The organism is Bacillus sp. N13C7 (genome assembly GCF_026790065.1).
GTDB lineage: Bacteria > Bacillota > Bacilli > Bacillales > Bacillaceae > Bacillus.
Genome location: NZ_JALAMO010000001.1, coordinates 1 through 115,343, shown reverse-complemented (window position 1 = coordinate 115,343; position 115,343 = coordinate 1). Strand labels below are relative to the sequence as shown.

General features: G+C 41.9%; 111 protein-coding genes, 1 other RNA gene, 10 pseudogenes and 1 other annotated feature (1 of these 123 running past the window's edge). Of the genes and pseudogenes, 81 read left to right on the top strand and 41 right to left on the bottom strand.

All coding sequences use genetic code 11. The features are described 5' to 3' along the window. From secDF to dtd, 7 genes are all read left to right on the top strand, one after another. Positions 1-2,204 carry the 3' portion of a protein translocase subunit SecDF gene (gene secDF, locus MOB98_RS00600; RefSeq protein WP_268359709.1) on the top strand. Its footprint begins 10 nt before the window's first position, so only the last 2,204 of its 2,214 coding nucleotides appear in the window; its start codon lies beyond the left edge, outside the window; it ends in the stop codon at positions 2,202-2,204. Between the two features lie 154 nt (positions 2,205-2,358). After that, a complete protein-coding gene (locus MOB98_RS00595; RefSeq protein ID WP_268359707.1) occupies positions 2,359-2,856 on the top strand; it encodes a cation:proton antiporter regulatory subunit in 498 nt (165 codons plus the stop codon). 74 nt (positions 2,857-2,930) lie between these two features. Continuing rightward, positions 2,931-3,254 carry a LapA family protein gene (locus MOB98_RS00590; protein ID WP_268359704.1) on the top strand — a complete coding sequence of 108 codons (324 nt, stop codon included), beginning with the start codon at positions 2,931-2,933 and terminating at the stop codon, positions 3,252-3,254. Between the two features lie 66 nt (positions 3,255-3,320). Continuing rightward, positions 3,321-5,681, top strand: coding sequence for a single-stranded-DNA-specific exonuclease RecJ (recJ, locus tag MOB98_RS00585; RefSeq protein ID WP_268359702.1), 2,361 nt, complete (start codon positions 3,321-3,323; stop codon positions 5,679-5,681). A gap of 5 nt (positions 5,682-5,686) precedes the next feature. Next, positions 5,687-6,199 (top strand): adenine phosphoribosyltransferase, encoded by a 513-nt coding sequence (locus MOB98_RS00580; protein ID WP_268359700.1) that lies wholly within the window; start codon positions 5,687-5,689, stop codon positions 6,197-6,199. Positions 6,200-6,366: 167 nt separating this feature from the next. Then, positions 6,367-8,571 (top strand): GTP diphosphokinase, encoded by a 2,205-nt coding sequence (gene relA, locus MOB98_RS00575; RefSeq protein ID WP_268367076.1) that lies wholly within the window; start codon positions 6,367-6,369, stop codon positions 8,569-8,571. A 12-nt stretch (positions 8,572-8,583) separates the two neighbouring features. Beyond that, positions 8,584-9,024 carry a D-aminoacyl-tRNA deacylase gene (gene dtd / locus MOB98_RS00570; RefSeq protein ID WP_268362042.1) on the top strand — a complete coding sequence of 147 codons (441 nt, stop codon included), beginning with the start codon at positions 8,584-8,586 and terminating at the stop codon, positions 9,022-9,024. Positions 9,025-9,050: 26 nt separating this feature from the next. Here the strand turns inward: dtd and MOB98_RS00565 are convergent, their stop codons facing one another. Beyond that, positions 9,051-10,601, bottom strand: coding sequence for an SH3 domain-containing protein (locus MOB98_RS00565; RefSeq protein ID WP_268362043.1), 1,551 nt, complete (start codon positions 10,599-10,601; stop codon positions 9,051-9,053). Between the two features lie 132 nt (positions 10,602-10,733). Between MOB98_RS00565 and MOB98_RS00560 the strand changes: the two genes are divergently transcribed. The 5 genes from MOB98_RS00560 to MOB98_RS00540 all read left to right on the top strand — a co-directional run bounded on the left by MOB98_RS00560 (position 10,734) and on the right by MOB98_RS00540 (position 15,449). Next, positions 10,734-10,904 (top strand): YrzK family protein, encoded by a 171-nt coding sequence (locus tag MOB98_RS00560; RefSeq protein ID WP_003237500.1) that lies wholly within the window; start codon positions 10,734-10,736, stop codon positions 10,902-10,904. A gap of 60 nt (positions 10,905-10,964) precedes the next feature. Further along, positions 10,965-11,195: a binding site (T-box leader), on the top strand. 88 nt (positions 11,196-11,283) lie between these two features. Continuing rightward, positions 11,284-12,558 carry a histidine--tRNA ligase gene (gene hisS / locus MOB98_RS00555; RefSeq protein ID WP_268362045.1) on the top strand — a complete coding sequence of 425 codons (1,275 nt, stop codon included), beginning with the start codon at positions 11,284-11,286 and terminating at the stop codon, positions 12,556-12,558. Positions 12,559-12,571: 13 nt separating this feature from the next. Next, positions 12,572-14,350, top strand: coding sequence for an aspartate--tRNA ligase (gene aspS, locus MOB98_RS00550; RefSeq protein WP_268362048.1), 1,779 nt, complete (start codon positions 12,572-12,574; stop codon positions 14,348-14,350). A gap of 60 nt (positions 14,351-14,410) precedes the next feature. Continuing rightward, a non-coding RNA gene (gene ssrS, locus MOB98_RS00545) (6S RNA) lies at positions 14,411-14,603 on the top strand. Positions 14,604-14,684: 81 nt separating this feature from the next. Then, on the top strand, positions 14,685-15,449 hold the full coding sequence (locus MOB98_RS00540) for a tRNA threonylcarbamoyladenosine dehydratase (RefSeq protein WP_015384240.1): 765 nt from the start codon (positions 14,685-14,687) through the stop codon (positions 15,447-15,449). Positions 15,450-15,492: 43 nt separating this feature from the next. Here MOB98_RS00540 and MOB98_RS00535 read toward each other — a convergent pair whose 3' ends face one another. Further along, positions 15,493-16,758, bottom strand: a complete 1,266-nt coding sequence (locus tag MOB98_RS00535; RefSeq protein WP_268362050.1) for a replication-associated recombination protein A — start codon at positions 16,756-16,758, stop codon at positions 15,493-15,495. Between the two features lie 202 nt (positions 16,759-16,960). Here MOB98_RS00535 and cymR point away from each other — a divergent pair, with 202 nt between their 5' ends. The 8 genes from cymR to MOB98_RS00495 all read left to right on the top strand — a co-directional run bounded on the left by cymR (position 16,961) and on the right by MOB98_RS00495 (position 23,736). Next, entirely contained in the window at positions 16,961-17,377 is a 417-nt protein-coding gene (gene cymR / locus MOB98_RS00530; RefSeq protein WP_003225879.1) for a cysteine metabolism transcriptional regulator CymR, read from the top strand. 18 nt (positions 17,378-17,395) lie between these two features. Beyond that, positions 17,396-18,538, top strand: a complete 1,143-nt coding sequence (locus tag MOB98_RS00525; protein ID WP_268362052.1) for a cysteine desulfurase family protein — start codon at positions 17,396-17,398, stop codon at positions 18,536-18,538. A 27-nt stretch (positions 18,539-18,565) separates the two neighbouring features. Beyond that, positions 18,566-19,681 (top strand): tRNA 2-thiouridine(34) synthase MnmA, encoded by a 1,116-nt coding sequence (gene mnmA, locus MOB98_RS00520; RefSeq protein ID WP_268362054.1) that lies wholly within the window; start codon positions 18,566-18,568, stop codon positions 19,679-19,681. 85 nt (positions 19,682-19,766) lie between these two features. After that, positions 19,767-20,387 (top strand): tetratricopeptide repeat protein, encoded by a 621-nt coding sequence (locus MOB98_RS00515; RefSeq protein ID WP_268362091.1) that lies wholly within the window; start codon positions 19,767-19,769, stop codon positions 20,385-20,387. 24 nt (positions 20,388-20,411) lie between these two features. After that, the gene (locus MOB98_RS00510) at positions 20,412-22,814 is read left to right on the top strand and encodes an ATP-dependent RecD-like DNA helicase (protein WP_268362056.1); all 2,403 of its coding nucleotides are present in this window, start codon (positions 20,412-20,414) and stop codon (positions 22,812-22,814) included. Positions 22,815-22,855: 41 nt separating this feature from the next. Continuing rightward, complete coding sequence (locus MOB98_RS00505; protein WP_268362058.1) at positions 22,856-23,380, top strand: PRC-barrel domain-containing protein; 525 nt, start codon at positions 22,856-22,858, stop codon at positions 23,378-23,380. 11 nt (positions 23,381-23,391) lie between these two features. Then, a complete protein-coding gene (locus tag MOB98_RS00500) occupies positions 23,392-23,583 on the top strand; it encodes a hypothetical protein (RefSeq protein WP_003225893.1) in 192 nt (63 codons plus the stop codon). Positions 23,584-23,604: 21 nt separating this feature from the next. Next, positions 23,605-23,736, top strand: a complete 132-nt coding sequence (locus tag MOB98_RS00495; RefSeq protein ID WP_019715211.1) for a YrzQ family protein — start codon at positions 23,605-23,607, stop codon at positions 23,734-23,736. Positions 23,737-23,772: 36 nt separating this feature from the next. On the opposite strand, the gene MOB98_RS00490 is transcribed toward MOB98_RS00495, so the two are convergent. Genes MOB98_RS00490 through MOB98_RS00475 form a run of 4 tightly spaced genes read right to left on the bottom strand, consistent with a single transcriptional unit; the run spans position 23,773 to position 26,727 of the window. Beyond that, positions 23,773-24,429 carry an amino acid ABC transporter permease gene (locus MOB98_RS00490; protein ID WP_268362061.1) on the bottom strand — a complete coding sequence of 219 codons (657 nt, stop codon included), beginning with the start codon at positions 24,427-24,429 and terminating at the stop codon, positions 23,773-23,775. Between the two features lie 16 nt (positions 24,430-24,445). Next, positions 24,446-25,096: an amino acid ABC transporter permease gene (locus tag MOB98_RS00485; protein WP_268362063.1), complete on the bottom strand. Its 651-nt coding sequence runs from the start codon at positions 25,094-25,096 to the stop codon at positions 24,446-24,448. Between the two features lie 59 nt (positions 25,097-25,155). Further along, the gene (gene glnH / locus MOB98_RS00480; RefSeq protein ID WP_268362066.1) at positions 25,156-25,977 is read right to left on the bottom strand and encodes a glutamine ABC transporter substrate-binding protein GlnH; all 822 of its coding nucleotides are present in this window, start codon (positions 25,975-25,977) and stop codon (positions 25,156-25,158) included. Positions 25,978-25,998: 21 nt separating this feature from the next. Then, positions 25,999-26,727, bottom strand: a complete 729-nt coding sequence (locus MOB98_RS00475; protein WP_268362068.1) for an amino acid ABC transporter ATP-binding protein — start codon at positions 26,725-26,727, stop codon at positions 25,999-26,001. A gap of 185 nt (positions 26,728-26,912) precedes the next feature. On the opposite strand from MOB98_RS00475, the gene MOB98_RS00470 reads away from it, so the two are divergent. From MOB98_RS00470 to MOB98_RS00410, 13 genes are all read left to right on the top strand, one after another. Next, on the top strand, positions 26,913-27,974 hold the full coding sequence (locus tag MOB98_RS00470; RefSeq protein ID WP_268362070.1) for an AI-2E family transporter: 1,062 nt from the start codon (positions 26,913-26,915) through the stop codon (positions 27,972-27,974). Positions 27,975-28,307: 333 nt separating this feature from the next. Further along, positions 28,308-30,944, top strand: coding sequence for an alanine--tRNA ligase (gene alaS / locus MOB98_RS00465; RefSeq protein WP_268362072.1), 2,637 nt, complete (start codon positions 28,308-28,310; stop codon positions 30,942-30,944). Between the two features lie 84 nt (positions 30,945-31,028). Next, on the top strand, positions 31,029-31,295 hold the full coding sequence (locus MOB98_RS00460; protein WP_003225903.1) for an IreB family regulatory phosphoprotein: 267 nt from the start codon (positions 31,029-31,031) through the stop codon (positions 31,293-31,295). A gap of 7 nt (positions 31,296-31,302) precedes the next feature. After that, positions 31,303-31,719, top strand: coding sequence for a Holliday junction resolvase RuvX (ruvX, locus tag MOB98_RS00455; RefSeq protein WP_003229795.1), 417 nt, complete (start codon positions 31,303-31,305; stop codon positions 31,717-31,719). 17 nt (positions 31,720-31,736) lie between these two features. Beyond that, entirely contained in the window at positions 31,737-32,018 is a 282-nt protein-coding gene (locus tag MOB98_RS00450; RefSeq protein ID WP_003246199.1) for a DUF1292 domain-containing protein, read from the top strand. 137 nt (positions 32,019-32,155) lie between these two features. Continuing rightward, entirely contained in the window at positions 32,156-33,238 is a 1,083-nt protein-coding gene (mltG, locus tag MOB98_RS00445) for an endolytic transglycosylase MltG (RefSeq protein ID WP_268362074.1), read from the top strand. Positions 33,239-33,390: 152 nt separating this feature from the next. Further along, positions 33,391-34,044, top strand: a complete 654-nt coding sequence (locus MOB98_RS00440) for an O-methyltransferase (protein WP_014114600.1) — start codon at positions 33,391-33,393, stop codon at positions 34,042-34,044. Between the two features lie 5 nt (positions 34,045-34,049). Further along, positions 34,050-34,979, top strand: coding sequence for a peptidase U32 family protein (locus tag MOB98_RS00435; RefSeq protein ID WP_268362075.1), 930 nt, complete (start codon positions 34,050-34,052; stop codon positions 34,977-34,979). 18 nt (positions 34,980-34,997) lie between these two features. Further along, entirely contained in the window at positions 34,998-36,266 is a 1,269-nt protein-coding gene (locus MOB98_RS00430) for a peptidase U32 family protein (RefSeq protein ID WP_268362076.1), read from the top strand. 6 nt (positions 36,267-36,272) lie between these two features. Further along, positions 36,273-36,908: a uridine kinase gene (gene udk / locus MOB98_RS00425; protein WP_003225916.1), complete on the top strand. Its 636-nt coding sequence runs from the start codon at positions 36,273-36,275 to the stop codon at positions 36,906-36,908. A 248-nt stretch (positions 36,909-37,156) separates the two neighbouring features. Then, the gene (greA, locus tag MOB98_RS00420; protein WP_004399078.1) at positions 37,157-37,630 is read left to right on the top strand and encodes a transcription elongation factor GreA; all 474 of its coding nucleotides are present in this window, start codon (positions 37,157-37,159) and stop codon (positions 37,628-37,630) included. A 54-nt stretch (positions 37,631-37,684) separates the two neighbouring features. Then, a complete protein-coding gene (locus tag MOB98_RS00415) occupies positions 37,685-39,439 on the top strand; it encodes a peptidoglycan D,D-transpeptidase FtsI family protein (protein ID WP_268362078.1) in 1,755 nt (584 codons plus the stop codon). Positions 39,440-39,503: 64 nt separating this feature from the next. Continuing rightward, positions 39,504-40,217, top strand: a complete 714-nt coding sequence (locus tag MOB98_RS00410; protein ID WP_268362080.1) for a YrrS family protein — start codon at positions 39,504-39,506, stop codon at positions 40,215-40,217. A 37-nt stretch (positions 40,218-40,254) separates the two neighbouring features. Here the strand turns inward: MOB98_RS00410 and MOB98_RS00405 are convergent, their stop codons facing one another. Further along, positions 40,255-40,458 (bottom strand): YrzA family protein, encoded by a 204-nt coding sequence (locus MOB98_RS00405; RefSeq protein ID WP_003225924.1) that lies wholly within the window; start codon positions 40,456-40,458, stop codon positions 40,255-40,257. 191 nt (positions 40,459-40,649) lie between these two features. Here MOB98_RS00405 and MOB98_RS00400 point away from each other — a divergent pair, with 191 nt between their 5' ends. From MOB98_RS00400 to MOB98_RS00365, 8 genes are all read left to right on the top strand, one after another. Beyond that, the gene (locus MOB98_RS00400) at positions 40,650-41,291 is read left to right on the top strand and encodes a class I SAM-dependent DNA methyltransferase (protein ID WP_268362082.1); all 642 of its coding nucleotides are present in this window, start codon (positions 40,650-40,652) and stop codon (positions 41,289-41,291) included. Between the two features lie 20 nt (positions 41,292-41,311). Then, entirely contained in the window at positions 41,312-42,007 is a 696-nt protein-coding gene (gene mtnN, locus MOB98_RS00395) for a 5'-methylthioadenosine/S-adenosylhomocysteine nucleosidase (RefSeq protein ID WP_268362083.1), read from the top strand. Positions 42,008-42,068: 61 nt separating this feature from the next. Beyond that, a complete protein-coding gene (locus MOB98_RS00390) occupies positions 42,069-42,992 on the top strand; it encodes an O-acetylserine dependent cystathionine beta-synthase (protein ID WP_268362084.1) in 924 nt (307 codons plus the stop codon). Position 42,993: 1 nt separating this feature from the next. Continuing rightward, entirely contained in the window at positions 42,994-44,133 is a 1,140-nt protein-coding gene (locus MOB98_RS00385) for a bifunctional cystathionine gamma-lyase/homocysteine desulfhydrase (protein WP_268362086.1), read from the top strand. Between the two features lie 82 nt (positions 44,134-44,215). Further along, positions 44,216-44,446, top strand: coding sequence for a YrhC family protein (locus tag MOB98_RS00380; protein WP_268362088.1), 231 nt, complete (start codon positions 44,216-44,218; stop codon positions 44,444-44,446). A 200-nt stretch (positions 44,447-44,646) separates the two neighbouring features. Then, positions 44,647-45,096, top strand: a complete 450-nt coding sequence (locus tag MOB98_RS00375; protein WP_268362090.1) for a MarR family transcriptional regulator — start codon at positions 44,647-44,649, stop codon at positions 45,094-45,096. Positions 45,097-45,122: 26 nt separating this feature from the next. Then, positions 45,123-45,641: a GNAT family N-acetyltransferase gene (locus MOB98_RS00370; RefSeq protein ID WP_268362093.1), complete on the top strand. Its 519-nt coding sequence runs from the start codon at positions 45,123-45,125 to the stop codon at positions 45,639-45,641. Between the two features lie 28 nt (positions 45,642-45,669). After that, entirely contained in the window at positions 45,670-46,293 is a 624-nt protein-coding gene (locus tag MOB98_RS00365) for an FMN-binding negative transcriptional regulator (protein WP_268362094.1), read from the top strand. 336 nt (positions 46,294-46,629) lie between these two features. On the opposite strand, the gene MOB98_RS00360 is transcribed toward MOB98_RS00365, so the two are convergent. Next, complete coding sequence (locus tag MOB98_RS00360) at positions 46,630-47,112, bottom strand: DUF1641 domain-containing protein (RefSeq protein WP_268358306.1); 483 nt, start codon at positions 47,110-47,112, stop codon at positions 46,630-46,632. Between the two features lie 18 nt (positions 47,113-47,130). Further along, positions 47,131-50,073 (bottom strand): formate dehydrogenase subunit alpha, encoded by a 2,943-nt coding sequence (gene fdhF / locus MOB98_RS00355; protein WP_268358304.1) that lies wholly within the window; start codon positions 50,071-50,073, stop codon positions 47,131-47,133. Positions 50,074-50,388: 315 nt separating this feature from the next. On the opposite strand from fdhF, the gene MOB98_RS00350 reads away from it, so the two are divergent. From MOB98_RS00350 to cypB, 7 genes are all read left to right on the top strand, one after another. Further along, positions 50,389-50,757: a DUF2294 domain-containing protein gene (locus MOB98_RS00350; RefSeq protein ID WP_268358302.1), complete on the top strand. Its 369-nt coding sequence runs from the start codon at positions 50,389-50,391 to the stop codon at positions 50,755-50,757. Between the two features lie 260 nt (positions 50,758-51,017). Next, on the top strand, positions 51,018-51,818 hold the full coding sequence (locus MOB98_RS00345) for a formate/nitrite transporter family protein (protein ID WP_268358300.1): 801 nt from the start codon (positions 51,018-51,020) through the stop codon (positions 51,816-51,818). Between the two features lie 389 nt (positions 51,819-52,207). Next, positions 52,208-52,357, top strand: coding sequence for a YrzI family small protein (locus MOB98_RS00340; protein ID WP_003237348.1), 150 nt, complete (start codon positions 52,208-52,210; stop codon positions 52,355-52,357). Positions 52,358-52,513: 156 nt separating this feature from the next. Continuing rightward, positions 52,514-52,672 carry a hypothetical protein gene (locus MOB98_RS00335; protein WP_268289309.1) on the top strand — a complete coding sequence of 53 codons (159 nt, stop codon included), beginning with the start codon at positions 52,514-52,516 and terminating at the stop codon, positions 52,670-52,672. A gap of 187 nt (positions 52,673-52,859) precedes the next feature. Further along, positions 52,860-53,402, top strand: a complete 543-nt coding sequence (locus MOB98_RS00330; protein WP_268289310.1) for a class I SAM-dependent methyltransferase — start codon at positions 52,860-52,862, stop codon at positions 53,400-53,402. Positions 53,403-53,625: 223 nt separating this feature from the next. Then, positions 53,626-54,216 carry a TetR/AcrR family transcriptional regulator gene (locus MOB98_RS00325; protein ID WP_268358298.1) on the top strand — a complete coding sequence of 197 codons (591 nt, stop codon included), beginning with the start codon at positions 53,626-53,628 and terminating at the stop codon, positions 54,214-54,216. 15 nt (positions 54,217-54,231) lie between these two features. Beyond that, on the top strand, positions 54,232-57,393 hold the full coding sequence (gene cypB, locus MOB98_RS00320) for a bifunctional cytochrome P450/NADPH--P450 reductase CypB (protein ID WP_268358297.1): 3,162 nt from the start codon (positions 54,232-54,234) through the stop codon (positions 57,391-57,393). A 271-nt stretch (positions 57,394-57,664) separates the two neighbouring features. On the opposite strand, the gene MOB98_RS00315 is transcribed toward cypB, so the two are convergent. The 5 genes from MOB98_RS00315 to MOB98_RS00295 form a co-directional block, all read right to left on the bottom strand. Further along, the gene (locus MOB98_RS00315) at positions 57,665-57,952 is read right to left on the bottom strand and encodes a YrhK family protein (RefSeq protein ID WP_268358296.1); all 288 of its coding nucleotides are present in this window, start codon (positions 57,950-57,952) and stop codon (positions 57,665-57,667) included. Positions 57,953-58,098: 146 nt separating this feature from the next. After that, the gene (locus tag MOB98_RS00310) at positions 58,099-60,012 is read right to left on the bottom strand and encodes an acyltransferase family protein (RefSeq protein WP_268367079.1); all 1,914 of its coding nucleotides are present in this window, start codon (positions 60,010-60,012) and stop codon (positions 58,099-58,101) included. Positions 60,013-60,120: 108 nt separating this feature from the next. After that, a complete protein-coding gene (rsiV, locus tag MOB98_RS00305) occupies positions 60,121-60,978 on the bottom strand; it encodes an anti-sigma-V factor RsiV (protein ID WP_268358294.1) in 858 nt (285 codons plus the stop codon). Then, the gene (gene sigV, locus MOB98_RS00300) at positions 60,978-61,478 is read right to left on the bottom strand and encodes an RNA polymerase sigma factor SigV (RefSeq protein WP_268358293.1); all 501 of its coding nucleotides are present in this window, start codon (positions 61,476-61,478) and stop codon (positions 60,978-60,980) included. The genes rsiV and sigV overlap by 1 nt, the downstream gene beginning before the upstream one ends. Before the next feature lie 201 nt (positions 61,479-61,679). Continuing rightward, a complete protein-coding gene (locus MOB98_RS00295; protein ID WP_268358292.1) occupies positions 61,680-62,507 on the bottom strand; it encodes a TrmB family transcriptional regulator in 828 nt (275 codons plus the stop codon). Positions 62,508-62,660: 153 nt separating this feature from the next. On the opposite strand from MOB98_RS00295, the gene MOB98_RS00290 reads away from it, so the two are divergent. Then, the gene (locus MOB98_RS00290; RefSeq protein WP_268358291.1) at positions 62,661-63,293 is read left to right on the top strand and encodes a LysE family transporter; all 633 of its coding nucleotides are present in this window, start codon (positions 62,661-62,663) and stop codon (positions 63,291-63,293) included. Positions 63,294-63,364: 71 nt separating this feature from the next. Here the strand turns inward: MOB98_RS00290 and MOB98_RS00285 are convergent, their stop codons facing one another. Next, positions 63,365-64,753, bottom strand: coding sequence for an amino acid permease (locus MOB98_RS00285; RefSeq protein ID WP_268358288.1), 1,389 nt, complete (start codon positions 64,751-64,753; stop codon positions 63,365-63,367). Positions 64,754-65,376: 623 nt separating this feature from the next. On the opposite strand from MOB98_RS00285, the gene levR reads away from it, so the two are divergent. The 6 genes from levR to sacC all read left to right on the top strand — a co-directional run bounded on the left by levR (position 65,377) and on the right by sacC (position 73,161). After that, positions 65,377-68,181 (top strand): transcriptional regulator LevR, encoded by a 2,805-nt coding sequence (gene levR, locus MOB98_RS00280; RefSeq protein ID WP_268358286.1) that lies wholly within the window; start codon positions 65,377-65,379, stop codon positions 68,179-68,181. A 190-nt stretch (positions 68,182-68,371) separates the two neighbouring features. Further along, positions 68,372-68,812 (top strand): PTS fructose transporter subunit IIA, encoded by a 441-nt coding sequence (gene levD, locus MOB98_RS00275; protein WP_268358285.1) that lies wholly within the window; start codon positions 68,372-68,374, stop codon positions 68,810-68,812. Continuing rightward, positions 68,812-69,300, top strand: coding sequence for a PTS fructose transporter subunit IIB (gene levE / locus MOB98_RS00270; protein WP_268358283.1), 489 nt, complete (start codon positions 68,812-68,814; stop codon positions 69,298-69,300). The genes levD and levE overlap by 1 nt, the downstream gene beginning before the upstream one ends. Before the next feature lie 16 nt (positions 69,301-69,316). Then, complete coding sequence (gene levF, locus MOB98_RS00265) at positions 69,317-70,126, top strand: PTS fructose transporter subunit IIC (RefSeq protein ID WP_268358282.1); 810 nt, start codon at positions 69,317-69,319, stop codon at positions 70,124-70,126. Between the two features lie 21 nt (positions 70,127-70,147). Next, positions 70,148-70,975 (top strand): PTS fructose transporter subunit IID, encoded by an 828-nt coding sequence (gene levG, locus MOB98_RS00260; RefSeq protein WP_014114571.1) that lies wholly within the window; start codon positions 70,148-70,150, stop codon positions 70,973-70,975. A gap of 152 nt (positions 70,976-71,127) precedes the next feature. Further along, positions 71,128-73,161 (top strand): levanase, encoded by a 2,034-nt coding sequence (gene sacC, locus MOB98_RS00255; protein ID WP_268358280.1) that lies wholly within the window; start codon positions 71,128-71,130, stop codon positions 73,159-73,161. A 41-nt stretch (positions 73,162-73,202) separates the two neighbouring features. On the opposite strand, the gene yraA is transcribed toward sacC, so the two are convergent. From yraA to MOB98_RS00235, 4 genes and pseudogenes are all read right to left on the bottom strand, one after another. Continuing rightward, positions 73,203-73,712 carry a cysteine protease YraA gene (gene yraA, locus MOB98_RS00250; protein ID WP_268358278.1) on the bottom strand — a complete coding sequence of 170 codons (510 nt, stop codon included), beginning with the start codon at positions 73,710-73,712 and terminating at the stop codon, positions 73,203-73,205. Positions 73,713-73,866: 154 nt separating this feature from the next. Beyond that, a complete protein-coding gene (gene adhA / locus MOB98_RS00245; protein ID WP_268358276.1) occupies positions 73,867-74,916 on the bottom strand; it encodes a formaldehyde dehydrogenase AdhA in 1,050 nt (349 codons plus the stop codon). A gap of 163 nt (positions 74,917-75,079) precedes the next feature. Further along, positions 75,080-75,475 carry a cupin domain-containing protein gene (locus tag MOB98_RS00240; protein WP_268358308.1) on the bottom strand — a complete coding sequence of 132 codons (396 nt, stop codon included), beginning with the start codon at positions 75,473-75,475 and terminating at the stop codon, positions 75,080-75,082. A gap of 45 nt (positions 75,476-75,520) precedes the next feature. Beyond that, positions 75,521-75,814, bottom strand: a pseudogene (locus MOB98_RS00235) (carboxymuconolactone decarboxylase family protein); the annotation flags it as partial. Positions 75,815-75,979: 165 nt separating this feature from the next. Between MOB98_RS00235 and adhR the strand changes: the two are divergent. Together adhR and MOB98_RS00225 are read left to right on the top strand one after the other, a co-directional pair. Beyond that, positions 75,980-76,384 (top strand): aldehyde stress transcriptional regulator AdhR, encoded by a 405-nt coding sequence (adhR, locus tag MOB98_RS00230; protein ID WP_268358274.1) that lies wholly within the window; start codon positions 75,980-75,982, stop codon positions 76,382-76,384. A 109-nt stretch (positions 76,385-76,493) separates the two neighbouring features. Continuing rightward, a pseudogene (locus tag MOB98_RS00225) lies at positions 76,494-76,849 on the top strand (MerR family transcriptional regulator); the annotation flags it as partial. A gap of 174 nt (positions 76,850-77,023) precedes the next feature. On the opposite strand, the gene MOB98_RS00220 reads toward MOB98_RS00225, so the two are convergent. Further along, positions 77,024-77,959, bottom strand: a complete 936-nt coding sequence (locus MOB98_RS00220) for an AraC family transcriptional regulator (protein ID WP_268358272.1) — start codon at positions 77,957-77,959, stop codon at positions 77,024-77,026. A gap of 159 nt (positions 77,960-78,118) precedes the next feature. On the opposite strand from MOB98_RS00220, the gene MOB98_RS00215 reads away from it, so the two are divergent. Both MOB98_RS00215 and MOB98_RS00210 read left to right on the top strand, forming a co-directional pair. Next, positions 78,119-79,099, top strand: a complete 981-nt coding sequence (locus MOB98_RS00215) for an aldo/keto reductase (protein ID WP_268358270.1) — start codon at positions 78,119-78,121, stop codon at positions 79,097-79,099. Between the two features lie 33 nt (positions 79,100-79,132). Further along, positions 79,133-79,414: an HPr family phosphocarrier protein gene (locus tag MOB98_RS00210; RefSeq protein ID WP_268358268.1), complete on the top strand. Its 282-nt coding sequence runs from the start codon at positions 79,133-79,135 to the stop codon at positions 79,412-79,414. Positions 79,415-79,563: 149 nt separating this feature from the next. On the opposite strand, the gene MOB98_RS00205 is transcribed toward MOB98_RS00210, so the two are convergent. Genes MOB98_RS00205 through MOB98_RS00185 form a run of 5 tightly spaced genes read right to left on the bottom strand, consistent with a single transcriptional unit; the run spans position 79,564 to position 81,881 of the window. Next, a complete protein-coding gene (locus MOB98_RS00205; protein WP_268358266.1) occupies positions 79,564-79,863 on the bottom strand; it encodes a spore coat protein in 300 nt (99 codons plus the stop codon). Positions 79,864-79,878: 15 nt separating this feature from the next. Then, positions 79,879-80,076 carry a hypothetical protein gene (locus tag MOB98_RS00200; RefSeq protein ID WP_003237284.1) on the bottom strand — a complete coding sequence of 66 codons (198 nt, stop codon included), beginning with the start codon at positions 80,074-80,076 and terminating at the stop codon, positions 79,879-79,881. An 18-nt stretch (positions 80,077-80,094) separates the two neighbouring features. Beyond that, positions 80,095-81,231 carry a zinc-dependent alcohol dehydrogenase gene (locus MOB98_RS00195; protein WP_268358263.1) on the bottom strand — a complete coding sequence of 379 codons (1,137 nt, stop codon included), beginning with the start codon at positions 81,229-81,231 and terminating at the stop codon, positions 80,095-80,097. Between the two features lie 18 nt (positions 81,232-81,249). After that, positions 81,250-81,618, bottom strand: coding sequence for a spore coat protein (locus tag MOB98_RS00190; protein ID WP_268358261.1), 369 nt, complete (start codon positions 81,616-81,618; stop codon positions 81,250-81,252). Between the two features lie 17 nt (positions 81,619-81,635). Further along, the gene (locus tag MOB98_RS00185; protein WP_268358259.1) at positions 81,636-81,881 is read right to left on the bottom strand and encodes a spore gernimation protein GerQ; all 246 of its coding nucleotides are present in this window, start codon (positions 81,879-81,881) and stop codon (positions 81,636-81,638) included. 262 nt (positions 81,882-82,143) lie between these two features. On the opposite strand from MOB98_RS00185, the gene MOB98_RS00180 reads away from it, so the two are divergent. The 4 genes and pseudogenes from MOB98_RS00180 (at position 82,144) to csn (ending at position 84,652) form a co-directional block, all read left to right on the top strand. Continuing rightward, positions 82,144-82,530, top strand: a complete 387-nt coding sequence (locus MOB98_RS00180) for a VOC family protein (RefSeq protein WP_014477468.1) — start codon at positions 82,144-82,146, stop codon at positions 82,528-82,530. A gap of 382 nt (positions 82,531-82,912) precedes the next feature. After that, on the top strand, positions 82,913-83,272 hold the full coding sequence (locus MOB98_RS00175; protein WP_119899611.1) for an SH3 domain-containing protein: 360 nt from the start codon (positions 82,913-82,915) through the stop codon (positions 83,270-83,272). Between the two features lie 51 nt (positions 83,273-83,323). After that, on the top strand, positions 83,324-83,680 hold the full coding sequence (locus tag MOB98_RS00170) for an SH3 domain-containing protein (protein ID WP_268358257.1): 357 nt from the start codon (positions 83,324-83,326) through the stop codon (positions 83,678-83,680). A 160-nt stretch (positions 83,681-83,840) separates the two neighbouring features. Beyond that, a pseudogene (gene csn, locus MOB98_RS00165) lies at positions 83,841-84,652 on the top strand (chitosanase). Positions 84,653-84,926: 274 nt separating this feature from the next. Here the strand turns inward: csn and MOB98_RS00160 are convergent. Continuing rightward, positions 84,927-86,030 carry a 2-methylaconitate cis-trans isomerase PrpF family protein gene (locus MOB98_RS00160; protein ID WP_268358256.1) on the bottom strand — a complete coding sequence of 368 codons (1,104 nt, stop codon included), beginning with the start codon at positions 86,028-86,030 and terminating at the stop codon, positions 84,927-84,929. Positions 86,031-86,172: 142 nt separating this feature from the next. Between MOB98_RS00160 and MOB98_RS00155 the strand changes: the two genes are divergently transcribed. The 7 genes and pseudogenes from MOB98_RS00155 to MOB98_RS00125 form a co-directional block, all read left to right on the top strand. After that, positions 86,173-87,042 carry a LysR family transcriptional regulator gene (locus tag MOB98_RS00155; protein WP_268358255.1) on the top strand — a complete coding sequence of 290 codons (870 nt, stop codon included), beginning with the start codon at positions 86,173-86,175 and terminating at the stop codon, positions 87,040-87,042. 115 nt (positions 87,043-87,157) lie between these two features. Next, positions 87,158-88,474: a citrate:proton symporter gene (locus MOB98_RS00150; protein WP_268358254.1), complete on the top strand. Its 1,317-nt coding sequence runs from the start codon at positions 87,158-87,160 to the stop codon at positions 88,472-88,474. A gap of 12 nt (positions 88,475-88,486) precedes the next feature. After that, a pseudogene (locus MOB98_RS00145) lies at positions 88,487-88,764 on the top strand (sigma factor-like helix-turn-helix DNA-binding protein); the annotation flags it as partial. Between the two features lie 145 nt (positions 88,765-88,909). Beyond that, positions 88,910-89,665 carry a metal-binding protein ZinT gene (locus tag MOB98_RS00140; RefSeq protein WP_268367064.1) on the top strand — a complete coding sequence of 252 codons (756 nt, stop codon included), beginning with the start codon at positions 88,910-88,912 and terminating at the stop codon, positions 89,663-89,665. A 261-nt stretch (positions 89,666-89,926) separates the two neighbouring features. Then, complete coding sequence (locus MOB98_RS00135) at positions 89,927-91,708, top strand: acid phosphatase (RefSeq protein ID WP_268362925.1); 1,782 nt, start codon at positions 89,927-89,929, stop codon at positions 91,706-91,708. A gap of 375 nt (positions 91,709-92,083) precedes the next feature. Continuing rightward, complete coding sequence (locus MOB98_RS00130) at positions 92,084-92,416, top strand: MmcQ/YjbR family DNA-binding protein (RefSeq protein ID WP_268362924.1); 333 nt, start codon at positions 92,084-92,086, stop codon at positions 92,414-92,416. A 74-nt stretch (positions 92,417-92,490) separates the two neighbouring features. Then, positions 92,491-92,979 (top strand): annotated as a pseudogene (locus MOB98_RS00125) (flavin reductase family protein); the annotation flags it as partial. Between the two features lie 272 nt (positions 92,980-93,251). On the opposite strand, the gene MOB98_RS00120 reads toward MOB98_RS00125, so the two are convergent. The 5 genes from MOB98_RS00120 to blt form a co-directional block, all read right to left on the bottom strand. Next, a complete protein-coding gene (locus tag MOB98_RS00120; protein WP_082687850.1) occupies positions 93,252-93,329 on the bottom strand; it encodes a YjcZ family sporulation protein in 78 nt (25 codons plus the stop codon). Between the two features lie 233 nt (positions 93,330-93,562). Then, positions 93,563-94,420, bottom strand: a complete 858-nt coding sequence (locus MOB98_RS00115) for a YitT family protein (protein ID WP_268362922.1) — start codon at positions 94,418-94,420, stop codon at positions 93,563-93,565. A 362-nt stretch (positions 94,421-94,782) separates the two neighbouring features. Next, positions 94,783-95,016, bottom strand: coding sequence for a CotD family spore coat protein (locus MOB98_RS00110; protein ID WP_268363024.1), 234 nt, complete (start codon positions 95,014-95,016; stop codon positions 94,783-94,785). 502 nt (positions 95,017-95,518) lie between these two features. Further along, a complete protein-coding gene (locus MOB98_RS00105) occupies positions 95,519-95,977 on the bottom strand; it encodes a GNAT family N-acetyltransferase (protein WP_268363022.1) in 459 nt (152 codons plus the stop codon). 286 nt (positions 95,978-96,263) lie between these two features. Beyond that, the gene (blt, locus tag MOB98_RS00100) at positions 96,264-97,466 is read right to left on the bottom strand and encodes a multidrug efflux MFS transporter Blt (protein ID WP_268367063.1); all 1,203 of its coding nucleotides are present in this window, start codon (positions 97,464-97,466) and stop codon (positions 96,264-96,266) included. 104 nt (positions 97,467-97,570) lie between these two features. Here blt and MOB98_RS00095 point away from each other — a divergent pair, with 104 nt between their 5' ends. Then, entirely contained in the window at positions 97,571-98,392 is an 822-nt protein-coding gene (locus tag MOB98_RS00095) for a MerR family transcriptional regulator (protein WP_268367062.1), read from the top strand. A 60-nt stretch (positions 98,393-98,452) separates the two neighbouring features. Continuing rightward, positions 98,453-98,851 (top strand): SMI1/KNR4 family protein, encoded by a 399-nt coding sequence (locus MOB98_RS00090; RefSeq protein ID WP_268367061.1) that lies wholly within the window; start codon positions 98,453-98,455, stop codon positions 98,849-98,851. A 420-nt stretch (positions 98,852-99,271) separates the two neighbouring features. Here MOB98_RS00090 and MOB98_RS00085 read toward each other — a convergent pair whose 3' ends face one another. Both MOB98_RS00085 and MOB98_RS00080 read right to left on the bottom strand, forming a co-directional pair. Beyond that, entirely contained in the window at positions 99,272-100,060 is a 789-nt protein-coding gene (locus MOB98_RS00085) for an SDR family oxidoreductase (RefSeq protein ID WP_268362931.1), read from the bottom strand. Next, positions 100,047-100,295, bottom strand: coding sequence for an Atu4866 domain-containing protein (locus tag MOB98_RS00080; protein ID WP_268370546.1), 249 nt, complete (start codon positions 100,293-100,295; stop codon positions 100,047-100,049). The genes MOB98_RS00085 and MOB98_RS00080 overlap by 14 nt, the downstream gene beginning before the upstream one ends. 129 nt (positions 100,296-100,424) lie before the next feature. Between MOB98_RS00080 and MOB98_RS00075 the strand changes: the two genes are divergently transcribed. Beyond that, complete coding sequence (locus MOB98_RS00075; RefSeq protein ID WP_268367059.1) at positions 100,425-101,336, top strand: AraC family transcriptional regulator; 912 nt, start codon at positions 100,425-100,427, stop codon at positions 101,334-101,336. A 415-nt stretch (positions 101,337-101,751) separates the two neighbouring features. Here MOB98_RS00075 and MOB98_RS20855 read toward each other — a convergent pair whose 3' ends face one another. From MOB98_RS20855 to MOB98_RS00065, 3 genes and pseudogenes are all read right to left on the bottom strand, one after another. Further along, positions 101,752-102,135, bottom strand: coding sequence for an SMI1/KNR4 family protein (locus tag MOB98_RS20855; protein WP_419901006.1), 384 nt, complete (start codon positions 102,133-102,135; stop codon positions 101,752-101,754). Between the two features lie 25 nt (positions 102,136-102,160). Then, positions 102,161-102,343: an HNH endonuclease gene (locus MOB98_RS00070; protein ID WP_063638572.1), complete on the bottom strand. Its 183-nt coding sequence runs from the start codon at positions 102,341-102,343 to the stop codon at positions 102,161-102,163. A 337-nt stretch (positions 102,344-102,680) separates the two neighbouring features. Beyond that, positions 102,681-103,613, bottom strand: a pseudogene (locus MOB98_RS00065) (ribonuclease YeeF family protein); the annotation flags it as partial. Positions 103,614-103,821: 208 nt separating this feature from the next. On the opposite strand from MOB98_RS00065, the gene MOB98_RS00060 reads away from it, so the two are divergent. After that, complete coding sequence (locus MOB98_RS00060; RefSeq protein ID WP_268370548.1) at positions 103,822-104,949, top strand: tetratricopeptide repeat protein; 1,128 nt, start codon at positions 103,822-103,824, stop codon at positions 104,947-104,949. Positions 104,950-105,740: 791 nt separating this feature from the next. Here the strand turns inward: MOB98_RS00060 and MOB98_RS00055 are convergent. After that, a complete protein-coding gene (locus MOB98_RS00055) occupies positions 105,741-106,136 on the bottom strand; it encodes a VOC family protein (RefSeq protein ID WP_268363039.1) in 396 nt (131 codons plus the stop codon). 578 nt (positions 106,137-106,714) lie between these two features. Then, a complete protein-coding gene (locus MOB98_RS00050) occupies positions 106,715-107,743 on the bottom strand; it encodes a fatty acid desaturase (protein ID WP_268362982.1) in 1,029 nt (342 codons plus the stop codon). A gap of 241 nt (positions 107,744-107,984) precedes the next feature. Here MOB98_RS00050 and MOB98_RS20850 point away from each other — a divergent pair, with 241 nt between their 5' ends. After that, positions 107,985-108,227: a molecular chaperone TorD family protein gene (locus MOB98_RS20850; RefSeq protein WP_419900969.1), complete on the top strand. Its 243-nt coding sequence runs from the start codon at positions 107,985-107,987 to the stop codon at positions 108,225-108,227. A gap of 224 nt (positions 108,228-108,451) precedes the next feature. Next, positions 108,452-108,655 carry a cold shock protein CspC gene (gene cspC / locus MOB98_RS00045; protein WP_133953637.1) on the top strand — a complete coding sequence of 68 codons (204 nt, stop codon included), beginning with the start codon at positions 108,452-108,454 and terminating at the stop codon, positions 108,653-108,655. A gap of 1,634 nt (positions 108,656-110,289) precedes the next feature. On the opposite strand, the gene MOB98_RS00040 is transcribed toward cspC, so the two are convergent. Next, positions 110,290-111,180 (bottom strand): LysR family transcriptional regulator, encoded by an 891-nt coding sequence (locus MOB98_RS00040; RefSeq protein WP_268367412.1) that lies wholly within the window; start codon positions 111,178-111,180, stop codon positions 110,290-110,292. A gap of 166 nt (positions 111,181-111,346) precedes the next feature. Between MOB98_RS00040 and fumC the strand changes: the two genes are divergently transcribed. The 3 genes and pseudogenes from fumC to MOB98_RS00025 form a co-directional block, all read left to right on the top strand. Further along, complete coding sequence (gene fumC / locus MOB98_RS00035) at positions 111,347-112,735, top strand: class II fumarate hydratase (protein ID WP_268367410.1); 1,389 nt, start codon at positions 111,347-111,349, stop codon at positions 112,733-112,735. A 122-nt stretch (positions 112,736-112,857) separates the two neighbouring features. Beyond that, a pseudogene (locus tag MOB98_RS20785) lies at positions 112,858-113,034 on the top strand (hypothetical protein). Then, positions 112,992-113,224: pseudogene (locus tag MOB98_RS00025) on the top strand (recombinase family protein); the annotation flags it as partial. The pseudogenes MOB98_RS20785 and MOB98_RS00025, both read left to right, overlap by 43 nt. Positions 113,225-113,360: 136 nt before the next feature. Here MOB98_RS00025 and MOB98_RS00020 read toward each other — a convergent pair. Both MOB98_RS00020 and MOB98_RS00015 read right to left on the bottom strand, forming a co-directional pair. Next, a pseudogene (locus MOB98_RS00020) lies at positions 113,361-113,759 on the bottom strand (sigma-70 family RNA polymerase sigma factor); the annotation flags it as partial. Beyond that, entirely contained in the window at positions 113,759-114,277 is a 519-nt protein-coding gene (locus tag MOB98_RS00015) for an ImmA/IrrE family metallo-endopeptidase (protein ID WP_268367408.1), read from the bottom strand. The pseudogene MOB98_RS00020 and the gene MOB98_RS00015, both read right to left, overlap by 1 nt. 143 nt (positions 114,278-114,420) lie before the next feature. Here MOB98_RS00015 and MOB98_RS00010 point away from each other — a divergent pair, with 143 nt between their 5' ends. Together MOB98_RS00010 and MOB98_RS00005 are read left to right on the top strand one after the other, a co-directional pair. Next, positions 114,421-114,795 (top strand): hypothetical protein, encoded by a 375-nt coding sequence (locus MOB98_RS00010; protein WP_268363009.1) that lies wholly within the window; start codon positions 114,421-114,423, stop codon positions 114,793-114,795. A 268-nt stretch (positions 114,796-115,063) separates the two neighbouring features. After that, positions 115,064-115,237: pseudogene (locus MOB98_RS00005) on the top strand (LacI family transcriptional regulator); the annotation flags it as partial. Positions 115,238-115,343 lie beyond the last annotated feature (106 nt).

Below are 115,343 nucleotides of genomic sequence, written 5' to 3'. Positions count from 1 at the left end.
GGCGCTTGATTGCGTTTTTCCTTTTCGTTTTATTGATCGGCACGGGCTTGGGCTACTTTACGAAGCCTGCCGCTAACAATATTACGTTAGGATTGGATTTGCAAGGCGGATTTGAAGTGCTGTATGATGTACAGCCCGTAAAAAAAGGTGACAAAATCACAAAAGACGTTCTGGTCAGCACAGTAGAGGCGCTGAACCGCAGGGCCAATGTCCTTGGTGTCAGCGAACCGAACATCCAAATTGAAGGAAATAACCGGATTCGCGTGCAGCTCGCTGGGGTGACAAACCAAAACAGAGCGCGTGAAATTCTGGCGACTGAAGCTCAGCTTTCTTTCAGGGATACGAATGACAAAGAATTGCTGAATGGTTCTGACCTCGTCGAAAACGGGGCTAAACAAACATATGATGCCAAAACAAATGAACCGATTGTCAGCATTAAACTGAAAGATGCTGATAAATTTGGAGAAGTGACCAAAAAGGTCATGAAGATGGCGCCCAATAACCAGCTTGTCATTTGGATGGATTATGAAAAAGGGGACTCCTTTAAAAAAGAAGTTCAAAAAGAGCATCCTAAATATGTATCCGCTCCGAATGTAAGTCAAGAATTAAACACAACTGACGTTACAATTGAAGGGCAGTTTACGGTTCAAGAAGCGAAAGATTTAGCCAGCATTTTAAACGCCGGCGCGCTTCCTGTGAAACTGACTGAAAAATATTCAACATCTGTAGGCGCACAATTCGGCCAGCAGGCGCTTCATGATACGGTGTTTGCAGGCATTGTCGGTATTGCAATCATTTTCTTATTTATGCTTTTCTATTACCGCCTGCCGGGATTAATTGCGGTGATTACGCTATCAGTTTATATATACATTACACTCCAGATTTTTGACTGGATGAATGCTGTACTTACACTTCCTGGAATTGCCGCGCTCATATTAGGTGTCGGGATGGCTGTTGACGCCAACATCATCACCTATGAGCGGATTAAAGAAGAGCTCAAGCTAGGAAAATCGGTCCGCTCTGCTTTCCGTTCAGGAAACAGACGGTCATTTGCGACAATTTTTGACGCGAATATTACAACAATTATTGCAGCGGTTGTGCTCTTTATCTTTGGGACAAGCTCTGTTAAAGGGTTTGCGACGATGCTGATTCTGTCGATTTTGACAAGTTTTATCACTGCCGTTTTCTTATCAAGATTTCTCCTTTCTCTTCTTGTGGAAAGCAGATGGCTTGATCGGAAAAAAGGCTGGTTCGGCGTCAACAAGAAACACATCATGGATATTCAGGATACGGACGAAAATACAGAGCCGCATACCCCGTTCCAAAAATGGGATTTCACGAGCAAACGCAAATATTTCTTTATTTTCTCCAGTGCGGTTACGATTGCTGGGATTATTATCCTGCTCGTGTTCAAGCTGAATCTTGGCATTGACTTTGCGAGCGGTGCACGGATTGAAGTGCAAAGCGACCATAAGCTGACGACAGAGCAGGTGGAGAAGGATTTTGAATCTCTGGGTATGGACCCTGATACCGTCGTTCTGTCAGGCGAAAAGAGCAATATCGGTGTTGCCCGTTTTGTTGGGGTGCCAGATAAAGAAACCATTGCCAAAGTAAAAACGTATTTCAAAGACAAATACGGTTCTGAGCCAAATGTCAGCACAGTTTCACCGACAGTCGGTAAAGAGCTGGCAAGAAATGCGCTGTATGCAGTTGCTATAGCTTCTATTGGCATCATTATTTACGTTTCAATCCGATTCGAATACAAAATGGCCATTGCCGCAATAGCTTCACTGCTTTATGACGCTTTCTTTATTGTCACGTTTTTCAGCATTACAAGGCTTGAGGTAGATGTTACGTTCATCGCGGCCGTCTTGACGATTATCGGGTATTCCATTAACGATACAATCGTTACATTTGACAGGATCCGCGAGCATATGAAAAAGCGTAAGCCGAAAACATTTGCCGACCTGAACCATATTGTAAACCTGAGCCTGCAGCAAACCTTTACACGATCTATTAACACTGTATTAACTGTCGTGATCGTTGTTGTGACATTGCTGATCTTTGGAGCATCTTCTATTACAAACTTCTCAATTGCTTTATTGGTCGGGCTGTTAACAGGCGTTTATTCCTCTCTATACATTGCCGCACAAATTTGGCTTGCATGGAAAGGAAAAGAATTGAAAAAAGATTCGGCGCAATAAAAAATAACAGGCTGTCCTTTGAGGGCAGCCTGTTTTTTGAAGTTTCATTGAACTTAAAATAGACATTTGCTATAATGACATACGCTTACATTTAAACATATATATGGTGTTAAAAGTGTTTGTGACAGGTTTTCAGAATGTGGGAGGGTTATATATGAGGGTTCGCGAATCGGAGCTGCCGGGCATAGGGCAAAAAGTTGAAATGATCACAAGAAACCACGATAAGATTTCGATTATCATTCATCATGACGGCCGGAGAGAGCTGTACTATTTTGACGAAAACGATCATGAAGAATGCGTGGCCTCCGTGCAGTTTGACGATGCTGAAGCTAGGCAAATTTCTGCAATTCTCGGCGGAATGGCATATAAACCGAAAGCATTGGAAAGCGTCGAGGCAGCCCTCGATGATTTGATCATAGAATGGTTTAAAACTGAGACGGGAGCGCCTGCCATTCACCATACAATTGGTGATTTGGATGCAGGGAAGGAATATCAGGTGACTGTCATCGCGATTATTAAAAAGAATCAAAAAAAACAATTGAATCCGGGATCTGAAACAGTCATTGATGAAGGGGATACCCTGGTGATTTCCGGTGAGAGAAACGGGCTGAAGAGGCTGATCCGGGAAAAATTAACCGCAAATGAGGCTTAACTTAGCGTTAAGCCGTGTTTAAAACCGGCCTTGATAGGGAAAGTTACCTCAATAAAAAGTTTGGGGGAAAGAGAATGAATAAACAATGGACCATTATTTTCGCACTTATTTTCACCTTAATTGTTGCTATTTTTGCAGTCATTAATGTTCGATCCGTAGAAGTTGATTACCTGTTTGGCAGATCAGAATGGCCGCTCATTCTTGTTATTTTGGGTTCAGTTTTAATGGGAGCGCTGATCGTATTTTCTGTCGGTATTTTTCAGGTGATGAAATTAAAGCGGGAAATAAAAACGCTGCGGAAAGAAAACAAAAATGCCATACATAAACAAGAGGATACCCACCTTGCTGATCAGACCGACACACAGGATGCATCAGCCGTGATTGAGAAAAAAGACTAGTTTTCGAATAATATTTGAAACCCCTCAGCCTGCTCTAGTATAATAGGGTGGTTGAGGGGTGAATTTATGTTAGCGTCAAAAATGCGATGGGAAATCCAGCGACCAGATCAGGATAAGGTCAAATCACTCACAGAACAATTGCATATAACACCTCTTGTTGCGTCCCTGCTTGTAAAAAGAGGCTTTGATACGGCAGAAAGCGCAAGGCTGTTTTTACATACAAGAGATGCCGATTTTTATGATCCTTTTGAAATGAAGGGCATGAAAGAAGCGGCAGAGCGAATAAAACAGGCGATTTCACAACAAGAACAGATTATGATATATGGCGATTATGACGCCGATGGAGTTACCAGTACGTCAGTGATGCTACACACGCTGCAAAAACTGTCGGCTCAAGTTGATTTTTATATACCTGACCGCTTTAAAGAAGGATATGGCCCTAATGAACAGGCGTTTCGTTCAATTAAAGAACGGGGCTTCTCTCTGATTATTACGGTTGATACAGGCATTGCTGCTGTGCATGAAGCAAAGGTGGCAAAGGAACTCGGACTGGATGTCATCATTACGGATCACCATGAGCCGGGACCTGAGCTTCCGGATGTTCACGCGATCGTCCACCCGAAGCAGCCGGGCTGCACTTACCCGTTTAAAGAGCTGGCCGGGGTCGGAGTGGCGTTTAAGCTTGCCCACGCTTTATTGGGCGAACTTCCAGATGAACTGCTTGATCTGGCGGCAATCGGCACGATTGCCGATCTTGTTCCGCTGCATGACGAAAACAGATTAATTGCAACACTGGGACTTGAAAGGCTTCGGCGAACGAATCGGCTGGGTTTAAAAGAGCTGATCAAGCTGTCAGGCGGTGACATCGGAGAAGCGAATGAAGAAACAGTCGGATTCCAGCTTGCACCAAGGCTGAATGCCGTTGGGAGAATTGAGCAGGCGGATCCCGCTGTTCATTTGCTCATGTCGGAGGATTCGTTTGAAGCGGAAGAGCTCGCCGCTGAGATTGACCAGCTGAACAAAGAGCGCCAAAAGATGGTCAGCAAAATGACGGATGAAGCGATTGAAATGGTTGAACAGCAAGGGATGGATCAAGCTGCAATCGTCGTGGCCAAAGCCGGATGGAATCCAGGAGTCGTCGGGATTGTGGCTTCAAAGCTTGTAGATCGTTTTTACCGGCCGGCTATTGTGCTTGGCATTGATGAAGAAAAAGGGATCGCTAAAGGTTCGGCCCGAAGCATCAGGGGCTTTAATTTATTCGAGAGCCTTTCTGAATGCAGAGATATTCTCCCTCATTTCGGCGGCCATCCAATGGCGGCGGGGATGACGCTGAAAGCCGAAGATGTGCCGGAATTGCGAAACAGGCTGAATGAAATCGCGGATAATACGCTTACGGAAGAGGATTTTATTCCTGTACAGGAAGTCGATCTTGTCTGCGGCGTCGAGGACATTACAGTTGAAAGCATTACAGAAATGAACATGCTGTCCCCTTTTGGCATGCTGAACCCGAAACCGCACGTGCTCGTAGAAAACGCAGTGCTGGAAGATGTCCGCAAGATCGGGGCAAATAAAAATCATGTCAAAATGACGGTCAGAAACGAGTCAACTCAGCTTGATTGCGTCGGTTTTAATAAAGGTGAGCTTGAAGAAGGCATCGTCCCGGGTTCAAGAATTTCAATTGTCGGTGAGATGTCAATCAATGAATGGAACAATAGAAAAAAACCGCAGCTTATGATTAAGGATGCTGCTGTTTCTGAATGGCAGCTGTTTGATTTAAGGGGGAAACGGATGTGGGAAGACACAGTTTCCGCCCTTCCATCTGTTAAGCGGGCCATTGTCTCTTTCAAAGAAGACTCAACAACACTTCTTCAAACTGAAGACCTTCGCCGCGAAGTGCACGTCATCAGCTCAGAAGATCAAGCGAAGGCATTTAACCTCGATGGTGCATATATTGTGTTACTGGATCCGCCGCCTTCGTTGGACATGCTCGCGCATTTGCTGGAAGGCAAGGCGCCTGAGCGGATATATTTTATTTTTCTCAATCATGAGAACCACTTTTTATCAACTTTTCCAGCAAGAGACCACTTTAAATGGTATTATGCGTTCTTGCTGAAAAGAGGCGCTTTTGATGTGAAAAAACACGGTTCAGAGCTTGCAAGACATAAAGGCTGGTCCGTTGAAACAATCAATTTCATGACAAAGGTGTTTTTTGATCTCGGTTTTGTTAAAATAGAGAATGGTGTGCTGTCTGTTGTAAGCGGAGCAAAGAAACGCGACTTAACAGACTCACAAACATATCAGGAGAAACAGCAGCTGATGGAACTGGACCAAAAGCTGAATTATTCTTCTGCTGAAGAGCTGAAGGAATGGCTGAATAAGCTGATGAAACAAGATTCAGAGGCTTATGAAAGTACGAGGAGGACATAAAACAGATGGATTTAAAACAATACGTAACAATTGTACCGGATTACCCGAAAGAGGGCGTGCAATTTAAAGATATTACGACACTGATGGATAAAGGCGATGTATACCGCTATGCCACAGATCAAATTGTTGAATATGCGAAAGAAAAGCAAATTGATTTGGTCGTCGGCCCTGAAGCGCGCGGCTTTATTATCGGCTGTCCGGTGGCTTACGCGCTTGGCGTAGGTTTTGCGCCGGTCCGCAAAGAAGGCAAATTGCCTCGTGAAGTGATCAAAGTGGACTACGGCTTGGAATACGGAAAAGACGTATTAACGATCCACAAAGATGCAATTAAACCAGGTCAGCGTGTGCTTATTACAGATGACCTGCTTGCAACAGGCGGCACAATTGAAGCCACAATCAAACTAGTTGAAGAGCTTGGCGGCGTTGTTGCTGGTATCGCTTTCTTAATCGAGCTTTCTTACCTTGATGGCAGAGAGAAGCTTGATGATTATGACATTTTAACATTAATGAAATACTGAGGATAATCGCATAACGGAAAAGCACTCCATGTCAGGGTGCTTTTTTCCTATTGTTTTACATTTATTTTATATAATATTTGGCGATTTGAACTTCTGCTCTTTACATCTTTCGTTTTTTTCTTGATAATAAACTACAATACAGTTTACATTTTAAAAAAGGTGATTCCATGGCGAACGAACAAGTATTGACTGCCGAGCAAGTTATTGATAAAGCGCGCAGCTATCTATCCGATGAGCATATCGCATTTGTCGAAAAAGCATATCTGTACGCTGAAGATGCTCATCGCGAGCAATACCGCAAATCGGGCGAGCCATATATTATTCATCCGATTCAGGTTGCGGGCATTCTCGTTGATCTTGAAATGGACCCTTCCACAATCGCGGGCGGATTTCTGCACGATGTCGTGGAAGATACAGATGTGACGCTCGATGACCTGAAAGAAGCATTTTCCGAAGAAGTGGCAATGCTTGTGGACGGCGTAACAAAGCTCGGCAAAATTAAATATAAATCTCAAGAGGAACAGCAGGCGGAAAATCATCGCAAAATGTTTGTCGCTATGGCTCAAGATATCCGGGTCATACTGATCAAGCTGGCGGATCGTCTTCATAATATGCGGACGCTGAAACATCTGCCTCAGGAAAAACAGCGGAGAATTTCCAACGAAACACTGGAAATTTTTGCTCCTTTGGCGCATCGTCTCGGGATTTCTAAAATTAAATGGGAATTGGAAGATACGGCGCTCCGTTATTTGAATCCTCAGCAATATTACAGAATTGTTAACCTCATGAAGAAGAAGCGTGCAGAACGTGAGCTTTATGTCGAAGAGGTTGTCAATGAAGTGAAAAAACGTGTCGAAGAAGTAAACATCAAGGCCGACTTCTCGGGACGTCCGAAACATATTTACAGCATTTATCGCAAAATGGTGCTGCAAAATAAGCAATTCAACGAAATTTATGATTTGCTGGCTGTCCGCATTCTTGTAAATAGCATAAAAGACTGCTACGCGGTGCTAGGCATCATTCACACATGCTGGAAACCGATGCCCGGCAGATTCAAAGATTATATCGCAATGCCGAAGCCGAATATGTATCAATCGCTTCACACAACGGTTATCGGGCCTAAAGGCGATCCGCTGGAAGTGCAGATCCGCACCTTTGAAATGCATGAAATTGCGGAATACGGGGTTGCGGCTCACTGGGCTTATAAAGAAGGGAAGGCGGCCAATGAAGGCGCAACCTTTGAGAAAAAGCTCTCTTGGTTCCGTGAAATTTTAGAATTCCAAAATGAATCAACCGATGCAGAAGAATTTATGGAATCGCTCAAAATCGATTTATTTTCTGATATGGTGTATGTCTTTACGCCGAAAGGAGATGTAATCGAGCTTCCATCCGGTTCTGTGCCGATTGATTTTTCTTACAGGATTCACTCAGAAATCGGGAATAAAACAATTGGCGCCAAAGTAAACGGAAAAATGGTCACGCTGGATCATAAGCTTCGGACTGGTGATATCGTTGAAATACTCACCTCCAAGCATTCCTACGGTCCGAGCCAGGATTGGGTGAAGCTTGCCCAAACATCCCAGGCGAAGCATAAGATCCGTCAATTCTTTAAGAAACAGCGGCGTGAAGAAAATGTCGAAAAAGGCCGAGAGCTGGTAGAAAAAGAAATTAAAAATCTGGATTTTGAAGTGAAGGATGTCTTAACGCCGGAGAATATCCAGAAGGTTGCGGACAAGTTTAATTTCTCAAATGAAGAGGATATGTACGCAGCGGTAGGTTACAACGGCATTACAGCCTTGCAGGTGGCAAACCGCCTGACGGAAAAAGAGAGAAAGCAGCGTGATCAGGAAGAACAGGAAAAGATCGTCCAGGAAGTCACTGCGGAACCAAAGCCATACCCGCAGGGCAGAAAACGAGAAGCTGGTGTTCGCGTCAAGGGCATCGACAATCTCCTTGTCCGTTTATCAAAATGCTGCAATCCTGTGCCGGGTGACGATATTGTCGGCTTTATCACAAAAGGCAGAGGGGTTTCAGTCCATCGCGAAGACTGTCCGAATGTCAAAACAAATGAAGCCCAGGAGCGGCTGATCCCTGTAGAGTGGGAACATGAGTCACAGGTTCAAAAGCGCAAGGAATACAATGTTGAGATAGAGATTCTAGGTTATGACCGCCGTGGATTGCTGAACGAGGTGCTTCAGGCAGTAAATGAAACGAAAACAAATATTTCATCTGTCTCTGGTAAATCGGATCGCAATAAAGTGGCAACCATTCATATGGCGATTTTTATTCAGAACATCAATCACTTGCATAAAGTCGTCGAGCGTATTAAACAGATAAGAGATATCTATTCTGTACGCCGCGTCATGAACTAAAGGGGTTAGAAAATGAGATTAGTTGTTCAGCGAGTAACAGAAGCAAGCGTTACAGTGGATGAAGAGGTTGTTGGTCAAATTGGACAAGGCCTCATGGTGCTGGTTGGCATCACTCACGAGGATACAGAAGAGGATGCAGCTTACTTAGCCGATAAAGTTGTTCATCTTCGTATTTTCGATGACAGTGAAGGAAAAATGAATCTCTCTCTTTTAGATATAGGAGGAGAGATTTTATCTGTTTCACAGTTTACGCTTTACGGAGATACGAAGAAAGGGCGCCGGCCGAACTACATGAACGCTGCTAAGCCTGATAAAGCTTTAGGTCTTTACGAAAAATGGAACGACCTGCTACGTGAAAAAGGAATCAAAGTGGAGACCGGAACGTTTGGAGCAATGATGGATGTTCAGCTTACAAACTCCGGGCCTGTGACGCTTATTATGGATTCAAAATAAAAAAAGCTGCCAAAAGGCAGCTTTTTTTATTGGAAATACTTCTCTAATCCGCTTTCGATCCCGTCTGTTACTTTTTCTTGGTATGAATTGCTATGTACAATGGCTTCTTCCTGCGGATGGCTTACATATCCCAGCTCATACAGCATAGCGGGCTGTCTGTTTTCCCGGAGCACATAATAATCTCCAAATAACACGCCGCGGTCAGGAATAGAAGAACGCTTCACTACTTCAGAATGTACATCTGATGCCAGTTCCTGATCTTTGGCAGGACTGTAATAATAAGCGGTGCTGCCTCTCGTGGAAGTATCCGCATAACTGTCATAATGAATGCTGATAAAGGCGTCAGCGTTGCGATAGTGTGACGTGGAGACCCGTGACTGTAAACTGACAAAGGTATCATCCTGGCGTGTCACATACACATCAGCTCCAGCCGATCTGAGTTTGCCGGCGAGCAGTTTTGCCGTTTTGATTGTCAGGTTTTTCTCGAATTTACCCGAATAGCCGATTGTTCCGCTGTCTTTTCCTCCATGTCCAGGATCAACAATAATTGTTTTGTTGTTCAGAGAGCCGTTTCCGGACGGGGAATCAGAGACAGGCGGTTCACCTGCTTCTTCTGCACGTTTAGACGTTTGGACCACCCAATTGGCAACATAAGCAGTCTGCCCGTTATCAAGCTTTATTTCATACCAGCTTCCCTTTGAACCGGTAATGACATAGGAATCGCCTTTGGCCGCACGTTCAACGATCGAAGATGATGTTGATGCATCACTTCTTAAATTCGTTCCACCGTATACGATATAGGCTTTTTTAGAGGCGGATGAACTGCCGGTATTTGCTGAGTCTTCAGCTGGATCAGAACTAGTCAAAAGATAATGGCTTGCAACCCAGCCTTTCAGCCCATTCACCTCGATGTGAGCCCAGCCATTTTTATCGTTGAGAATCGTCAGCTTTGTTCCGCGGTCCAGTTTCGTAATAATCGCTGCATCATGTGAGGCGGAGGCTCTAACATTAAGTGAAGAAACACCGACTGTGCCCTTTGATGAACTTGAAGATTCGGTTTGGTCACTCTCATCAGTCGCCGAACTGCCGCCTGACGTGACATATTCAGATGATACCCATCCGGTGGCATTTTGATAGGATATCTTGATCCAGCCTGAATCTTGATCAATCACAGATGCTTGGCTGCCTTGCGGAAATTTGCCGATAACCTCGTAGGAAGTGCCCGGCCCGGTTCTCATCCGCAGATCGGGGTCCGTTGAGGTCACAGTGTCACTGCTTTCCGAAGTGCTTGTACTGACCTGGTCTGCCTTTGTAATAAGCCAGGAGACCACCCAGCCTTTCTCTCCGGAACCGAGCTGTATCTGCACCCAGTCTCCGTCTTCCTTTAAAATCGGGTAGTGCTCTCCCTTTTTCACTTCCGCTGTAATGCCGTAGCTAAGCCCCGGGCCGCTTCTGACGTTCATTTCATCTGTTGCGATGACCGCTTCTCCCTGAGCGGCTGTAACGGATGAAAAAGGCGGGAAAAGAGCCCCGGCGACGATAATACATACAATAAGAACAAAGTATTTCTTGCTCATTGTGTCCTCCTTTCCGATAATCATAAAAAAAGCATTCTTCCTTAATATCGTAAAGTCCTTTCTGATTTTTAAATAAAAATAAAATGATTTGTTTATACTAAGCGTAAATACAATCAAAAAGGTGTGCAAATCATGAAATATCATCCAAAAATGGGGCGCGCATTTCACGACGGTGAAGCAAATCTGCATTACAGCGATCATGCAGACCCCGATACAACCGGTTATCTCACTGAAACAGCATCTGAATTTGGTCTTATGTCCAAAGAAGCAGCGATGAGGAAAAACAACCGGAATAAAGCTTGACAGAGAACCTCAATCCCATTATTATAATAGAAATTGAGTACATAGCAAATGATGAATGATTTTGAACCAATAATGGAGAAGAGTAGGTCAGATTGCATGGCTAGAGAGGAACCGCCCCAGGCTGAAAGCGGATCCCATTGCGTCTTTCTCGAAACAACACTCCGGAGGTTTCCTGCTGAACGCGTGAATCCGTTATTAGGCAGTGAACGTGAACCTGCGTTAAAGGATCGAGCGGGAATATGATCATATTCCAACTAGGGTGGCACCACGGGTATAACTCTCGTCCCTACTATACAAGTATAGTAGGGACGAGAGTTTTTTCATTTTCATCATTAACGATCATTGTATATTTTATAAGGATACATAAGGAGGTCTACCTATGGGATATAACATTCCAAGAGGAACACAGGATATTTTGCCTGGAGAATCAGATCGCTGGCAGTTTGTTGAACAAATTATGAGAGATACTTGCCGCACTTATCAATATAAAGAAATCCGCACACCGATTTTTGAGCATACAGAACTGTTTGCAAGAGGCGTCGGAGAATCGACGGATATCGTACAAAAAGAAATGTATACCTTTCAGGACCGCAAAGGCAGAAGCCTAACGCTTCGTCCGGAAGGAACTGCTGCGGCGGTACGCGCGTTTAATGAAAACAAGCTTTTCGCAAATCCTGTACAGCCGACAAAGCTTTATTATGTAGGGCCGATGTTCCGTTACGAACGTCCGCAGACGGGCCGTTACCGCCAGTTCTATCAGTTTGGAATTGAAGCGATCGGCTCGAAAGACCCTGCGATTGATGCCGAAGTCATGGCGCTTGCGATGAGTATTTATCAAAAAGCAGGTCTGCAAAACGTTAAGCTTGTCATAAACAGTCTCGGCGATCAAGAGAGCCGCAAAAGCTACAGAGAAGCGCTTGTAAAACATTTTGAGCCTCGCATCGAAGAATTTTGTTCAGACTGTCAGTCACGTCTGCACACGAACCCGCTCAGAATCTTGGACTGCAAAAAAGACCGAGATCATGAGCTGATGAAATCGGCGCCTTCCATTTTGACGTATTTAAATGAAGAATCAGCCGCTTATTTTGAAAAAGTGAAACAATACTTAAACGATCTTGGCATTTCGTATGAAATTGATCCTAACCTTGTGAGAGGGCTGGATTATTACAACCATACCGCCTTTGAAATTATGAGCAATGCGGAAGGCTTTGGTGCGATTACGACACTTGCCGGCGGAGGACGCTACGATGGTCTTGTCGAACAAATCGGAGGGCCGGAAGCGCCGGGCATCGGATTTGCGATGAGCATTGAACGCCTGCTTGCCGCCATTGATGCCGAAAAAAGAGAACTGCCTGTTGATCAGGGAATTGACTGCTATATCGTCACACTCGGTGAAAAAGCGAAGGATTATTCTGTTTCATTGGTGTACAAACTGAGAGAAGCAGGCATTTCCAGCGAAATCGATTATGAAAATAAGAAAATGAAAGGCCAGTTTAAAACAGCTGACCGCCTGAATGCCAGATTTATTGCGATTTTGGGAGAAGATGAGCTTGCCCAAAACAAAATCAATGTAAAGGATGCACAGACGGGCGAACAGATTGAAGTGGCACTAGATGAATTTATACATGTGATGAAGGCAAACCAAAAGGGATAAGGAGTGGAATGTATTGTTTGGAAGAACATATTATTGCGGTGATATAACTGAAAAAGCAATTGGCGAATCTGTAACGCTGAAAGGCTGGGTCCAAAAAAGACGGGATCTCGGCGGATTGATTTTTATCGACTTGCGTGACCGTACAGGAATTGTTCAAGTTGTTTTTAACCCTGATGTGTCAAAAGAAGCGCTTGCTATTGCAGAAGGCATCAGAAACGAATACGTGCTTGATGTTCAAGGGAAAGTGGTAGCGCGTGAAGAAGGCACCATTAATGCAAATTTAAAAACAGGCGCCATTGAAATTCACGCTGATGGAGTAACCGTATTAAGTGCTGCAAAGACGCCTCCATTTGCAATTTCTGATCAAGCAGAGGAAGTATCAGAGGACGTTCGTTTAAAACATCGTTACTTAGATTTGCGCAGACCTGCTATGTTTCAGACGATGCAGATGCGGCATAACGTCACGAAGGCTGTCCGCAGCTTTTTAGATGAAAATGGGTTTCTTGATATTGAAACGCCGATTTTAACCAAAAGCACGCCTGAAGGCGCACGTGACTACTTGGTGCCGAGCCGTGTGCACGAAGGTGAGTTCTATGCGCTGCCTCAGTCTCCGCAGCTATTTAAACAGCTTCTGATGGTATCCGGCATTGAACGCTATTATCAGATTGCCCGCTGTTTCCGCGATGAAGACTTGCGTGCGGACCGCCAGCCTGAGTTTACGCAAATCGATATTGAAATGTCCTTTATGAGCCAGGAAGACATCATGTCATTGGCTGAGGAGATGATGGCAAAGATTATGCGTGAAACAAAAGGCGTGGAAATCAAGCTTCCTCTTCCTCGCATGACGTATGACGAAGCAATGAACAAATACGGTTCTGATAAACCTGATACGCGATTTGACATGCTTTTGACAGATGTGTCTGACATTGTGAAGGATACCGAATTTAAAGTGTTCTCATCAGCTGTGGCAAACGGCGGCGTGGTAAAAGCCATCAACGTAAAAGGCGGTGCCGGCGATTACTCCAGAAAAGACATCGATGCTCTTGGCGCTTTTGCTGCTAACTACGGAGCAAAAGGACTTGCCTGGGTGAAAGTGGAGACAGATGGAGTGAAAGGCCCGATTGCTAAATTCTTTGATGAAGAAAAGCAGTCTAAGCTGATCGAAGCGCTTGATGCTGCTGAAGGTGATTTGCTGCTGTTCGGAGCGGATTCATTCGAAGTTGTTGCCGCATCACTCGGCGCCCTGCGCTTAAAGCTTGGGAAAGAACGCGGGCTGATTGACGAGAACCTGTTCAATTTCTTATGGGTCATCGACTGGCCGCTCTTAGAGCATGATCCGGAGGAAGGCCGTTTTTACGCAGCTCACCATCCGTTTACAATGCCAGTCCGTGAAGATCTTGAGCTGATTGAAACAGCGCCTGAAAACATGAAAGCACAAGCCTATGACCTTGTCTTAAACGGCTATGAGCTTGGCGGCGGTTCGATCCGTATTTTCGAAAAGGATATTCAGGAAAAAATGTTTGCGCTTCTTGGCTTCTCACAAGAAGAAGCGGCTGAACAGTTCGGATTCCTGCTGGAAGCATTTGAATACGGCGCTCCACCGCACGGCGGAATCGCGCTCGGCTTAGACCGTCTTGTTATGCTTCTCGCAGGACGTACGAACCTAAGAGATACGATTGCATTCCCGAAAACGGCCAGTGCAAGCTGCCTGATGACAGAAGCGCCAGGGGAAGTAAGCGAAGCCCAGCTTGACGAGCTTCATCTTTCTATCAAGAAAAAAGTTAAGAGCTGAATGAGCAGTTCGATTCTTGAAAATCAAAATCGTCTGTGATATGATTTTGACAAGTTAAATAAAGTCCTGATGTGTTAGTTGTACACCTAGTTTTGACCGAACATTTTTTTGATTTGGGAGCCCGCATTTTTAAATGGCGTACATGCCTCTTTTCATTCGGTAAAGAGGACTTACAAGATTTAAAAGAGGGCACCCACCTGCTGAGAGCGGGTTCAAAACAAAGGAAAGCTGCAACGGCACTATTGGGACTTTATTTTTTGTGCGCAGAAAAACGGCTGTTCCAGTATCAGCCATTTTATAGATGAAACCAGAATACGAATGTGGAGTGAGGTTCTTGTTACACCAGTTTTCACGTAATGAATTAGCTATCGGAAAAGAAGGCCTTGAAACGCTGAAAAACAGCACGGTTGCTGTGCTTGGGGTCGGCGGAGTCGGATCGTTCGCAGCGGAAGCTCTCGCACGGTCAGGCGTTGGCCGCATTTTGCTCGTTGACAAAGATGATGTCGACATTACCAATGTAAACCGCCAGCTTCATGCGCTGCTTTCAACTGTCGGACAGCCGAAAGTTGATTTAATGAAAGCGCGGATCGCAGACATTAACCCAGAGTGTGAAGTGATCGCGTTAAAAATGTTCTATACCGAAGAAACATATGAGCAATTTTTTGACTATGATCTTGACTATGTCATTGATGCGTCAGACACCATCTATTATAAAATTCATTTAATGAAAGAATGTCTAAAACGTGATATTCCGCTTATCTCCAGCATGGGGGCCGCGAATAAAACGGATCCGACACGCTTTCAAATCGCTGATATCTCAAAAACGCACACTGATCCAATTGCGAAGGTCGTTCGTACGAAACTACGCAAAGAGGGCATCAAAAAAGGCGTTCAAGTCATTTTCTCTGACGAAAGCCCGATTGTTATTCGGGAAGATGTCAGAAAAGAAGTGGGGAATGACGAAGCGAAAATCCGTAAAGCAAAAATGCCGCCATCCTCTAATGCTTTTGTGCCGTCAGTGGCCGGTTTGATTATGGGCGGACATGTGGTCATGGATCTATTGAAAGACATTGAAATCAAACGTGTGAAAGATAAATAACGCATAAAAAACAGCCTTGAGTATCATCAAGGCTGTTTTTGTCTTATTTTCTTCTCATTAATTTGTCGTATACCTGCTTTAACGCGGATTCGAACTTGCCCGTTTGCTTCGGCTTGTAATATTGCTTGTTTTTTAAAGGGTCAGGGAGATATTGCTGTTCGACCCATCCGTTGTCGTAATTGTGCGGGTATTTATAGTCGATTCCTCTTCCTAATTCCTGAGCTCCTTTATAATGCGCGTCCTTTAAATGCTTCGGGACATCCCCAATTTTTCCGGCTCTGATATCCGCCAGCGCCTCATCGATTGCCAGAATGGCTGAGTTTGATTTTGGAGAGAGGCAAAGTTCAATGACAGCGTTGGCCAGCGGAATTCGCGCTTCGGGAAAACCGACCCGCTCCGCGGTCTGAACAGCGTGCAGCACCCTCGGGCCGGCTTGCGGGCTTGCTAAGCCGACATCTTCATAGGCAATGACCAGCAGTCTTCTCGCGATGCTTTCCAGATCTCCAGCTTCAATTAATCTTGCCAAATAGTGAAGAGCGGCGTTGGCATCAGAGCCGCGGATCGATTTTTGAAAAGCGGACAAAACATCATAATGCGCGTCACCGTCTTTATCGTGAGAAAAGCTCTTTTTCTGCAAACATTCTTCCGCGGTTTCTAATGTAATGTGAATCACGCCATCGGCTGATTCCTTTGTTGATAAGACGGCCAGCTCAAGCGCATTTAAAGCAGAGCGGACATCCCCCCCGCATCCATGGGCAAAATGCTCCATCGCCTGATCATCAACGGATACAGAATAGGTGCCAAGGCCCCGGTGCTCATCATGAAGAGCCCGTTCGAGAGCCTGTTTAATCAGCTCCGGTGTTAACGGCTCAAGCTCAAAGATCTGTGTCCGGCTTCTGATCGCAGGATTAATGGCATGATACGGATTAGCCGTGGTTGCTCCGATCAAAATGATCATCCCGTTTTCTAAGTAGGGCAAAAGAAAATCTTGTTTCCCTTTATCAAGCCTGTGAACTTCATCCAGAATCAGAATCACCTGGCCGGACATTTTGGCTTCCTGGGCTACGATTTCCATATCTTTTTTATTGTTAATGACAGCATTCAGCTTTCGAAAAGCAATACTTGTTGATCCGGCGATTGCTGTTGCGATTGATGTTTTTCCAATTCCGGGCGGCCCGTACAAAATCATGGATGACAAATGTTTTGCCTGGACCATTCTGCCGATAATTTTATCTTCAGCCACCAGATGCTGCTGGCCGATAATATCCTCTATTTTTGTCGGACGCATCCGATATGCCAATGGCTTCATCATCATCTCTCCTTACATAATTACAGGGTAACGGAAAAACGGACATTAGAAAAGGGGAAAGCCCCGTTTTCCGCCTGCCTCAATGAAAATTAGCTGAAGGTATGTTATAATAACAGTTGGTCTATTAGATAATAAACGGACGAATCATATAGAAATTACCATTATAAATGTGGAAAATCATGAAATAACAGAGGTGTTCATGTTGAAAATATCAACTAAGGGAAGATACGGACTCACCATTATGATCGAGCTTGCAAAAAAACATGGTGAGGGCCCGACTTCATTAAAAAGCATCGCACAGACGAATAATTTGTCCGAGCATTATTTGGAGCAGCTGGTATCGCCGCTCAGAAATGCCGGTTTAGTGAAAAGCATCAGAGGCGCATACGGCGGATATGTATTAGGCAGTGAGCCGGACGCGATAACGGCGGGAGATATTATCCGTGTACTCGAGGGGCCGATCAGTCCTGTTGAAGTGCTGGAAGACGAGGAGCCTGCCAAGCGTGAGCTCTGGATTCGCATCCGGGATGCTGTGAAAGAGGTTTTAGACAGTACAACATTAGAGGATCTTGCCAGCTATACAGACGGAGAGCAAGAAGCTTATATGTTCTATATTTAGATCAGAGGTGTAAACATAATGGAACGGATTTATTTAGATCATGCCGCAACGTCTCCGATGGATGAGCGCGTGCTGGAAAAAATGATTCCGCATTTCTCCGGCAATTTCGGCAATCCATCCAGCATTCATTCATTTGGAAGAGAATCTCGAAAATGGGTGGACGAAGCAAGAGCGCAGATTGTAGCTGAAATCGGAGCGTCAGAGCAGGAGATCATTTTTACAAGCGGGGGAACGGAAGCCGATAACTTGGCTATCATGGGAACCGCGCTTGCAAGAAAAGATATGGGCAGACATATTATCACGACAAAAATTGAGCATCACGCCGTCCTTCACACGTGTGAAAAGCTTGAGGGAGACGGATTTGAAATAACGTACCTGGACGTTGACCAGAATGGCAGAGTCAATGCAAAACAGGTGAAAGAAGCACTGCGTGATGATACAATCCTTGTGACAGTGATGTATGGGAATAATGAAGTCGGAACAGTGCAGCCGATCAATGAAATCGGTGAGCTGTTGAAGGAACACCAGGCTTATTTTCATACGGATGCTGTTCAGGCATTCGGGTTGCTGCCAATTCATGTGAAAAACAGCCATATTGACCTTCTGTCTGTTTCCGGGCACAAGCTCAACGGGCCAAAAGGGACAGGCTTTTTATATGCTAGTAAAGATGTGAAGCTTTCACCGCTTTTATTCGGAGGAGAGCAAGAGAGAAAACGCCGTGCCGGAACGGAAAATGTTCCAGGCATTGTCGGGCTGAAAGAAGCGATCAAGCTGTCAGGTGAAGAACGGGACGAAAAAAACGAGAAGTATCAATCGTTTAAAGCAATCTTTGCCGACACGCTTAGAGATGCAGGTGTGGCATTCGAGATCAATGGGGACAAAGAGCATAGTCTGCCGCATGTTCTGAATCTTTATTTCCCCGGTGTGTCAGTGGAAGCGCTGCTGGTCAATCTTGATATGGCGGGTGTCGCTGTCTCCAGCGGTTCAGCGTGCACGGCTGGTTCAGTCCTGCCGTCACATGTTTTGACTGCCATGTTCGGAGAAGAGAGTGACCGGCTGACGTCCTCGATTCGGATCAGCTTCGGCCTCGGCAATACGGCTGAGCAAGTGAAAACTGCTGCCAAACATGTGGCCGACGTTGTCAAACGGCTGACACAATAAGGCGGCTTAGTAATTGGAGTGAATGAAATGGAAAAACGGCCGGAAGATACAAGAGTCGTCGTCGGCATGTCCGGCGGAGTAGACTCATCTGTGGCGGCCCTGCTGTTAAAAGAACAGGGCTATGATGTAATCGGAATCTTTATGAAAAACTGGGATGATACGGACGAAAACGGTTTTTGCACGGCGACAGAGGATTATGAAGATGTGATCCGCGTCTGCAACCAAATCGGAATTCCGTATTATGCCGTAAACTTTGAAAAGCAATATTATGAGAAGGTATTTCAATACTTCCTTGATGAATATAAAGCAGGCAGAACACCAAACCCGGATGTTCTATGCAACAAAGAAATTAAATTCAAGGCATTTTTAGAGCATGCCCTGTCACTAGGCGCCGACTATTTAGCGACCGGCCACTATGCAAGGGTAGACAGAAGCGGCGGCAAAGTCAGAATGCTGCGCGGCCTTGATGAAAACAAGGATCAAACGTACTTCTTGAATCAGCTGACGGAAGATACGCTAAGCAAAGTCATGTTCCCGATCGGCGAGCTTCAAAAAAGCCGAGTACGTGAGATTGCCAAAGAAGCGGATCTTGCAACGGCGACGAAAAAAGACAGTACGGGCATCTGTTTTATCGGCGAACGCAACTTCAAAACGTTTCTTAGCCAATATCTCCCTGCACAGCCGGGCGATATGATGACGATGGACGGCGAAGTAAAAGGACGCCACGACGGGTTAATGTACTACACGATCGGACAGCGTCACGGCCTTGGCATCGGCGGAAGCGGCGAGCCGTGGTTTGCGGTGGGGAAAGATCTTGAAAAGAACATTCTCTATGTGGATCAAGGGTTCCATAACCCGCTTCTTTATTCCGACAAAATTACAGCTACGAATATCAGCTGGGTTCGTTCGGATATCATGAAGGGCAAAGAGATTTCCTGCACGGCTAAATTCCGTTACCGCCAAGAAGACCATAAAGTAACGGTGCGCATGACAGGTGAAGGCGAAGCGGAAGTCATCTTTGATGAACAAGTCCGCGCCGTGACACCGGGACAAGCCGTTGTTTTCTATAATGGCGAAGAATGCCTTGGCGGCGGAACAATTGATGATGTGTACAAAGACGGAACAAAATTGTGGTACGTATAAAAGATAAAAAACCTCAACACTGAGTTGGGGTTTTTTAATGAAAGGAAGATAGTCGGTGGATTATAATCAACTCGGTATAGAGGCGATGCAAAAAGGTGATTACGAGAAAGCGGCAGAGGCATTTACAAAAGCGATTGAAGAAAATAAAGAAGACGCCATTCCATATATCAATTTTGCCAACCTGCTTTCATCTATAAACGAGCTGGAACGGGCTTTAGCGTTTTATGATAAAGCGCTTGAATTAGACAGCAGCGCCGCCACTGCTTATTATGGAGCAGGAAATGTCTATGTCGTAAAAGAAATGTACAAAGAAGCGAAAGACATGTTTGAAAAAGCGCTTCGTGCCGGGATGGAAAACGGCGACCTGTTTTATATGCTCGGAACGGTTCTGGTCAAGCTCGAACAGCCTAAGCTTGCACTGCCATATTTACAAAGAGCGGTCGAACTGAATGAGAACGATACAGAAGCACGCTTTCAATTTGGGATGTGCTTAGCGAACGAGGGCATGCTGGACGAAGCACTCAGCCAATTTGCAGCTGTAACAGAACAAGACCCAGGCCACGCTGATGCATTTTATAATGCCGGTGTCGCTTATGCTTATAAAGAAAACCGAGAAAAAGCGCTGGAAATGCTGAACAAGGCGATCGACATTCAGCCGGATCATATGCTGGCGCTTCATGCTAAAAAACTGATCGACCCATCATAACAGGCACAGGAGGAGGGACAGCTCGTGCAGCAGCATCCGGATCAGCTTAAACTGGAGGAAGAGCCCTATTTAAAAGGGACAGTCAACACAGTCATCTATCATAATGACACCAATTTATATACGGTTCTGAAAGTGAAAGTCACAGAGACCTCCGAAGCCATTGAAGATAAAGCCGTATCCGTGACGGGCTACTTCCCTGCGCTTCAAGAAGAAGAGACCTACACGTTTTACGGAAAGATCGTAACCCACCCGAAATTCGGGCTCCAATTTCAAGCGGAGCATTTCAAAAAAGAGATACCGACGACTAAGGAAGGCATTATTCAATATTTATCGAGTGATTTATTCGAGGGAATCGGCAAAAAAACAGCTGAAGAAATTGTCAAAAAGCTGGGTGACAATGCCATTAATAAAATATTGGCTGACGCTTCAGTCCTTTATGATGTTCCGAGGCTCTCAAAAAAGAAAGCTGATACGTTAGCCGGCGCCTTGCAGCGGCATCAGGGACTGGAACAAATCATGATTTCCCTGAATCAGTTTGGCTTTGGCCCGCAGCTGTCTATGAAAATTTATCAAGCCTATGAATCCGAAACCCTTGAAAAGATCCAGGAAAACCCTTATCAGCTTGTAAAGGATGTAGAAGGCATCGGGTTTGGGAAAGCGGATGAGCTGGGCAGCAGAATGGGTCTTTCGGGTAACCATCCTGAGCGGGTAAAAGCCGCCATTTTGTACACGCTTGAAACGACTTGTCTGTCAGAGGGGCACACGTACATAGAAACGGAACAGCTGATTATTGACACCCAATCACTGTTGAACCAGTCAGCAAGGGAAGGGCAGCGCATCACAGAAATGGATGCCGCTAACGCAATTATTGCTCTTGGAGAAAATAAAGACATTGTCATAGAGGATGGACGCTGTTATTTTCCATCGCTGTTTTACGCAGAACAAAACGTGGCAAAGCGGGTGAAACATATCGCTAGCCAAACCGAATACGACGACCAGTTTCCTGAATCAGAATTTCTGCTCGCTTTAGGGGAGCTGGAAGAACGGATGAACGTTCAATATGCCCCCAGCCAGAAGGAAGCGATTCAAAAAGCTCTTTCCTCACCGATGCTCCTTTTAACTGGGGGGCCGGGAACGGGGAAAACGACGGTAATCAGAGGAATTGTTGAACTGTACGGAGAGCTTCATGGTGTGTCACTCGACCCGTCAGCTTATAAAAAGGATGAAGCTTTTCCAGTTGTATTGGCAGCACCGACAGGAAGAGCGGCGAAACGAATGAGTGAATCAACGGGGCTTCCGGCAGTTACGATTCACAGGCTCCTTGGCTGGAACGGCGCTGAAGGGTTTACCCATACAGAGGATCAGCCGATCGAAGGGAAGCTGTTAATAATCGATGAAGCCAGTATGCTTGATATATGGCTTGCGAACCATTTGTTCAAAGCGATTCCTGATCATATTCAAATTATCATCGTCGGTGACGAAGATCAGCTGCCTTCTGTCGGTCCGGGCCAAGTGCTGAGAGACCTTTTGGCATCCCAGGTGATTCCGACTGTGAGACTGACAGATATCTACCGCCAGGCAGAGGGGTCATCAATCGTCGAGCTTGCTCACCAAATGAAAAATGGCTTGCTGCCGAACAATTTGACTGCACCGACGAAGGACCGTTCCTTTATTCGCTGCGGAGGCTCACAAATTAAAGAGGTGGTTGAGAAGGTTGTCGCCAATGCATTGAAAAAAGGCTATACGGCAAAGGACATTCAGGTCCTCGCCCCGATGTACAGAGGAAAAGCCGGGATCAATGAACTGAATGTGATGCTTCAGGACATTTTGAATCCTCCTAAAGAAAAGCGGAGAGAAATCAAGTTCGGGGATGTTGTCTACAGAACCGGAGACAAAATTTTGCAGCTCGTCAATCAGCCGGAAAACAATGTGTTCAACGGAGATATTGGCGAAATCACGTCAATATTTTATGCGAAGGAAAACACAGAAAAAGAAGACATGGCCGTCGTTTCTTTTGACGGCAACGAAATGACGTTTACGAAAAAAGATTTTAACCAGTTTACCCATGCGTATTGCTGCTCTATTCATAAATCGCAGGGAAGTGAATTTCCGATTGTGGTTTTGCCCGTTGTGAAAGGCTACTATAGAATGCTCAGAAGAAACCTTCTTTATACCGCGATTACGAGAGCAAAGAAATTTCTCATTTTATGCGGAGAAGAGGAGGCGCTGGAGTGGGGCGTAAAGAATAATGATGCAACTGTCAGACAGACTTCTTTGAAAAACAGGCTGTCAATGCAGGTTGAGGAAATGGATGCAGAGCTTGAAGCTTTGCAAAAAGAGCTCCCATTCAGCGTACTCGATGCCAATATTGGCATGGAAGGCATAACACCATTCGATTTTATGAAGGAAGAACAAAGGCTCCCGTGACAGCGGGGGTCTTTTATTTGCGGTGGAAGTGATTTCATCGTATGAGTCAAGGGCGCAAAGCAAAACCTAAGCCTGTTCAACAAAAGGTGGTTGATCACACTTTGAGAACATGCCATGAGGTAGAAGGATTCCCAGTATACTCAGAACGAACTTCTTGTTATCTCGGGACAATTTCTGATATTTGTTTTTCTCTGCAGGGAGATTGTCTTGGGTTTATTCTTGCACAAAAACGGTTTTTGCATCATCATCATGCGCTATTGCGGGCGTGTGATATCTCTTCCATTCTTGATGACCGCATAATGGCCTCGGTCAGTTCAGAACAGCTTCTGCCTCTTCCGAAATTATGCTTCACATACGAACAGATGAAAATGAAGCTTGTGAAATCGCAAGAGGGAGATATATTGGGGATGCTGGAAGATGTATACTTTTGTTTGGACAGGGGCATAATCGTAGCATATGAACTCTCGGACGGTTTCTTTTCTGACCTGGCGGGAAGCAAGCGCCAGATCCAAAGAGCGGATTCGCTTGTCGAGGTGCGGAAAGACGAGATCGTTCTGAACGGATAGAGGTGTGAAATATGCTTATATGCCCGAACTGCAAAAGTAAGGATATCGGGAAAATCGGCGTGAACCAATATTATTGCTGGGGCTGTTTTATTGAGCTGACAGTGGCGAAAGGGAAGATTGCAACTCATCAAGTGGAAGAAGACGGAACGTTAAGCAGCTTGGATGATTTGTTTTCTGAGGATGAACGCAGCATCAATTTTTAACCATGAAAGGAGATGCGCAGGATGAATCGGACGATGACTTCTCTTTTGGCATTGGGAGCTGGGGCTCTCGTGTACAGAATGGCGACTCAATCCGACATGCTGAATAATCGAAGCATGAAGCGAATGAGAAAAAGAATAACAAAAATGTTTTAATGCGAAAAAAGGATACTCTCCAGAGAGTATCCTTTTCTATGTTTGCCGTGCCTCCAGGCGCCTTGCTGCGAGTGAAAGGCTGTAATTGACTGCAAAATACATGAGTGCCGCAAATAAAAAGATCGGAAAAAAATAACTGCCGTCTGCGCTTTGGCCGTTTATAATCTGCGCGTTGTGAATCAGTTCGGGCAGGGCGATCACAACAGCGAGCGATGTATCTTTTAATAAAGAAATGAATTGGCTTACGATGGGGGGAACCATGCGGCGAAGCGCTTGCGGCATGATGATTAGGAACAGGGCTTGTGTATAGCTCAGCCCGGAGGAGCGCGCCGCTTCAATTTGTCCTTTGTCAATTGATTTCAGCCCGCTCCGGATAATTTCAGATAGCATGGCGGACTCGAAAATCGTTAATGCTGTAATTGCTGCAGCCGTAATTTCAAGCTTAATCCCGATTTCCGGAAGGGCAAAAAACGTAAAGAAAATAATTAATAGCAAGGGGAGGTTTCTGATCGTTTCAACGAGAACCGCAATCAATTGAGAAAGAACGGGAACTTTCGCATAACGCAGGGTGCCTGCGATTAAACCGAAGAAAAAGCTCAGAATGATGGAGATGAAAGCAACGTACAGAGTGACGAGAAAGCCATCCCATAAAAACATTAAATGCTCTTGCGAATAAGCTCCGATGAAATCCAAAATAACTCACTCCTTATCAATAGCTTCTTTCCAGCCGTTTTTCCAAATAGTTAACACCGATGCTAAGCGGTATGGTCAGCACTAAGTAAAAAAGCGCCACATAAATATAAACATCAAATACAACGAGTGTACTCGACGAGACCAAATCGGCCTGATACATAAGGTCCAACCCGGCCACAACCCCAAGAATCGAAGAGTTTTTGACTAAGTTTAAAAATTGATTGCCCAAGGGCGGAATGACGATTTTGATTGCCTGCGGCAAAATGATGTGGAGCATGGCCTGGCTGTAGGTAAAGCCTGACGATCGCGCCGCTTCCATCTGTCCTTTTGAGACAGACTGGATGCCCGCTCTGATGGCTTCAGCTATAAACGCTGAGGTATAAATGGTGAGGGCAACCGTTCCCGCTTGAAAACCGTCAAGCCTCAGCCCTGCGTTTGGAAGGCCGAAATAGAATACAAAGGTAATTAAAAGAAGGGGGATGTTGCGGATAAATTCCACATATGCGGTCCCGAGCCATTGCAGCGGCTTAAAGACTGTAATTCTCATAACCGCCACCACAACGCCGAGAACAAAACTGCCGGCCAGCGCGATGACACTAGCGAGCAGGGTATGGTAAAAACCGTCCATATACATATCGAAGTTATCGAAAAGAATTGACACATTCATCGCCTATTCACTCCTTATCAAATCGGGATGAGCATCACCTGCTCATCCCGGGATGGTCGTTATTCAGCTGGGTCTTCTTTAATCCATTTTTTATAAATATCATCATATCTGCCATCCGACTTCATTTTTTTGAGTGAAGCGTTAATTTCTTTCGTGAGAGCAGATTGGCCTTTTTTTACAGCGATCCCGTAAGGCTCATCTGTAAAAGTCTCTCCTGTTAATTGATAATTTTTATTTTCATCAGCCATCCCGTATAAAATCGCATTATCCGTCGTGAGGGCATCGCCTTGCCCTGATTTGAGCGCCGTAAAGGCTTCTGCGTAGTTTTCAAATTCTAAAACAGATGCATCAGGCGCCTTTTCACGGATGTTTTGAGAGGAGGTTGAGCCTTTTACTGCAAGAACTTTTGCGCCTTTGCCAAGATCCTTAACACTCTTGATGTTGCTGCCTTTTTTTACGAGAAGCGATTGCCCAGCCTCGAAATACACATCAGAAAAGTCAACTTCCTTTTTTCTTTCTTCAGTGATCGTCATTGTGGCGACAATAGCATCGATATCCCCGTTTTGCAGCATAGGAATCCTAGTTTTTGAGGTGACCTCTTTAAATTCAGCTTTTTTTTCGTCACCTAAAATGTCTTTAGCGATTTGTTTGGCAATATCAATATCAAAACCCTCAATCTCACCTGTGCTCGGATTTTTAAGGCCGAACAGTCTGGTGTCCGTTTTGACGCCGAATACTATTTTGTCATTGTCTTTAATGGCGGCTAGCGTATCTTTTTTGCTCTCCTTTGAGACTTCTCCATTTGACCCTTTGCTGCCGCAAGCGGCAAGCAAGATGACAGTCAATAAAGAAATGAATGCTAAAGATAAAATCTTTTTCATACAAGCTCCCCCATTTCTGTTTTAATGATTTAATATACGGCTTAAGAATAAGCGGGCCCGTTCTTCCTTCGGATTCGCGTAAAACTCAGCCGGCACTGCTTCTTCTAAAATTTTTCCTCCGTCAATGAAGACAATTCGGTCGGCGACTTCTTTGGCAAACCCCATTTCGTGCGTCACAACAACCATTGTCATGCCTTCTTTGGCTAGTTTCTTCATGACATCAAGCACCTCGCCGATCATTTCGGGATCAAGTGCTGATGTCGGCTCGTCAAACAGCATGACCTCCGGCTTCATCGCAAGCCCTCTTGCGATGGCTACACGCTGCTGCTGCCCGCCTGAAAGCTGGGAAGGGTAAGCGTCAGCCTTGTCTGGGATGCCGACTTTTTCTAGATAGTAATGCGCTGTTTCCTTTGCTTGTTCAGGTGATTGTCTGAGTACTTTTACCGGAGCCAGCATGATATTCTGCAGCACTGTTTTATGCGGATATAAATGAAAGTGCTGAAACACCATCCCGATATTCCGCCGCACTTTATTGATGTCAGTTTTTCTGTCGTTAATGACAGTGCCGTTGACTGTGAGCGTGCCCTCATTGATCGTTTCAAGCCTGTTGATGCATCTGAGCAATGTGCTTTTACCGGAACCGGATGGGCCGATGATAACAACGACTTCGCCTTTTTCGATTTGAAGATTAATTTGTTTTAATACATGAAAATCTCCGTAATGCTTGTTTACATTTTGAAATGTGATCATCGCAATCCTCCTATCAGAACTTCGAACAAGGTGTGTGAAATGGAAATAAAACAAATTTAAAACTTAAATGGTCAAACTTTTCTGAAATCTTAACATGAAAAAATGTCCATGACTTCTGGCCGACTAAAGAAACAGAAAGAATAATTCCTTGTAAACCTCAAAAGATATAGAAGAGGTGAAAGCAGATGCTTCAAAAACCGGTGCAGCTTTTATTATGGGTGGCCATTTGTTTGCTGGTTCTGTTAACAGTCTATGTCTTTTTTATGCTTGATATGTTATGGTCACCCTTTTGGCTCGTAATAAAAACGATCTTTATTCCCTTGATTATTTCCATTTTTATTTCTTATTTATTACTTCCGGTCACAGAATGGCTGCATGGCAAAGGGTTACCGAGGACTTTGAGCATCTTGGTGATTTATGTTCTTTTTTTTGGCGGACTTGGATGGGCGCTGTATAAAGGCGTGCCTGTTTTAATCGTGCAGCTGACGGATTTATCAGAAAATATACCTATGTTTGCCGAAACGTATAACGGGCTCCTTCTTCATGTGCATAACCATACGGATGACTGGCCTGACGGCATGCATCATCGTATAGATAAAATGATCCGCCAGACGGAGGCGTTTTTTGCGGGAACAATCGAGGGCGCGATCAGCGGAATCCGCAGCGTGCTTGATTATTTCTTAATTGCGGCAACAATCCCTTTTCTGGTGTTTTACATGGTAAAGGATATTGAATTGATGAAAAAAACGGTCTGGTACTTGACTCCGAAGTCGTGGAGAAAGCGGGGCAGCGCCTTTTTGCGCGATGTGGATGACTCTCTTGGAGATTACGTCCGCGGGCAGCTTCTGGTCTGCTTGATTCTCGGTGTGATCGCAGGTATTACATTCTGGATATTTGGGCTCCCGTATCCGCTGATTTTAGGCCTTATTTCCGGGATCACGAATGTTATCCCGTATTTTGGTCCTTTCATTGGAGCTGTTCCTGCGCTGTTAATCGCAATGACGATCTCAGTGAAGGCGGTTCTCGTTGTGGTCATTACAGTGTTTATTCTGCAGTTTATGGAAGGAAATATCCTCAGCCCGTTCATTGTCGGCAGAAGCCTTAAAATGCACCCTGTCGTGATCATGCTTGCGCTCCTTGCCGGAGGAGAGCTTGCGGGAATCGTCGGAATGATTCTGGCTGTTCCAGCGACGGCTGTTTTAAAAGTGATGATGATCCATTTTTTGCAGATGAGGACGGAGCATTGACATTGGCGTGCCGCTTGTCTATAATTTCTCGTAGAATACATACGAATCTCGAGTGACGGATCTGAGTACGCCGAAGCCCTGTTAAAGAGAGAAGCTCCGTAAGCTGAAAGGAGCTTTATCAGAAGATCGGAGGAAGCTAATCCTGAGTGCAGTTAATCACTGCCGCACATCCTGCGTTACAGGGTAAAAGGTGACGGGCGAATGATAATGCCCGTAATCAGGGTGGTACCGCGAGACAGCTCTCGTCCCTGTGTAAACGTGTGGTTTGCATAGGGGGAGGGCTTTTTTGCTGTCACTGAAGAGAATTTCGATTTTTATAGAGGAGGAAATACAATGAAACACTTAACTTCTGCGGAAGTGCGTCAAATGTTTTTGGATTTCTTTAAAGAAAAAGGACATGCGGTAGAGCCGAGCGCGTCATTAGTGCCTCATGAGGATCCTTCACTGCTTTGGATCAACAGCGGTGTTGCGACGCTGAAAAAATATTTTGACGGCCGTGTCGTTCCGGAAAATCCAAGAATCGCAAACGCTCAAAAAGCGATCAGAACAAACGATATAGAAAATGTAGGTAAAACTGCGCGCCACCATACTTTTTTTGAAATGCTCGGGAACTTTTCCATCGGCGATTATTTTAAAGAAGAAGCCATTACATGGGCTTGGGAGTTTTTAACGAGTGACAAGTGGATCGGTTTCGACAAAGAGCTTCTCTCTGTTACGGTTCACCCTGAAGATGAAGAGGCGTATGAGTTTTGGGCGAAAAAAATCGGCATTCCAGAAGAAAGAATTATCCGTTTGGAAGGGAACTTCTGGGACATCGGCGAGGGGCCGAGCGGACCGAACACGGAGATCTTCTACGACCGCGGTGAGGCATATGGCAATGACCCAGAAGATCCGGAGCTTTACCCAGGCGGAGAAAACGACCGTTACTTAGAAGTATGGAACCTTGTGTTCTCTGAGTTCAATCATAACCCTGACGGCACGTACACGCCGCTTCCGAAGAAAAACATTGATACGGGCATGGGACTTGAAAGAATGGTATCTGTCATCCAGAATGTTCCGACAAACTTTGATACCGATTTGTTTGTTCCGATCATCAAAGCAACAGAAACGATTTCTGGTCAAACATACGGCAAAGACAATGTGAAAGACACTGCGTTTAAAGTAATTGCCGACCACATCAGAACGGTTGCCTTTGCTGTCAGTGACGGGGCGCTTCCGTCAAATGAAGGCCGCGGCTATGTATTAAGACGCTTATTGCGCCGGGCCGTGCGCTATGCCAAAACGATCGACATCCACCGTCCGTTTATGTACGATTTAGTGCCGGTTGTCGCTGAAATCATGGCTGATTTCTATCCAGAAGTGAAAGAGAAAGCGGATTTCATCGCGAAAGTCATTAAAACAGAGGAAGAGCGCTTCCACGAAACACTTAATGAAGGGCTTGCGATCCTGTCAGAAATGATCAAAAAAGAAAAAGACAAGGGCAGCAGCGTGATTTCAGGTGCCGATGTGTTTAAGCTGTACGACACGTATGGATTCCCGGTTGAGCTGACTGAAGAATACGCAGAAGACGAGAACATGACGGTTGACCATAAAGGCTTTGAAGAAGAAATGAACCAGCAGCGTGAACGGGCTAGAAACGCCCGCCAAGACGTCGGCAGCATGCAGGTGCAGGGCGGCGCATTGCGCGATGTGACCGATGAAAGCACATTTGTCGGCTACTCTCAAACAAAAGCTGATGCCAATATTATTGTGCTTCTTCAGGACGGCCAATTAATCGAAGAGGCTCATGAAGGAGAAAGCGTTCAAATCATTCTTGATGAAACGCCGTTCTATGCAGAAAGCGGCGGCCAAATTGGCGACAAAGGCTATCTTCGCAGCGAACAGGCAGTGGTGAGAGTTAAAGATGTACAAAAAGCGCCGAACGGCCAGCATGTGCACGAAGGTGTTGTGGAGAGCGGCACTGTTCAAAAAGGCCTGCATGTTACGGCTGAAGTTGAAGACCATATGAGAAGCGGCGTCATTAAAAACCATACGGCAACACATTTATTGCATCAGGCACTTAAAGATGTTCTTGGAACTCATGTCAATCAGGCAGGGTCTCTAGTAACGGAAAACCGTCTTCGTTTTGACTTCTCACATTTTGGCCAAGTGACAAAAGAAGAGCTCGAACAAATTGAGAAAATCGTAAACGAAAAGATCTGGGCGAGCATTCCGGTCAGCATTGATTTGAAACCGATCGCTGAAGCAAAAGAAATGGGCGCAATGGCTCTGTTCGGCGAAAAATACGGCGATATTGTCCGGGTCGTTCAAGTCGGAGATTACAGTTTAGAGCTGTGCGGGGGCTGCCATGTCAGAAACACAGCAGAAATCGGCCTGTTTAAAATCGTTTCTGAATCTGGAATCGGAGCAGGCACAAGACGGATTGAAGCTGTCACAGGACAAGGCGCTTACATCGAAATGAACAGCCAGATCTCAGTACTGAAGCAGGCAGCTGACGAGCTGAAAACAAATATTAAAGAAGTGCCGAAACGAGTTGCGGCTCTTCAGTCTGAACTGAAGGAAGCGCAAAGAGAAAATGAATCTCTTCTTGCGAAACTCGGCAACGTTGAAGCAGGAGCGATCCTGTCAAAAGTAAAAGAAGTTGACGGCGTGAGTGTCCTTGCGGAAAAGGTAAATGCGAAAGACATGAACCATCTCCGCACAATGGTTGATGAACTGAAAGCAAAGCTTGGCTCTGCGGTGATCGTGCTTGGTGCGGTACAAAACGATAAAGTCAATATCTCTGCCGGAGTCACAAAGGATCTCATTGAGAAAGGCCTGCATGCCGGCAAGCTGGTCAAACAAGCTGCGGAAGTTTGCGGCGGAGGCGGCGGAGGCCGTCCGGATATGGCGCAGGCAGGCGGCAAACAGCCGGAAAAATTAGAAGAAGCTTTGGCTTCTGTAGAAGATTGGGTGAAATCCGTTTTATAATTTGCCCATGTAGTGTAGAATGATGGTAAGATAAGGACCCCAGGCTGAACTTTGCCTGCGAATTTGGGAAAGAGGTGCAAAACGGTGAGCTCGTTTGATAAAACGATGAAATTTAATTTCTCCGATGATTCTGCTGAGACTAACGTAAATGAGGTGCTGATTACAGTGTATGACGCGCTTCAGGAAAAGGGCTACAATCCAATCAATCAGATTGTCGGATACTTGCTGTCAGGTGATCCCGCTTATATTCCTAGGCATCGTGACGCTCGCAATTTAATTCGCAAACTTGAAAGAGACGAATTAATCGAGGAATTGGTGAAGTCTTATTTAGAACAGCATAAAGAGGCGTAAATATAGAATGAGAATATTAGGGCTCGATTTAGGAACCAAAACACTCGGTGTTGCTCTGAGCGATGAAATGGGCTGGACTGCTCAAGGCATTGAGACCATAAAGATAAATGAAGCAGAAGGCGATTATGGTTTATCCCGTTTATCTGAACTGATAAAGGACTATACTATAGATAAAATCGTGCTCGGCTTTCCTAAGAACATGAACGGAACAGTCGGCCCGAGAGGCGAAGCCAGCCAAACATTTGCTAAAGTGCTTGAAACAACGTACAATGTTCCTGTTGTGCTGTGGGACGAGCGTCTTACCACAATGGCGGCTGAAAAAATGCTGATTGCAGCTGACGTCAGCAGGCAAAAACGAAAAAAAGTCATTGATAAAATGGCGGCTGTTATGATTTTACAAGGATATCTTGACAGCTTAAATTAAAGCCAGAGGTGAAGAAAATGGAACACGGCGAAAAAAATATTACAATTGTTGACGATCAAGGAAATGAACAGCTTTGTGAAGTGCTGTTTACATTTGAAAACGAAGAGTTTGGCAAGTCTTATGTCTTGTACTACCCGATCGAATCAAAAGATGACGAAGAAGTAGAAATTCTTGCTTCCAGCTTCACGCCAAACGAAGACGGTGAAAACGGTGAGCTATTCCCTATTGAAACTGACGAAGAATGGGATATGATCGAAGAAACACTAAACACGTTCTTAGCGGATGAAGACGAAGAATAAAAACACCGCGCCAAAGCCGGAGCTATAATGCTCCGGCTTTTTTTCTGCTGTGTAAAGGCCTCTATGACCCTTTTTTTGTAATAAATTGCCGAAATACAATGAATCATGTAGTATAAGAGCTGATGGGAGGAGACCTAATGTATATCAATCAGCAAAAAAAATCATTTTTCAATAAAAAAAGAATCATACTGTCTTCCATTCTTGTGCTGCTTCTCATCATTGGCGGAGCATTTTTATATGGAAAATCATTACTTGAACCAGTTGAGGAAAACAGTAAAACGACAGTTAACATTAACATTCCGAGCGGATCGTCTGTTTCGGCCATCGCCTCGATATTGAAGAAAAACGATGTCATAAAAAGCGAGAAGGCATTTCAGTATTATGTGAAATATAAAGGTGCTACCGGGTTTCAGGCGGGATTCTATCACCTGAATAAAGGAATGGACTTGGATGCCATTATTCATAAGCTGACAAGCGGGGCTACAGGCTACGCCTTTCAAATTACGGTGACCGAGGGAGCGCAATTGACACAAATCGCGGCTGCTATTGCTGATGAAACGAAATACTCTAAAAAGCAAGTCATAGCGAAACTGGACGATGAAACATTTATCGATCAGCTGAAGAAAGAGTTCCCGGACACTATTACAAATGATGTTTTCAATAAAAACATTAAGCATCCGCTGGAAGGGTACCTGTTCCCGGCCACATACCCTTTTAATGATCCGGACGCGTCACTTGAAGACATTATTACTGCAATGATCAAACAGACAAATTCTCATGTGGAAACTTACAAAGCAGAAATGAAGAAAAATAAACTTTCTGTGCATAAGCTGCTGACAATGGCTTCTTTGATTGAAGAAGAAGCGACTGAAAAAGTCGACCGCCATAAAATCGCGAGCGTCTTTTATAACCGCCTGAAGAAGAAAATGCCGCTTCAAACAGATCCGACCGTGCTGTACGCGGCAGGCAAACATAAAGATCGGGTTCTTTATAAGGACCTGGAAATTGATTCACCGTACAATACGTATAAAAACACGGGTCTGACGCCAGGGCCGATTGCCAATGCCGGCATGTCGTCATGGGAAGCAGCGCTGCATCCGGATAAAACGGACTATCTGTACTTCTTGGCCAAATCAAATGGTGAGGTCGTATTTACAAAAACGTTAAAAGAGCATAATAAAGCAAAAGAAAAATACATTTCCTCAAAAAGCGAGAAATAAAAGGAGAGCAAAAAGCTCTCCTTTTATTCGCTTTCCGCAAGGTTTTATGATAAAATATATCGGGTTGTTTACCGATGTATCATGATGTATTCAGAGAGTGTCCCTATGCAAAAGACTGGGGCACTCCTTTTTAGAACGGGAGGCTGTTTGTTGTGACTGACCGGTATGAACAAATAAATGACTATATAGAAGCATTATTGAAGCCTCGGCCGGAAAACGTGAAGAAGCTTGAAGCATATGCCGAAGAACATCATGTCCCAATCATGGAAAAAGCGGGCATGGAGGTGCTGCTTCAAATTTTGTCTGTGAAGCAGCCGAAAAAAATACTAGAAATCGGAACGGCCATTGGTTATTCCGCCATTCGAATGGCGCTGGAGCTGCCGTCTGCTGAAATATATACAATTGAACGCAATGAGAAACGGCATGAGGAAGCGGTAAACAATATCAAGGAGTTTCAGCTTGATGACCGGATTCATGTTTTTTACGGAGACGCGCTTGAATTAGCCGACGCCGTTCATGTAACCGCGCCTTATGATGTCATTTTTATTGACGCTGCAAAAGGTCAGTATCAAAACTTTTTTCATTTATATGAACCGATGCTTTCACCGGACGGGGTGATTTTAACAGACAATGTGCTGTTTAAAGGTCTGGTGGCAGAGGATTACAGCAAAATAGAACCGAAAAGAAGGCGCAGACTGGTAACGAAAATTGATGAATATAATCATTGGCTGATGAATCATCCGGATTATCAAACTGCGATTATTCCTGTCGGGGACGGACTTGCGATTAGTAAAAAGAAGAGGTGAACGTCATGAAAAAACCAGAGCTCTTAGTGACGCCGACGAGCACAGCGGACATTTTGCCGCTGATACAGGCGGGGGCAACTGCGTTTTTAGTTGGGGAACAGAGATACGGCTTGAGATTAGCCGGAGAATTTTCTCGTGAAGATGTAACAAAAGCTGTAGAGATCGCTCACAAAGAAGGGGCGAAAGTATACGCTGCCGTTAATGCAATTTTCCATAACGATAAAGTGGGTGAACTTGGCGAATATCTGGCTTTTTTAGCGGAAACCGGTGTCGATGCAGCGGTATTCGGCGATCCTGCCGTGCTTATGGCTGCCCGTGAATCTGCGCCTGACCTGAAGCTTCATTGGAGCACAGAAACGACAGGCACCAACTACTATACATGCAACTACTGGGGACGCAAAGGCGCTGCGCGTTCTGTGCTTGCCAGAGAGTTAAACATGGACAGCATTGTGGAGATTAAAGAAAACGCTGAAGTCGAAATTGAAATCCAGGTGCATGGAATGACGTGCATGTTCCAGTCGAAGCGTTCTTTGATTGGAAACTATTTTGAATACCAAGGCAAAGTGATGGATATTGAAAGAAAGAAAAAAGAATCAGGCATGTTCTTGCACGATAAAGAGCGTGATAATAAATATCCGATTTTCGAAGATGAAAACGGCACGCACATTATGAGCCCGAACGACGTGTGCATCATTGATGAGCTAGAAGAATTAATAGATGCAGGCATTGATTCCTTCAAAATCGACGGTGTCCTGAAATCGTCTGAATACTTAATAGAAGTCACCAAAATGTACAGAGAAGCAATAGATCTGTGTGCGGAAAACCGTGACGAATATGAAGCGAAAAAAGAAGACTGGATTGAACGCATTGAAAGCATCCAGCCAGTAAACAGAAAAATCGATACCGGCTTCTTCTTCAAAGAAACGGTTTATTAATTATAAGGAGGTTAAGCTATGACTGCCGTAAATGATAAAATATCCACAATCGTCAATGGAAAGCGTGTGATTACGAAAAAGCCGGAGCTTCTTGCACCTGCGGGTAATCTTGAAAAGCTGAAAATTGCTGTTCATTACGGAGCGGACGCAGTCTTTATCGGAGGACAGGAATACGGGCTGCGCTCGAATGCCGATAACTTTACGATCGAAGAAATTGCAGAAGGCGTTGAATTCGCAAAGAAATATGGCGCGAAGATCTACGTAACAACCAATATTTTCGCTCATAATGAAAACATGGACGGGCTTGAAGACTATTTAAAAGCGCTAGGAGACGCCAACGTTGCGGGCATCATTGTGGCGGATCCGCTTATTATCGAAACATGCCGCAGAGTGGCGCCGAATGTTGAGGTTCACTTGAGCACGCAGCAGTCTCTTTCAAACTGGAAGGCTGTCCAGTTCTGGAAGGAAGAAGGCCTTGACCGCGTCGTGCTGGCACGTGAAACAAGTGCGCTTGAAATCAGAGAAATGAAAGAAAAGGTAGATATCGAAATCGAATCCTTTATTCACGGCGCGATGTGTATCGCATATTCCGGCCGCTGTGTCCTGAGCAATCACATGACGGCGAGGGATTCCAACCGAGGAGGCTGCTGCCAGTCATGCCGCTGGGATTATGACCTCTATCAAACAGACGGTGCCAATGCCGTTGCTCTTTATGGTGAAGAAGATGCGCCATTTGCAATGAGCCCGAAAGACTTGAAGCTGATTGAATCCATTCCGAAAATGATCGAAATGGGCATCGACAGCTTAAAGATTGAAGGACGCATGAAATCCATTCACTATGTAGCAACAGTTGTCAGTGTATACCGCAAAGTAATTGACGCTTATTGCGCTGATCCGGATAACTTTGTGATTCAAAAAGAATGGCTTGAAGAGCTTGATAAGTGCGCCAACCGGGACACTGCGACAGCTTTCTTTGAAGGAATCCCAGGCTATGAAGAGCAAATGTTCGGCGAGCACGCGAAAAAAACGACATTTGATTTTGTCGGCTTAGTGCTGAATTATGATGAAGACACACAAATGGTCACGCTTCAGCAGCGCAATTTCTTCAAAAAAGGCGACGAAGTCGAATTTTTCGGTCCGGAAATCGAAAACTTTACACATACGATTGAAACCATTTGGGACGAAGACGGAAATGAGCTAGATGCTGCCCGCCATCCCCTGCAAATTGTCAAATTCAAACTAGACAAAAAGATTTATCCGAGCAACATGATGAGAAAGGGGAAGTAACAACCCATGGGTAAGAATCCAGTAGTCATTGGAATCGCAGGAGGTTCCGGTTCAGGAAAAACGAGTGTCACACGGTCAATTTATGAACAATTTAAAGGACACTCAATTTTAATGATCCAGCAGGACCTTTATTATAAAGACCAAAGCCATCTTCCATTTGAAGAAAGGCTGAACACAAACTATGATCATCCGCTTGCGTTTGATAATGACTATTTAATCGAGCATATTCAGGATCTATTGAATTACCGCCCGATTGAAAAGCCGATTTACGATTATAAGCTTCACACAAGATCAGAAGAAACAGTTCACGTAGAGCCAAAGGATGTGATTATCCTTGAAGGCATTCTTGTTCTTGAAGACAAAAGGCTTCGTGATCTGATGGATATCAAGCTTTATGTTGATACAGACGCTGACTTGCGTATCATCAGACGGATTATGAGAGATATTAATGAGCGCGGACGCTCTATTGATTCTGTCATTGAACAATATGTGTCAGTTGTCCGTCCGATGCATAACCAATTTGTCGAGCCTACGAAACGGTACGCTGATATTATTATCCCGGAAGGCGGACAGAATCACGTCGCAATTGATCTGATGGTCACAAAAATTCAAACCATTCTTGAACAAAACGCGATTTTGTAATACCATAGCATAGACATAAATAACTCTGACCATATTATGTATAGGCAGGAAGGGAATGTGCGAATTCCCTTCTTTCCCTGTTTATAAACGCGAAATATTTGCAGAACGACAAGATTCAGTTTAAGATAAACAGTACCTATATGGGAGAGAAGAACGAGGACTGCCCTGTGTTCTCATTCTTGTATTTTAGTTTATGCTCTCATACATAATCGAAGATGTTGAGGGACAACCAGAAGGAGTGAAGGGACATGGCACAAGAGAAAGTTTTTCCTATGACTGCAGAAGGAAAACAAAAACTTGAACAAGAATTAGAATATTTGAAAACGGTTAAACGAAAAGAAGTAGTAGAACGCATCAAAATAGCGAGAAGTTTCGGAGACCTTTCCGAGAACTCTGAATACGATTCAGCGAAAGAAGAGCAGGCATTCGTAGAGGGCCGTGTGACGACCCTTGAAAATATGATCCGCAATGCGAAAATCATTGAAGATGACGGCGGCTCTAACGTTGTCGGTTTGGGTAAAACCGTCACTTTCGTCGAGCTTCCTGACGGTGATGAAGAGTCATATACGATCGTTGGAAGTGCCGAAGCTGATCCGTTTGAAGGAAAAATCTCAAACGATTCGCCAATTGCAAAAAGCCTCTTGGGCAAAAAAGTAGATGAAGAAGTCACAGTTCAAACACCGGGCGGAGAAATGCTCGTGAAAATTGTGAAAATTTCATAAGATCCGTTTAGCAAAGAAACACCTCGTCCACAATGTGGGTGAGGTGTTTTTTTTATGAAGATATCGAAACGAATGAAGCTGGCAGTCATCGCCTTTTTAATCGTATTTTTTCTGCTTCTGCTGAGGCTGGCGGAAATCCAGCTGTTTTTCACAGAGTCATTTTCTAAAAAGAAAATCAATTTAATCCAAGAAAGTGTGCAGCAGCGGACGGAGGAAGTGCTTATTTCTGACGGAAGAGGGTCCTTTTTAGATCGAAACGGAAATGCGCTGACCGGACAAAGCGAGCCTGCAGTTGTTTTGTTCCCTTTTCTGCTGACACAGGATTGGCCGATCAAAAAAGTTGCAGACATTCTCGGCATGCCTGAAGATGAATTGCATCAGACACTTGCAAAGGCCAAAAAACCGGTTATTTTGCGTCAGCAAAAAATCAAAACACTTTCGAAACAATCCATCACAAAAATCAATTCTTTGAAATATCCTGGCATTTACGGCGTATATATGGAAAATGAAGACAAGCCCAGCCTTGCTTCACATACGATCGGGAGCACGAATCAAGATCCGGCGCTTCTCCGCAGGAAATATCCTGATCAGGAGAACCTTCCGATTACAACGAAGATCGGAACAACCGGTTTAGAACGGACCTTTGATGAATTTTTGCTTCCGGAACAAGATACAAAGCTTTTATATCATGTGGACGGTAAAGGAAACCCTTTGTTTGGCATGGACGTCAAATATACAGCTGAAGCCAATACATTTTATCCGCTCCAGGTCAAAACAACGATTGATCAAAGCATTCAAAAAGCGATGGAGGAGGTATTGGATGAACAGGGGCTGAAAAAAGGAGGAGCTGTGCTGCTGGACATCGAAAATAGCAGTATTCTGGGAATTGTAAGCAAACCGAATGCCGATGTATCTCGGCAAAACACGCTTCAAAATTACATGCTGACACCAATCTATCCCGGTTCTGTTTTTAAAACCGTCATTGCCGCAGCTGCAATCGAAAATGATGCGGTAAAGCCAAGTCAAACCTTCAATTGCAATTTAAACCTGTACGGGGAACCGGGCGATGACAAAGGAACCTTGTCTTTTGATGAAAGTTTTGCCCAAAGCTGCAATTACACATTTACGAGTCTTGCAGAACAATTAATGAAAAAAGACAGCTCGGTGATTGAAGAGATGTCCGAAAAGCTGGCACTTACAGATCGGGCGGGCTGGGAAGGAAAACTGTATCACGAAACAGATTTCCGCCAGTTGTATAACGAAAAAAGCGGCGTGATTTGGGGGGATGAAAAAGACAAATCAGTCAAAAAAGCCATTGCACAAACAGCGATCGGGCAGAAAAATGTAAAGGTAACGCCGCTTGAGGTAGCCAATATGATGGCGACAATCGCCCGCGGCGGAGAAAAGCGGCAGGTGAAAATCGCTGAACAAATTGAATATAAAAACGGCACAACGCTCGTTACGTTTAAAGATCAGAAGCTCAAAGGAGAAACGATAGACAAATATACGGCGCAGCAGCTGCAAAAAATGCTCCGGCGGGTGGTGGAATCTCCTTCCGGAACGGGCAGAAGGTTTCAGGATCTTCCGTATCCTGTAGCAGGGAAGTCAGGAACGGCCCAGACAGGCAAGCTTTCAAAAGAGAAGGAAACGCTGTATGAAAAATGGTTTGCCGGATATTTTCCCGCGGATAAGCCGAAATACGCCCTAGTCGTTTTACACATGGACACGCCGGGGGATAAGGCTCTGACAAATTCGGTGTTTTATGATATTGTTAAAAACGTACACGAAATTGAAATCAATCAGAAATAGAACAACTTCTCAGCACATGTTAAAATATATGCTGAGCCAAGAGGGATAAAGGAGTGCAGAATTATTGAGCAATAATCAATCTCGTTACGAAAACCGTGATAAGCGCAGGAAAGCTAATTTAGTGCTTAACATTTTAATCGCAATCGTATCCATACTAATTGTCGTAGTAGCAGCGAATCTCTTCATTAACAGTCCTTCTAGCAAAGATGTCGGCAAGGATTCTGAAACGGCGCAAAAACAGGAAGCTCCGGCTTCAGGAAAGACGGAAAAGAAATCGGATGAGGATATAAAAGACAGCAAGAAAGAAACGTCTGACAGCGATAAGGATTCTAAGAAGTCTTCTGACTCAGATTCTGATACAGATTCCAAAAAAGATGATTCTTCTAAAAGTGATGATTCTGATTCAGACTCAGACTCAAGCTCAGATTCAGATGACCCGCTAAAAGATGCAAAAGTAACAGAAGGCGGTTCATCTAGCGATGTGGAAAAAACGTATGAAAACCCTGACTGGAAAGCAGTTGGAACTGAGCAGACAGGCGAGCATGCTGCCACCTATGATTCAAGCTCACAAGACTGGGCTGAGATGCTGAAAGCCATTTCATATGCAACCGGTGTTTCTACAGATAACATGACGGTGCTCTGGCTCGGAAATAACGGCAGCCCTCAGGATGCCAAAGGCAAGATTTTAGACAAGACGACGGGTAATAAATATCAAGTTACGATTACCTGGGTTGATGAAAAAGGCTGGAAGCCGACAAAAGTAGAAAAACTAAAATAAACAAAAGCAGCCGGGTCTAAACCGGCTGCTTTTGTTTTTAGGCTTCAGCTGCAAAATGAACCACCGCGCTGTACAATATTCTTCCGTCTGCCACAGCTGTTTGGTGTGAAACCGATTTTACCCGGAGCATGATGGCTTTATTGTTTTCAATTTGTGTATTGATTTTCTTTTCAAGCTCCTGCAATGAAGCCGCTTCGAAAAATTCCACCTTGTCTTTAATTAGATCTAATTGAAAATTCATGTCTCGACCCTCCAGCTTTCACAAGTCATATGAAGTATAAGCTTTTTTGAGGTAAACGCGCAATATGGATGGCATAAAATACACAAAGTGTTTTAGTACCTGCTTTTCATAAGATATGGTATCATAGGAACTGTTCCATCATTAATTCATAGTATGCTTATAGGAATTATAAAATATGGAGTGTGACAAATATGGGACGTGAATTTATCCCTCTCTTTGAAGATTGGGCAGCAACTTATGATCAAACAGTACAAGGTTTTGATATTCAGTATAAAGAAGCATTCAGAGGCTATGATGATATTCTTGATGCCATCGTCAGCAGGTCTGGAACGCATGTGTTAGAATTTGGCCCGGGAACCGGGAATTTGACAGCCAAGCTGCTGGATGCGGGCAAATCGGTATTTGGCATCGAACCGTCTCCCGCAATGCGGAATTTGGCTTCTGACAAGCTTTCAGGCAGGGCAGAAATCGTTGACGGAGACTTTCTGACATTTCCTGAGCCGCCATTTCAGGCTGACACGATTGTCAGTTCATATGCTTTTCATCATTTAACAGACGAAGAAAAGCGGGCTGCCATAAAGCAATATAGCAAATACCTTCACTTGCATGATAAAATAGTGTTTGCCGATACCGTCTTTGAAGATTCACAAACGTATCAACAAGCAATTGATAAAGCCCGTTCTCAAGGCTTCTATCAGCTGGCAAATGATTTAGAGACGGAGCATTATCCCACATTGGATGCGTTGAAAGAAATGTTTGCTGCTGAAGGTTTTGCAGTCCAATTCACTCAGCACAACGATTTCGTGTGGATAATGGAGGCGATCAAACGGTAAAGTGAAGGGAATGTGAATAGATGAAACTAGCAGTCATCGGAGCAATGGAAGAGGAAGTCACCATCCTAAGAAGCAAACTTGAAAATGCAAAAACAGAAACAATCGCACACTGTGAATTTACAACAGGCGAATATGAAGGAACCGAAGTGATTTTGTTAAAATCAGGAATTGGAAAAGTGAATGCTGCCATCAGCACGACGCTTCTGCTTGACCGTTATAAGCCTGATTATGTCATTAACACAGGCTCAGCGGGCGGATTTCATCATACATTGAATGTAGGGGATGTCGTCATTTCCACTGATGTTCGCCACCATGATGTAGATGTAACGGCCTTTGACTATGAATACGGCCAGGTGCCGGGTCTTCCGGCTGCCTATGCGGCGGACGAAAAGCTGATCAGCATCACTGAAGAAGCGATTTCTGAACTCGATGGCATTCAGGTTGCAAAAGGAACGATCGCAACAGGCGATTCTTTCATGAACGATCCGAAGCGGGTTGAAGAGGTGCGTGCGAGATTTTCTGATCTGTACGCGGTTGAAATGGAGGCTGCGGCAGTGGCCCAAGTGTGCCATCAATTTAAGACGCCGTTTGTCGTCATCAGAGCCTTATCTGATATCGCAGGAAAAGAATCACATGTATCATTTGACCAATTTTTAGAGCAGGCGGCTGTCAATTCAACAGAGCTTGTATTAAAAGCAATCAAACGAATTCATTAAACGGGGGAGAGTTCTCCTCCGTTTTCCCTAAAAACAATCTCTATCAAGGAGGAGGACATATATGACTGTAATTACGGACATTACCGAGCTGATTGGAAACACACCGCTTCTCCGCCTGAAGAACTTTGATGTTCCTGAAGGAGTCGCAGTATATGCCAAGCTTGAAATGATGAATCCTGGGGGAAGCATTAAAGACAGACTGGGAGACATGCTGATCCGTGACGCGCTGGAGTCAGGAAAGGTGAATCCCGGCGGAGTGATTATAGAAGCTACGGCAGGCAATACAGGAATCGGTCTTGCATTAAGTGCCAGAAAATATGGGCTAAAAGCGATTTTCTGTGTCCCTGAACATTTCAGCACAGAGAAACAGCAAATTATGCAAGCGCTTGGCGCATCCATCATTCATACACCGCGTCAAGACGGTATGCAGGGAGCCATTCAAAAAGCCATTCAGCTGGAGACAGAAATTGAAAATTCTTATTGTGTTTTGCAATTTAAAAACCAAGTAAATCCATCGACTTACTATAAGACACTTGGGCCAGAAATATGGGAAGCCCTTGACGGCAACATTCATACGTTCGTCGCAGGAGCAGGTTCAGGAGGCACATTCGCAGGAACTGCTTCCTTCTTAAAAGAAAAAAATCCAGCAGTCAAAACCGTGATAGTCGAACCGGAGGGCTCCATTTTAAACGGTGGAGAGCCTCACGCTCATAAAACAGAAGGCATCGGCATGGAGTTCATCCCCGATTATATGAATAAGAGCCATTTTGATGAGATTTACACCGTAACAGACAAGAATGCGTTTAGACTTGTGAAGGAAGCGGCAGAAAAAGAAGGCCTGCTGATCGGAAGCTCTTCAGGTGCAGCGCTTTACGCTGCGTTGGAAGAAGCGAAACAAGCATCTGCAGGAACTAACATTGTCACAGTATTCCCTGACAGCAGCGATCGATATATCAGCAAACGAATATATGAAGGAGGCATCTGATATGAAGAAAAAAACATTGATGATACATGGCGGAATCACAGGTGATGAAAAAACAGGCGCGGTATCCGTGCCCATTTACCAAGTCAGCACGTACAAGCAGCCGAAAGCAGGGCAGCATACAGGCTATGAGTATTCAAGAACGGCCAATCCGACTAGAACCGCTCTCGAAGCACTTGTGACAGAGCTGGAAAGCGGGGAAGCAGGCTATGCGTTCAGTTCAGGAATGGCTGCCATTACAGCGGTGATGATGCTGTTTAACAGCGGAGATCATGTCGTGTTGACTGATGATGTGTACGGCGGAACATACCGCGTAATGACAAAGGTGCTTAATCGTCTTGGCATTGAATCAACATTTGTTGATACAAGCAGCAGGGAAGAGGTTGAAAACGCGATTCGCCCTAACACAAAAGCCATTTATATTGAAACACCGACAAATCCGCTGCTCAAAATCACCGACTTGCCGCTCATGGTAGATATCGCAAAAAAAGCCGGTGTTCTGCTTATCGTAGACAATACCTTTAACACCCCTTATTTTCAGCAGCCGCTCACTCTAGGCGCTGATATTGTGCTTCACAGTGCGACAAAATATCTTGGCGGACACAGTGATGTCGTCGGCGGTTTAGTTGTGACAGCTTCGAAAGAGCTTGGAGAAGAGCTGCATTTTGTGCAAAACTCCACAGGCGGCGTGCTCGGCCCTCAAGATTCCTGGCTGTTAATGAGAGGAATCAAAACATTGGGACTCAGAATGGAAGCAATCGATCAAAACGCGCGGAAGATCGCAAGCTTTCTTGAGAATCATCCTGCTGTCCAAACGTTATATTATCCTGGTACTTCAAAACATCCCGGACATGAGCTCGCAAAAACGCAAGGGTCTGGCTTCGGCGGCATGATTTCCTTTGATATTGGCAGTGAAGAGCGGGTTGATGCGTTTTTAGGCAATCTGAAACTGTTTACCATTGCTGAAAGCCTGGGCGCGGTCGAAAGCTTAATTTCTGTTCCGGCAAGAATGACACATGCCTCTATTCCGAGAGAACGCCGGCTTGAACTGGGCATCACAGATGGCTTGATCAGAATTTCTGTAGGGATTGAAGATGCGGAAGATTTGCTGGAGGATATCAAGCAAGCGCTTGAAAATGTATAACAAATGGATAGAATTACTTTCTCTGTAAGCTGCCGGATTATATTATAATAGTCGTATACTATGAATCTGGCAGGTGATTCTTTTGAGCAAAAATAGAATGAAATCTTTAAAAGAAGACTACAAGCATTTTGCTTTTACCTTGCTTGCAGTCAGCACTTTTTTATATATAGGCGCAGTTCTCCCTGATCAAGGATTGACGTTAGGCCAGAAATCAATGATGTTTTTAGCGGATTGTGTGTTTTTAGCCGGTGCCTTCTTCTGCGCTGATCGTTCACTGATTTACAAGAAACGTCTGGATGAAGCTGACGAATAAAAACAGCCATTTGCCTTATCAAGAATAGAAGCAGACCCCCAAGCTGTCGAGAACATCTCGACAGCTTTTTTAAATGAAACATACCTCACTTTTCACAACCTCTTACTTAGTGTTTTATTGCAAATGCAACAAAGTTAGGTTATATTGAACGTATGTCATCTTTATTGTATTTGCAATAAAAATATAGCTGGGAGGTAGGAATGAAGGAAATTCTTCGTGAGATCGGAATGATTGCAAGGGCATTAGATTCTATAAGCAATATAGAATTTAGAGAACATGACCTTACAAAAGGGCAATACCTGTACCTTGTCCGAATATGTGAAAACCCGGGAATTATTCAAGAACAGTTGGTCGAAATGATTAAAGTAGATCGAGCAACAGCATCTCGTGCTATAAAAAAACTTGAAATGAATGGATTTATTGAAAAGAAAGAAGACAGACATAACAAGAAAATAAAAAAACTGTTTCCAACAGAGAAAGGAAAAAATGTATATCCATTTATCAAAAGAGAACATGATTCAAATAATGTCGCATTAGCGGGATTTTCTGAAACAGAAGTGAAAACCATTTTCAACCTTCTTCAAAGAGTAAGAAAAAATATAGAAAAAGACTGGGAATTTGTAAAAAAGGGCAACAAGAGAAATTATTGATGACAATAAGGGAGTGGCTGATGAATATGACGATTAAAATAAAAAAATGCACCCTTGAAGATTCACTCGCACTTCAAGAAATTGGTTATGAAACATTTAATGAGACATTTAAGCATCAGAATTCACCTGAAAATATGGAGGCTTATTTGGAAAAGGCTTTTAGCCTAGAACAAGTAGAAATGGAATTATGTAATCCGTCTTCACACTTCTTTTTTATTTATGCTGATAATGAAATCGCAGGCTATTTAAAGGTCAATACAGATGATGCCCAGTCTGAAGAGATGGGGAATGAAGCCCTTGAAATCGAAAGGATTTATATAAAGAACAACTTTCAAAAACATGGGCTTGGCAAACACCTGTTACATAAAGCAATAGATATGGCAATGGAGCTTGATAAAAAGAAAATCTGGCTAGGTGTATGGGAGAAAAATGAAAATGCCCTTGCTTTTTATAAGAAAATGGGATTTGTTCAAACAGGGGCGCACTCTTTTTATATGGGAGATGAAGAACAGGTAGACTTTATCATGGTCAAAACACTCACATAACTTCTTTTGAGAGGAGAGGAAGATGATTATGTATATTCCACGGTATTTTAAGATTACAAATGTTGATGAAATATGGGAGTTTGTTCAAGAAAACGCCTTTGGCACAATCGTTACAACAAACCAGGGGAAACCCATTGCTACTCATTTGCCATTACAGTTAATAAGAGAAGGAGATACTTACTATATAACAGGGCATATAGCTTATGGGAACCCTCAATGGAGAACATTTGAAACCTGTGAAAATGTACTGGTGATGTTCCAAGGACCACATGCTTATATCTCTTCTTCTTGGTATAAGCAGGAAAACGTGCCGACATGGAACTATCAAGCTGTACATGTATATGGTACGGCCAGCACTTTAAACGAAGAAGAGCTAAAACAAGACCTGGCAATGTTGCTGCAAAAATACGAAAAACATCGTGAGAATCCAGTTTTATGGGATACGCTTTCACCTCAATTATTAGAAAAAGAACTTAAAGGGATTGTTGGATTTAAGATTAAAGTACAGGAAGTTCAAGCTGCCAATAAATTAAGTCAAAATCGTAAAGATGAGGACTATCAGAACATCGTGAGTAAGCTCTATGAACAAAAGGATATGAATTCTCAGCAAATGGCACAAGTAATGGAGAGAAAGTTCCAAAAGGACAGGTAAGTGCTATATTTCCTTATCAGAATTTCTTTCCTAGATAAAATGTTGTCAACGAAAGTGAGAATATCAAATGGTGAAAAAGTTTTCAGCCTAGTTCGGCGCATGCTCTTTTTGTTACACTCTGCTTTTGAGGCGGGGACTAACACTGAATCAATATTAGAATGCTTCAGATAGAGCAGAGGCATAACAAAAAAATCCTTCAAGCGTTCTTCATGAACGAAAGAAGGATTTTTTAGCGCCCGCAGGTTGAACTCCAAAACAGGCGGAAAGATATACATTAAAAACAAACATATTATGAACCATTTTAACGGTGATACAATCTGCGATGGCTGTTTTTTGTTATTTTTCTTGCAGTTCTTTTCCCATGCCTTTTAAAAACTGAAGGCCGAAGCCGACGGCTCTGTTGATATCAGGGTCGTTCATTGCTTTTAAAAGGTCGAGAATCCCGACTTTCTTGTCTTCTTTTAAAAAGCTCTGCGCTTGTTCAGTTCCAGCCATCACGCTTTCTAAAAGTTTTCCTGTAAACTCAGGATCGGCTTTTGTCAATGCACCTCCGGCGGCCATCATCGTGTTGATGAGATTGGTGACGGGCTCGCGGGAAACTTGGCCAAGCGCAATCTTGGCAATGTCTTCCTTCGCTCTGAGCATGCTTGTGGCTGCGTCAAAAATTCCAAGATCATTGAGTTCATTCATTAACGTCATCGTTTTAGAGACGGCGTCCTCATTTTCTGCCAGAAGCTCTTTCAGCTCTTCTATTTTTTCAAGCTTGATTTGTTCTGCTGTTTTTGTTTCTTTTTTGATCGTCGTAATCGGAGTGGCCATTCGTTTTCCTCCTTTCGTTTAATCAGTCAGATGGACATAACCCGGGCGGTTCCATTTTCTTTCTGCTTCAACGCCGTTTTGCGGATGCCGTTTTTTGTTGCGCGGATTTGTTTTCGGAAGCGGCGCTGTTTCGCAGCCCCCAAGCACCTCCATGCGAACCTTTGTCTGTTTATAAGCAGGCGTATTCGTCCGTTTATCAGCTGCAGGACCCGTCAGGAAGTTAATCGCAGACTCCTTATCTGTTGAGTTCATCGGCAGATAAAGTTCATTTTTCCGCACACGGTCTGTGATCAGCGCGTTTAGTTTGACTGCTCCGAACGGAGAAACGAGACGTACAAGCGAACCGTCACATACACCTCGCTCCTCTGCGAGCTCAGGCGAGATTTCAACGAATACATTTGGCACTTTTGCTTGTATGCCTTTTGATTTATTTGTCATGTTTCCTTCATGGAAATGCTCCAGCATCCGGCCGTTATTGATATGAAGGTCATATTCTTCCGGAAATGCCGCTGGTTCAGTCCAATCAGAAAGAGCAAAGCGGGCTTTTTTGTCAGGGAAATTAAATCCGTCTTCATACAGAAGCGGTGTGCTTTCACCTGTGAAGCTGCCCCATAGGAAGCTGTTCCAGCCTTCAAGCACCTCATAGCTTGCTTTGGCAAACAGAGGAGAAAGACTCGCCATTTCAGAGAAAATGTCACTTGGATGGCTATAGTTCCAGTTCGCTCCTAAACGGTTTGCCACCTCTTGAATAATCCACCAGTCAGGTTTTGCGTCACCAAGCGTCGGAAGCGCCTGATATAATCGCTGAACGCGGCGTTCTGTGTTGGTGAATGTTCCGTCTTTTTCAAGTGAAGGTGTGGCCGGCAAGACGACATCGGCATATTGAGCTGTTCTTGACAGGAAGATGTCCTGTACCACGAAGAAATCAAGGCTTGATAAAATATCATGCACATGGTTTGCGTTTGAATCGACAAGTGCCATATCCTCACCGACAAGATACATCGCCTTCATTTTTCCTTCTTCAATGGCATGAAGCATTTGAATATTATCTAAACCGGGCTTTCCATCAATCTCGACACCATATGCCTCTTCAAATTTAGCGCGGGCTTTGTCATCTGTAATATGCTGATATCCCGGCAGCCAGCCTGGCAAAGTTCCCATATCACAAGCGCCTTGCACGTTATTGTGGCCGCGCAGAGGGTAAGCGCCGGCACCAGGACGGCGATAGTTGCCCGTAGCGAGAAGCAGGTTTGAAATTGCCGCTGACGTATCAGAACCGCCTGTATTTTGTGTGACACCCATTCCCCAAAGGACACAAGTGCCGTCAGCGTCACGGATCATTTCAGCGATTTGAATAATGTGTTCTTTTGAAAGGCCTGTGATGCGTTCTGCATAATCAAGCGTATAGGTTTTAAGCGTTTCTTTATAATCCTCAAAGTAATTGACATTCTCATCAATAAACGCCTGATCGTGCCAGCCTTGGTCGATCATATATTTCGTAACGGCCATCAGCCAAACCTGGTCTGTGCCTTGTTTAGGGCTGATGAACAGATCAGACCGCTCAGCCATTTCATTTTTACGCAGGTCGGCAACAATCAGTTTTTGGCCATGGAGCTTATGCGCACGTTTGACGCGTGTGGCAAGCACCGGGTGTCCCTCCGCCGGGTTGGCGCCGACAATGATGACGAGACCGGCTTTGGCAATATCTTTAATCGTGCCGGCGTCACCGCCCATGCCGACAGTGCGGAACAATCCGTCTGTAGCAGGAGACTGGCAGTAGCGTGAGCAGTTATCGACGTTGTTTGTTTCAAATACCTGACGCGCTAATTTTTGAATGACGTAGTTTTCTTCATTCGTAATTTTAGAAGAAGAAATAAATCCGACAGAGCCTTTGCCGTACTGCTCCTTAATCGATCCTAATCTGCTTGCAACAAGGTCGAGGGCTTCTTCCCAAGAAGATTCAACAAAAGCTCCGTTTTTACGTATTAAAGGCTTTGTGATCCGCTCTTCAGAATTTACGAAATCCCAGCCGAATTTCCCTTTAACACATGTCGAAATCGCATTAACCGGAGCGTCAGAAACCGGCTGGATCTTTAAAATATCCCGTCCTTTTGTCCATACTTCGAAAGAACATCCGACACCGCAGAACGTACATACAGTTTTTGTTTTTTTCGTTCTCGTTTCACGCATTGCCGCTTCGACTTCAGAAATGGCAAAAATGCTGCCGTAATCAGGTTCAACGTTTTTCACGAGGTCAATCATCGGCTCCATGATATCCTCTTTGATGCCTGTCATAAAGCCAGCCTGCCCGAGCATTGATTTTTCCATCAGCGCATTACATGGGCACACTGTGACACACTGGCCGCAGCTGACACAAGAAGATTCATTGATCGGAACTCCTTCATCCCAAATCACGCGAGGGCGTTCGCGTTCCCAGTCGATTGAGAGTGTTTCATTTACCTGAAGGTTTTGACACACCTCAACACACTGGCCGCAGGCGATACATTGGTTTGGATCATAGCGGTAAAACGGGTGAGACATATCAACCGCGCAAGAAGGGTCTTCTTTTGGCGTGTATGGGTATTTTTGATGCTCGATCCCCATCATTTCCGCTGTATTATGCAGCGTACAGTTCCCATTGTTGTTATCGCAAACTGTACAATACAGCAAGTGATTTTCAAGAAGGCGGTCCATCGCTTCGGTTTGTGCTTCTTTCACCCGACTTCCGGATAGATCAATTGACATTCCATTTTCTGCAACTGTAGCGCATGAACGAACCAGCTTCCCGTTTGCCTCTACAATGCAAGTATCACAAGTTTGAATCGGGTCAACCTCTGGAACGTGGCAAATCTGCGGGTACTCAATCCCGTTTTCATTTAAAATGTCTAAAATTGTGGCCCCTGCTCGTGCTTGAATTTCTGTTCCGTCTACACGGACACTGATCGACTTAACGTCCATCATCTTCATATTCCCCTCCATCTTTCTTTCAAGAAGTCAAAAAAAGCCATGTATAGATACACCTGTCCTTACTTCTAAGAAGGTGTAAACACACATGGCGGAATAGTTCACTAGCAAGTCTTACTAACAGACCAATCCTTGATTTTTATAAAACGATAGACTCATAACAAGATCCTATTACAAATCCATCAACACTGCTTTTATTATAAAGTGATATTTATTATAATACAATATGGCAGGAAAATTTTAACCAAGTGAAATGTCCTAAGGGGAACCGGGAAAAGCCTTTATAAGGCAATATCGGAAGGGGTAATCAGCATGTCTAAAAAAATTCATGAGTTCAATGATATTATTCGAAAACTTCGCAAAGAATTGTTCGGCAAAGGGCCTGAACGGATTCATACTGTATTTGTAGAAAACATGGCCGTCTCCACACTATACGGAAATCTGAGTGCAAGCGAGCAGTTTATCGCCCGCACGCCCGAAGGAAGAGAAATGGTACATGCAGCCCGCACAAGCCTGATTCAAGATCTTTATTCCAAACAAACGCCGGAAGGAATGGAGGAGCTGATGGGAGCTAAGCTTGTCCATTTGTTTTCTGATATCAAAATTGAGGAAAATATTGCGGTATCTGTGTTTGTCTTTGACAAAAAAATAGATGATCAAAAAGAAGTTCTGCAAAGCTAGCATATTTGCCATTGACACAAATTTGTCACATTTGATATGATGTTGCTACAGTTATAGAAGGCAAAAAGCGACGGGAATGTATGCACGAACTGTATATATTCTCTTTCAATATCTTAATTCTGCTTGATATTGTTGTATGGGTATGCATACAAGTTAGGCAGCATTCAAAAGCCTGGTTGGACACAGGTGAATTGAGTGCTGCCTTTTTATTGTCTTCTGACAAAAACTGTAAAAAGAAGAGATGATGGAGGCGTTTTAGTATGGCTTTTCGGAAACCGAATGAAATAGCGGATGCAGCAATTGAAGCAGGGATGAATAAAGTAAAGCTCCCGCTGCCGTCTCTGCTTGTGCTGGGGTTTTTAGGAGGCGCATTTATCGCGCTCGGGTACTTGCTTGATATCAGGGTAATCGGCGACCTTCCGAAAGAATGGGGAAGCTTGTCCGGCTTTATTGGGGCTGCAGTATTTCCTGTCGGTTTGATACTTGTCGTTCTCGCTGGTGCTGAACTGATCACCGGAAATATGATGTCCGTTGCCATGGCTTTATTTTCGAGAAAAATATCAGTAAAAGAATTGGCGGTTAACTGGGGAATCGTCACGATTATGAATTTAATCGGCGCATTGTTTGTTGCCTATTTTTTCGGGCATTTGGTTGGATTGACTGAAACAGGCCCTTATTTAGAAAAAACAATCGCGGTTGCGCAAGGAAAGCTCGATATGAGCTTCGGAAAGGTTCTCGTTTCCGGCATCGGCTGTAACTGGCTTGTATGTCTTGCCGTTTGGCTTTCTTTCGGCGCTCAAGATGGAGCAGGAAAAATTCTTGGCATTTGGTTCCCAATAATGGCTTTTGTGGCAATCGGATTTCAGCACGTTGTCGCCAATATGTTTGTGATTCCCGCTGCCATTTTTGCAGGCTCATTCACGTGGGGACAGTTTATCGGAAACATCATTCCGGCTTTTATCGGCAATGTCATCGGCGGAGCGGTGTTCGTCGGTCTCATTTATTTTATTGCATATCATAAGAAAGACAGCTCCAGAAATGAAATGAAGCAGGTATCCTGAACAAAGGGCAAATCCACTCGGTGATTTGCATAATTTCCGTCCATTTTTAGAAAAAGATGTTTACAAAATGGAATTTGGTGGATATACTTACAAAGTAAGAAAAAGCAAAGGAGGCTGAATCAAAATGACAATGAGACAACGACGTCAACCTGTACGTGATACACAAGTAAAAGTTCATGGTTTATTCAGCCTGTGGAAGAGTTCGTGTCCTTCCTTAACCGATGCTTATCGCACGCATTAAATTCGGAATAGTCGGACATACGCAACTCCCCGCAGGCAGTAGAGGCATTGGTGTCTTTTTTTGCCTGCGGTTTTTATTTGCCCGCGGCAGAAGGAATAATGCCGCGGGTTATTTCGCTTGAAGCGGACTTTGAAAGGGGGTGAGCGATATGACGATTAACCTGTTCTTTTTAACGTTAACGATTAACAAACGGTTTAAAAGCCCGGAAGAATTCGAACGAGAACAGCAGATTGAGCAGATTTATGATGAAATGAAAGAGTCTCAGTTAAAGCATCTTTATTTAACAAACTGGCGCTAACAGCTATAAAAAAAACTGAAGGGGGAATGGCATATGCTTAGAATGGAATTATTGATGCATTATACAATGGAGAAGGACCAAGTTTAGCGAAGCAACTGTCAAGAAAATGCCTGCCTGCATATGATAAATCAACGTTACGGTAAGGCAGGTGATGGCATGATGAACGATTATCAAAAAAGGCTGCCGTCGATTGGCCACGGTTATGCGTCCATGCCGCATTCCTTCAAACACGGTTACGGAAATCCGTTCCGTCAGCAGAGGTTGATGGCCATGCAGCAGCAAAGGGTTTATGTATTCCCTTATCATTGGCATTAGAAAGAGGCAGAAAACACTTTGTTTTCTGCTTCTTTTGCGGAAAAAAATGAAAAAGTTCAGTTCTATTGAAACATTTTGAAACACATTGCCGTCTAGTTGATATCTTCATTCACCTTTTAAAATGAAGGTGATGTTTATTTTATGAATATAATAAATAAGCATAGGAAACCAAAAGCAGGTGTTTAAAATGCTAGAAAATAGACTCTATAAACGATCGAATCTTTTGAAATTATTTTCTCGGAAATATAAGCAAACAAAAACCATTGAGCATATGATGATTGACTCTATAGACATACAAGAAAATGACAGAATTTTAGAAATTGGAATCGGAAAGGGCACTGTCTTTAAGACCATAACCGAGAAACTAGAAAAGGGAAGCTTAAAAAGCATTGACCCATCAAAACGAAAAGTAAGACAGATATCACGGGCGAATCAAAAGAACATGGGAAAAGGAGAGATTTTTCATGGCTACCCTGAAAACATTCCCTTTGATGACCGTACCTTTAATAAAGTGTTCTCCTTACATACGGTACAGAGCTGCACTGATATAAGGCTTGCATTAAGAGAAATTTACCGGGTGCTTCAAATTGACGGCCGGTTTTACATCAGCATTGATGCCAATACCGGTGAAAAGGAGAAAACGTATATTCAACTGCTCAAAGATCAGTATTTCAGGGATCTTTCCGTCATCAGGCGTGATACCTGTCTTTGCATTGTAGCTGTTAAATAAAAAAATTTCTCGGGAAATATATCCAAATCCTTATTTGGGGATTTGGGTATATTTTCTTAATTTTTTATTTTTTGCATATACTTTATATTAAAAAAAGTTTTTATCATATAAACTAATACCATAAACAAAGGTAAAGAGGTGGTTCCAAACAGATCGGAATCGTTTTTTATGAACAAAAGGAATGAATATTCATTCCGCAACGAATCGGAGGTTTTAACATTACATGCTATCCTCATCCAGCAGTAAATACGACATGATTATGAAAGCGTCGGTCTCCCTATTTACGGAAAGGGGATTTGACGCTACGACTATCCCTATGATAGCTGAACGAGCCCATGTGGGGACAGGCACGATTTATCGCTATTTTGACAGCAAAGAAACGCTCGTTAACGTATTGTTTCAAGAAAGCATCCAGCGTTTCACGGAAAAGGTGAAGCAGGATTTTTCGGAATTGCCTGTCAGAGAAGGCTTTCGCCACGTATTTTGCTGTCTTGTTCAATTTACGAAGGAGAGCGACTATGCGCTTTTTTTTCTTGAAATGAAAAAAGACGCTCATTACTTAAATAATACAAGCAAAAAAATGATAGAAAATTTGACTCGCATGTTTGATGACTATTTTAGCAAGGGAAAGGCGGAAGGTGTGATTCGCAGCCTGCCCTCTAATGTGTTAATTGCCATTGTGTTAGGGGCATTTCTCAAGATCTATCAGCTCGTCCAAACGGGTGAGATAGAGATGAATACTGATTTAGTTACTGAATTAGAACAATGCTGCTGGGACGCCATTAGGCTTCATTCATTTACTTCACAAAAATAAGAAAGGAAGATGTCAATGAAACAGGCAAGCGCAATACCTCAGCCGAAAACATACGGACCTTTAAAAAATCTTCCGCACCTGGAAAAAGAACAGCTTTCTCAATCCTTGTGGAGGATAGCTGATGAATTGGGGCCGATTTTCCGTTTCGATTTTCCAGGGGTGTCCAGTGTTTTTGTATCCGGCCACAATCTCGTGGCTGAAGTGTGTGACGAAAGACGCTTTGACAAAAACCTTGGCAAAGGCTTGCTAAAGGTGCGTGAGTTCGGCGGAGACGGTTTATTTACAAGCTGGACCCACGAACCGAACTGGCAAAAAGCACACCGCATTTTACTGCCGAGTTTCAGTCAAAAAGCGATGAAAGGCTATCATTCGATGATGCTCGATATTGCAACCCAGCTGATTCAAAAATGGAGCCGGCTTAATCCCAATGAAGAAATTGATGTGGCGGACGACATGACCCGTTTGACGCTTGATACGATCGGGCTATGCGGGTTTAACTATCGCTTTAACAGTTTTTACCGTGACTCTCAGCACCCGTTTATCACCAGTATGCTCCGTGCCTTAAAAGAGGCGATGAATCAATCGAAAAGACTGGGCCTGCAAGATAAGGTGATGGTGAAAACAAAGCTGCAATTTCAAAAGGATATAGATGTCATGAACGACCTTGTCGATAGAATGATAGCGGAGCGAAAAGCCAATCCGGATGAAGACATTAAAGATCTTTTATCGCTCATGCTTTATGCAAAAGATCCTGTAACGGGTGAAACGCTTGATGATGAAAACATTCGATACCAAATTATCACATTTTTAATTGCCGGGCATGAAACAACAAGCGGTTTGCTTTCCTTTGCGATTTACTGTCTGCTTGCACATCCTGAAAAACTGAAAAAAGCGCAAGAAGAAGCGGATCGTGTGTTAACAGACACGCCGGAATATAAACAAATCCAGCAGCTGAAATACATTCGGATGGTTTTAAATGAAACACTCAGGCTGTATCCAACAGCTCCGGCCTTTTCTCTCTATGCCAAGGAAGATACTGTTCTAGGCGGGGAATATCCGATAAGCAAAGGGCAGCCTGTCACTGTTTTGATTCCAAAACTGCACCGGGATCAAAACGCTTGGGGGGAGGATGCAGAAGATTTTCGCCCGGAACGGTTTGAAGATCCTTCGAGTATTCCTCACCATGCGTATAAGCCGTTTGGAAACGGGCAGCGTGCTTGTATCGGCATGCAGTTTGCTCTCCAAGAGGCGACAATGGTTCTCGGTCTTGTATTAAAGCATTTTGATTTGATCAACCATACTGGATACGAACTGAAAATCAAAGAAGCATTAACGATCAAGCCGGATGATTTTAAAATTACTGTGAAACCGCGGAAAACAGCGGCAATGAGTGTACAGAGAAAAGAACAGGCTGACATCAAAACGGAAACGAAGCCAAAAGAAACAAAACCTAAACACGGTACACCTTTACTTGTTCTTTACGGCTCAAACCTTGGGACAGCGGAAGGAATAGCCGGAGAACTGGCTGCTTACGGCCGCCAGCTGGGCTTTACAGCCGAAACAGCCCCGCTTGATGATTACATTGGCAAGCTTCCTGAACAAGGTGCTGTCGTCATCGTTACGGCTTCTTATAATGGGGCGCCGCCTGATAATGCTGCCGGCTTTATAGAGTGGCTGGAAGAGCTTGAGGAAGGCCGATTGAAAGGTGTCTCCTATGCGGTATTCGGCTGCGGAAACCGAAGCTGGGCATCAACGTATCAGCGGATTCCACGCCTTATAGATAACATGATGCAAGCGAAAGGGGCATCACGTTTAACACCGATTGGGGAAGGTGATGCCGCTGATGATTTTGAAAGCCATCGCGAGTCTTGGGAAAACCGCTTCTGGAAGGAAACGATGGAAGCATTTGATATAAACGAAATATCAGAAAAAGAAGATAAGCCTTCATTATCAATTACTTTTCTCAGTGAGGCGACGGAAACGCCGCTTGCCAAGGCCTATGGCGCGTTTGAAGGGATTGTCCTGGAGAACCGGGAGCTCCAGGCAGCTGATAGTCCGCGTTCCACCCGACATATTGAATTGCAGCTTCCTGATGACAAAACATATAAAGAAGGCGATCATATTGGAATACTGCCGAAAAACAGCCGGGAGCTTGTTCAGCGGGTTCTCACCCGATTCGGTTTTCAGTCCAATCATGTGATAAAAATAAGCGGAAGCGCTCATATGGCTCATCTGCCGATGAATCGGCCGATCAGAGTGGGAGATTTGTTGTCTTCCTATGTGGAGCTGCAGGAACCGGCTTCAAGGCTTCAGCTTCGGGAACTGGCTTCTTATACAGTCTGTCCGCCGCATCAAAAAGAGCTGGAACAGCTCGTTTCCGATGATGGCATTTATAAAGAACAGGTATTGGCAAAGCGTCTCACTATGCTTGATCTTTTAGAGGATTATCCTGCCTGCGAAATGCCGTTTGAGCGGTTTTTAGAACTTTTGCCATCTTTAAAACCGAGATATTATTCCATTTCAAGCTCACCGAAAGTCTATGCCCATATCGTGAGCATGACAGTAGGCGTTATCAAAGCCTCGGCCTGGAGCGGGCGAGGAGAGTACCGGGGAGTCGCTTCAAATTACTTAGCAGAGCTGAAAACCGGGGATGCAGCAGCCTGTTTCATCCGAACGCCGCAATCCGGGTTCCAGATGCCGTATGACCCGGAAACGCCTCTGATTATGGTCGGTCCGGGTACAGGAATTGCGCCATTCAGGGGCTTTATTCAGGCAAGATCTGTTTTGAAGAAGGAAGGAAGCACGCTTGGTGAAGCTCTTTTATACTTCGGCTGCCGGTGCCCCGATCATGATGATCTTTATAGAGAAGAGCTGGATCAAGCGGAACAGGAAGGCTTGGTCACAATCCGCCGATGCTATTCACGTGTTGAAACCGAACAAAAAGAATATGTTCAGCATTTGCTTAAACAAGATGCACAGAAGCTGATGACCCTCATTGAAAAAGGGGCCCACATTTACATATGCGGTGATGGATCGCGAATGGCTCCTGATGTAGAGAATACTTTGCGACGGGCGTATGAAACTGAAAAAGGAGCAAATCAGGAAGAATCAGCCGCATGGCTGCAGAAGCTGCAAGAACAAAAACGCTATGTTAAAGACGTTTGGTCAGGAATGTAATAAAAAATAAAATCCCGCCATCAATGAGATAGGCGGGATAGCTTTGCATGCGAGAAAACCGGCACGATAATGAAATCTACTGAAAAGGATGTTATAGGGAGTATCGCGCCGGCCTTATGATTAATATCGTCATACAGGGACAAAAGTTTAGGTTTTTTGCCTTATTTTTTAAAATAAATAGTCAAAAAGTATTGTTTTTGTATATTGTGCTTTTCTTGTCAGTTGTTTTCGATAACAAATATTCAATCCCTAAAGGCCATAAGCCTAAGGATTAATCGGCTGAAGATCGATGTTTAAACTGGTGTTCCACATGTTTTCTGTAATGAAAGTCATGAATCAAACGAATCGTCGGCCTGATTAGCAGCAGCAAGCTCCCAATCGCAAACAGCCATATCCCTGCCGACATTAACTGGTCATAAAAAAAGAAAAAGCTTCCGACAAGAAACAAAGCACCAATGATAAAATCATTGACTGTATAAAGAATTTTATATCGTTTTTTGAAAAAAAGCTCGTATCGATTGAGTTCTCTTTTGATATCATGTTCTTCGTTCACTGCCACTATCATCCCTCCATTCTATTTTGGCTTACCCTTACGTAAACGACATGTAAACATCGGGTTTGCCTTGAAAAAGGAGATGATTAAAGACTTCAGGCAGCTTTCAATGGATGTTTATGACGCCCATGTTTAAAAATAGGGCCTATTTCTTACAAAAACGACTTCATGGCCTGAACGATAAGACCAGTCAAAGCTTTAGCGCCTTTAGGAACCAAGTGTACGCCATCTGGGGCGAAATATTCCGGATGCTGAAGAGCTTCTGTATGCCAGTCAACTAACGTAACATTTTGGTGTGCGCTTGCCTGTTGCTGCAAAGATTGATTTACTTTGCTTTCCCATTGGCGGGGAACCCGTGTATTGACAAGGTAGATATGAGCTTTTGAGAAAGATTCAAGCAATTGTTCGATTTGGCTGTTTGTAAAGTAGCCATTGGTACCCAGCTCAATAATGACAGCCTTGTTCGGCTGATTAAATGACTTGTAATCCTGAGTGAGTTCCAGGGCTTGAGACATTTGTCTCCCCACCTTTCCATCAATCGTAACATTTGAAAGGGATTGACGGAGGTATGAGGCAATATCCAGCATGACGGAATCTCCTATAGCCAACACTTCTTTATCAGAGTCTGCGGGTTCTTTCGCCTGTTGAGATTGCATGTCTTTATGCTTAGTAGACTCGTTTCCGAGCTTTTTGTTTTCCTTTTGAGCTTCTTTGGCTTCTGTTGTCTTTTCATCAGGAGCGTCTTCCTTGTCTTTGTCAGCTGCAGTGCTTTTTCTATTGTCAGATGCCTGGCTGGCATCAGCATTCTTTTGTGAACTATACGTCCATTTGGTAGGGTGCTTTTGCTCTCCGGCTAGACCAGACAGTCCTCCCGCAAAAACCATAATAGCGAGAATCATAAAGCCAATTGACATTTTGCTGATGACTGATGTTGTTTTCCATTCTCTTATTCTATGTATAAAGGTACGGCGGAAAAATGATTTAAATCCCTGTGTCCGTACAGGCTTCTCAATAAAATGATAGGAAAGCTCAGCGAGTATAAATGTAACAATGACCTTTAGCACGATATGCCATAAAACAGGGTTTCCGATTTCTTGAACTGGCGTGCTTAACACAATAACAGGATAATGCCAAAGATAAATCCCATAAGACCTCGTTCCAAGCCAACGGAGCGGCTTCCATGAAAGCAGATTGCCTAAAAAGCTGCTCGGATGGCAAACACATGCAATAAGGATGGCGGCAACCATGCTTATCAAAAGCATTCCGCCTCTGTAAAGAAAAGGTTCGTATTCATCTGTGAAATAGACACATAACACTAAAATGCAAAACGCCAAAAATTCAGTGGCGTGCAAAGTGTGCTTCAGTTTGCTTGGCAGCCTGTTGGAAGACAGCCTTTTCATCGGCCATACCAGAGCCAAGGCGCATCCGATGAGAAGTTCAAACGAACGAGTATCTGTGCCGTAGTACACACGGCTCGGATCTCCGCCAGGTTCATATAGTATGCTCATCATCACGGCTGAACAAAGCGCAAGCAAGGATACCGCTGCCGCCAATTTGGCACGGCTTTTGAATATGTACATTCCAACAACCAAGAATATTGGCCATACGATATAAAATTGCTCTTCGATCGCCAGAGACCAAAGATTTTTGAGCGGCGACGGGGAACCGAAACTATCAAAATATGATAATTTATGAAAGATAAACCACCAATTACTCATATAAAAGAGAGAGGAAATGGCATCTCCTCGAACCGTGTGCAATAGTTCCCTGTCAAACAATACAATCCAAATAACAGCAGAAAAGATCATAAGGTAAGCCGCCGGCAGAAGCCGCCGAATACGGCGCACCCAAAAGTCCCGAAAATCAAGGCTGATATCATTTCCATGTGCCGGCAATAGAATGGATGTAATTAAATAGCCGGATAAAACAAAAAAGAGATCAACTCCAATGAAGCCGCCGTTAGCCCAATTGAAGTTTAGATGATAAGCGATAACGGACAGGACGGCAAAAGCCCGAAGGCCATCGAGTCCAGGGATGTATCGGTGATTTTGTGTCTTGTGATACATGGGTATTCCTCCAATTGTGTGCAGATAATCTCGTTGTTTTGATGCAAAGTACGATGTCAAATCGAGAAGAGAGAAAACATCCATGATAGGAGATGGATGTTTTTGAAATTATCGAACATAACGTTCTCCCACGAGCAAGTTTGAAATGACGCTGGTCGGTATTTTAAACTCAGTAACGCCCATATAGCCGGGGGCAACTTCATATTCATCAAAAGAAATCACAAGTTTATGGTCTTCAGTAATATAAAACGTTTGATCAGGAAGAATATGTTTAAATGGTTCTGCATCATCGTCAGTGAGCCAATATATTTTATTTGGATCTTCCTTCATTTGCTGTTTCATTTGTTCTTTGATGTTTTGGCTGATCACGTTGATATAGCGCTCATCCTTGAATAAGCTTTTTAATGTAAGTAAGATATCATTCTCTTTGTCAATCGTGATATAACGGCTCTGTGTGTAAGAAGATGCTTGTGTTTTTTCAATATCACGCCGGATAGAGAGTAAATCTGGTGTGTCTGTTACTGTCTCGTAATCACTATAGATACTGAGATGTCCTTTTTTGTTTTTGGATGTGGCCTGTATAAATTCTTTGTATAGCTGCTTGCTTTCTTTCAAGTATTTCTGGTTAATGCTGTTTTCAAGCTCTTTATTAGAAAGTCCGGACAGTGCAGGTGTTTTGACATCAATGCTCGATTGATCTTTCTCTTCTTTGATCTCGATAAAAGTGATGGCTTTGACAATCTTGCCGATGACAGGGATTCTTGACATCGCTTGAGCTGCGTCTGGGTTGATGTTGACAAGTGCAGTGAATAAAATAGCCGCCGCGACAGCTGCTGATGTCGGCCACATGACGATTCTTTTCTTTTTTGGTTTTTGCTGAAGGGCTTTTTCAACAATGATATCAAGTTCTTTCGGTATCTGAACATTTTTATATTCTTCTCTTAATTGCTGCAATCTCTTATCCATTAGGAAAGATCCTCCTTCGTCAACTGAATGCGCATCAGTTTTAATGCTCTGTAGAGGCGCGTTTTGACGGTATTCGTGTTTTCTCCTGTGATTTCCGCAATTTCTTCTAATTTGAGGTCTTCAAAAAAACGCAAAATAATAATGGTTTTATAGCGGTACGGCAATTCGTCAAGCGCTTCATGGAGATCGGTATCCTTGTAATGGTCTTCCTTTCCTTTGCTTAAAAACTCTATCGTTTCGTCATCCATCACTTTTATCTTTTTTTGTTTGCGTAAAAAATCAATAGCTGTCCGTACTAAAATTTTATAAAACCAGCTTTTTATCGTCTCAGGGTTTCTGACCGATTCAACTGAGCTCAGCGCTTTTTTTATAGATTCCTGAACAATATCTAATGCGTCATCTTGATTTTTCACATAACTGAAAGCCAACCTGTAGAAATCTTGTTTATGATCAGTTATGCATGTGACAAGCAACGCTTTTGTTGTTTGTTTTTTCTTCATTGCAATAAAGGGCTCCTTTTTAAATATACGTATATCATAAGCTGTTGCCTAGGATAGACGCGGCAGGCTGAAAAATAGTTTGCGCAGAATCACATTTTTTTAAAAGGATTGTTAAGAGGAGGGAGGATCGCAAACGTTGCAGAAAGGAATGCATAAAAAAACATGGCTTGTATCAACAAGCCATGTTTTTATACTGCTGCTCTATTCCAGATAATGTTTTTTGAAATCGGAGTGGATAGAAAATTTGCGGCGCAGCTGGATGAGATTTTTCCCAAAGCTTTCTTCTAAAAGCCCTCTATGCTTTTTCAGAATTTCCATGAGATACAGATCGTGAATGATTACTTCGGTAATAGGCATAACCAAACCTACATGCATCGTCCATGCAGCACGGCTGTCTTTGCCAAGAGAGACGATACCTGCTACTACTTCTGAATCATCTCCGCTATAGACAAGCCACCGCCCATCATACTCTTCTGTAATTTCACTGCTCATATCATGAAGGTACACAGTGGCAAAATCAGATGCAATGTCTCCGTACGCAATAATGGTGACAATGACCCCCTTGCTTGCCGCCTGTCTTAGCTCAGATTCTATTTCTTCATAATCCTCTTTCCATATTTCTAACAGTATTCTTTTTTTTGCGGATAGGATACAAGCCTTCACCTTTTCAAGAATTTCACTGCGTCCGGTGATATTCCAGATATTTTCCCGGTCATTAGCGGTCTGCTCGAATTTTTCAAAATATTTCTCAGCTTGGTCAAAATGCTCTTCCGCTTTGAGCCGTCGGTTTTTAATCAGTTCTTTAGCGGGTACAGGGACATACTGAGGCGTATTTCCGTGACTGACAAAGACATCTCCTCTTATGACAAGGTTTTCTAAGACTTCATAAATTTTTGAGCGGGGCACTCCGGAATTTTTGGCGACGGCATAGCCTGTTAAAGGCGATTCTTGCAATAATGCAAGATATGCTTTCGATTCATATTCGGTAAAATTGAGGTTCTTTAAAATGTCTAACATATTTTCCTTCATATATCCTCCAATATAAAGAGCAGTCGCCTGCCTTTGTAATCGCTATTTTAACAAACCATATTGATTTATTCCAAACGTATTGATACACTTTTATAAGTAGTTACTTTCGTAGTCACTATATGCCGAGGGAATTTTTTAAAGGGGGAGAGAACAATGCACAGCTTACTCGCATACATACCGATCGCTGCCATGATGGTTATCATGCCAGGGGCAGATACGATGCTAGTGATGAAAAATACGCTTAGGTATGGCCCGAAGGCCGGTCGCTACAATATTCTAGGGTTAGCAACAGGACTTTCCTTTTGGACGGTTATAGCCATTTTAGGTCTATCGGTGGTGATTGCAAAGTCAGTGATTCTTTTCACAACGATCAAATATTTGGGAGCAGCATACTTAATTTATTTAGGTGTAAAAAGTTTTTTTGCGAAAAGCATGTTTTCTATAGATGACATGCAATCCCAGGCAAACACCATCGTGAATTCTCCAAAACGTTATTATAAAACGTCCTTTATGCAAGGATCTCTTAGTAACATTCTCAATCCTAAAACTGTTTTGGTTTATGTTACAATCATGCCCCAATTTATCAATCTGAAGGGAAATATAAACCAGCAGCTCATTATTTTAGCTTCAATCTTAACTTTATTAGCAGTGTTGTGGTTCCTCTTTCTCGTTTATATTATTGACTATGCAAAAAAATGGATGAAAAACTCGAAGTTCCAGAAAGCTTTTCAAAAAGTAACTGGCATTATATTAGTTGGTTTCGGCATCAAAACTGGTTTGAGTTAATATTCGTAGCCTTTGGGTGTTTGGCCCGCACAAAAAAGACAAGGGAGTGAGTATCCCTTGTCTTTTTTATATTATTTCATTTTATGTTCTCTGCGGGTTTGCACCTTATACAAAATAATCAATAAAACAAACCAGACCGGAGTGACAAACAAAGCAACACGTGTATCATTCGCCAATGCCAATACGACAAGAATGAACGCGAGAAAGGCAAGTGTTAAGTAGTTGGATAATGGGTAAAAAGGCATTTTAAATTTGTTTGCTTTCGCTTCATGCTGTCTTGTTTTTCGATATTTCAAATGGCAAATCACCGTAATGCCCCAAATGAAAATGAAGCATATTGTAGAAACACTTGTAATCAATGTAAAGACTTGCTCCGGCATTATATAATTCAGGCTAACGCCAATCAGGATGGCGATGGTTGAAAAGAACAGTGCATTGCTTGGAACGTTAGACGAAGTCAGTTTCTTCAGTAATCCAGGTGCGTGATGATCCTTTGCGAGAGAATAGACCATGCGGCTTGTGCTGAATAGAGCGCTATTGGCCGCTGATGCAGCTGATGTTAACACAACAAAATTGATCAAACTGGCAGCGGCAACGATGCCTACAGCAGAGAACACTTGGACAAATGGACTTTCATTTGGATTCAAAACATTCCAAGGATAGATGCACATAATGACAAAAAGTGCGCCGACATAAAAGAGTAAAATCCGTGCAGGGATTTGATTGATGGCTTTAGGGATCACTTTCTGGGGATTTTCAGTTTCACCTGCTGTCAGACCAACAAGTTCAATGCCCACAAAAGCAAAGACGACCATCTGGAATGAAAGAATAAATCCATGCCATCCATTTGGAAACATGCCGCCGTGGCTCCAAAGATTAGTGAGGCTGGCTGAGCCGGAAGCTGCGGAAAAACCTTTTGCGATCAAGAAAATACCTGTTACGATAAGAGCCAGTATGGCAATGACCTTAATCAATGCAAACCAAAATTCCAATTCCCCGAAAAGCTTAACGGTGGCAAGATTCATGATCAACAGGATGATCAGCGCAAGAAGACCCGGCAGCCATTGAGGCACAGCGGGAAGCCAATACTGCGTATAAATCCCAACAGCCGTTAAATCAGCCATCGCGAGAGAAATCCAGCAGAACCAGTAGGTCCAGCCCGTGATAAACGCTGCCATGTTCCCTAAATAGTCCCTTACAAAATCAACGAAAGAGTGATATCCCGTATTTGAAAGGAGCAGTTCTCCGAGCGAACGCATAATGAAAAAGCAAAATAAACCGGTAATCAAGTAAGCAAATAAAATGGATGGTCCCGCAAAGTGGATGGATTTACCTGAACCTAAAAATAAACCTGTACCGATTGCACCTCCAATCGCCATTAATTGTATATGCCTGTTTTTAAGGCCTCTAGACAATTTCTGTTGCTGTCCAAAATTGTCTTTGCTAGAATTGCCTGTCAATTTTATTTTCCCCCAATAATAAAAAGATGAATAAAGTTTTATCGGATATTATAACATTTAAAAGAATGCAATGTTTAATTTTTAAATTTAAAAAATAAAAATTCATTTACTTGTTCGTAGCTAGGTCTTAAAATCAGGTGGCTGATACAGACGGAGATGGTGTCACTGATTGTCTCACCCTCCGACGTATTGTCAATGCAGTTGCTGAATCTTGATTGTTTATCTGTAAATTACGATAGCGGACACATTGAGTGTCCGCCATTTTTTGTGTTCAATGGATGTTATGGGCGAGCGAGAATGCATTTTAGGGAATTTGTCCTAATCTATAAGATTCATTTTTGGGTATTCATGATTTTTCCATCATGACCTTTCATAGGAATGATAAACTGTTTACTGATTATTACTTTTGAAGGATGCTGCCTTGAAGAACTGCAAATCTAAAATCCTAATATAAGATGAAAATGTTTCGAAGTAATAAACACATAAGCATAAAGGAAAGTTTGTCAATCTGCTATAGAGACCTTTTTAGAATTGTTTTAATAGATCCTCTCAAGGCTGTCCGCCATAAGGATTCAGAATATTCTTGTTAAGAGCTTATCTACTAAGGACAAAGGATGATAGACGTGAAAAGAATAGATAAAATATACCTTCAGCTCATGCATAATTTTCATGACGCCAGCTTAGATCATCTATTACAAGTACAGGGAAATTCAGCAAAGGAAATAGCTGAGCAGCTGAAAATGGAGCGGTCCAATGTCAGTTTTGAATTGAACAATCTTGTCCGGTCCAAAAAGGTTATCAAAATTAAAACGTTTCCTGTGCGCTACATTCCAGTCGAAATAGCAGAAAGGCTATTCAACAAGAAATGGGATACAGAGATGATGGAAGTGAAAGGATTGGAGCTGTTTTCCGGGGATTCGAAACAGAATCATCAACCTATTTCCACGAATCCTCTAGAACTTATGATTGGGGCAAAAGGCAGTTTGAAGAAAGCAATCTCCCAGGCAAAAGCAGCTGTCTTTTATCCGCCGAACGGTCTGCATATGCTCCTCCTTGGCCCGACAGGTTCCGGTAAATCCCTTTTTGCGAACCGGATTTATCAGTATGCCATTTACGCTGACATTTTGAAGGCGGGTGCGCCGTTTATTACATTTAACTGTGCAGATTACTACAACAATCCCCAGCTATTGCTTTCTCAATTATTCGGACATAAAAAAGGTTCCTTTACAGGTGCCGGTGAGGATAAGGCTGGTTTGGTCGAACAGGCCAATGGGGGCATTCTGTTTATGGATGAAATCCACCGCCTCCCTCCAGAGGGACAAGAAATGCTGTTTTATTTTATTGACAGCGGCTCTTACAACCGGCTGGGAGAATCTGAACATAAACGAACATCGAATGTATTGTTTATTTGCGCTACTACAGAAAATCCAAGTTCTGCCTTGTTAAAAACATTTTTGCGTAGAATCCCAATGACCATTCATATTCCTTCGCTTGAAGAACGATCGCTTAAAGAAAGAGTAGATCTGACGACGTTTTTATTAGGGAAAGAAGCAGAGCGGATTAAAAAAAATTTGAGTGTGCACATAGATGTCTATAATGCGCTGATTCACTCTGCAAAATTTGGGAATGTGGGACAGCTGAAATCAAATGTCCAATTAGTTTGCGCACATGGATTTTTGCATAACCTTGATCGGGATGAGGTGATCGAACTGACTGTTCGGGATTTGCCTGATGAAATCAAGCAAGAATGGATGTCCAGCAGCAAAAACATGCAAAGAAGCAAAGCCATTTCTGAATATGTCAATATTACAACGATCATCTCTCCGATTATAGAAGATGAAACAACAAAAATTGATGAAGATCTCTCCTTTAACTTGTATCATTTGATCGAGGAAAAAGTGAAAACCCTCATGAAAGAAGGGTTATCCAAAAAGGATATTAACCAATACATTTTGACTGATATTCATTTGCATGTCAGAAGTTTTTTTCATCAGCAGGCGTTTCAAAAGGACAGCCTGCTGACATTCGTTGAAGATGACGTGATTCAAATGACAAAACAGTTAAAAGAAATAGCGGAACATGAGCTGGATTGCCCATTTGACCGTAAATTTATTTATTTCTTGAGTATGCATATTGACGCATTTTTAAAGCGAGGAAAACAAATTGATGTTTTAAATACACAGGAGACTGATGAAATCCGTGAGACCCATGTAAAAGAATATCGGGTGGCGATGATTTTTAAAGATAAAATTCAGGAACATTTTAAAGTGGCTGTTCCAGAAATAGAAGTCATCTACTTAACGATGCTGATTCATTCCATCAAATCGTTAAAAGAGAACAAAAGAGTGGGGATTATCGTGGCTGCTCATGGTAACACAACGGCGAGTTCAATGGTTGAAGTCGCGACAGAACTGTTAGGAAGCACGCCGATTGCAGCAGTTGATATGCCGCTTACTGTTTCACCTTCGGACATTATCGAATGCTTAACAGAAAAAATCAAGCAGGTTGACGAAGGCGAAGGTGTTTTAATGCTGGTAGACATGGGGTCACTTGCGATGCTGGAAAGCAAGCTGGAAGAAAAGACAGGCATTACCATCAAAACAATCAGCAATGTTACGACTTCAATGGTGCTGGATGCTGTCAGAAAGGTGAACTATTTAGATTTAAATTTGCATGCGATATATCAATCGGTTACGAAGGATTTTATTCAGTTATGGGATCGGCAGCCAGCGTCATCCGGCAAAAAGAAGGCGTTGGTCTCCATCTGCACGACAGGCAGCGGAACGGCCAAAAAACTGGAAGACATCTTGACAACGATCGTCAACAAGGCCTCAGATACCCCGATTCACATATTGACCGTTTCATCGATTAAATTGGCAAACAGGATAAAAAATATTGAAAAAGAGTATGAGATTCTTGCGACAGTGGGAACGAAAGACCCTAAAATCAATGCTCCGCATGTATCTTTAGAAGTGTTAATTGAAGGGGAGGGGGAGAAGCTGATTCAACAGGCGATTACCCAAGGCAGCTTCCCGCCGAGCAATGGATTAAACGAAGCAAATATCATTGTCAGGGAGCTTTGTGAGGATAGTTTGAAAAAGTACCTTGTCTTCTTGAACCCCCACCATATGATTGACATGTTATTAGAGTGGCTGCAAACCGTTCAAGATGAGCTCGGGGTCATTTTTAATAATGCCGTTTTGATCAAAGTCATTATGCATACATCTTTCGCCTTTGAACGAGTGATTAAGCAGAACCCGATTGCTTTCGAGGAAGAAGAAATCAATGATCAGCTGAAAGAAATGGTGAACGTGACAGAGCGGACATTGGCCCCATATGAACAAAAGCTTGGATTCTGCATAAGTGATGATGAAAAATTATTTATAGCCGCCATATTCGCTGAAGAAATGTATGGCCAGCTGTTTTAAAAACGTTTTTTTCAAGTGAACCTGTATTAAATGGAACGCCATTTTAATACAGGTTTATTTTTTTGATCTCAAGTGTTTCAACAGCGGACTGTCATTGGCTGACATTCAAATGAAAACGCTTAACACAGCTTTGTTGGCACGATCCTTGCATTATAAATGAATGTACAACACAAGGAAAGGAGCAATGGATATGATTTCAGTTATTATCAGCGGTCACGGAGATTTTCCCATAGCACTAAAAGAGTCTTCAGGAATGATATTCGGTGAAGAAAATAATCTGATTGCAGTGCCGTTTTTCAAAGGAGAAGGGATCCAAACGCTGCAAGAAAAATATCATCAGGTTCTCAAAGACATACCGGAAGAAAATGAAGTGCTTTTCTTAGTTGACATTTTTGGAGGAACTCCATATAACGCGGCTGCTTCCTTCATTGCTGAGGGGCAGAGAATGGATATGGCAGCCGGCGTAAACCTGCCGATTCTGCTGGAGGTATTAAGCCTGAGAGAACATCTGACACTCAAAGATTTGCTGAACAACTTAAAAGCAATGAGCCAGCAAAGTTTTCAAGTGTGCAGTGAGCATTTAGAAAAAGTAAAAACAGCCAATCAAGAAACAAGAGAGGATGAATTGTAATGAACATTGTGTTAGCAAGAATTGATGATCGCTTTATTCACGGGCAAATTCTGACAAGATGGATTAAAGTCCATGCGGCAGACCGAATCATCGTAGTCTCTGATGAGGTTGCACAGGACGAAATGAGAAAAACGCTGATCCTTTCTGTTGCGCCTTCAAATGTAAAGGCGAGTGCCGTTTCGGTTTCAAAAATGGCAAAAGCGTTTCATAGTCCGCGCTATGAAGGGGTAACGGCAATGCTCTTGTTTGAAAATCCATCTGATATTGTATCTCTTATCGAAGCTGGCGTGCCGATCAAAACAGTGAACGTCGGGGGAATGCGTTTTGAAAATCATCGCAGGCAAATCACAAAATCAGTCAGCGTCACAGAGCAAGATATAAAGGCATTTGAAACATTAAGTGACCTGGGCGTGAAACTGGAATTGAGGCAGCTGCCTTCAGATGCCAGTGAGGATTTTGTCCAGATTTTACGGAACGTAACAAAATAATCAAGGGGATGAGAAAATGTCTTCATTACAAATTATTTTGTTGTTAATCATTGCAGCAATCACCGGCATCGCAAGTGTATTGGATGAAGGGCAGACACACCGTCCGCTTGTGGCCTGCACGCTAGTCGGCTTGGTGCTCGGGGATTTAAAAACAGGAATCATTCTAGGAGGCACATTGGAGCTGATGGCGCTGGGCTGGATGAACGTCGGCCTTGCCATGGCGCCTGATACAGCGATCGCCTCTGTCATCTCAACCATTTTAGTTATTACCGCAGATCAGGGAATTGGCGAAGGCATTGCCGTCGCTGTTGCTTTGGCAGCGGCGGGTCAGGCGCTGACCATTTTTGTGCGGACGATTACTGTCTTTTTCATTCACCGCGCTGATCGTTATGCAAAAGAAGGGAATATAAAAGGAATTGAAATTATGCATATTACTGCGATGGTGTTTCAAGCACTGCGCGTGATGATACCGACATTAATTGTTGCATTGATCAGTGTCAGCGCTGTTCAGGCGTTCCTGGGCAATATTCCGGACGTCATTACAAAAGGGCTGCAAATAGGCGGCGGCATTATCGTGGTTGTCGGATATGCCATGGTGATCAATATGATGAATATCCCTTACTTAAAGCCATTTTTCTATATCGGTTTCTTATTAGCGGCGTTTACCGATTTCAACTTAGTAGGATTTGGAGCCCTTGGTCTCTGTCTTGCGCTTTTATACCAGCAGGTGATGCAAAGACATAATGCCCACGGAGCAGTCGCCGCAGCTTCAGACGGCGGTCATGTTGCTGTCTATGATGACGATGATGATGACCTTGATGCCTAAACAATGAGGGGTGACGAAAAGATGGAAAAGGAAAAACGATTAACAAAAAAAGAAATTTTCAGCATGTTTATTCGGTCAAATTTTTTGCTCGGCTCTTTTAACTTCGAACGTGTGCAGGCAATGGGATACTGCTATGTCATGATACCGGCAATCAAAAAATTGTACGGTCCCGGAGCAAAAAGGAACGAAGCCTTGCAGCGGCACTTGGAATGGTTTAATACACACCCGTGGCTGACAGCGCCTATATTTGGCGTGACGGCTGCCATGGAAGAAGAAATGGCGAACAATAAAGGAATTGATGGTAAAGCGATAAGCGGAATGAAAATCGGTTTGATGGGCCCGATAGCGGGTGTAGGCGACCCGATTTTCTGGGGGACGATTCGCCCGGTCTTAGCTGCGTTAGGGGCATCTCTTGCGTTAGGAGGAAACATTGCCGGCCCTTTGCTCTTCTTTTTCTTGCTGAACGCCATAAGATTAAGCACAAAATATTACGGATTAAAGTATGGCTATGTGAAAGGAATGGAGATTCTTCAGGATTTAGCGGGGAATCGCATTCAAAAGCTGACAGAGGGCGCTTCGATTCTGGGGTTATTTGTAATGGGAGCCCTCGTTTCAAAATGGACCACAATCAACATTCCAATCGTTGTGTCCAGAATTAAGGATGAAAGCGGAAAAGTGGATGTTCAAACCGTACAAAATGTGTTAGACAGCATTATGCCGGGTGCGCTGCCTCTCGGATTAACGTTATTGGTGGCTTGGATGCTGCGCAAAGGGGTGAATCCTCTTCTCATTATATGCGGCATCTTTATCATCGGGATTCTTGGGTATTGGGCTGGATTCTTAGCATAAGCTGTGTGAAGGAAGAAGAGAGAAACTGCAGCAGTTTTTCTATATAAACCATTCGGATAACAGCGAAACATAGAGAATTGCCAGAAACGGATCAACTGCGCAGCAGTCTCTCTTGAAAGTGTTTTAACATGAAGAGAGGAGTGAAGGAACAAATGAAAAACAGATTTATTCAAGTCATGATCATGTTCACCCTGCTGTTGACTATGGCATTTCCGGCGGATGCAGCCGATTCAAGCTATTATGATGAGGATTACCGCCCTCAATATCACTTCACACCGGAGGCAAACTGGATGAATGACCCAAACGGAATGGTCTATTATGCCGGTGAATATCACTTGTTCTATCAATATCATCCATACGGGCTTCAGTGGGGGCCCATGCATTGGGGGCATGCCGTCAGCAAAGATTTGGTGACATGGGAGCACCTTCCTGTTGCGTTGTATCCGGATGAAAAAGGCACAATCTTTTCTGGAAGCGCGGTTGTAGATAAAAATAACACAAGCGGTTTTCAAACGGGCAAAGAGAAGCCGCTTGTGGCCATTTATACACAAGATCGGGAAGGCCATCAAGTGCAAAGCATTGCCTACAGCAATGACAAAGGAAGAACGTGGACGAAATACGCAGGCAACCCTGTCATTCCGAATCCGGGAAAAAAAGATTTTCGCGATCCAAAAGTCTTTTGGTATGAGAAAGAAAAAAAGTGGGTGATGGTGCTTGCCGCCGGTGACCGAATCCTCATCTATACGTCCAAAAATCTGAAGCAGTGGGCGTATGCAAGTGAATTTGGACAGGGGCAAGGAAGCCATGGGGGAGTATGGGAATGCCCGGATTTGTTTGAGCTTCCGGTAGACGGCAATCCGAATCAAAAAAAATGGGTGATGCAGGTCAGTGTCGGAAACGGAGCGGTTTCGGGAGGATCAGGCATGCAATATTTTGTAGGGGACTTTGATGGAACTCATTTTAAAAATGAAAACCCGTCAGACCAAGTTCTCTGGACGGATTACGGCAAAGACTTTTATGCGGCAGTATCCTGGTCTGATATTCCATCCTCAGACGGCCGGCGGCTGTGGTTAGGGTGGATGAGCAATTGGCAATATGCGAATGATGTTCCAACATCCCCATGGAGAAGTGCAACGTCCATTCCAAGAGAGTTAAAATTGAAAGCGTTTACTGAAGGAGTTAGAGTCGTCCAAACACCAGTAAAAGAGCTGGAAACCATTCGCGAGACATCTAAGAAGTGGAAGAATCTTGCCATATCGCCCGCAAGTCATAATGTGTTGGCAGGGCTATCTGGAGATGCCTATGAAATAAATGCAGAATTCAAAGTAAGCCCTGGTTCAGCTGCTGAATTTGGTTTTAAGGTTCGAACAGGCAGAAATCAATTCACAAAAGTCGGCTATGACCGAAAGAACGCCAAATTATTTGTTGACCGGAGTGAGTCGGGAAACGTCACTTTTAATCCAACCTTTAACACAGGAAACCAATCAGCTCCGTTGAAGCCGGTAAATGGAAAGCTAAAGATGCGCATTTTTGTTGACCGCTCCTCGGTTGAAGTATTTGGAAATGACGGACAGCAGGTCATAACGGATATCATTCTCCCAGACCGATCAAGCAAAGGGCTTGAATTATATGCTGCAAATGGCGGTGTAAAGGTAAAATCTTTAACGATACACCCTTTAAAAAAGGTATGGGGAACGTCACCTTTTATGTCCAATTTGACCGGCTGGACGACTATAAATGGCACATGGGCCGACACAATTGAGGGGAAACAAGGGAGGTCGGACGGTGATTCGTTTATCTTGTCTTCAGCATCCGGGTCAGACTTCACCTATGAATCTGATATCACCATTAAGGATGGAAACGGAAGAGGGGCAGGAGCGCTTATGTTTCGCTCTGACAAAGATGCCAAAAATGGTTATCTAGCCAACGTGGATGCGAAGCATGACCTAGTGAAATTCTTTAAATTTGAGAACGGTGTTGCCTCTGTGATTGCCGAATACAAAACACCGATAGACGTGAATAAAAAGTATCATCTGAAAACTCAGGCTGAGGGCGATCATTTTAATATCTATTTAGATGATCATCTTGTGATTGATGCGAATGATTCCACATTCTCAGAAGGTCAATTTGGCTTGAACGTGTGGGATGCGACTGCTGTCTTTCAGAATGTAAACAAAGAGTCTTGACTTGTATAAAAGGCACAGACCCAACAGTCTGTGCCTTCTCGTTATTTCAACAAATTTAATGATTCGCGGTTAAATGCTTCTAAATCATCAGGTGTTCTGCTTGTTACAATGTTGTGGCTGACAACTACTTCCGCATCTTTGTAGTTAGCACCGGCATTGATTAAATCTTTGCGGATGCTGCGGTAGCCTGTGATATCTTTGCCTTTCAGAAGATCCGTATCAATCAGTACTTGCGGGCCGTGGCAAATAGCGAAAACAGGTTTTTCATTTTCGACAAATGCTTTCGCAAATTCACCCGGACGGTCATCTGCACGAAGCAAGTCCGGAGAGAATCCTCCAGGAATTAAAAGTGCATCAAATTCACTTGCATCCACATCAGAGATGGCTTTGTCGATCTTTACTTTCTCTCCATGCTTACCGGTAACTTCTTTACCAGCTTCCAAATCGATAGCCACGACACTGTAGCCGGCTTCCTCGTATGCCTTTACCGGACTTGTATATTCGATATCTTCGAATTGGTCTGTAACGAGAACTGCGATTTTTTTGCTCATATCAAAAACCTCCTATAATCTCTCTATGCCATAGAATAACAGGTAGGTTAACCGGCCTTCAAAATATTTGCTTGAGGCGATCGTTTTTGTGAGTTTCAGCAATACTAAATCATTTTGCCTTTCTCATACGCCGTAACAATAGCGGAAGGAAGACTTACAATGTGGAAATATCAATGACAAATCGATAACGAACGTCACTTCGGAGGATACGTTGGTATGCCTCGTCTACTTGATCGGCGCGGATCACTTCAATTTTAGGTGCAATGCCATGCTCAGCGGCGAAATCCAGCATCTCTTGAGTTTCTAGAATTCCGCCGACAAGAGAACCTGCAAGGCTGCGGCGGCCCATGATTAAGGAAAACACACTGTATGTGTCCGGCTTGGCGGGTGCTCCCACATTTACAAGTGTTCCGTCTATACGAAGCATTGATAAATAGGCATCAACATCGAGATTCGCCGATACCGTATTTAAGATCACATCAAAACGTCCGGCCAATGCAGTGAATGTTGCTGGGTCACTTGTGGCAAAGTAATGATCTGCCCCAATTTCCAGAGCCTCCTCTTTCTTATTCATGGAGCGGCTCAGGACGGTTACCTCTGCACCCATCGCATGTGCAAATTGAATCGCCAAATGTCCAAGTCCTCCCACTCCTACAATGGCAACCTTTTTGCCAGGCCCCACATTCCAGTGTTTCAGCGGAGAATACGTTGTAATACCTGCACACAATAGCGGACTGGCAACATCCATTTCCAAACGGTCTGGAATTCGGACAACAAATCTATCGGTGACAACGATTTTTTGGCTGTACCCGCCATATGTCGGATTTCCATCGTAGTCCAGTGAGTTATACGTTTGAACAACACCCTTTGTGCAGAACTGTTCCTCGCCGCTGAGACAATATTCGCATTCTCCGCAGGAGTCAACAAAACATCCGACGCCAACACGGTCTCCGACAGCAAACTTCGTTACTTCTGTTCCAACAGCTGTTACAACTCCGGCAATTTCATGTCCGGGCACCATTGGAAAGATGCCGCCGCCCCATTCATCAAATGCACTATGGATATCGGAATGGCAAATACCGCTGAATTGAATATCGATTAAGACGTCATGCGGCCGTAATTCTCTTCGCTCAATCGTTGTTTGCTCAAATTTGGCTTTTGCATGTGATACGCTTAATACACGGGTTTGATGTTGATTACACATATGAACCTATCCTTTCTTCATCATAAGTGCTGTGAAAAACATGCACTTATTTATGTTTTATGGTGTCTTCAACATAACCATAAACGTTAAAGTCCGCTTTAAGGCAAGGTTTTTTTATTTTACATCTGATAGATGTTCGGCTTGACTGCAATACAACACATTTTTATAAAGTATGATACAGCTCATCATGAACAGGCTCTAACCAATCCGTTTCCCCCGGCGTAATGGCTAAGTGCACAAACCAGCTGTCTTTTGTCGCGCCGTGCCAATGTTTTACATGGGGCGGAATATTTATGACATCTCCGGTTGTGAGTAATTGGGCTGGTTTTCCTTCTTCTTGATACCAGCCTTCACCGCCAGTTACTAACAAAACTTGCCCGATTTTATGAGAATGCCAGTAATTGCGCGCTCCCGGAGCAAAAGTGACATTCCCGATGGAAGCATTAAGCGGCGTCTCATCTGTAAATAACATTTGTAAATAAGCATCCCCGGTAAAGTTCGCTTCAACTTTTTCACCTAACGGAAAGATTGTGCTGTTACTTAATTGATCAGATGTCATATATTGACCTGCTCTCTTTTCATCTTTAAGGATGTCTTTTGCGATATGAAATGCTGACCAAGCTTTGGGCCAGCCGGCGTAAAACGAGAGATGGGTGATGATTTCTGCAATTTCCTCTTTTATTAATCCGTTTTCCTTCGCTTTTTGAAGGTGAGTAGTTAATTGTTCGAAGTTTCCTCCAGCAAGTAACGCGGAAACTGTAATCATGCTGCGATCGCGTGGAGACAGTTCTTCCTCCCTTGCCCAAATCTCACCGAACAGAACATCATCGTTTAGCTCTGCAAACTTAGGTGCGAATTCTCCTAATAGATCTCGTCCTGCAGTTTGTTTTTTTGCCATTTAGTAATCCCTCCATCTAAACTGTTTAGTGCATGGAGAAGTATAGAGCTTAAAGTGTGCTTTAAGGCAAGCACTGGATTTGCGAAAAAGACTCTGCATTCCGCTTGACTTAAAGTTAACTTTAAGTGTTACCTTCAAAACATGCAGGACAGAGAGGGGAAGAGTATGAATATTGCGCAGGTGGCAAAGCAGTTTGGACTGACAGCGGCAACACTCAGATATTATGAACGTATCGGTTTGATTCCGCCGGTAAAACGAAAAGAAAGCGGCATTCGCGATTATGATGAAGAAGATATTAAATGGATTGAATTCATTAAATGCATGCGAAATGCAGGCCTATCGATAGAAGCGTTAATTGAATATACAACGTTATTTACTGAAGGAGACCGTACGGTAGAAGCCCGCAAAAATATCCTGGCTGATGAAAGACAGCGACTGATAGAGAAGCGGAAAGAAATTGATGAAACAATTAAAAGATTGGATAAAAAAATTGAGGATTATGATGGGAAATTGCGTGAAAATGAGGAACAGCTCAAAAGCAGGCCTAAAACGGAAAGTCTTCACAGATAAAGGTGCAAGAAAGCATTCTTTACGTCTGAAGAGGGCAAGTTAAAATAATAGATTTAGTTTCAAACAGTTTCCCCCATCAAAAAATCATGCATAAAAAGAGGTGGATACGATTTCTTATTCGATTGGAGAATTTGCAAATATCATCGGTGTGACAACAAGTACCCTAAGGTATTATGAAAAGGAAGGGCTTCTGACTCCTCATCGCAATGAGAATAATATCCGGGAATTTACGGATCGTGATATCGGCTGGATGCATTTTTTGCTCCATTTGAAAGATTCAGGAATGTCGATGGCAGAGCTAAAACAATATACAACATGGCGGTGCAATGGGTGATGAAACCATACATGATAGGATGCATTTAACTTGAAAAGCGCAAGCACATGGCAGAATTAGAAATCCAAGCTTTACAGCGAAACCTGGATGTTTTAAACCGTAAAATAGAATTCTATAAGGACCAGATAAAGGGGGATCAGGGTTTGTCCTATATCCAAATGAAGAGCAAAAGTCATCAAAATATTGTCTTAAGGCTGAAGGGATTTTTAAAAATGAAAATTCCCCTTCAGCCTTTATTGTTTAAGTTACATTTATAATCTAAATTCACTTTTGCAATGGCAGCATAGTTTGTAAAAAGATAAACCCTATTCCCTTGGAGATGGAGAAGCGTTGATTATTTCGCCAGATTTTCCTCTCAGCCGCTTAATATCTTCTTTAGGCGGAAAACCAAACAGGCGGGAGTATTCACGGCTGAATTGTGAAGGGCTTTCATAGCCGACCTGGAAAGCAGCATCTGCGGCATCTGTTGACTCCGTTAATAACAGGCGTCTGGCTTCCTGCAGCCTCAGCTGTTTTTGGAACTGAATCGGGCTCATAGCCGTCACAGCTTTAAAGTGCCTGTGCAGGGAGGAAACACTCATATTCGCTATATCTGCAAGCTCCTCAGTTCGGAGGGGGCGGTCAAATTCCCTCATGATGTATTCGATGACATCTTTGATTCGATAGGTATAGCTCCCCTCAATCGCAATTTGCTCCAGGGTGTGTCCATGCGGCCCTTGCAGAACCCTATAGAGAATTTCCTTTATAAATATAGGGGCAAGTACCGGGATGTCTTTCGGGGAGTCTAGCAAAGAGGCCAACCTGACGACTGCATCCAGCAAAGCTGGCTCTATTTTACTGACAAACATAGCCCTCTTCGTGTCTTTTTGCGGGGCTGTTTGAAAATCATCATCACTTAAAACCTCTAAGACTTGGCTTGGCGTAAATTCAAGTTTAAGAGCCAAATAAGGTTCATCAGATGAGGCTTTGATTACTTGTCCGGCAACCGGCAAGTTAACAGATGCGACAAGGTAATCAGCAGGACTGTACCTCATGCGCTCCTTGGCAAGCAATACTTCTTTTTCACCTTGAACGATCACACAAAATGATGGCTTATAAACGCTATAAACCGGCTCGGAAACATGAGATTCACTGATGAAAAATAAAGAAGGAACAGCAGTTTTGTGAACACCGTTCAGGCCAGAATAACGTTCGATGAGTTTGGCAAGCTCTTCCTGTTGTTGAACGATTCGCTCAGACATATGTCATTCTCCTTCACTTGATATTTTTCATTATAATGCTTGTTTGCAAGTGGTGTCATTGACTGTGAGAGGATTAGGCAATCATTTGATACAAATGGGATAACGCCTGCTTTTGCATTCATTGCATAATGAGAAGCAGATAGGAGGGGACTGGAAGAAATGGATTATGTAAAACTTGGACATTCCGGTTTAGATGTCTCTAGGCTTTGTCTGGGGTGTATGGGCTTTGGTGCAGCAGAAAAGTGGGTTCATCAATGGGTACTTGATGAAGAAAAGAGCCGCCCCATTATCAAAAAAGCGCTTGAACTAGGCATCAATTTTTTTGATACGGCGAATGTGTATTCAATGGGAACAAGTGAAGAAATACTTGGCAGAGCATTGAAGGATTATGCCAATCGAGATGAAATTGTCCTTGCGACGAAGGTCCATCAGCGAATGCAGGAAGGCCCAAATGGAGCCGGCCTCTCACGAAAGGCGATCATGAGTGAGATAGATAAAAGCCTTAAGAGATTGAGAACCGATTATGTAGACCTGTACATCATTCATCGCTGGGATTACGATACACCTATTGAAGAGACGATGGAGGCATTGCATGATGTAGTGAAGGCCGGGAAGGCAAGGTATATTGGCGCTTCTGCGATGTATGCGTGGCAATTCCAGAAAGCATTGCATGTTGCAGAGACCCATGGCTGGGCCAAATTTGTGTCGATGCAGAATCACTTAAACTTGATATACCGTGAAGAAGAGAGGGAAATGCTGCCGCTTTGCAAAGAAGAAAAAATTGGAGTGACTCCTTACAGCCCGCTCGCATCTGGGAGGCTGACGCGTGATTGGTCCGAAACCACACACCGCTCGGAAACCGATCAAATCCAGAAATCAAAATACGATGCGACTGCTGAGGCTGACAGGCTGGTCGTGGAACGGCTTTTTGCCCTTGCAGAAAAACACGGGGTGCCCCGAACCCATATTGCGCTTGCTTGGCTGCTGCAGAAGGAACCAGTTACAGCGCCTATTATTGGTGCTACGAAAATGTCCCATCTCGAAGATGCTGTCAGAGCCCTATCTGTTAAGTTAACATCTGAAGAAATCGCGCTTCTGGAAGAACCATATGTACCCCATCCGATAGTCGGCCACCAATAAATGCCGTTACTATGGGGATAAGGAGCAGGAAGCATGGCTGAAAAACAGTACACAATGATTGCAAGTACAGGTTTTGCCCGAGCAGCAGCCTTGCTGGTTCGCGCAGCCTGCAAGTTTCATTCTCACGTATTTCTTGTCCATCAGGAGAAATGTGTTAATCTGAAAAATCCGCCCAAGTCTCTTATTGATGTGATGTCATTAAGCATTACACCTGGTACTCCCATACAAATCAGAGCTGAAGGGATTGACGAGGAACAGGCTTTGCAAGCGATTGAAGACCAGTTGGGAAAAAGCGGGTTCATAAAGACCTCATAAATCGGGAGAGAAGGAGAAGCGGAAGAAACCCAAAGTACGCTTCCTCATTGCCGCTCTCATTTCTATTCAGCTTTTTCTTTTAACATACAGAAGCTGAGGAACAGTTATGGTCAATCAAAGCTGTTCCTCAGCAAATCAATCATTGTCTATTAAAGGGTTGGCAATTGGATCGCCGTATCAATATTTTGTAAATTCAGCTTGACTTGTTCGTCTGTATTCCAAGGATGGTACCAGCCTTTTTCCATCATGTAGCTTGAGATTTGTTCATGCATATCAAGGGCTTCCTCTAAATGACGGATAAGGATCTCTTTCACTTCAGGCGTTCCCGCTTCCGTTGCGGCCATGGCATAATTTCTGACTCCGTTTTTTGCTGCAATCAATAAGTCCATAGCGATGATTTGGTCTGTCAGAACATTCATGCCGGTCAGATATTCAACGATAGGATTCATTATTCAATCAACTCCTCATTCATGCTTTGCATTCGATAAAATAGAGGCAAATTCCTGCAGCTGTCGTGTGGTGATGTCAACGTCTTGCTGCATGATTGCTTTAAGCTTCGGGTCAGATACCAGCGCTTTCATTGTTTTGGATTTCGTTAAACAAAGTGTCTTAAATGCAGTCATTTCTTGGACCTCAAGCACTTCATGTAAGGCATATTCCATTTCAGCACCTCCGTTTTTTTAAGGTTTTAACACAACTTTGATACAATCATCCATTTTGGCATCAAAAATATCATAGCCATGCTTGGCCTCGCTGAGCGGCAGGACATGGCTTACCACATCTCCCGGATCAATTTTACCGGTTGACACTAACTCAAACATGTATGGCATATAGTGGATCACCGGAGCTTGTCCAGAGCGTATGTTGATGTTTCGCTGCATGATATCACCTAATGGGAAACCGTTATATCGGCCGCCATACACACCTGTAATTTGTATGGTTCCTCCCTTGCGAACAGCCTGGGAGGCAATGACCAATGCACTCATCGATCCGCCATGAAGCTTTAATCCGCTGGCAAGGAACTCGAGGTCGCTCATCTTCCCATCCATTCCAACAGCGTCAATGACTACATCCGCTCCGCCTTTGGTGATTTCCTTCAAGTAACTTCCTGTATTCTCATGGTCTTCAAAATTAACGATTTCTACTTTGTTTGTTCGTTTGGCATGCAGTAAGCGATAGTTTACATAGTCAACTGCTATGACGCGTTTTGCGCCTTTTAGCCAACAAAACTTTTGAGCAAACAGGCCGACTGGTCCGCAGCCGAGAACAATAACTGTATCTCCGTCTTTTACCCCGGCATTGTCAACACTCCAAAAGCCGGTGGTCATGGCATCGGCAATCACGCTTAATTTCTCATCGGGTTCCTCACAGGTTTCAGGAATTTTAAAATGGGTAAAATTTGCAAATGGCACTCTCAAATATTCTGCTTGTCCGCCTGGATAACCGCCGGTATGCCCTGAATAGCCGAAATAGGCGCCCATTTCTCCATTATCATTAGATTGATCACATTGGCTTTCCAGTTGGTTTTTACAAAAAAAGCATTCACCGCAGGCAATCGTAAAAGGAATAATGACGCGGTCACCTTTTTTTACTTTTGTAACTCCCGGCCCAACTTCTTCAACGATTCCCATCGGTTCATGGCCGATGACATAGTCTTCATGAAGATTAGGAATCAATCCATGGATTAGATGTAAATCTGATCCGCAAATGGCTGTACTGGTGACTTTTATAATCATGTCATCGGACTTTTCAATCTTTGGATCTGGCACATCTTTGACAACAACATTTTTAATGCCTTGATACGTTACTGCCTTCATGCTGTAAAACCTCCAGTGTTAGTGTTCATCAGGTGTCCGGTCAAACATCCCTTTTCGATTGGTTTCATCAGGAAAGAGGTTCATGTTGCCGACCATGACCGTGTTTTTTGCAGAAAGCTGATCCAGCTTATACTGTTCGCTAAGTTCATAGGGATGGAACCACTTTTTGCTGATCATCAGTTCCGTAATCTCTTGGTGCAACGCAATTCCTTGCATCAGCTGTTTCCGCAGCAGTGCTCTTACATCTGGTGAAGCGGTTTCTGTCAAAGCTACAGCAGTATTCCTTACGCCTTCCTTAGCTCGTATAAGAAAATCCATCGCGAATGTAGTGTCTGCTAGTTCAGGCACATTCAGCGAATTAATGGGGTCTAAATGATCATTATTCAAAGGGGCTTACCTTCCTTTCAATTGATGATTGGCGTTGGGCGGCTTTGAGGGACAGGGGCCTGAAACGGCGCACGCTCATAAACCGCTTGTAATTCAGTAAGGTCTTGAATGGACTGCTGCACATCTTTTTGCATTAAGTCCTTAAGGTCTTGGTCAAACACAAGTCCTTGCATTAACTTTGATTTCGCTATACAAAGTGTTTTAAAGTTCACGATTTCATGTAAGTCAACAGCCTCGTGAGCCGCTAATGTTTGATGATCCATATTGATGTAACCTCCTTTTATCAACGTTACATTTCCCGAAATGAAGTTGAAGCATACAGAAAATACACTCGGTATCATTTTTTGTTTTAAGAATCGCTGTTTATGCTCGTTCTTATGACTTGGACTAAACTGCACTTAAATCTGAAATAAGGGTGAAGTATGGAAATTTATTTATGGAAACTTGACATAGTGCTGTCAGGTTTCTTTGGTATCATTAAATTGGATGACCAGTAAAAGTATGGTTTTATAGGAGGCACTCGATATGAAGCTGTTACAAATTAGACTGTTGGTGAATGATTTTAAGAAAAGCGTCGAGTTTTACAAAGATTCATTAGGACTTCCAATAAGTTGGTTAGAGAATGAAATGGAATATGCACTCTTTGATAATGGGGAAACGAAAATAGAGCTTTTATCTCGAGAAACGATGGCAGAAATCGTTGGAGAGGGAAAAAAATCGTTGGAAGGAGAAGCTCAATCAAAATTTTTGCTTCAGTTTAAGGTAGAAGATGTTGATAAAACGTATGACGATTTACACAAAAAAGGAGTTAAATGTGTGAATAAACCGCATGATCGCAAGGAATGGAGTGCCCGAGTTGCTCACTTCAGAGATCCAGATCATAACCTGATTGAAATATATAAAATGTTATGATTTTTCGACTCGCAAAATCATAGAATAACGTTTGATAACGTACCTTATCATTTTTTTATACGCCCTGATAAAAGAAAGCAAAGTCATAATAGGTTTCGGACACTGAACTTGCAGCATTTACGCTGATTTGTATGGTGTCCGTTTTTGATGACTAAACAAATGATTAAGAGCCAAATGTAACATACCATCAATATAAGCCTGACTACCATTTATTTTGTATCCTTAATTGTCGAAAACATAGGAACAATTCCACTTTTGAAAGATCTGGTTTATGGTACATTGATAAATATATGGGAGGGGAGGGGGCATGGTATCGGAAAGTAAATCCTTAACTGGATGTAAGAAAGTCAAACGTACGGCATTTATAAGGGGAGGGTATAAGGTGAATAAGCTAAAGAGGCTAAGTATGCTAACGGTGATGATTGCATCTTTGTTCATTTTTTCTAGCCATGCACTTGCAGCTCAGTATTATACGGTTTCAACAAGCAGCGGTGCGCCTGTCAATATGCGCAGCGGCCCAGGTACAAGTTGGGGAATTGTAACGACCATTCCGAGCGGAACCCGCATCCCGATCTATTGCTACAAAACCGGTACAACTGTAACTGGAAAGTATGGAACGAGTAATATTTGGAATTACACAGAGCGGACGCTTGCCAGCGGGGAGATCGTTCCTGGATTTGTCTCTGATACATATATGTATACAGGCTCAGACGGTCCGGTTGTTCCTAAATGCAGCTGGTAGCATTGTTCTATTGATTCCTAAAATGAAGAAATTGAAGAAAGAGGGATGACATTGACTAAACTGAAAAAGCTCAGTATGTTAACCGTTATGATTGCATCATTATTCATTTTTTCCAGTCAAGCGCTTGCCGTTCAGTACTTTACTATCTCAACAAGCAGCGGTGCGCCTGTTAATATGCGCAGCGGTCCAGGTACAAACTATCCTATTATGCTTTCCATCCCTAGCGGCTCGCGTGTACCTTACTACTGTTACGCTTATGGAACGACTGTTACCGGGAAGTATGGAACGAGTAATATTTGGGATCAGATCCAGTGGAAAGATTCCCGGGGTGTCGTGAATATTGGATATGTTTCTGACACATATGTCTACACAGGCTCAGACGGCCCGGTCGGTTACAAATGCAATTAGCTTCGGATCAAAAGTCAAATTGATATAACCAGCCCTCTCTTAGACGGCCTGCCTGAAGAAACCATACCAAGTATGAGCGGTATGGTTTTTTATGTCGATATACTTGGATTCTCCAGAACGCCTGAAAGTTAAATAAGTAGATCAAGGAGAGAAGAAAAAAATGGATTTCTGGAAGAAAGCAGCGATTTTATCACTTGTTTTCACCATGCTTGTTAGCCTGATGATGAGTGAAACAGTTTTTGCGGCGGGACTGAATAAGGATCAAAAGCGCCGGGCGGAACAGCTGACCAGTATTTTTAAAAACGGCACAACGGAGATCCAATACGGATATGTGGAGCCATTGGATGATGGAAGAGGCTATACATGCGGACGGGCAGGCTTTACAACGGCTGCCGGGGATGCATTGGAAGTAGTGGAAGTATACACAAAGGCGGTACCGAATAACAAACTGAAAAAGTACCTGCCTGAATTGCGCCGTCTGGCCAAGGAAGAAAGTGATGACATCAGCAATCTCAAGGGCTTTGCTTCTGCTTGGCGTTCGCTTGGAAATGATAAAGATTTCCGTGCTGCCCAAGACAAGGTTAATGACCGCTTGTATTATCAGCCTGCCATGAAACGATAAGACAATGCCGGGCTGTAAACGGCATTGGCAAGAGCTGTGATGTACGATACAGTCATCCAGCATGGCGATGGTGATGACCCAGACTCTTTTTATGCCTTGATCAAACGCACGAACAAAAAAGCGGGGGGCTCACCTAAAGACGGAATTGATGAGAAGAAATGGTTACATAAATTCCTGGATGTGCGCTATGACGACCTGATGAATCCAGCAGACCCTGACACCCGTGATGAGTGGAGAGAGTCGGTTGCCCGTGTGGACGTGCTTCGCTCTATCGCTAAGGAGAACAGCTACAATCTAAACGGACCGATTCACGTCGTTCAAAGGAATACGGTAATTTTGTAATCAATTAAGCAGAGAGTGAAAAGAAACCGCTACAGATGAACTAAATCTAAAAGATACCAAAGATGTTGGTATCTTTTTGTTTGCAGTAAAAAAGTATTCAATTTTCTCTATAACGATTAGGTTTTGTTATCCTCTCTGGGGTAATTATCAAGATGAATCAGGTTTAGTGTCCGGTTCGGTTTTTGGGTAGACTGCTGGGTCCAAATCCTTAAAATTTTTTAAGCAGACAGTTTAGGAAAGAAGCTGCAATATGTAAAGGGGAGCTTATTACAGAGCCCTCCTTTACATCATTTGATAGTCACCATGTGTATAAACTGCTCCGTCCATAATACGACGTGCAGTACGGACGATTTTTATACCAGAGGGCTCCAACATTGTTTCTATGATACCAGAAGAATGAGCCAGTCGAACCTTTGTAGAATGGATTTTTGCTATTCTTGCAGGGATTGTACCTTCCACTGAAAGTGCTGTCGTTGTACATATCGCCCCAGTGACAGCTAGTGCTTGATGAGGCTTTTGCATGGACATCATCCTAATGTGTAAGTCCATCTCAACGTTTGAATGCCAAGCACCTGTACTATCCTTATATTTCTCTGGTTTTGATACTATAGCTAGTTTGGGGACAGCTGGTGATAATTTTGTAGCAGAAAATCGATTGGCAAAGCCGCATTTCTCTGCAGCAATGGATCTTAATTCTTCAAATTGAGCCAACTGTAGCTCAGTAAATTCTTCTGCAAGTTCTGTTCCAGTCAGGCCGATACTGCTCGCTTCCACAAAAACTAATGGATTTGCATAGTCGATAATAGACACCTCTATTTGACCTTGACTTGTATCTAAAAACTCCGAACTATTTCCAGTAGGCAATAAATGACCGGTCACTGAACCAGCAGCATCATGAAAGTTTAAATAGATTGGAGATCCAGATCCAGGTACTCCAGATATAGTAACATCTCCATCATATTTGACCTGACCGTCTTCCACTTCCACTTCCGCAATGATCATTTTATTCGTATTGGTATTCAGTATCCTTACCGTAGTCATTGGTTCTGTCGCTTTTACAAGTCCTTCTTCGATAGCAAATGGGCCAACAGCAGCAGAGATATTTCCGCAGTTCCCCTTAAAGTCCACTTTTTTTTCCGAAATACTGACTTGACCAAACGTGTAGTGAACATCAATATCCGATGTATATGCTTTCTTTATTATTGCCACTTTACTAGTAAGGGAATGACCGCCACCCAAACCATCTATTTGTCTTTTATCAGGACTTCCCATGACATCAAGCAAAAAGGGCTCCCATTCGTTTTTATTGTTAGGCATAGCTGATTCATGGAAAAAAACGCCTTTGCTTGTTCCGCCTCTCATGATTGTTACGTTCGTCTTAACCATCTTCATCATCCTCATCCTAAAGGTAGTATTTTATGTTTTTTAGTGTAGAAGGTAAAAAGATGAAAATAAAATATAAATTTTCTTAATATTCAATAAAAGAACTTTTATAATTGTGAAAGAATGACTAGAAAGGAAGATGAAAATGGATGAAAAAGATTGGATTTTATTGAAAATTCTTTACGAAGAACAAAGTGTAACAAAAACAGCAGAGCGATTATTTACGTCACAGCCTTCCATCACTTATCGATTGAATAAGATTGAGGAGAATTTCGGAATTGAATTATTCACCAAAAGGCATAAAGGAATTACCTTTACTGCGGAAGGAGAACACTTAGTTTCTTATGCAAGAAGAATGTTACAGGAACTCCAAGATACCAAAGATAATATCTCTAATCTAAGCAAAGAGGTGCAAGGACATCTAAGACTGGGGGTTTCAAGCAATTTCGCTCAATATAAGCTCCCTAAGTTATTAAGGGAATTTTCCATTATGTATCCTAATGTCCAATATAGTGTACAAACAGGCTGGAGTTCAGATGTCATGAAATTATTAGATGCTGGTATTGTACAAGTCGGTATACTGAGGGGAAGCCATCGCTGGAAAGGGGAGAAGGAACGGCTTACACGGGAAAAATTACATATCATCTCAAAAAAAACAATAACGATAGATCAACTTCCTTTTTTCCCTTTTATCAAATATAAAACGGATGCTTCTTTAAAAATGATAATAGATGAATGGATGCATACTAATCTAAAACAAGCACCCATCATTGCAATGGAAGTGGATCGACAAGAGACTTGCAAAGAGATGGTAAAGCATGGTCTTGGTTACTCCATAGCACCAGAAATTTGCCTGCGGACATCTGATCATTTGTACACAATGGAACTATATAATGCTAATGGTAAGCCATTAATGAGAGATACTTGGCTAATGTACGATCAAAAATCATTAGGAATCAAAATCGTTAAAGCATTCATTGATTTCTTAAAGGGTGAACAAATGGTAACCATTTAATATGATTATAGAATTTTTTTTGCAACATAGTAAAAAAATATTTATTTAACTTATTACACCGTATAGGATATGTTAATCAAAATATCATTTGAAAGCGCATACGTGGAGGTGTAATATGCTTACTATTTTAGGTTTTTTGATGGTAACTGTTTTTACAATATTAATAATGACAAAGAAAGTCTCGCCTATTGTTGCCTTAACCATCACTCCTATTGTTTTTGCTCTTATTGGAGGTTTTGGTAAGGATATTGGTGACATGATTTTAGAAGGAATACAAACAGTTGCAAGTTCAGCGGCATTGCTGTTGTTTGCAATACTTTTTTTCGGAATTTTAATCGATGCAGGTTTATTTGATCCACTAATAAAAAAAATCTTATCTATAGTAAAGGGAGACCCTGTGAAAATAGCGATAGGGTCTGCCGTATTGGCAATGCTCATCGCTTTAGATGGAGACGGTACAACTACCTATATGATAACTGTCTCAGCAATGTTACCTTTGTATAGAAGAATTGGTATGAATCCCATGGTTATGGCGACATTAGCAATGCTGTCGTTGAGTATCATTAGCGGAATGACTCCATGGGGTGGACCAGCTACAAGAGCTATTTCAGTGCTAGGTTTAGATCCCTCAGATTTCTTCGTGCCATTACTTCCGACCATGATTGGAGGAATTGCATGTGTCATATTTCTGGCCTTTCTAATGGGCAGGAAAGAAAGGAATCGAATAGGCATCGTTAAATTAGAGCCTAGACATATAACAAAGGACAGCTCTCAATCTTATATGGCAGCTACGTTGGATAGCGAGCAATTGAAAAGACCACGATTAATATATCTTAATTTATTCCTTGTTATTAGTGTCATGGTGTTGATTGTGCTTGGAACTAAGCATCCATCCGTTTTATTTTTAATTGGTTTTGTTCTTGCCCTTACTATAAATTATCCGAATGTAAAGATGCAGAAGGAGCGAATCGCCGAGCATTCTGGTAATGCGATTACTGTAGTATTATTGGTATTCTCAGCTGGAGTATTTGCTGGTATATTATCCGGGACAAAGATGGTGGATGCCATAGCAGGGTCATTAGTATCCATCATCCCCTCATCAATGGGGCAGTTATTCCCAGGTATTGTAGCACTCACTAGTATTCCGTTTACTTTTGTTTTATCAAATGATGCATATTACTTTGGAATGGTCCCTATCTTTGCAGAAGCTGCCTCAGCATATGGTATAGAACCAGTAGAAATTGCAAGGGCTTCTATAATGGGGCAGCCAGTTCATCTGATGAGTCCATTAGTTGCATCAACACTACTGTTAGTAAGTATGCTTAAAATTGACTTAGGATCCTTTCAAAGGTTTGCCGTTAAGTGGGCTGTAATTACATCTTTAGTTATTACGTTGTTAGCAATAATTACAGGGGCTATCACTATTTTGTAAAGAGACACTCCTCTGCATTTTGATGACAATGCAGAGGAAGCAGCAGTTTTATTCCCTCGACTTATCAAAAAGTTGCCGGAAAAGTATCGAGAGGCGCTCGAACTGACTGAATTTCAAGGGTTATCACAAAAAGAGTTAAGTGAAAAGCTCGGCATTTCTTACTCGGGCGAAAATCAAGGGTGCAACGCGGACGGGGAAAATTAAAACAGCTGCTTGAAGGTTGCTGTCATATTGAAGCGGATCGATATGGAAATATCGTAGACTTTCGTATTGTAAAGGAAACTGACTGACAAAGTCAGTTTTTTAATGAAATTGGCCATCAGCTGCCAGATACGATTCAGTCATATGAGGAGCATTTTCCCTTTGATGTTTGCAAGGGATATATGTATAATATAAATCGTAATGTTTTCGATTTAATGGAAAAGGAGTGTTGGAATGAAGATTTTATTTGCAAAGAGGTTAGGTATATTCGCTATAGGTTCATTACTCGTATTGGCAGGATGTCAGACTTCCGGTTCATCAAAAGGTGAGTCTCAAAAAACAACATCATCCTCAGCAGTTGAAGAAGATTCTTCTAAAACGCAAAAGCAAACATCTGAAAGTCATACACACGAACATTCTCACGATCATAGTCATGCACATGATGAAGAATCCGAAAAAATTTATGAAGGCTATTTTAAAAACAATCAAGTAAAGGACCGCTCACTTTCTGATTGGGAAGGAGATTGGCAATCTGTCTATCCATACCTGCAAGATGGTACTCTTGACGAAGTGTTTTCATATAAATCAGAACACGAAGGCGACAAGACAGCTGAAGAATATAAAGAGTATTATAAAAAAGGGTATAAAACAGATGTTGAGCGTATTGTAATTCAGAAAGATACTGTAACGTTCTTCAAAAACGGAAAAAAATACTCTGGTAAGTATACGTATGACGGGTACGAAATTTTAACATATGAGGCAGGCAATAGAGGGGTGAGATACATATTCAAACTAGCTAAAAAAGCTGAAGGGCTTCCTCAGTATATCCAGTTTAGTGATCATAGTATCTATCCGACTAAAGCTAGTCATTATCATCTCTATTGGGGTGACGACCGCGAAGCTTTACTTGATGAAGTCACACATTGGCCTACCTACTACCCGTCAAAAATGGACGGACACGATATTGCCCATGAGATGATGGCGCATTAATTGATGATTAGTATGAAGTTTGGTGTTCTTTTATAAATAATGCTGAAACATGCCCATAGGCACCTGTGTTAGCTGCTGACTCTTCGTCAGCAGCTTTTTGTCTTTTTAAGTTTTTTTCTCTCCGCCGGACGTAGACTTCTATCTCATTGGCACCTGAAAGATAAACAAAACATTAATAAAACAACATTATTTCATTAACAAAGTTTAGATACGATCAAAATAAAAAGTGTTATGAGATAAGTAAGGGAGATATGATAAAAAATGAAAATACTAAGGATGAAGAAGCATTTAGCAGTGGCTTTATGTTCTCTGGCATTATTTCAAAGTTCTATGAGTGTTTGTTATGCGAGCACAACAACGAATCCAAAAACAGTAACTCCGCCCCCGCCCCCTCCTTCAGGATATTTCGTAGATCATTACAAAAATAACAGCTCTGTACATACTACTGTGAATTCTAATCCCGCGATCGGGGTGCTATCTGAATTTAATAAGCTTTGGACGCCGGGAAGCACTTGGGATAGTGGTGCCAAACGGAACAGCAGTGTGTTGGATGCCAACATTCAAAAAGTTGTTGACATCGCTGAACGCCGCACAGTTAGTGAGGAAAATGCCGCATATTTTGATGATCGCAGGAATCAGAGCTACAGTGTGATTGACGGTCTTGGTCCGCTTACCGATGTATATCGAATGGAGGCGGGCGCGACGACAACGATTAACAGTATCCCGGCAGATGCGGTGACAAAAAAATATACTGACGAAGGAACCAATTCTGGCAGCACGAGTTCCAGTCTCGGCAATATGGTGAGCTTGGTCAATACGTTACGCGGCACTTATTCCTCAACGAACCCGGCTAAGGGATACTTCCAATATCCCCGCCCGTTTCGCTGGGAAAGCAATTCTATTCTTGTTCCAACTCTTGTTCCCGCTATCAATCCTGATCCGAGCAAAGACGGAGGTTTTCCGAGCGGACATACGAATGCTGCATATCTCAGCGCTTTTGCTATGGCTTATGCCGTACCGGAGCGTTATCAGGAGCTCCTTACCCGGGCTTCGGAGCTCGGCAATAACCGCATTGTTGCCGGTATGCATTCCCCGCTTGATGTAATGGGAGGACGTGTCATGGCGACTGCCTTGGCGGCAGCTATTTTATCTGATCCAGCCAATAAACGTTTGAAAAAGGCTGCTTATGATGAGGCCCATAGGAAGTTGTTGACGCAAACTGGTACAGCGGAAGACCGATTCAGCGATTATAGTAAGAATAAAAAACAATACACCCAACGATTGACATATGGATTTGGTCAAATCCATTCACCTGTTAAACCAATGGCAGTTCCTAAGGGAGCTGAAGTTCTGCTGGAAACCCGTTTTCCTTATCTTGACCACACGCAGCGCCGTTGGATTTTAGCCACTACCGGTCTTCCTTCCGGCTATCCTGTTCTTGATGATCCTGAAGGGTGGGGACGGCTTGATCTCTTTTCCGCCGCCGATGGATATGGCGCTTTTGCGAGAGACGTTACCGTGAATATGGATTCTTCAAAAGGCGGCTTCCATGCATTGGATCGCTGGCGAAACGATATCTCCGGCACTGGAAAGCTGACCAAAAAAGGAACAGGCGCGTTAAAGCTGGAGGGGAACAATACATACTCCGGCGGCACGCGGATCGATCAGGGAACGCTTGAGGGCGACTCGAAGACGGCCTTTGGGAGCGGTGACGTTTCAAACAACGGAGGCACCTTGAAGGAAGATGTCTCAGGAAAATTGGTTATCCGAGGAGACTACAAACAATCTGCCAAGGGTATACTTGAGCTGAATCTAAGCGGGAAAAAGGATATGCTTCAGATTATGGGCAAGGCTAAAATGAAAGGGACATTACGCCTCCATTTTACGGACAATTACGTACCGGCTGATGGATCCACAATCATCACCTATCAAAAGCGACATGGGGCATTTTCTTCAATCGAGACCATCGGATTGTCAAGCAAGTACAAAGTGGAAGTCATCTATAAGTCCAACCATATCCAATTAAAAGTCAAGGCAAAATAAGTTTGTATTCCAAGCATTTGCCACCTTAGAAAAAGAGCAGTTTACTCCATAAAGAATATGTTTTCAAGCTGGTGCAAGTTGGCACCAGCTTTTTTGTTTATTTGTCCCCGTTATGATTGATGATGCCGGTAAACAGGCAACGCACCGCCAGTAAACATACATAAGCAGTAGACCAACGGGAGCTTCTATTTGTTTAATTACGTTGGAAGGATTTTTTATACGTGGGAAATAGTATGGAGGTTTGATGTTAGATAGTGCTGATCCTGTGACCAATCAGATTGTTTTATTCACTTATTCATTTTTGGTTAAATTAAGGAGAGGACATCAACAGTTAAAGAAAAACTAGGCAGTCATATGTTGAAGGAGAGACAACCAATGAAAAGCAGACAGGAGGCAATTGATTATTGTTTGAGTTTTAAAAATGCATATGAAGATTATCCGTTTCGTGATAAGAATTGGACATTAATACGACACGCAGAAAACAGAAAAGTGTTTGCATGGATATTTGAAAAAGATGACCATATTTGGATCAATGTAAAGTGTGAACCCGGTTTTCTTGATTTTTGGAGACAGAAATACACTTCGGTAGTTCCAGCATTTCATCTCAACAAAGACCATTGGAATTCTATCATTCTTGACGGAACTGTTCCAGAGGAAGACATATACGATATGATCAAACAAAGCTACATGTTAACTAAAACTAAGTAAGCCATTACCTGAGGGATAGGGTCACATACTAAAGCCTTGAAGCGCTAAAAGAGCCTTGCGTCACATAATATGGAAGAAACGCAATGGCTTCTGGGTGGCATACGTATATTGGATCTTCTCCTGGAATGTATGGGATATCAGTAAACAAAGAGACATATACTTACAAAATGATTGAAAAAAGTGGTGTTTTCGGTGTGAATTTTCTTCCGGGGAGATGTTCGGAATTCATTCAAGCATTAGGCACCTTTAGTGGTAGAGATATCGATAAGTTTGAAGAATTTCATATTCAATACGTAGAAGGACTAAAAACCGAGGTGCCGATTTTAACTGATGCGTATTTTGCTTATGAGTGTAAAGTGCACAGTATTTCCACTTTGGGCGATCAAGAGTGGATTGTGGGAGAAGTTTTACAGAGATATCAAGATAAAGAGCTTTTCTTAAAAAGTGGAATGCCAGATTTAGAAAAACTGGATGTTCCGCTTCATATTGGAAAGTCTAGCTACCGAATACTAAATAGTGAAGCAGAGGAACATCAACACGCATTTTATCCCACAACTGATTGAAACATTCATGGTCCTCCACATTATTGTTACGTGGCATACCTTGAGTTCATCTCACCATGGAACTTTCTCTTTCGATCAACAATAGTCCTTAAAGGAAAGGACATTTTCTTATAAGTGAAGAGTACTTGACACAATTGTTTCGATAGGATATATATGCATGAAATTTACATTTCACAGGTTCAGAAACTTTGTATGGTGAGTTAATCGCATAATAAAACAGACGCCATAAAGATTTCTAATGGCGTCTGATGGATATGAGGTAAGGTGAGTTCTTAATAGCCACCGAAGAAAGATGTCCCAACGATGATTAATAGTATGAATAGTACTACAATTAATGGAAATGACTTCATAACATCACCCTTCCTTAAAAGAGGATAGTACATGATATGCAGATCGAGCTTATTCGATAGTGATGCTAGTTTAATTGATATAAAAATATATTTTAGCCTAGGCTGGACTGCTAATTGATCTTTATTAGTTATTGGGTCAGACCATTTTAAAATTGATCTATTTCAAAATGATTTGTTGTTCTCGGCTAATCGTTGGCTAATCTTTTTGATGCAAGCGGGCGATAGAATAAAATTTAATTTGCCTTTTTAGCTAACTTATTGCTCATCAATCCAAACTTCCCGCCTACCACTTCTTTCACTTCATGAATAACAATAAAAGAGTTTGGATCAATGTCTTGAACATTCTTCTTCATTCTTAGCAACTCATTCTTTTTAATAACAACATAGATAATGCGTTTATCTTTATTAGCATAATAACCATATCCATAAAAAATAGTGGCGGCGCTGCCGAACTCACTAGTAATGAACTGGGCAATTTTTTCATATTGATCTGACATAATGGTCATGGCTTTCTTATTATGAAAACCTTCAATCATGATATCGACGATCTTAACGCACAAATAAACAAAAATAAACGTGTACAATGTGTTATTAATACCTACAGCAAATATGGAGGCGAATATAATGAAGCTATCCATATAGAATAAACTTTTTGAAATACTATACCCTTTCGTATAATTTAACAAATAAGCTATAAGAGTGGTTCCTCCAGTAGAACCATCTGCAATAAAAATCATGGCTAGCCCTGCACCCATTAATAAAGCTCCAAACACAATACCTAAAATGATGTCATGGATGGCAAATGGAATAAAGCTGACAATCTTAAGGAAAACAGACGTCATAATGGCCCCGAATGTGGTATAAAGGATCGTTTTCTTTGTTAAGAATTTATAAGCTGCAGCGATAAAAACAAGGTTTATGAGAAACGTACTTATACTAGTTGGAATCTGAAATAAATAATATAAAACCAAAGCAATACCAACTGTGCTGCCATCTCCTAATTTATTTGGAATAACAAAGAACTCAATAGACGCAGCAATTAAAAATGTTCCCACGATCATTAAAAGAATATCTTTGTGAATATTTTTCATTATTAGAACCTCCTTTTCTGTAAGATTTGTATAAAAAATAATAAAAAACGTCTCAGATATTGTTATGTTAAAAACATAATCAATTTCTAAGACTACTTTCCTCAACATCATATATTCTGTTAAAAATAAATCATTTACTCAATATCCCCGATGATTATATAAATTTACCTGATTGATGTCAATATGATAAAAATCTATCTTGTAAATAGAGTGACAATGCATACCAAACGAACACTTATAGAGTTTTTCGCTTTTGTAAGGCAAGGTTACTCGCTTCTTCTGTCTAGTATATATAAAATATAACTATAGTTTTTTTCAGCAATAAAAAAGCATCCCTAAGGATGCCGAATAACTATGTTTTCTCAATTGTTATTGGAATTGCATCTTTTTACTGGTTTACAACATGGATTTCTCAAGTCGCTTCCGCAATCATATTCCTCAACGATGTTTTCGTTCTTTACAGATTGTGTCACTGGATAGTAATTTTCTACTCTCGTAATATTTCTGTTCACATTCACAATATGAGTTGGATGAACACGTCTAACCGTACGTTGATTGGTTGTTGTATTCACAACATTTCGAGTAGGAGAAACAATTGTTTCTACATTGTTGCCTCCATTGAACCCGTTGTTTCCATTGTTGCCGCAATTGTTCCCACGACGAGATCCAAGAATGAACTCGTCAGCATTTCTAAATCCACCGTTGCAGCTCATCAAATCACCCCTTCATATCATCTTGTCTCACAATATAATTTATGCAGTAAAAAAAGGGTTGTCCTAGTCAAGTACCCTCATAATATAAAAATCCGCTGTTATGATAAAGATTTATTTAAGTACGTCAATGCTAATAAATTCATTTTTCATTACAAGGGAAATACCTCTTTGAGCAGAAAAACGGAGACACGTTTAAAAAGACGTTGTCAGGATTCTTACTGTAGCTACTTTGGTTTTGTTACTGCTTTTACTTCGGACAGGGATCAAACATGAAAAGCTAAATACCTTTTTGGTTTCTGATAAGGAACGTGTTTATATGCCAGTTGAATAAATAAAATAAACGTTTCTGAGCAAACGAAGGAGGGCTTGGAAACCATTTTAGAACCTATAGCTCTTTTACCATAACTTTCTCGCCATTAAAATCGAGTTCACCAGTAAATTGAAAACCAAACCTTTGATAAAGGCGAAGAGCATGAATATTATTTTCAAATATACTTAAATAAATCCTCTTACATTGATATAGCTCAGCAAGGTGGTGAATGAGAGCTTTAAGCATTTTCTTTCCCAATCCTTTTCCCTGATAGTGTTCGTCTATAAAGAATCGGTCGAGCCAGACTCTTCCATTTTTATTTTCTTCATCATACTCGGGAAACCATCCATACATTGCAAAACCGACTAAATCTCCTTCATAGTAAAGTCCCGCAGGTTTATAATAGTGACATTCTTTTGCGTCCTCTAAACATGCTTTTGTTGATTCAATGTATGATATTTGATTTTCGCTGACATGCAGAGCAAGAATGGCAGCACGATTATCATCAGTTACTGCTTTTATTTTTATACTCATACTGCAATCTCCTTATTTTTCTTTTTCCAAAAAAGATCATTTTCAATGGATGATAATCTATAACGTTGTTATACTTCAGGCTAACGGAAAAGCAAGCCATCTGAATATGCTTCCTAGAAATATAGGAAGAATGAAGAGGAAAGGCATCAATAGAAGCAGGCAGATAAATTCCTGGTATTGGCGACAGATTGATAATACTCACATAATCACCTCAAGGAACATGCAGCCGATCTAATACAGAACCTTTCCTGCATCCAAACCATACTTGATTTTATTAAGAAAAGAATTAATTCAAAGCTGTAGCATTATTCTTTTTTTCTTTCCAAACCATTGTAAGACCAAGACCGACAATCATAACAAAACCTGCAAAAAGGAAAGGATAATGAATGTTCAGATCAAATAGTATACCGCCTAGAGCAGGACCAAATATATTTCCCAAGCTGGTGTATGTGGAGTTCATGCCTGCTACGAAACCCTGCTGGTTACCGGCCATATTGGATAAATGAGCAGTTAAGGCCGGGCGCAGCAAATCGAACGCCAGAAAAATAAAACAAGTGACAAGCAAAACAGTAATAAATCCTGACATAACAGTAGACACGAAAGCTAAGATCGCTCCGATTATTAAGCATAGCTGAATCATTCTTTTCTCTCCAAGCTTATTGACCAATTTCCCGAATAGTAAAACTTGAATAACTACCGCAACAATGGAACTTATCGTAATAATGATTGCGATATCTTTTGGTGTAAAGCCAAATTTATGATCAGAAAACAAGCTGAATACCGTTTCATAAGCCGATAAACCGAAAGCCATTACAAAGACGATAATAAATGCAATGAAATAGACAGGATGAATAGACCTCTTCAAGTCATTTAAAAAATTTGATTCCTTTGTATGAGATGAGAGCTGATGGCGTTCTTCTGCTGACAATGACTCTTTTAGTATAAAAACGGAAGATACAGCTGCTATTAAGGCTATGGCGGAGGCAAAGAAAAACGGCATGCGAATGCCAAAGCCAGCAATAAACCCTCCCGCACCAGGTCCAATAATAAAGCCGGTGCTAATTGCAGCCGAAACATACCCCATAGCCTTTGACCTTTCCTTTGGGGTTGTAATATCTGCTACATATGCTGTTACCGCAGGCATGATAAAAGCAGCGCTTATACCGCCCAATATCCTCGAAAAGTAAAAGATTGAAACATGGGCCCCTAATCCGAAAATCAACTCTGATAAACTGAATATAAGCAGCCCGAGAACAATCATTTTTTTTCTCCCAAAACGGTCAACCCACCTTCCCGCAAAAGGTGAAGTGATCAACTGAGAAATGGCAAAAGCCGCAACAAGATAACCCATAGTGCTACCAGATAAATGCATGATTTTCATAAAAGAAGGCATAACTGGAATGATTAATCCGATACCCAGAAAGGCTACGAAAATATTACTTAATAGTATAATGAATATCATTTTTTGGTCTTTTATTGATTTTTTCATTTAAAATCCCCTTTATTAAAATCCTTTTCTTTGTTGATTGAAGATCTTTTCAAGTACAATCAAATCATAAGGTATATGGTTACCGTATAGTCAAGGAGGTTTTTATGAGCGAAGATGTTAGGAAGTATTTCACAACAGGTGAATTTTCGAAGCTCTGCCGTGTAAAAAAACAAACCTTATTTCATTATGATGAGATTGGTCTATTCTCTCCGGAAATAAAAAAAGAAAATGGGTATAGATATTATTCCTATCATCAATTTGAGGTTTTTCAAGTCATCAGCCTATTTAAAGAGCTTGGTGTCCCTTTAAAAGAAATAAAGCTCTTAATAAAAGGAAAAACACCAGACAAGATCCTGCATGTTCTAAAAGAAAAATCGATTGAGATTGATAATAGAATAAATAAGCTGAAGCAACTGCAAACGATCCTACAAACAAAAGTGGCGCTAACTGAACAAGCACTTAAGACTGATTTTTCCTCGATTTCGTTTGAATATTTACATGAAGAAAAATTCATGTTAAGCCGAAATACATTAAACATACCGGAACGAAAATATGTCGCTGCAATTTCAGAACTCATACATGAAGTTCAACAATATGAGTTAGATGAAGGATATCCGATAGGCGGAATCTTTGCACGGGAACAAATATTAGAAAAAGACTTCTACAATTACAGTTACTTTTATATAAAAGTAAAAGGCGGGATAGAGAATATCAATTATCATATACGGCCAAGAGGCCTGTATGCAGTTGGATATGAAATAGGCGGAAAAACGGAAGAGGCATACCGCAGAATCATTGAGTTTATTGATAAGAATGGAATGCAAATAGGGGAAAATGCATATGAGGAATATATGCTGGATGAGATGGTAGTTGACGGGTGTGAAAATACATATGCCAAAATCCTCCTGCAAGTTAAGGAGGTGTAACGCTGATTTTAACATCGACTATAACAAATTACTATAGCTAAAGAAGGGACCATCAATGAAGTGGAATGTCAATTCTTTGCAAGCGCTACAGATCAAAAAATAACGGAATGTGAAAAGAAGCTGAACAGTAATTTTCCAGAAGAAGATTATCGAGTATTTTTGAAAACACATTTCGGCGCCAGAATATATAATGTAATGATTTCTGGCAGTAATGTTGGTGGCAGACCTCACATTTTAAGTTTAAAAGAGATCTATGAGAGTATGCAGACGATTGCTTTATTGAAGCCAACCTTTATTCCTGTCGCTTACTTATTAGACGGCTGTTATTTGTTAATCGATATAACAAAGGTATCAACAGATCCAAACTGCTTATGGTTACTTAATCAAACGGAGTATGAATATCTGAACTTAAATGTCGAGCTCTTTGTAGACAGGGATGTTGTTTGCGCGAGGAGTTAATTTTTGGAAATGAAGTCTGTATACAGCTGAAAATGATTATAGAACAAATTAAAGAAATTTCAAAAAAACCGTCTAGATAAACACTAATGACCAGAACATTTGACCGTATTTGTGTAAGAAAGTCTTCTCGTTATGAGAAGGCTTTCTGCATATTTAATATGAGTTTTTTAGATTGTAAATTGCTTTTCGGATTCTGCTTTAGCTTTTCGTTCTCATCTTTATAATCAAGAAGAGGTTGAGGCCTACACGACTAATGCTGAAATGGCAGGTATGAAAATACAGACTTGGTATCTACACATAATGTCACATGTATATGCCATAACCTGAAAGGCCGAGTTCAATTTCTCGGCCTCATCTAACTCGTGTTCATTAGTATCAATATTAGTTTTGTGTGAAAATTCTGATACATTATGAGATTTTTTATAGTGATAGAGTAGGTCTTACAATTAATTCACTTACATCGATCTCTATTGGCTGCGAGATTGCATAAAGAATGGCATGTGCAATAGCAGAAGCAGGAAGCGCTTGTCTTCGGTATTCGATCATAGCTTCACTCGCCTGTTTATCGGTAATATGATCGGCTAGTTCTGATGCCGTTACGCCCGGTGCAATTAAAGTAGTTCGAATATTATGCGTTGCTTCCTGCCGTAACCCTTCCGTGATGGCACGGACAGCATACTTGGTCGCGCAATAAACTGCTGCTGTCGGGGTAACTTCATAGGCGCCTATTGACGCTATATTGACGATATGTCCGCTATTCTGCTCTTTCATTATCGGCAACACTGCTCCAATACCATGCAGGACACCACGGATATTTACATCAATCATTCGATTCCATTCTGCGATTTTCAAAGAATCCAATTTAGATAATGGCATTACACCGGCATTATTTACGATGACATCGATCTTTCCGTATGCATCTGTTACTTCTTGTACTGTTTGCTGCATTTGGCCAAAGTCGGTCACATCCAATTGCTTATAATCTGCATGATATCCTTTTTGCTGAAGGGTGGTCACGAGTGTTTCCAACCTATCTGTTCTCCGCGCTGCTGCTATTACCGTAGCTCCATTCTCAGCTAATAAATCAACAGTTGCTGCTCCAATACCGCTGCTTCCACCGGTGACAAGAACAACTTTATTCTTTATACTCATCTTTGTATCATCCTCTTTTAAGTGATTTTTCTTTAAGGAATCTTTAGCTTCTATCACGATGCAGCACCATCCCTGCGTGATAAAGGATTCCGTTTATAAAATCTCCATCTGCTGTGAATCCTGCATCATCTTGATATTCAATGTGGTCACCTGTTATTTGGTAATTGCCTGTATATGCACATTCGACATTGCCGCGTGCTTCAACATAGCGTCCATCAGGCAGCAGTTCATGCCTGATATACCGGTCTTTGGTAACCCAAAGCCCACCATAAGAATGATTGTTTTTTTCCAATATCATCAGCTCCTTTCTGTTCTACTTATAGTATCAGGGAAAGATAACATGGAGTGGTAGCCGGTATCTCTTTAATTCTTGCCTTATCCTCCAAGCCAAGTCGATAAGCCTTATAAAAGGAGGGATTTCATGTCTCTAGAAGAGCAATTGCAATCGAAAGAAGAGGAGCTTACAAAACTTGTGTCATCTTTTGCCGCCAAGGAGGGTACGAACGTAACGTCAATCTCTGGGTTGGAATTTATTCGATCTGCCAAGCCGCTGATGCCTGTACATACTATGCATGAACCTGCTTTGTGTATTGTTCTGCAAGGAAGAAAAGTGATTTCTATAATTGGAGAAGACTTCTTTTACGGAAAAGGGGAGTACTTAGTCGTGGCGGTCGATCTGCCTGTTATCGGGGAAATTTTAAAAGCAAGTGAGAGGGAACCCTATTTATGTCTTCGATTGAATTTTAACTTAATGCAAATTGCAGAGGTTTCAAAGGAGTATCAGCAACATAGCACTAATCATAATGCTACAGGCCGAGGAATATTTGTAGCTCAGACAGATGAGGTCATTCTGGATGCACTTATCCGACTCGTGAAACTGCTTCATACACCTGAAGATACAGAAATACTTTCACCTTTAATCATTAAGGAAATTCTATACCGCATTATGCAGGGAAAGCATGGTCACACAGTAAAAAGCCTTGTTGCCAAGGGGAGTAAATTATCTGAAGTGGCTGCTGCTCTGGATTATTTAAGAAATCATTTTTCTCAGGAAATAAAGATAGATGCACTAGCTAAAAAAGTAAACCTTAGCCCATCAGCTTTATATCATCATTTTAAACAAGTTACAATGATGACTCCGATCCAATACCAGAGAGCGTTACGTCTCCATGAAGCAAGGCGGTTGATTATCGGGAAAAATATGAAGGCCGCTGACGCTGCCTTTCAAGTTGGCTATGAAAGTCCTTCTTATTTTAATAGAGAATATAGAAGGATGTTCGGCAACCCTCCAGGGAAAGATCGTAAAGAGAATCTGAATTTATATAATGTGTAGTCAAATCAAGAAGTCGCATACAGATGCGACTTCTATCAATTTATGGTTACTTAATCAAACGGAGTATAATATCTGAAAATGAATTTCGAACTTTTTGTAGACAGGTATATTGTTTAACGAGGAGCCAACTTTTGGAAACGCAATCAGTGTACAGATGAAAATTATTATAGAACAAAACTAAAGAAATTCCGAAAAAAACCGTCCAGATAAACACTAATGACCAGAACATTTGACGGTATTTATGTAAGAAGCCCTTATCGTTATGAGAAGAGCATTCTACATATTTAATATGAGTTTTCTAGATTGTAAATGGCTTTTTCGAATTCTGCTTCGTTCTCATCTTTATAATCAAGAAGGTGCGAGTTCATTCTATTCAAGTTTGTCCATTAACTCTGTGAATGAATCACAAACATAGCTAATGGAACTTCTTTATCTTCATAAGCGATCTCATGATCCCAAAAAACAATTGTAGGTTCTTGAGAAGATATTCTGTAATCAAAACAAAAGAGGTTTCCCCTACATCTGTAGCAAAAGGTATGATTTTATCAACTAACCGGCCTTTAACATTATCAAATGTACTAAGGAGATCAATTGGCCGAGTAGGATCTCCTATGCTCAGTAAATTGTTGATTGATTCTCGAGAATTTTGGAATAAAACAACCTTTTTATCTATAGGGGAACATCCATTATGGTCTTTAATGAACTCTTTGTAATCTGTTGGAACTTGATTTTTAATTTCTCTTCTACCTCTTCGATCTGACTGTTTGACGCTTCTTGAAAAGTGCTTCGTTTTCTCCATTTAATACTTTGCATTGGTTAACCTCCTATTTCTCATCTTTCCCCCAAATTTTATATCCGCCAGTGTGACCTGTTTTAGCATGAATTACCCGGTCTACTAGCTCCATTTTTCCAGGAGTTTGATGGTGGTGCCATGTGTATTTCTCTGGTGTTATTCCATCTTGAAGATCAAGTAAATCATCTTCGTTCAAATCAAGCTTTTTAATCAATGATGGGTCTTCTTCAATCTGCTTATATAATTGTTTATTTCATTTGTCAAAATGCTGGTCTCTACTTTTTTTTAAAGTCGGCTTTATCAAGTGTGAGTGTATGCTTTGATTCGAATATTGGAAATCCATCTTTATCATAGGGAACTTTTGTTACTGGGTGGACATCATTTTTCAAGTGACCCATTCTTAAGTTAATAGTCGTTGTTTTAATATCATTCCATGAATCGACGATGTTTGTCCAAATTATTTTAGGGTAGGAGGGGACACTTAAGACTGTTGTAATTGTTTTTGCAAGTTTTAGTTCCATAGGGAGCTGTGAAAATTCCCATGCGCCTACAACCAAGTCCTTGATGCCATATATCGTATCATCAATCGCATCGTTAAGCCCATCATTAACCCCATCGATAATATCCAATGCCGTTTTACCTGCATTGATTACACTTTCACCGACAGACTTCAGCTGTTTTGCTTGTTCTAGCTGCACCACATACTGTAACTGTGCAGGCTGAAGGTTCTCATATCCAATTTTCTTCGCAATTTCTAAATACTCATCCGGATCTGAGACACCATTCGCAAGCTTTTTCTTTAAGTCTTTTATCTCTCGTTCCTTCGCTTCCTCTTTCTTAATCTTCAAATAGGCTTCAGTCTGTTTCTCAATATCACCTTTTTTTATGTATATCACTTTCACGGTACGCCTTAGCGTTGTAGTGGATGGGCGTAGCGTTTTTGCCTTTGCCTGTTGCTTCTTTGATCTTTTGAAATCTGACTTGATGAATTGTTCATTTGGCTCTGACAGGGCATATTCTGTCAGTAAATCTTCGTCAAGGTCACCTAGTTTTTCAATGGTTTTTTTGCGTTTGTCATTAGCATCCGCAAGCTCATTCTTGAAGTTTTCTGTTGAAAACAAGTCGAGCGGAAGGATGTCGTCAATGTCGTTTTGGATATCTTTCATGGCTTTTTTCTGTTCAGACATGATGGATTTGGATTTTTTATGGGCGTTAGCCAGTTCATATTCTAAAAAAGACTCTTCAATATAAGCATCAGAGAGGCCTTTGTCCTCGACAGCTCCGGCAATGCTGTTAAAAAATGCGATCTTCATGTCAATGTAGTCGATCCATTGATCAGTGACACCAACATGATCGTGATAGAATGCTTTAATGTTATTAGCGCCTTTACCTGAGAATTCGCTGTTGTCTAGTTCAGCGATGCTTTGTAAAGCTTTTCTCAAGTTGACCATTTGCGTCCTTAGTTCTAAATATTCTTTGGCGCGTCTGTAGCTTCAAAGACTTTCATAATCATACCCTCTCATTTAATCGTATAACAAAATATTGCCATGGAAGAAAGAAGAAACGAACCTAAAATTAACTTGATTGATCATATCAAAGATAGCGAATAAAAAGTTTGCGGTTTTTTTGCGGTTCAAACACTTTTTGGAAATGTTAGAATATTACATAAAAAGACATAAAAGGAGGGGTCCTGTGAATCCGGTTTTATCATCGTCAGAAGTTGGCGTAAAGATCAATGAATGGTATAAAATGATACGTCAATTTAGTGTCCCGGATGCAGAGATTTTAAAGGCTGAGGTGGAGCAAGAGATCAATCAGATGGAGGAAGATGAGTATTTACTTATTTACTTCTCTCTAATGAAATTCCGTCATCAGCTCATGTTAGATTATTTGGAACCCGTAACAACACGGATAAGACCAACTATTGACGAACTTCTTGAAAAAATTGAGACTTCAAATAAAGGCATATCTGGTCTTTTGTCGTATTATTCTCTGTTTTTCAGAGGGATGTACGAGTTTGATAAGAAACAATACATGAAAGCTATCTACTATTATAGAGAAGCTGAAAAGCAGATTATACATGTCCCTGATGAGATTGAAAGGGCAGAGTTTCATTTTAAGTTAGCTGAAGCATATTATGGTATGAAGCAAAGTCATGTGTCTATGCATCACGTTAAACAAGCGTTAGATATCTATAATCAATATGAACTTTATAAGGTGCGTAAAGTTCAGTGTATGTTTGTTATCTCAGGGAATTATATTGATTTTAAACGTTATGAAAAAAGTCAGCCGCATCTTGAAAAGGCATTAGAGTTATCTAAGGAATTGAATAACAAAAGGTTGATCAGTTCTGCACTATATAATTTAGGCACTAATTTTGCTGACAGTGGTGATTACGAGCAAGCAGAAGTATTCTTGAAGCAAGCTGTGGAGATTACAGAAAAAGAAAAGCTCACAAACTTGCCACATTCTTTATTTTCTTATGCAAAAATCCTTTTCAAACAAGGAAAAATGAATGATGCTATCCAAGTAAGTAAGAAAGGTTTGTCAGCAGCTCTTTATCAAGGTGATGAGCTTTTCGCAAAATTACAGGGTTATTTAAAAGCTCTTTATGTCGATGCGGTGGATCAACATGGAGTTAATCAAACCATAGAATACTTAGAGAAGAATAAGAACTATTCTTATGTTGAAGACATTGCCTGTGAGACCGCAGCTGCTTATGCAAACTCAAAAGAATTTGAAACATCTTATGTTTATCATCAGAAAATGGTTGAAACTCAAACACAAATTCAAAGGGGAGAATGCCTGTATGACTTTTAAAAAGAGGTTAAGCATTATCCTGGGTTTGTCATTTGTTTTAGTATGTGGTTTCGGTACCGACTTTACAGAGAACCAAACTCAAAACACATTTCATATTGCTTCGGATCGTCTTCAAACTTGATAATACTACCCTAAACCTCCTTCATAAATGGAGGTTTTTTTATTTGATATCAACAGAAACAATGGAATTAAATACGATATAATTAGTATCCCCATTTAAATCCTTGAGCCCTAACCTTATTTTTTTTGAGAGAAAAAGGCAATAGGGCACTGCAATAACTTTTGGTTCTCCAAGAAATCTCTCAGATGGGAATTAAGTGGTTTTGGGATCCCAATCATGCAAAAAGACGCCATCTTATAATAGAATAGCGCCCGATTGTTGAATACCTTATCTGTCTAACTTAGTGAGTTACATTTAAAGTGATTTTGAGGTTTGGCTGACCAATAACACTAGCTGCCCGGAATCAAACGAATCCCCTTCAAGGAGCTTAAGACAATGAACCATCGAATATGTCTTCAGGAATTTCCAGCTCGGTAGCATTAAAGCTTGTAAAGCGAACAGCATTTTCCGATGCCGTGATGACAACAGCGTATTTTCTGTTATTCGAAAAATGGGCTTCTTACTGTATGCATTCATGGACATCCATTATATCCTTATGGACGACTTATATAAATTTGTAGAGAGTTTCTTTGCCAGGGTTCTTTTAACGTTTCAATAAAATCGGTTACTTCCTGAATCATTTTGCATACACTCTTTTTTACGTAGAGAATTTTTTTGAATTTGGGATGGTTTACGGTTTAGTAATCATCCATGTAACACCAAATTTATCAATCACTTCTCCATAGTATGCGCCCCATGGCTGCAAAGCAAAGGGATATTTGTTTTCTCCACCCTCACCAAGCTTGGCATATGCCTCTCTTGCTTCGCTCTCATTATCATAGGTTAAAGCAAGACTGATGCTACGATTACCGACCACTTGTTCAAAGGAATCAGAAAGCATTAGGACATTGTTTCCAGCTATCACCAAAGACAGATGCATAACTTTATCCTTCATTTCTTCTGGAGTTCCTGGTACCTCACCGAATGTTTTAAGTGATACAATTTCTCCACCAAGTGATTCTACGTAAAAATCCGCTTGGCTTCTTGCGTCCTCTGACATTAGATAAGAGTTTAATTGTGCTCCCATGTTTTCAACAACCTTTCCATTCTTATTTGTCTTTCTGCCAATACAACGAATACGACTTAACGAAATATACAAAGGAAAAAACTTTTTATAATTTTTTGACATGTAGAGTTATTTCATTAAATTGGTTTCCGTAATAGAACATTTGAGTCCCTTAAGCCCCCCTATCCTCCTAGATTGCTTTCGACAATTACTTTCGACGGCAAGTAGAAAATTCCTGCCGGTCATAAAAGGGTAGTATGGACGTTTATTGTTTGTGCTCACCAATTATTAACCATAATTCATATAAACCTGTAGAAATGATGTAAAGTGAGGTTAGAAAGTGCACTGAAAACAAGTTTTCAAAACCAATATTATGGATTTACTATGTTGAGGGTCTAGTGGGTGAATAACCCGTAGCTGGAGATTCAAGTCTTCTCGGCCGCATACCAATAATACCAAGGGTTTAACCACCTTTGGTATTTTTTTGTTGCAAGTGCATTGCATTAAAAAAGTGCTGACCTCTGCACAAAACCTTTGCGCGAGTCTGCACTTTTATTCTGCAAGATACACTGCCCATATCAACGATTATGGGAGTTTATTTAATCCGTTCTTACCCGAGCTGATACTTGGCTTTTAGAAGTTCTTTTTAAGTGCTTAAAACTAACAAATTTTTTGCCATCTTCATCCCATAGGCGGAACTTTAACGACTTAAGACTTGTTGCCAGTGTAATGGTCGGAACGTTTTGCAATGGTTCCGTGTTGTTATGCACTTTTTCAAGCTTATAGTTTGGGACCCTCGGGCTTAAATGATGAACATGATGGAAACCAATATTGCCTGTAAGCCATTGCATGACTTTGGGAAGCTTGTAAAAAGAGCTCCCTTCAACAGCTGCTTTTACATATTCCCAATGCTCATCTTCTTCAAAATAAGAATCCTCAAACGTATGCTGAATATAAAACATCCAAATTCCGAGAGATCCCGATATCATAAAAATTGGCGTCTGAACCATTAGGAAGTTTTGCCAGCCGATAGCCCAACATAAAAGTGCTGCCAAAGCGACGATCCCCAGGTTTGTTACATACGTATTCATCCGTTCTTTGCGTTTTGCCCCTTTACGATTAAAACGATTGGTAATCCCGAAGACGTAAATCGGCCCAATAATAAACATAACAAACGGATTTCTGTACAAGCGGTACATGAATTTTGTCTTAGTTGAGGCTTCCTTATATTCCTCAACGGTCAGTACCCAAATATCGCCTGTACCGCGTTTGTCCAGGTTGCTGCTTGTCGCATGATGGACAGAATGATCGTGTGCCCAATGATCAAAAGGGTGCAGAGTCAGAATACCCGTTATTGTTCCCAGGATTCGATTCGCCTTTCTGTTCTTAAAAAAGGAATAGTGGCAGCAATCATGAAAGATGATGAAGGTTCTTACTAAAAAACCTGCCGCCACGACAGAAATGGCTAATGTAAGGAAATAAGAAATGGACAAGCTCTTATATGCCAAATACCATAGCAGGAAAAAAGGTACCAATGTGTTAATGATTTGACAAATACTTTTTTGTAAATCGGACGTTTCATAGGGGGTAACCAGTTTTCTCAAAGTCCTTAGGTTTTGTTTATTCATTCTATAAAAGTTTCCCCTTCCCTAAAGTTCTTCATCTAAGTATAGAAAACGTTTTATTACCTATGAAGTCCCAGCTGTCATACTCCATATATGATAAGTATCATGGTTTTGTTTTGATTTGCCCGCCAGCTAAGGATCCTTTTCAAAAGCGGTTAAATAAATCGGTTTTCCAATTCCTCTGTAAAATGATTGGAAATGCGAAACTGATTTAGCTCAATTAGATCTTTATTAGAGAGACAGCCTGGTACAAAAGGTATATAAAGATTATACCCATCTCTTTATCAGGCCAAACTCTCACGCTGCCCCCCTATGGGAATCTGCTTATTTGAACGTGAACATTGATTGTTTGAGGTATCGTGCACATTCCAGAAAACAGCTGAGCTTTTTAAAGAAATCCTTAACAATCCATAATGGTGTACTATTAAGCAAAGAAAAAAGTTTGAAGACACTCGTGATTCATTACCACGGTGTTTTCAAACCATAGTTATTAATGGGTCTCTTATTCTGTCTCCCGTATCCACATGTTTAATAATTCCATAAAAAAACGATAATATTAATTTGTAATTATTTCCGTTCTGTGCTATGATAAAGAAGAATTATTTTTGTTCGTGTAAAGGATAGTATGAATATCGACTTTTCGTCTTGATGATACTTTGGGCAGGGATAGTATAATACAATGTGTGGTTAAACGCACTAGGAGGCAAAAAAATGGAACAAGGTACAGTTAAATGGTTTAATGCAGAAAAAGGTTTTGGGTTTATCGAACGTGAAAATGGAGACGATGTATTCGTACACTTCACTGCAATCCAAGGTGACGGCTTCAAATCTTTAGACGAAGGTCAAAAAGTAACGTTTGACGTTGAGCAAGGTGCTCGTGGAGCTCAGGCTGCTAACGTTCAAAAAGCTGCTTAATTTTCAAATCGTTTATACAAACAGGCTCTTTATAAAGGGCCTGTTTTTTTATGTTCTTTGTATTATAACTCAAAAAACCCTACTCAACGTTCGAGTAGGGAGATGGTAAAAGGTAATAGAAAAAGATTTAACACTTCAAAGGTTGTTTACAGTATAACATACTGGATTGACAATATGCGGAATGTATATAAATTAATTACTTACTTTTCTTTTCGAGTACAAACTAGAATTTATTCTTTCTTTTTTCTCTAACCTTTAATTTAAGTACAAGACTTGACAATCTCAAGTCCTACAAACCATTTTTAGATAATCGATTTGTGAACCCTTTACTTTCTGGTTACTCTAATAGATATGCGAACAATTGCAAGTCATAATTTCCTTCTTTATTGGAGGAACATCTTATTTCGAAACCTTTTTTCGATCAATAACGTAGACTTTTAAAAACTTAAGGTTTTGTTACTGATTCTGAAAGGAGAGTATGAAAACTAGGGTTACATCTTAAAAGAATAATGGAAATCGTACAATATCAATCAGAAATAAATGGAGAATGCACTTATTGAGTTTGAGCAAAAAGGTCAATCAAATTGCCATAGTGACTCAATTATCGTAACGAGAAAACATCTAAGTTTTCGCTATCATTTGAGACTTTTGAGAAAGTGTATCACGATTTCAAAAATAAATAGGAGAGACTGATGATAATAATTCGGTTTGAAAAAAATTATACTTGCAATCATGAGAGATAGAGAGATACCAAAACAGAAGCAATTGTTACATATACAAATGATTGTTTTTATTTTTAACGACTTTTTCCTCATCTTTGTTCCGTACTTAATTTTAATGTGAATGTTATCAATAGAACAATAATGAAAGGGAGGGTGATGTAAATTATGAAGTTAAGAATAAACTATGTAGTATTATTCATTATGTTATCTGAAGGGTTTCTTATAGCAGGTTTTGCATTAGAGAATGTCCTTAATTATTCATTGGAGGTTGGAATTATCTTGAAGATCATATTTGTTATTTTTTCCTCATTTTTAGCAGTGAAAAACAAAAAGAATACAAACAGATTGTGGAGTAAAAATGGAGTAGTTTTTTCATCACCAGAAAGTTACATGACATGAATGAATCAGCTTATCATTGATGATGAACTGCGAAAACGAAACATACCCTTGATGAAGTCAGTGTAAAAAATCTGCAAGAAGCTGTGCAACTCATATTATCCACTCCTTCATATCGTGAAAATGTCAAAATGATAAGTAAAAGCTTTAAAGAATCAGGAGGAGAAAAGAAAGCTTTAAAAGCGATAGAAGAGTATTTGGCAAATAAAGTTTGATTTCTCTCTCGCAGATTCTGTTATAAAGGATTCTTCGACGTCTGTATCTAAAGCTGGCATCTTCTAGAGTACCGGAGATACTAGTAAGGAAAGCGAATTTTATTTCAATTAAAATCAAACATTGATCAGCCACACCAACTTACCTGAATATGCAGTCCTGCGATATCGAATGCTTTAAGGACTTGGTACGCGGGTGATGTTACAGAAAGTTTTTTTGATAACACACAAGAAATTTATGGTGTTTTTTTTTTGCTTTCATTTCTAGGATCTATGACGTGCCATCAACAACAGTAATTTCATACTATATCGAATCTATTTGAGGAAACTGATTGATGATATATTGCTTGAAGTTTTCAGTGACAGGTGATAGGTGCTTCCCTTTAATCCAAGAGAGACCAACTGCACGCTCAAACCTTGGCCAACTAATTCGAACCTTTGCGATATTCGTTTGGTCTAAGCCTTTAAAATCAGGAAGAATTGTAACACCAAGACCTGCTGCAACAAAACCTGCGATTGTTGTAGCTTCTTCACCTTCAAATACAATGTTTGGGGTAATATTAACTTGCTCAAAAATATGATCTATTGTCACTCGCAGAGCGAAACCTTCTTTCATTAAAACAAAAGGCTCATTAGCTATTTCGTTTAACGTAATATCCTCACGAGTAGCTAACACATGTTTTTTTGGCAAAAATAAAAAAAGCTCCTCCTTCCATAAGGGTTTCCACATTATATGTGATTCGACTGGAAAAGAAGCAAGTAGGCAGAGATCAAGCTCACCTGATTTTAGTTTATCTAAAAGCAAATTAGAGTGAGACTGGTTTAATTGAAATTGAACTTTTGGGTAATTATCTTTAAACGTTCCAATTAAATTTGGAACTATTGTTGTACCTAGGGTGTGTAAAAAGCCTAAAGACACTTCACCTTGATCCGGTTTTAAAAGAGATTGAATTTCTTCCTTTCCTTCTGTATATTCTCGAATCATGGAATCAACCCTCTTGAGGAATATTTTCCCATATTTATTTAATTTAATGGACCGCCCTTGTCTATCAAAAAGCGGAACACCTAAGTGATTTTCTAATCTAACAATAGACCGAGAAAGTGCTGGCTGTGTTATTGATAACATTTCAGCAGCTTTGGTTACATGCTGTATACGAGCAAGAGTTTGAAAGTACTCTAATTGTTCCCATTCCATAAAAAAACCTCTCTTCTGATAAATCATTACATAAAGGAATTGAAATCATATTTATTATGCATTATACATCATGATTTATTAGTGTTAAGCTAAATTTAGCAGCAAAATAAATAAATTTTTATATCAATTTTAAACTATTTTCGTGTTCAGAAGGAGGACTATTTTAATGAACTATCGAATTGAAAAAGATACTTTTGGAGAAATAAAGGTGCCTGCTGATAAGTTTTGGGGAGCGCAAACACAGCGTAGTAAAGAGAACTTCAAGATAGGTTCTGAAAAAATGCCAAAACGTATTGTTAAAGCTTTTGCTATATTGAAGCGCAGTACAGCTATTGCTAATAATCGTTTAGGGAATTTAGATAGTGAAAAAACAGAGGTTATTACCGCAGTTTGTGATGAAATTCTTGAAGGCAAATTTGATGACAATTTTCCACTCGTTGTTTGGCAGACGGGAAGCGGTACACAAAGCAATATGAATGTTAACGAAGTTATAGCGAACCTTGCAACATCTTTACTAAAAGAGAAAGGCTCTATCCAAACCATACATCCAAATGATGATGTGAACCGCAGTCAAAGTTCGAATGACACTTTCCCAACAGCGATGCATGTTGCAGGTGTATTAGCTATCTATGAACAATTAGTTCCTGTACTTGATCAACTTCGGAACACATTAGATGAAAAAGCAAAAAAATTCAATGACATTGTAAAAATAGGTCGTACACATCTTCAAGATGCTACACCTCTTACGCTTGGACAAGAAATTAGTGGTTGGGTATATATGATTGATCGTTCGAAAGAAATGATATTGGAAGCAACTGATAAAATGCGTGAGCTTGCTATCGGGGGTACGGCTGTAGGGACAGGCATTAATGCACATCCACAGTTTGGAGAAGTTGTCTCAGAGGAGATCTCGAAGTTTACAGGCCAACATTTTAAAAGTTCACCTAATAAGTTTCATGCGTTAACTAGTCATGATGAAATAACGTATGTACATGGTGCTATGAAGGCATTAGCTGCTGATTTAATGAAAATTGCGAACGATGTTAGATGGCTTGCAAGCGGTCCTCGCTGTGGTATTGGCGAAATTTCAATCCCGGAAAATGAGCCAGGTAGCTCCATAATGCCCGGTAAAGTCAACCCTACTCAATGTGAAGCCCTTACCATGATTGCGGCACAAATTATGGGGAATGATGCAACTATTGGTTTTGCCTCAAGTCAGGGTAACTTTGAACTAAATGTATTTAAACCAGTTATTATCTATAACTTCCTTCAATCCGTGCAGTTATTGAGTGATGGAATAAAATCTTTCCATGATCATTGTGCGGTTGGTATTGAACCTAATGAGAAAACCATTAAAGAAAATCTTTCCGGATCTTTGATGCTTGTCACAGCATTGAATCCTTATATCGGATATGAAAATGCTGCAAAAATTGCTAAGTTTGCTCATAAAGAAGGCTTGACGTTAAAAGAGGCTGCTGTCCAACTTAAATTGCTAACGGAAGAACAATTTGATGAGATGGTTAAACCAGAAGATATGGTGAAACCAAACATTTAAATCTTTTAAGGTGAAAACTAGTTACTGATTTGTAGCTAGTTTTTTCTTTTTTTACTCATTGAAAATCACCTCATTAGGACAAACAGTTATTACATACCATTACCCAAGGGGTGATGCATTTTATGAAGGTAATATTCATCGAGGGAGCGCAAACTGACAAATGCATTAACGATTGCTATCATTATTTAATAAAACTTTATAGGAAGGAGATTCAGGGATAGCAATATATGTAAGGGTATCGACCGAGGAACAAGCGATCAAGGGGTCGAGCATCGACAGCCAGATCGAGGCCTGCATAAAGAAAGCAGGGACTAAGGATGTGCTGAAGTATGCCGATGAAGGATTTTTTGGTGACCTTTTAGAACGTCCGGCTTTGAATCGGTTGAGGGAGGATGCAGGCAAGGGACTTATAAGTCAAGTCATTTGCTATGATCCAGACCGTTTTTCTCGGAAATGATAATTGAGCTTATCAGTGCTGACGAGTTGAGATAGTGAGACAAGCTGTTAGTTGGACATTTTTCATACCTCTTTCGTATATTCTGTCTCCATAAGTTTCGAAAAGTTTTAAAAGAAGCATGTAAATGAATTAGAGAAAGCCGGAATATGAGATCCGGCTTCTTCTGCATTATTTCCCCTTCGCTTTCTTCCGCTTCTCTTTCTCCGCCCGATAAAACTCATGAAACATCTTCATCAGCGCCCGCTTTTCAATCCGCGATACATAGCTGCGCGAAATACCGAGCTCTTTGGCAATCTCACGCTGCGTTTTTTCTTTCTTCAAATCAAGCCCAAACCGCCCGACTATCACTTCCTTCTCACGGTCATCTAGAATGTCAATGTATTGTTTCACTTTTTCAAGCTCCATATTGAGCTGGATCGTATCAATTACATCTTCGTTTTCTGATTTCAATACGTCGATCAGGCTTATTTCATTCCCTTCTTTGTCCTGCCCGATCGGATCATGAAGGGAAACGTCTTTTTTAGTTTTTTTCAATGCGCGTAAATGCATGAGGATTTCATTATTAATTACAAAAGGGGGGTACATAGATTTCCCGTAACTGTTTGATTAAATAAATGTTGAGTCAGCTTCCTGTAATAAATGCTCAAACGTTTCTTAGCGAATGAAGGAGATACCTTAAATAACCAAGCTACATTTTCAATTGCATGTGATTGTATGTACGAAAGATTCATATTACGCAACATGAAAGTTGGAATGCAAAAGTGATATGTAAAATAATTGGACTGCCACTCTAAATAATCAGTCCAAGTTGCAGGCATTGTTTTTTTATCGCCTTCATGTCTATATATATGGCAAAATTCATGAGCGAAATCATACCATTGTTCAGTTCGGCTCTTTCGGCTATCCAAGCATATGTTATAAATTCCGCTGTGTTTAAGTGCGAAGCTTGTAACAGGTTTAAATGAAAGCCTGATATCTAATGACTCGGCGATCCGTTCAAAATTAATTTGTTCAGGTTCTGTTATATCAATCTTCCTGTATAAGTTTTCAATCCAATCCTCTAAATGACTGTTTGTATACCTCAAGATGAAAAACCTCCTTAAAGAGACAATCTAAAAATTGGATTCGTTAAATATTATAGGGAAGGCACAACTTTTTTTAGAGGAAGTACGTCCAAAAGATGCAGGGGTATCCAAATAAAATGGATTGTTAAACGGAGTTTTCTTGGTTGGAGGGGGTTAATATCAATAAAAAATTATTAACAAGGTTAATGATTGTGCCAATTTTATTCATCTGTTATGTTTTATTTTTAAATCCTGAAATTATACTTGAAGAGCAATGTCCTAATAAGCCTTATAGTTTAACAATCGTAAAGCACGGGACAGGTATATTCGATAAGAAAATTGTTTTAATATATTACAAGATCAACGGAAAAACAGTAGCTGTTGGAAATTTGGTGTTTTTTGAGAATTTGGGCAGGGATATAGATGTTACTTGGGATACGAACACTGATGATGGAACTTGGTGGATAGATAAAAGTGTACATTTAACCATGACTTATGCTAAAAATTTTAAGGGGGATTTTAGACAAGAAAGATATTGATTTTGATTATGGTACTGTCCAATGATAATGAATCAGTTTATTTAAAACAGGAATATACAATAAAAGAACCGCCAGTCGCGGTATTTTTGTTTTCAGATTCAAACTGATTTAGGAGCAGATTTTTTCTTTCCTTACAAATACCATAATTCCGAGGATGATCATAAGTACAGCTGGTATTAAGTAGAACCAATCAATACATATAATTCCTCCAATCACTGAGATAAAAAGTAAAACACTGCTCAACATTAGTTTTAATAAGACAACAATTCAGGCGATGGAGGAAGCGGGCGTGCCTGTGGAGGAATCGCTTATCGTCCCGACGCGAAAGCGGCAAGGAAGAAGCGGGAAAATTGCTGGACAGGAACGCCCCGACGGCTATTTTTGCTTTAATGACGTATTGGCTTGCGTCGCCATACAGTGCGGAATAAGAGGCATAGATATTGCGTCTGTGACTTCCGCAAATCGTTCTTATCAAAAAAGCAAGGACAGTTTAGCCCTTGCTTTCTCTTTTCTCATATAAATAGTATATATAATCAGTAGGTACGCCT

What these genes read in the sequence shown, in the direction of transcription:
- MOB98_RS00400 (WP_268362082.1), top strand. Translation starts at nt 40,650, where the DNA reads ATGGGACGTGAATTTATCCCTCTCTTTGAAGATTGGGCAGCAACTTAT.
- MOB98_RS00485 (WP_268362063.1), bottom strand. Translation starts at nt 25,096, where the DNA reads ATGAATGTGTCAATTCTTTTCGATAACTTCGATATGTATATGGACGGT.
- hisS (WP_268362045.1), top strand. Translation starts at nt 11,284, where the DNA reads ATGGGATATAACATTCCAAGAGGAACACAGGATATTTTGCCTGGAGAA.
- cspC (WP_133953637.1), top strand. Translation starts at nt 108,452, where the DNA reads ATGGAACAAGGTACAGTTAAATGGTTTAATGCAGAAAAAGGTTTTGGG.
- dtd (WP_268362042.1), top strand. Translation starts at nt 8,584, where the DNA reads ATGAGATTAGTTGTTCAGCGAGTAACAGAAGCAAGCGTTACAGTGGAT.
- levD (WP_268358285.1), top strand. Translation starts at nt 68,372, where the DNA reads ATGATTTCAGTTATTATCAGCGGTCACGGAGATTTTCCCATAGCACTA.
- alaS (WP_268362072.1), top strand. Translation starts at nt 28,308, where the DNA reads ATGAAACACTTAACTTCTGCGGAAGTGCGTCAAATGTTTTTGGATTTC.
- MOB98_RS00500 (WP_003225893.1), top strand. Translation starts at nt 23,392, where the DNA reads ATGCTTATATGCCCGAACTGCAAAAGTAAGGATATCGGGAAAATCGGC.
- rsiV (WP_268358294.1), bottom strand. Translation starts at nt 60,978, where the DNA reads ATGGATAAGAGATTGCAGCAATTAAGAGAAGAATATAAAAATGTTCAG.
- MOB98_RS00430 (WP_268362076.1), top strand. Translation starts at nt 34,998, where the DNA reads ATGACTGCCGTAAATGATAAAATATCCACAATCGTCAATGGAAAGCGT.
- MOB98_RS00470 (WP_268362070.1), top strand. Translation starts at nt 26,913, where the DNA reads ATGCTTCAAAAACCGGTGCAGCTTTTATTATGGGTGGCCATTTGTTTG.
- MOB98_RS00335 (WP_268289309.1), top strand. Translation starts at nt 52,514, where the DNA reads ATGATGAACGATTATCAAAAAAGGCTGCCGTCGATTGGCCACGGTTAT.
- MOB98_RS00360 (WP_268358306.1), bottom strand. Translation starts at nt 47,112, where the DNA reads ATGGCCACTCCGATTACGACGATCAAAAAAGAAACAAAAACAGCAGAA.
- MOB98_RS00290 (WP_268358291.1), top strand. Translation starts at nt 62,661, where the DNA reads ATGCACAGCTTACTCGCATACATACCGATCGCTGCCATGATGGTTATC.
- MOB98_RS00390 (WP_268362084.1), top strand. Translation starts at nt 42,069, where the DNA reads ATGACTGTAATTACGGACATTACCGAGCTGATTGGAAACACACCGCTT.
- MOB98_RS00150 (WP_268358254.1), top strand. Translation starts at nt 87,158, where the DNA reads ATGCTTACTATTTTAGGTTTTTTGATGGTAACTGTTTTTACAATATTA.
- adhR (WP_268358274.1), top strand. Translation starts at nt 75,980, where the DNA reads ATGAATATTGCGCAGGTGGCAAAGCAGTTTGGACTGACAGCGGCAACA.
- MOB98_RS00310 (WP_268367079.1), bottom strand. Translation starts at nt 60,012, where the DNA reads ATGTATCACAAGACACAAAATCACCGATACATCCCTGGACTCGATGGC.
- MOB98_RS00595 (WP_268359707.1), top strand. Translation starts at nt 2,359, where the DNA reads ATGAGGGTTCGCGAATCGGAGCTGCCGGGCATAGGGCAAAAAGTTGAA.
- fumC (WP_268367410.1), top strand. Translation starts at nt 111,347, where the DNA reads ATGAACTATCGAATTGAAAAAGATACTTTTGGAGAAATAAAGGTGCCT.
- sigV (WP_268358293.1), bottom strand. Translation starts at nt 61,478, where the DNA reads ATGAAGAAAAAACAAACAACAAAAGCGTTGCTTGTCACATGCATAACT.
- MOB98_RS00295 (WP_268358292.1), bottom strand. Translation starts at nt 62,507, where the DNA reads ATGAAGGAAAATATGTTAGACATTTTAAAGAACCTCAATTTTACCGAA.
- mnmA (WP_268362054.1), top strand. Translation starts at nt 18,566, where the DNA reads ATGGAAAAACGGCCGGAAGATACAAGAGTCGTCGTCGGCATGTCCGGC.
- MOB98_RS00325 (WP_268358298.1), top strand. Translation starts at nt 53,626, where the DNA reads ATGCTATCCTCATCCAGCAGTAAATACGACATGATTATGAAAGCGTCG.
- MOB98_RS00205 (WP_268358266.1), bottom strand. Translation starts at nt 79,863, where the DNA reads ATGAATCCTATCGTTGAATATCTGACCGGCATGAATGTTCTGACAGAC.
- MOB98_RS00120 (WP_082687850.1), bottom strand. Translation starts at nt 93,329, where the DNA reads ATGAAGTCATTTCCATTAATTGTAGTACTATTCATACTATTAATCATC.
- levG (WP_014114571.1), top strand. Translation starts at nt 70,148, where the DNA reads ATGGAAAAGGAAAAACGATTAACAAAAAAAGAAATTTTCAGCATGTTT.
- mltG (WP_268362074.1), top strand. Translation starts at nt 32,156, where the DNA reads ATGTATATCAATCAGCAAAAAAAATCATTTTTCAATAAAAAAAGAATC.
- MOB98_RS00095 (WP_268367062.1), top strand. Translation starts at nt 97,571, where the DNA reads ATGAGCGAAGATGTTAGGAAGTATTTCACAACAGGTGAATTTTCGAAG.
- udk (WP_003225916.1), top strand. Translation starts at nt 36,273, where the DNA reads ATGGGTAAGAATCCAGTAGTCATTGGAATCGCAGGAGGTTCCGGTTCA.
- MOB98_RS00370 (WP_268362093.1), top strand. Translation starts at nt 45,123, where the DNA reads ATGACGATTAAAATAAAAAAATGCACCCTTGAAGATTCACTCGCACTT.
- blt (WP_268367063.1), bottom strand. Translation starts at nt 97,466, where the DNA reads ATGAAAAAATCAATAAAAGACCAAAAAATGATATTCATTATACTATTA.
- MOB98_RS00210 (WP_268358268.1), top strand. Translation starts at nt 79,133, where the DNA reads ATGGCTGAAAAACAGTACACAATGATTGCAAGTACAGGTTTTGCCCGA.
- levF (WP_268358282.1), top strand. Translation starts at nt 69,317, where the DNA reads ATGTCTTCATTACAAATTATTTTGTTGTTAATCATTGCAGCAATCACC.
- MOB98_RS00135 (WP_268362925.1), top strand. Translation starts at nt 89,927, where the DNA reads ATGAAAATACTAAGGATGAAGAAGCATTTAGCAGTGGCTTTATGTTCT.
- MOB98_RS00200 (WP_003237284.1), bottom strand. Translation starts at nt 80,076, where the DNA reads ATGGAATATGCCTTACATGAAGTGCTTGAGGTCCAAGAAATGACTGCA.
- MOB98_RS00160 (WP_268358256.1), bottom strand. Translation starts at nt 86,030, where the DNA reads ATGGTTAAGACGAACGTAACAATCATGAGAGGCGGAACAAGCAAAGGC.
- MOB98_RS00385 (WP_268362086.1), top strand. Translation starts at nt 42,994, where the DNA reads ATGAAGAAAAAAACATTGATGATACATGGCGGAATCACAGGTGATGAA.
- MOB98_RS00475 (WP_268362068.1), bottom strand. Translation starts at nt 26,727, where the DNA reads ATGATCACATTTCAAAATGTAAACAAGCATTACGGAGATTTTCATGTA.
- greA (WP_004399078.1), top strand. Translation starts at nt 37,157, where the DNA reads ATGGCACAAGAGAAAGTTTTTCCTATGACTGCAGAAGGAAAACAAAAA.
- MOB98_RS00055 (WP_268363039.1), bottom strand. Translation starts at nt 106,136, where the DNA reads ATGGGAGCACAATTAAACTCTTATCTAATGTCAGAGGACGCAAGAAGC.
- MOB98_RS00215 (WP_268358270.1), top strand. Translation starts at nt 78,119, where the DNA reads ATGGATTATGTAAAACTTGGACATTCCGGTTTAGATGTCTCTAGGCTT.
- MOB98_RS00515 (WP_268362091.1), top strand. Translation starts at nt 19,767, where the DNA reads ATGCAAAAAGGTGATTACGAGAAAGCGGCAGAGGCATTTACAAAAGCG.
- MOB98_RS00435 (WP_268362075.1), top strand. Translation starts at nt 34,050, where the DNA reads ATGAAAAAACCAGAGCTCTTAGTGACGCCGACGAGCACAGCGGACATT.
- MOB98_RS00535 (WP_268362050.1), bottom strand. Translation starts at nt 16,758, where the DNA reads ATGAAGCCATTGGCATATCGGATGCGTCCGACAAAAATAGAGGATATT.
- adhA (WP_268358276.1), bottom strand. Translation starts at nt 74,916, where the DNA reads ATGTGTAATCAACATCAAACCCGTGTATTAAGCGTATCACATGCAAAA.
- MOB98_RS00590 (WP_268359704.1), top strand. Translation starts at nt 2,931, where the DNA reads ATGAATAAACAATGGACCATTATTTTCGCACTTATTTTCACCTTAATT.
- yraA (WP_268358278.1), bottom strand. Translation starts at nt 73,712, where the DNA reads ATGAGCAAAAAAATCGCAGTTCTCGTTACAGACCAATTCGAAGATATC.
- MOB98_RS00405 (WP_003225924.1), bottom strand. Translation starts at nt 40,458, where the DNA reads ATGAATTTTCAATTAGATCTAATTAAAGACAAGGTGGAATTTTTCGAA.
- MOB98_RS00140 (WP_268367064.1), top strand. Translation starts at nt 88,910, where the DNA reads ATGAAGATTTTATTTGCAAAGAGGTTAGGTATATTCGCTATAGGTTCA.
- MOB98_RS20855 (WP_419901006.1), bottom strand. Translation starts at nt 102,135, where the DNA reads ATGGAGAAAACGAAGCACTTTTCAAGAAGCGTCAAACAGTCAGATCGA.
- MOB98_RS00580 (WP_268359700.1), top strand. Translation starts at nt 5,687, where the DNA reads ATGGATTTAAAACAATACGTAACAATTGTACCGGATTACCCGAAAGAG.
- levE (WP_268358283.1), top strand. Translation starts at nt 68,812, where the DNA reads ATGAACATTGTGTTAGCAAGAATTGATGATCGCTTTATTCACGGGCAA.
- MOB98_RS00220 (WP_268358272.1), bottom strand. Translation starts at nt 77,959, where the DNA reads ATGTCTGAGCGAATCGTTCAACAACAGGAAGAGCTTGCCAAACTCATC.
- MOB98_RS00525 (WP_268362052.1), top strand. Translation starts at nt 17,396, where the DNA reads ATGGAACGGATTTATTTAGATCATGCCGCAACGTCTCCGATGGATGAG.
- fdhF (WP_268358304.1), bottom strand. Translation starts at nt 50,073, where the DNA reads ATGATGGACGTTAAGTCGATCAGTGTCCGTGTAGACGGAACAGAAATT.
- MOB98_RS00365 (WP_268362094.1), top strand. Translation starts at nt 45,670, where the DNA reads ATGTATATTCCACGGTATTTTAAGATTACAAATGTTGATGAAATATGG.
- MOB98_RS00050 (WP_268362982.1), bottom strand. Translation starts at nt 107,743, where the DNA reads ATGAATAAACAAAACCTAAGGACTTTGAGAAAACTGGTTACCCCCTAT.
- MOB98_RS00350 (WP_268358302.1), top strand. Translation starts at nt 50,389, where the DNA reads ATGTCTAAAAAAATTCATGAGTTCAATGATATTATTCGAAAACTTCGC.
- MOB98_RS00185 (WP_268358259.1), bottom strand. Translation starts at nt 81,881, where the DNA reads ATGGATCATCAAACATTAGCGGCTCACGAGGCTGTTGACTTACATGAA.
- MOB98_RS00155 (WP_268358255.1), top strand. Translation starts at nt 86,173, where the DNA reads ATGGATGAAAAAGATTGGATTTTATTGAAAATTCTTTACGAAGAACAA.
- cypB (WP_268358297.1), top strand. Translation starts at nt 54,232, where the DNA reads ATGAAACAGGCAAGCGCAATACCTCAGCCGAAAACATACGGACCTTTA.
- sacC (WP_268358280.1), top strand. Translation starts at nt 71,128, where the DNA reads ATGAAAAACAGATTTATTCAAGTCATGATCATGTTCACCCTGCTGTTG.
- MOB98_RS00330 (WP_268289310.1), top strand. Translation starts at nt 52,860, where the DNA reads ATGCTAGAAAATAGACTCTATAAACGATCGAATCTTTTGAAATTATTT.
- recJ (WP_268359702.1), top strand. Translation starts at nt 3,321, where the DNA reads ATGTTAGCGTCAAAAATGCGATGGGAAATCCAGCGACCAGATCAGGAT.
- MOB98_RS00450 (WP_003246199.1), top strand. Translation starts at nt 31,737, where the DNA reads ATGGAACACGGCGAAAAAAATATTACAATTGTTGACGATCAAGGAAAT.
- ruvX (WP_003229795.1), top strand. Translation starts at nt 31,303, where the DNA reads ATGAGAATATTAGGGCTCGATTTAGGAACCAAAACACTCGGTGTTGCT.
- MOB98_RS00415 (WP_268362078.1), top strand. Translation starts at nt 37,685, where the DNA reads ATGAAGATATCGAAACGAATGAAGCTGGCAGTCATCGCCTTTTTAATC.
- MOB98_RS00180 (WP_014477468.1), top strand. Translation starts at nt 82,144, where the DNA reads ATGAAGCTGTTACAAATTAGACTGTTGGTGAATGATTTTAAGAAAAGC.
- glnH (WP_268362066.1), bottom strand. Translation starts at nt 25,977, where the DNA reads ATGAAAAAGATTTTATCTTTAGCATTCATTTCTTTATTGACTGTCATC.
- MOB98_RS00345 (WP_268358300.1), top strand. Translation starts at nt 51,018, where the DNA reads ATGGCTTTTCGGAAACCGAATGAAATAGCGGATGCAGCAATTGAAGCA.
- MOB98_RS00495 (WP_019715211.1), top strand. Translation starts at nt 23,605, where the DNA reads ATGAATCGGACGATGACTTCTCTTTTGGCATTGGGAGCTGGGGCTCTC.
- MOB98_RS00130 (WP_268362924.1), top strand. Translation starts at nt 92,084, where the DNA reads ATGAAAAGCAGACAGGAGGCAATTGATTATTGTTTGAGTTTTAAAAAT.
- MOB98_RS00105 (WP_268363022.1), bottom strand. Translation starts at nt 95,977, where the DNA reads ATGAGTATAAAAATAAAAGCAGTAACTGATGATAATCGTGCTGCCATT.
- mtnN (WP_268362083.1), top strand. Translation starts at nt 41,312, where the DNA reads ATGAAACTAGCAGTCATCGGAGCAATGGAAGAGGAAGTCACCATCCTA.
- MOB98_RS00340 (WP_003237348.1), top strand. Translation starts at nt 52,208, where the DNA reads ATGACGATTAACCTGTTCTTTTTAACGTTAACGATTAACAAACGGTTT.
- MOB98_RS00560 (WP_003237500.1), top strand. Translation starts at nt 10,734, where the DNA reads ATGAAATATCATCCAAAAATGGGGCGCGCATTTCACGACGGTGAAGCA.
- MOB98_RS00195 (WP_268358263.1), bottom strand. Translation starts at nt 81,231, where the DNA reads ATGAAGGCAGTAACGTATCAAGGCATTAAAAATGTTGTTGTCAAAGAT.
- MOB98_RS00375 (WP_268362090.1), top strand. Translation starts at nt 44,647, where the DNA reads ATGAAGGAAATTCTTCGTGAGATCGGAATGATTGCAAGGGCATTAGAT.
- MOB98_RS00075 (WP_268367059.1), top strand. Translation starts at nt 100,425, where the DNA reads ATGTCTCTAGAAGAGCAATTGCAATCGAAAGAAGAGGAGCTTACAAAA.
- MOB98_RS00040 (WP_268367412.1), bottom strand. Translation starts at nt 111,180, where the DNA reads ATGGAATGGGAACAATTAGAGTACTTTCAAACTCTTGCTCGTATACAG.
- MOB98_RS00505 (WP_268362058.1), top strand. Translation starts at nt 22,856, where the DNA reads ATGAGTCAAGGGCGCAAAGCAAAACCTAAGCCTGTTCAACAAAAGGTG.
- MOB98_RS00115 (WP_268362922.1), bottom strand. Translation starts at nt 94,420, where the DNA reads ATGAAAAATATTCACAAAGATATTCTTTTAATGATCGTGGGAACATTT.
- MOB98_RS00565 (WP_268362043.1), bottom strand. Translation starts at nt 10,601, where the DNA reads ATGAGCAAGAAATACTTTGTTCTTATTGTATGTATTATCGTCGCCGGG.
- relA (WP_268367076.1), top strand. Translation starts at nt 6,367, where the DNA reads ATGGCGAACGAACAAGTATTGACTGCCGAGCAAGTTATTGATAAAGCG.
- MOB98_RS00240 (WP_268358308.1), bottom strand. Translation starts at nt 75,475, where the DNA reads ATGACATCTGATCAATTAAGTAACAGCACAATCTTTCCGTTAGGTGAA.